103 protein-coding genes and 2 pseudogenes (1 of these 105 running past the window's edge) are annotated in these 115,343 nt (G+C 40.2%); 68 read left to right on the top strand and 37 right to left on the bottom strand.

Features of this window, described 5'->3' with window-relative positions; genetic code table 11:
* Together clpX and BBP83_RS00505 are read left to right on the top strand one after the other, a co-directional pair.
* On the top strand, positions 1–266 hold the 3' end of the coding sequence (gene clpX, locus BBP83_RS00510; RefSeq protein ID WP_068885474.1) for an ATP-dependent protease ATP-binding subunit ClpX. 1,048 nt of this gene lie to the left of the window's left edge; only the last 266 of its 1,314 coding nucleotides appear in the window; its start codon lies off the left edge, out of view; the stop codon is at positions 264–266.
* Positions 267–431: 165 nt separating this feature from the next.
* Complete coding sequence (locus BBP83_RS00505; RefSeq protein ID WP_068885473.1) at positions 432–1,148, top strand: DUF2846 domain-containing protein; 717 nt, start codon at positions 432–434, stop codon at positions 1,146–1,148.
* A gap of 306 nt (positions 1,149–1,454) precedes the next feature.
* Here BBP83_RS00505 and BBP83_RS00500 read toward each other — a convergent pair whose 3' ends face one another.
* Entirely contained in the window at positions 1,455–2,978 is a 1,524-nt protein-coding gene (locus BBP83_RS00500; RefSeq protein WP_068885472.1) for a fumarate hydratase, read from the bottom strand.
* A 591-nt stretch (positions 2,979–3,569) separates the two neighbouring features.
* Between BBP83_RS00500 and BBP83_RS00495 the strand changes: the two genes are divergently transcribed.
* Positions 3,570–4,181: a class I SAM-dependent methyltransferase gene (locus BBP83_RS00495; protein WP_068885940.1), complete on the top strand. Its 612-nt coding sequence runs from the start codon at positions 3,570–3,572 to the stop codon at positions 4,179–4,181.
* Between the two features lie 264 nt (positions 4,182–4,445).
* Here BBP83_RS00495 and BBP83_RS00490 read toward each other — a convergent pair whose 3' ends face one another.
* The 6 genes from BBP83_RS00490 to BBP83_RS00470 all read right to left on the bottom strand — a co-directional run bounded on the left by BBP83_RS00490 (position 4,446) and on the right by BBP83_RS00470 (position 11,476).
* Positions 4,446–5,126 (bottom strand): hypothetical protein, encoded by a 681-nt coding sequence (locus BBP83_RS00490; RefSeq protein WP_245669694.1) that lies wholly within the window; start codon positions 5,124–5,126, stop codon positions 4,446–4,448.
* A 20-nt stretch (positions 5,127–5,146) separates the two neighbouring features.
* Positions 5,147–5,458, bottom strand: coding sequence for a hypothetical protein (locus tag BBP83_RS15375; RefSeq protein WP_245669693.1), 312 nt, complete (start codon positions 5,456–5,458; stop codon positions 5,147–5,149).
* 467 nt (positions 5,459–5,925) lie between these two features.
* Complete coding sequence (gene pta, locus BBP83_RS00485; RefSeq protein WP_068885471.1) at positions 5,926–8,067, bottom strand: phosphate acetyltransferase; 2,142 nt, start codon at positions 8,065–8,067, stop codon at positions 5,926–5,928.
* 60 nt (positions 8,068–8,127) lie between these two features.
* Positions 8,128–9,348, bottom strand: coding sequence for an acetate/propionate family kinase (locus BBP83_RS00480; protein ID WP_068885939.1), 1,221 nt, complete (start codon positions 9,346–9,348; stop codon positions 8,128–8,130).
* 299 nt (positions 9,349–9,647) lie between these two features.
* Complete coding sequence (locus BBP83_RS00475; RefSeq protein WP_068885470.1) at positions 9,648–10,052, bottom strand: hypothetical protein; 405 nt, start codon at positions 10,050–10,052, stop codon at positions 9,648–9,650.
* Positions 10,053–10,210: 158 nt separating this feature from the next.
* Entirely contained in the window at positions 10,211–11,476 is a 1,266-nt protein-coding gene (locus BBP83_RS00470) for a glutamate-5-semialdehyde dehydrogenase (RefSeq protein WP_068885469.1), read from the bottom strand.
* A gap of 302 nt (positions 11,477–11,778) precedes the next feature.
* Here BBP83_RS00470 and BBP83_RS00465 point away from each other — a divergent pair, with 302 nt between their 5' ends.
* Positions 11,779–13,110, top strand: a complete 1,332-nt coding sequence (locus BBP83_RS00465) for an alpha/beta fold hydrolase (RefSeq protein ID WP_068885468.1) — start codon at positions 11,779–11,781, stop codon at positions 13,108–13,110.
* A gap of 32 nt (positions 13,111–13,142) precedes the next feature.
* On the opposite strand, the gene BBP83_RS00460 is transcribed toward BBP83_RS00465, so the two are convergent.
* Positions 13,143–14,012: a class I SAM-dependent methyltransferase gene (locus BBP83_RS00460; RefSeq protein ID WP_068885467.1), complete on the bottom strand. Its 870-nt coding sequence runs from the start codon at positions 14,010–14,012 to the stop codon at positions 13,143–13,145.
* A gap of 125 nt (positions 14,013–14,137) precedes the next feature.
* Positions 14,138–15,163, bottom strand: a complete 1,026-nt coding sequence (nagZ, locus tag BBP83_RS00455; protein WP_068885466.1) for a beta-N-acetylhexosaminidase — start codon at positions 15,161–15,163, stop codon at positions 14,138–14,140.
* 198 nt (positions 15,164–15,361) lie between these two features.
* Between nagZ and BBP83_RS00450 the strand changes: the two genes are divergently transcribed.
* From BBP83_RS00450 to BBP83_RS00425, 6 genes are all read left to right on the top strand, one after another.
* On the top strand, positions 15,362–17,560 hold the full coding sequence (locus tag BBP83_RS00450) for a carboxy terminal-processing peptidase (protein WP_068885465.1): 2,199 nt from the start codon (positions 15,362–15,364) through the stop codon (positions 17,558–17,560).
* A gap of 358 nt (positions 17,561–17,918) precedes the next feature.
* Positions 17,919–19,985 (top strand): bifunctional diguanylate cyclase/phosphodiesterase, encoded by a 2,067-nt coding sequence (locus tag BBP83_RS00445; protein WP_068885464.1) that lies wholly within the window; start codon positions 17,919–17,921, stop codon positions 19,983–19,985.
* Positions 19,986–20,629: 644 nt separating this feature from the next.
* Positions 20,630–21,214: a TetR family transcriptional regulator gene (locus tag BBP83_RS00440; RefSeq protein WP_068885463.1), complete on the top strand. Its 585-nt coding sequence runs from the start codon at positions 20,630–20,632 to the stop codon at positions 21,212–21,214.
* A gap of 129 nt (positions 21,215–21,343) precedes the next feature.
* Positions 21,344–21,724 (top strand): YcgJ family protein, encoded by a 381-nt coding sequence (locus BBP83_RS00435; protein ID WP_245669692.1) that lies wholly within the window; start codon positions 21,344–21,346, stop codon positions 21,722–21,724.
* A 59-nt stretch (positions 21,725–21,783) separates the two neighbouring features.
* A complete protein-coding gene (locus BBP83_RS00430; RefSeq protein ID WP_078055370.1) occupies positions 21,784–23,538 on the top strand; it encodes an amidohydrolase in 1,755 nt (584 codons plus the stop codon).
* 116 nt (positions 23,539–23,654) lie between these two features.
* The gene (locus BBP83_RS00425; protein ID WP_068885461.1) at positions 23,655–24,977 is read left to right on the top strand and encodes a flavin monoamine oxidase family protein; all 1,323 of its coding nucleotides are present in this window, start codon (positions 23,655–23,657) and stop codon (positions 24,975–24,977) included.
* Between the two features lie 74 nt (positions 24,978–25,051).
* On the opposite strand, the pseudogene BBP83_RS15370 reads toward BBP83_RS00425, so the two are convergent.
* Positions 25,052–25,206, bottom strand: a pseudogene (locus BBP83_RS15370) (tyrosine-type recombinase/integrase); the annotation flags it as partial.
* Positions 25,207–25,657: 451 nt separating this feature from the next.
* Here BBP83_RS15370 and BBP83_RS00420 point away from each other — a divergent pair.
* The 5 genes from BBP83_RS00420 (at position 25,658) to BBP83_RS00400 (ending at position 30,926) form a co-directional block, all read left to right on the top strand.
* Entirely contained in the window at positions 25,658–27,250 is a 1,593-nt protein-coding gene (locus tag BBP83_RS00420; protein WP_068885460.1) for a peptide chain release factor 3, read from the top strand.
* 94 nt (positions 27,251–27,344) lie between these two features.
* Positions 27,345–28,169 carry a hypothetical protein gene (locus tag BBP83_RS00415; protein ID WP_068885459.1) on the top strand — a complete coding sequence of 275 codons (825 nt, stop codon included), beginning with the start codon at positions 27,345–27,347 and terminating at the stop codon, positions 28,167–28,169.
* A 73-nt stretch (positions 28,170–28,242) separates the two neighbouring features.
* Positions 28,243–29,190 (top strand): RsiV family protein, encoded by a 948-nt coding sequence (locus BBP83_RS00410; protein WP_068885458.1) that lies wholly within the window; start codon positions 28,243–28,245, stop codon positions 29,188–29,190.
* A complete protein-coding gene (locus tag BBP83_RS00405) occupies positions 29,190–30,017 on the top strand; it encodes a TatD family hydrolase (RefSeq protein ID WP_068885457.1) in 828 nt (275 codons plus the stop codon). The genes BBP83_RS00410 and BBP83_RS00405 overlap by 1 nt, the downstream gene beginning before the upstream one ends.
* A gap of 102 nt (positions 30,018–30,119) precedes the next feature.
* Complete coding sequence (locus BBP83_RS00400) at positions 30,120–30,926, top strand: enoyl-ACP reductase FabI (protein ID WP_068885456.1); 807 nt, start codon at positions 30,120–30,122, stop codon at positions 30,924–30,926.
* Between the two features lie 205 nt (positions 30,927–31,131).
* Here BBP83_RS00400 and secB read toward each other — a convergent pair whose 3' ends face one another.
* The 4 genes from secB to rsgA form a co-directional block, all read right to left on the bottom strand.
* The gene (gene secB / locus BBP83_RS00395) at positions 31,132–31,590 is read right to left on the bottom strand and encodes a protein-export chaperone SecB (RefSeq protein ID WP_068885455.1); all 459 of its coding nucleotides are present in this window, start codon (positions 31,588–31,590) and stop codon (positions 31,132–31,134) included.
* Positions 31,591–31,633: 43 nt separating this feature from the next.
* Entirely contained in the window at positions 31,634–31,888 is a 255-nt protein-coding gene (grxC, locus tag BBP83_RS00390; RefSeq protein WP_068885454.1) for a glutaredoxin 3, read from the bottom strand.
* 20 nt (positions 31,889–31,908) lie between these two features.
* On the bottom strand, positions 31,909–32,316 hold the full coding sequence (locus BBP83_RS00385) for a rhodanese-like domain-containing protein (RefSeq protein WP_068885453.1): 408 nt from the start codon (positions 32,314–32,316) through the stop codon (positions 31,909–31,911).
* A 94-nt stretch (positions 32,317–32,410) separates the two neighbouring features.
* Positions 32,411–33,469, bottom strand: a complete 1,059-nt coding sequence (gene rsgA / locus BBP83_RS00380; RefSeq protein WP_068885452.1) for a ribosome small subunit-dependent GTPase A — start codon at positions 33,467–33,469, stop codon at positions 32,411–32,413.
* A 123-nt stretch (positions 33,470–33,592) separates the two neighbouring features.
* Between rsgA and orn the strand changes: the two genes are divergently transcribed.
* The 3 genes from orn (at position 33,593) to BBP83_RS00365 (ending at position 36,979) form a co-directional block, all read left to right on the top strand.
* Positions 33,593–34,150 (top strand): oligoribonuclease, encoded by a 558-nt coding sequence (gene orn, locus BBP83_RS00375; RefSeq protein WP_068885451.1) that lies wholly within the window; start codon positions 33,593–33,595, stop codon positions 34,148–34,150.
* A gap of 129 nt (positions 34,151–34,279) precedes the next feature.
* Positions 34,280–35,050: a tRNA threonylcarbamoyladenosine dehydratase gene (locus tag BBP83_RS00370; protein ID WP_068885450.1), complete on the top strand. Its 771-nt coding sequence runs from the start codon at positions 34,280–34,282 to the stop codon at positions 35,048–35,050.
* A gap of 114 nt (positions 35,051–35,164) precedes the next feature.
* Positions 35,165–36,979 carry a tetratricopeptide repeat protein gene (locus BBP83_RS00365; RefSeq protein WP_068885449.1) on the top strand — a complete coding sequence of 605 codons (1,815 nt, stop codon included), beginning with the start codon at positions 35,165–35,167 and terminating at the stop codon, positions 36,977–36,979.
* Between the two features lie 49 nt (positions 36,980–37,028).
* On the opposite strand, the gene BBP83_RS00360 is transcribed toward BBP83_RS00365, so the two are convergent.
* From BBP83_RS00360 to BBP83_RS00350, 3 genes are read right to left on the bottom strand one after another with little or no spacing between them, the layout of a single operon-like run.
* A complete protein-coding gene (locus BBP83_RS00360) occupies positions 37,029–38,432 on the bottom strand; it encodes an efflux transporter outer membrane subunit (RefSeq protein ID WP_068885448.1) in 1,404 nt (467 codons plus the stop codon).
* Positions 38,433–38,442: 10 nt separating this feature from the next.
* Entirely contained in the window at positions 38,443–40,422 is a 1,980-nt protein-coding gene (locus BBP83_RS00355) for a MacB family efflux pump subunit (RefSeq protein ID WP_068885447.1), read from the bottom strand.
* Between the two features lie 2 nt (positions 40,423–40,424).
* Complete coding sequence (locus BBP83_RS00350) at positions 40,425–41,759, bottom strand: efflux RND transporter periplasmic adaptor subunit (protein WP_462897980.1); 1,335 nt, start codon at positions 41,757–41,759, stop codon at positions 40,425–40,427.
* Between the two features lie 513 nt (positions 41,760–42,272).
* Between BBP83_RS00350 and BBP83_RS00345 the strand changes: the two genes are divergently transcribed.
* Positions 42,273–42,722 (top strand): bacteriohemerythrin, encoded by a 450-nt coding sequence (locus tag BBP83_RS00345; RefSeq protein WP_068885445.1) that lies wholly within the window; start codon positions 42,273–42,275, stop codon positions 42,720–42,722.
* Here the strand turns inward: BBP83_RS00345 and holA are convergent.
* From holA to BBP83_RS00325, 4 genes are all read right to left on the bottom strand, one after another.
* Entirely contained in the window at positions 42,719–43,717 is a 999-nt protein-coding gene (holA, locus tag BBP83_RS00340) for a DNA polymerase III subunit delta (RefSeq protein ID WP_068885444.1), read from the bottom strand. The two genes, BBP83_RS00345 and holA, sit on opposite strands and share 4 nt — an antisense overlap.
* Before the next feature lie 14 nt (positions 43,718–43,731).
* Positions 43,732–44,283, bottom strand: a complete 552-nt coding sequence (locus tag BBP83_RS00335; protein ID WP_068885443.1) for an LPS-assembly lipoprotein LptE — start codon at positions 44,281–44,283, stop codon at positions 43,732–43,734.
* Positions 44,284–44,504: 221 nt separating this feature from the next.
* Positions 44,505–47,126, bottom strand: a complete 2,622-nt coding sequence (leuS, locus tag BBP83_RS00330) for a leucine--tRNA ligase (RefSeq protein WP_068885937.1) — start codon at positions 47,124–47,126, stop codon at positions 44,505–44,507.
* 118 nt (positions 47,127–47,244) lie between these two features.
* Positions 47,245–47,610 carry a DUF4124 domain-containing protein gene (locus tag BBP83_RS00325; protein WP_415502393.1) on the bottom strand — a complete coding sequence of 122 codons (366 nt, stop codon included), beginning with the start codon at positions 47,608–47,610 and terminating at the stop codon, positions 47,245–47,247.
* Positions 47,611–48,306: 696 nt separating this feature from the next.
* Between BBP83_RS00325 and BBP83_RS00320 the strand changes: the two genes are divergently transcribed.
* From BBP83_RS00320 to der, 20 genes are all read left to right on the top strand, one after another.
* Complete coding sequence (locus BBP83_RS00320) at positions 48,307–50,034, top strand: acetolactate synthase 3 large subunit (protein WP_068885441.1); 1,728 nt, start codon at positions 48,307–48,309, stop codon at positions 50,032–50,034.
* Complete coding sequence (ilvN, locus tag BBP83_RS00315; protein WP_068885440.1) at positions 50,031–50,522, top strand: acetolactate synthase small subunit; 492 nt, start codon at positions 50,031–50,033, stop codon at positions 50,520–50,522. Before BBP83_RS00320 ends, ilvN begins: the two co-directional genes overlap by 4 nt.
* Before the next feature lie 109 nt (positions 50,523–50,631).
* Complete coding sequence (ilvC, locus tag BBP83_RS00310; RefSeq protein ID WP_068885439.1) at positions 50,632–51,648, top strand: ketol-acid reductoisomerase; 1,017 nt, start codon at positions 50,632–50,634, stop codon at positions 51,646–51,648.
* Between the two features lie 577 nt (positions 51,649–52,225).
* The gene (locus BBP83_RS00305; protein ID WP_068885438.1) at positions 52,226–53,044 is read left to right on the top strand and encodes an XAC2610-related protein; all 819 of its coding nucleotides are present in this window, start codon (positions 52,226–52,228) and stop codon (positions 53,042–53,044) included.
* A gap of 907 nt (positions 53,045–53,951) precedes the next feature.
* Positions 53,952–54,479: a hypothetical protein gene (locus tag BBP83_RS00300; protein ID WP_068885437.1), complete on the top strand. Its 528-nt coding sequence runs from the start codon at positions 53,952–53,954 to the stop codon at positions 54,477–54,479.
* Between the two features lie 113 nt (positions 54,480–54,592).
* Entirely contained in the window at positions 54,593–55,297 is a 705-nt protein-coding gene (locus BBP83_RS00295) for a fimbrial biogenesis chaperone (protein ID WP_068885436.1), read from the top strand.
* 16 nt (positions 55,298–55,313) lie between these two features.
* Complete coding sequence (locus BBP83_RS00290; protein WP_068885435.1) at positions 55,314–57,614, top strand: fimbria/pilus outer membrane usher protein; 2,301 nt, start codon at positions 55,314–55,316, stop codon at positions 57,612–57,614.
* Positions 57,615–57,624: 10 nt separating this feature from the next.
* Positions 57,625–58,035 (top strand): hypothetical protein, encoded by a 411-nt coding sequence (locus BBP83_RS00285; protein WP_068885434.1) that lies wholly within the window; start codon positions 57,625–57,627, stop codon positions 58,033–58,035.
* Positions 58,036–58,261: 226 nt separating this feature from the next.
* Positions 58,262–59,536, top strand: a complete 1,275-nt coding sequence (locus BBP83_RS00280; protein WP_068885433.1) for a glycosyltransferase family 4 protein — start codon at positions 58,262–58,264, stop codon at positions 59,534–59,536.
* Positions 59,537–59,574: 38 nt separating this feature from the next.
* Positions 59,575–60,126 (top strand): phosphatase PAP2 family protein, encoded by a 552-nt coding sequence (locus BBP83_RS00275; RefSeq protein WP_068885432.1) that lies wholly within the window; start codon positions 59,575–59,577, stop codon positions 60,124–60,126.
* A gap of 89 nt (positions 60,127–60,215) precedes the next feature.
* Positions 60,216–60,416 carry a Fe-S cluster assembly protein IscX gene (iscX, locus tag BBP83_RS00270; RefSeq protein ID WP_068885431.1) on the top strand — a complete coding sequence of 67 codons (201 nt, stop codon included), beginning with the start codon at positions 60,216–60,218 and terminating at the stop codon, positions 60,414–60,416.
* 110 nt (positions 60,417–60,526) lie between these two features.
* Complete coding sequence (ndk, locus tag BBP83_RS00265) at positions 60,527–60,958, top strand: nucleoside-diphosphate kinase (RefSeq protein WP_068885430.1); 432 nt, start codon at positions 60,527–60,529, stop codon at positions 60,956–60,958.
* Between the two features lie 123 nt (positions 60,959–61,081).
* Positions 61,082–62,317, top strand: coding sequence for a dual-specificity RNA methyltransferase RlmN (rlmN, locus tag BBP83_RS00260; protein ID WP_068885429.1), 1,236 nt, complete (start codon positions 61,082–61,084; stop codon positions 62,315–62,317).
* Between the two features lie 15 nt (positions 62,318–62,332).
* Positions 62,333–63,142 carry a type IV pilus biogenesis/stability protein PilW gene (gene pilW, locus BBP83_RS00255; RefSeq protein ID WP_141689936.1) on the top strand — a complete coding sequence of 270 codons (810 nt, stop codon included), beginning with the start codon at positions 62,333–62,335 and terminating at the stop codon, positions 63,140–63,142.
* Positions 63,133–63,924 (top strand): helix-turn-helix domain-containing protein, encoded by a 792-nt coding sequence (locus BBP83_RS00250; RefSeq protein WP_068885427.1) that lies wholly within the window; start codon positions 63,133–63,135, stop codon positions 63,922–63,924. The genes pilW and BBP83_RS00250 overlap by 10 nt, the downstream gene beginning before the upstream one ends.
* Positions 63,925–63,948: 24 nt before the next feature.
* Entirely contained in the window at positions 63,949–65,064 is a 1,116-nt protein-coding gene (gene ispG, locus BBP83_RS00245) for a flavodoxin-dependent (E)-4-hydroxy-3-methylbut-2-enyl-diphosphate synthase (protein ID WP_068885426.1), read from the top strand.
* Entirely contained in the window at positions 65,061–66,356 is a 1,296-nt protein-coding gene (hisS, locus tag BBP83_RS00240; protein ID WP_068885425.1) for a histidine--tRNA ligase, read from the top strand. The genes ispG and hisS overlap by 4 nt, the downstream gene beginning before the upstream one ends.
* 30 nt (positions 66,357–66,386) lie before the next feature.
* On the top strand, positions 66,387–67,085 hold the full coding sequence (locus tag BBP83_RS00235) for a YfgM family protein (protein WP_068885424.1): 699 nt from the start codon (positions 66,387–66,389) through the stop codon (positions 67,083–67,085).
* Positions 67,082–68,230 (top strand): outer membrane protein assembly factor BamB, encoded by a 1,149-nt coding sequence (gene bamB, locus BBP83_RS00230; RefSeq protein WP_068885423.1) that lies wholly within the window; start codon positions 67,082–67,084, stop codon positions 68,228–68,230. The genes BBP83_RS00235 and bamB overlap by 4 nt, the downstream gene beginning before the upstream one ends.
* Before the next feature lie 170 nt (positions 68,231–68,400).
* Positions 68,401–69,810 carry a ribosome biogenesis GTPase Der gene (der, locus tag BBP83_RS00225; protein WP_068885422.1) on the top strand — a complete coding sequence of 470 codons (1,410 nt, stop codon included), beginning with the start codon at positions 68,401–68,403 and terminating at the stop codon, positions 69,808–69,810.
* A gap of 81 nt (positions 69,811–69,891) precedes the next feature.
* On the opposite strand, the gene BBP83_RS00220 is transcribed toward der, so the two are convergent.
* Positions 69,892–70,662, bottom strand: coding sequence for an SDR family oxidoreductase (locus BBP83_RS00220; protein WP_068885421.1), 771 nt, complete (start codon positions 70,660–70,662; stop codon positions 69,892–69,894).
* Between the two features lie 113 nt (positions 70,663–70,775).
* Here BBP83_RS00220 and mazG point away from each other — a divergent pair, with 113 nt between their 5' ends.
* The 9 genes from mazG (at position 70,776) to yjgA (ending at position 77,439) form a co-directional block, all read left to right on the top strand.
* Positions 70,776–71,570 (top strand): nucleoside triphosphate pyrophosphohydrolase, encoded by a 795-nt coding sequence (mazG, locus tag BBP83_RS00215; RefSeq protein WP_068885420.1) that lies wholly within the window; start codon positions 70,776–70,778, stop codon positions 71,568–71,570.
* Positions 71,548–71,967, top strand: a complete 420-nt coding sequence (locus BBP83_RS00210) for a ComEA family DNA-binding protein (protein ID WP_068885419.1) — start codon at positions 71,548–71,550, stop codon at positions 71,965–71,967. Before mazG ends, BBP83_RS00210 begins: the two co-directional genes overlap by 23 nt.
* 133 nt (positions 71,968–72,100) lie before the next feature.
* Positions 72,101–73,570, top strand: a complete 1,470-nt coding sequence (pcnB, locus tag BBP83_RS00205; protein WP_068885418.1) for a polynucleotide adenylyltransferase PcnB — start codon at positions 72,101–72,103, stop codon at positions 73,568–73,570.
* Positions 73,567–74,055 carry a 2-amino-4-hydroxy-6-hydroxymethyldihydropteridine diphosphokinase gene (gene folK / locus BBP83_RS00200; protein WP_068885417.1) on the top strand — a complete coding sequence of 163 codons (489 nt, stop codon included), beginning with the start codon at positions 73,567–73,569 and terminating at the stop codon, positions 74,053–74,055. Before pcnB ends, folK begins: the two co-directional genes overlap by 4 nt.
* Before the next feature lie 42 nt (positions 74,056–74,097).
* Positions 74,098–74,907: a 3-methyl-2-oxobutanoate hydroxymethyltransferase gene (gene panB / locus BBP83_RS00195; RefSeq protein ID WP_068885416.1), complete on the top strand. Its 810-nt coding sequence runs from the start codon at positions 74,098–74,100 to the stop codon at positions 74,905–74,907.
* A gap of 2 nt (positions 74,908–74,909) precedes the next feature.
* On the top strand, positions 74,910–75,758 hold the full coding sequence (gene panC / locus BBP83_RS00190) for a pantoate--beta-alanine ligase (protein ID WP_068885415.1): 849 nt from the start codon (positions 74,910–74,912) through the stop codon (positions 75,756–75,758).
* A gap of 24 nt (positions 75,759–75,782) precedes the next feature.
* Entirely contained in the window at positions 75,783–76,634 is an 852-nt protein-coding gene (gene rapZ / locus BBP83_RS00185) for an RNase adapter RapZ (protein ID WP_068885414.1), read from the top strand.
* Positions 76,631–76,900 (top strand): HPr family phosphocarrier protein, encoded by a 270-nt coding sequence (locus tag BBP83_RS00180; RefSeq protein ID WP_068885413.1) that lies wholly within the window; start codon positions 76,631–76,633, stop codon positions 76,898–76,900. The genes rapZ and BBP83_RS00180 overlap by 4 nt, the downstream gene beginning before the upstream one ends.
* 2 nt (positions 76,901–76,902) lie before the next feature.
* A complete protein-coding gene (yjgA, locus tag BBP83_RS00175) occupies positions 76,903–77,439 on the top strand; it encodes a ribosome biogenesis factor YjgA (protein ID WP_068885412.1) in 537 nt (178 codons plus the stop codon).
* A gap of 91 nt (positions 77,440–77,530) precedes the next feature.
* On the opposite strand, the gene BBP83_RS00170 is transcribed toward yjgA, so the two are convergent.
* Positions 77,531–79,174, bottom strand: a complete 1,644-nt coding sequence (locus BBP83_RS00170) for an acyl-CoA synthetase (RefSeq protein WP_068885411.1) — start codon at positions 79,172–79,174, stop codon at positions 77,531–77,533.
* A gap of 562 nt (positions 79,175–79,736) precedes the next feature.
* Here BBP83_RS00170 and thrS point away from each other — a divergent pair.
* Positions 79,737–81,659 carry a threonine--tRNA ligase gene (gene thrS, locus BBP83_RS00165; RefSeq protein WP_068885409.1) on the top strand — a complete coding sequence of 641 codons (1,923 nt, stop codon included), beginning with the start codon at positions 79,737–79,739 and terminating at the stop codon, positions 81,657–81,659.
* Positions 81,660–81,664: 5 nt separating this feature from the next.
* Positions 81,665–82,213, top strand: a complete 549-nt coding sequence (infC, locus tag BBP83_RS00160; protein ID WP_078055369.1) for a translation initiation factor IF-3 — start codon at positions 81,665–81,667, stop codon at positions 82,211–82,213.
* 62 nt (positions 82,214–82,275) lie between these two features.
* Here infC and BBP83_RS00155 read toward each other — a convergent pair whose 3' ends face one another.
* Positions 82,276–82,728 carry an Hsp20 family protein gene (locus tag BBP83_RS00155; protein ID WP_068885407.1) on the bottom strand — a complete coding sequence of 151 codons (453 nt, stop codon included), beginning with the start codon at positions 82,726–82,728 and terminating at the stop codon, positions 82,276–82,278.
* Positions 82,729–83,051: 323 nt separating this feature from the next.
* On the opposite strand from BBP83_RS00155, the gene BBP83_RS00150 reads away from it, so the two are divergent.
* The 3 genes from BBP83_RS00150 (at position 83,052) to BBP83_RS00140 (ending at position 84,475) form a co-directional block, all read left to right on the top strand.
* On the top strand, positions 83,052–83,669 hold the full coding sequence (locus BBP83_RS00150) for a glutathione S-transferase N-terminal domain-containing protein (protein ID WP_068885405.1): 618 nt from the start codon (positions 83,052–83,054) through the stop codon (positions 83,667–83,669).
* Between the two features lie 88 nt (positions 83,670–83,757).
* Positions 83,758–84,042 carry a hypothetical protein gene (locus BBP83_RS00145; RefSeq protein WP_068885403.1) on the top strand — a complete coding sequence of 95 codons (285 nt, stop codon included), beginning with the start codon at positions 83,758–83,760 and terminating at the stop codon, positions 84,040–84,042.
* 10 nt (positions 84,043–84,052) lie between these two features.
* A complete protein-coding gene (locus tag BBP83_RS00140; RefSeq protein WP_068885402.1) occupies positions 84,053–84,475 on the top strand; it encodes a YqaA family protein in 423 nt (140 codons plus the stop codon).
* A gap of 84 nt (positions 84,476–84,559) precedes the next feature.
* Here the strand turns inward: BBP83_RS00140 and BBP83_RS00135 are convergent, their stop codons facing one another.
* A complete protein-coding gene (locus BBP83_RS00135) occupies positions 84,560–85,300 on the bottom strand; it encodes an energy transducer TonB (RefSeq protein WP_068885401.1) in 741 nt (246 codons plus the stop codon).
* A gap of 580 nt (positions 85,301–85,880) precedes the next feature.
* On the opposite strand from BBP83_RS00135, the gene rpmI reads away from it, so the two are divergent.
* The 5 genes and pseudogenes from rpmI (at position 85,881) to BBP83_RS00115 (ending at position 87,861) form a co-directional block, all read left to right on the top strand.
* Positions 85,881–86,075, top strand: a complete 195-nt coding sequence (rpmI, locus tag BBP83_RS00130) for a 50S ribosomal protein L35 (protein WP_004278281.1) — start codon at positions 85,881–85,883, stop codon at positions 86,073–86,075.
* A gap of 11 nt (positions 86,076–86,086) precedes the next feature.
* A complete protein-coding gene (gene rplT, locus BBP83_RS00125; RefSeq protein ID WP_068885399.1) occupies positions 86,087–86,446 on the top strand; it encodes a 50S ribosomal protein L20 in 360 nt (119 codons plus the stop codon).
* A 203-nt stretch (positions 86,447–86,649) separates the two neighbouring features.
* Positions 86,650–86,769: pseudogene (locus tag BBP83_RS15365) on the top strand (DUF1768 domain-containing protein); the annotation flags it as partial.
* A 210-nt stretch (positions 86,770–86,979) separates the two neighbouring features.
* Positions 86,980–87,531, top strand: a complete 552-nt coding sequence (locus tag BBP83_RS00120; protein WP_068885398.1) for a P-loop NTPase family protein — start codon at positions 86,980–86,982, stop codon at positions 87,529–87,531.
* Positions 87,532–87,648: 117 nt separating this feature from the next.
* A complete protein-coding gene (locus BBP83_RS00115) occupies positions 87,649–87,861 on the top strand; it encodes a hypothetical protein (protein WP_068885397.1) in 213 nt (70 codons plus the stop codon).
* Positions 87,862–87,924: 63 nt separating this feature from the next.
* On the opposite strand, the gene BBP83_RS00110 is transcribed toward BBP83_RS00115, so the two are convergent.
* On the bottom strand, positions 87,925–88,944 hold the full coding sequence (locus BBP83_RS00110) for a hypothetical protein (protein WP_068885396.1): 1,020 nt from the start codon (positions 88,942–88,944) through the stop codon (positions 87,925–87,927).
* A gap of 158 nt (positions 88,945–89,102) precedes the next feature.
* Here BBP83_RS00110 and pheS point away from each other — a divergent pair, with 158 nt between their 5' ends.
* The 3 genes from pheS to BBP83_RS00095 all read left to right on the top strand — a co-directional run bounded on the left by pheS (position 89,103) and on the right by BBP83_RS00095 (position 92,889).
* Positions 89,103–90,083, top strand: a complete 981-nt coding sequence (gene pheS, locus BBP83_RS00105; protein ID WP_068885395.1) for a phenylalanine--tRNA ligase subunit alpha — start codon at positions 89,103–89,105, stop codon at positions 90,081–90,083.
* A gap of 131 nt (positions 90,084–90,214) precedes the next feature.
* Positions 90,215–92,596 (top strand): phenylalanine--tRNA ligase subunit beta, encoded by a 2,382-nt coding sequence (gene pheT / locus BBP83_RS00100; RefSeq protein ID WP_068885394.1) that lies wholly within the window; start codon positions 90,215–90,217, stop codon positions 92,594–92,596.
* A complete protein-coding gene (locus BBP83_RS00095; RefSeq protein ID WP_005007563.1) occupies positions 92,593–92,889 on the top strand; it encodes an integration host factor subunit alpha in 297 nt (98 codons plus the stop codon). The genes pheT and BBP83_RS00095 overlap by 4 nt, the downstream gene beginning before the upstream one ends.
* A gap of 180 nt (positions 92,890–93,069) precedes the next feature.
* Here BBP83_RS00095 and BBP83_RS00090 read toward each other — a convergent pair whose 3' ends face one another.
* The 3 genes from BBP83_RS00090 to trxA all read right to left on the bottom strand — a co-directional run bounded on the left by BBP83_RS00090 (position 93,070) and on the right by trxA (position 95,664).
* Positions 93,070–93,321 carry a hypothetical protein gene (locus tag BBP83_RS00090; protein WP_068885393.1) on the bottom strand — a complete coding sequence of 84 codons (252 nt, stop codon included), beginning with the start codon at positions 93,319–93,321 and terminating at the stop codon, positions 93,070–93,072.
* A 411-nt stretch (positions 93,322–93,732) separates the two neighbouring features.
* On the bottom strand, positions 93,733–95,001 hold the full coding sequence (rho, locus tag BBP83_RS00085) for a transcription termination factor Rho (RefSeq protein WP_068885392.1): 1,269 nt from the start codon (positions 94,999–95,001) through the stop codon (positions 93,733–93,735).
* A gap of 336 nt (positions 95,002–95,337) precedes the next feature.
* Positions 95,338–95,664, bottom strand: a complete 327-nt coding sequence (gene trxA, locus BBP83_RS00080) for a thioredoxin (protein WP_068885391.1) — start codon at positions 95,662–95,664, stop codon at positions 95,338–95,340.
* A 263-nt stretch (positions 95,665–95,927) separates the two neighbouring features.
* On the opposite strand from trxA, the gene ppx reads away from it, so the two are divergent.
* The 5 genes from ppx to BBP83_RS00055 are packed head-to-tail and all read left to right on the top strand — an operon-like array spanning position 95,928 to position 101,042.
* Positions 95,928–97,460, top strand: a complete 1,533-nt coding sequence (ppx, locus tag BBP83_RS00075; RefSeq protein WP_068885390.1) for an exopolyphosphatase — start codon at positions 95,928–95,930, stop codon at positions 97,458–97,460.
* A 21-nt stretch (positions 97,461–97,481) separates the two neighbouring features.
* Positions 97,482–98,306, top strand: a complete 825-nt coding sequence (locus BBP83_RS00070) for an acetyl-CoA carboxylase carboxyltransferase subunit alpha (RefSeq protein WP_068885389.1) — start codon at positions 97,482–97,484, stop codon at positions 98,304–98,306.
* Positions 98,243–99,622 carry a tRNA lysidine(34) synthetase TilS gene (gene tilS / locus BBP83_RS00065; RefSeq protein ID WP_078055368.1) on the top strand — a complete coding sequence of 460 codons (1,380 nt, stop codon included), beginning with the start codon at positions 98,243–98,245 and terminating at the stop codon, positions 99,620–99,622. Before BBP83_RS00070 ends, tilS begins: the two co-directional genes overlap by 64 nt.
* Positions 99,619–100,449 carry a pyrroline-5-carboxylate reductase gene (gene proC, locus BBP83_RS00060; RefSeq protein WP_068885387.1) on the top strand — a complete coding sequence of 277 codons (831 nt, stop codon included), beginning with the start codon at positions 99,619–99,621 and terminating at the stop codon, positions 100,447–100,449. Before tilS ends, proC begins: the two co-directional genes overlap by 4 nt.
* Positions 100,450–100,472: 23 nt before the next feature.
* Positions 100,473–101,042 carry a YggT family protein gene (locus BBP83_RS00055; RefSeq protein ID WP_068885386.1) on the top strand — a complete coding sequence of 190 codons (570 nt, stop codon included), beginning with the start codon at positions 100,473–100,475 and terminating at the stop codon, positions 101,040–101,042.
* Between the two features lie 142 nt (positions 101,043–101,184).
* Here BBP83_RS00055 and polA read toward each other — a convergent pair whose 3' ends face one another.
* Entirely contained in the window at positions 101,185–103,947 is a 2,763-nt protein-coding gene (gene polA, locus BBP83_RS00050) for a DNA polymerase I (protein WP_068885385.1), read from the bottom strand.
* 162 nt (positions 103,948–104,109) lie between these two features.
* Here polA and BBP83_RS00045 point away from each other — a divergent pair, with 162 nt between their 5' ends.
* On the top strand, positions 104,110–106,848 hold the full coding sequence (locus BBP83_RS00045) for a DUF2339 domain-containing protein (RefSeq protein ID WP_068885384.1): 2,739 nt from the start codon (positions 104,110–104,112) through the stop codon (positions 106,846–106,848).
* 114 nt (positions 106,849–106,962) lie between these two features.
* Here the strand turns inward: BBP83_RS00045 and BBP83_RS00040 are convergent, their stop codons facing one another.
* Both BBP83_RS00040 and BBP83_RS00035 read right to left on the bottom strand, forming a co-directional pair.
* Positions 106,963–107,886 (bottom strand): mechanosensitive ion channel family protein, encoded by a 924-nt coding sequence (locus tag BBP83_RS00040; RefSeq protein ID WP_068885383.1) that lies wholly within the window; start codon positions 107,884–107,886, stop codon positions 106,963–106,965.
* Between the two features lie 9 nt (positions 107,887–107,895).
* Positions 107,896–108,723 (bottom strand): hypothetical protein, encoded by an 828-nt coding sequence (locus tag BBP83_RS00035; RefSeq protein ID WP_068885382.1) that lies wholly within the window; start codon positions 108,721–108,723, stop codon positions 107,896–107,898.
* Between the two features lie 93 nt (positions 108,724–108,816).
* On the opposite strand from BBP83_RS00035, the gene gspE reads away from it, so the two are divergent.
* The gene (gene gspE / locus BBP83_RS00030; RefSeq protein ID WP_068885381.1) at positions 108,817–110,304 is read left to right on the top strand and encodes a type II secretion system ATPase GspE; all 1,488 of its coding nucleotides are present in this window, start codon (positions 108,817–108,819) and stop codon (positions 110,302–110,304) included.
* Between the two features lie 344 nt (positions 110,305–110,648).
* Here the strand turns inward: gspE and BBP83_RS00025 are convergent, their stop codons facing one another.
* The 5 genes from BBP83_RS00025 to BBP83_RS00005 all read right to left on the bottom strand — a co-directional run bounded on the left by BBP83_RS00025 (position 110,649) and on the right by BBP83_RS00005 (position 114,876).
* Positions 110,649–111,074: an organic hydroperoxide resistance protein gene (locus tag BBP83_RS00025; protein WP_068885380.1), complete on the bottom strand. Its 426-nt coding sequence runs from the start codon at positions 111,072–111,074 to the stop codon at positions 110,649–110,651.
* A 331-nt stretch (positions 111,075–111,405) separates the two neighbouring features.
* Positions 111,406–112,230, bottom strand: a complete 825-nt coding sequence (locus BBP83_RS00020; RefSeq protein ID WP_068885379.1) for a carbon-nitrogen hydrolase family protein — start codon at positions 112,228–112,230, stop codon at positions 111,406–111,408.
* A 28-nt stretch (positions 112,231–112,258) separates the two neighbouring features.
* Positions 112,259–112,777, bottom strand: coding sequence for an anti-anti-sigma factor GigB (gene gigB / locus BBP83_RS00015; protein WP_068885378.1), 519 nt, complete (start codon positions 112,775–112,777; stop codon positions 112,259–112,261).
* Between the two features lie 112 nt (positions 112,778–112,889).
* On the bottom strand, positions 112,890–113,858 hold the full coding sequence (gene gigA / locus BBP83_RS00010) for an RsbU family protein phosphatase GigA (protein ID WP_068885377.1): 969 nt from the start codon (positions 113,856–113,858) through the stop codon (positions 112,890–112,892).
* Positions 113,859–113,958: 100 nt separating this feature from the next.
* The gene (locus tag BBP83_RS00005) at positions 113,959–114,876 is read right to left on the bottom strand and encodes an MlaA family lipoprotein (RefSeq protein ID WP_068885376.1); all 918 of its coding nucleotides are present in this window, start codon (positions 114,874–114,876) and stop codon (positions 113,959–113,961) included.
* Positions 114,877–115,343 lie beyond the last annotated feature (467 nt).

Raw genomic sequence — 115,343 nt, 5'->3', positions numbered from 1 at the left:
AACCGAGTGCATTACGTGCGGTAGCGAAAAAAGCGCTAGATCGGAATACTGGTGCACGTGGTTTACGTTCAATCTTAGAAAACTCTTTACTTGAAACTATGTACGATTTACCAAGCCGTACCGATGTTGGTACTGTGGTTGTTTCAGAAGCCGTGATTAATGGTGAAGCGAAACCTGAGTTTAAGCCAGAGCGCCAACTAAAAAACCCAAAAGATGATGTAGCGCCAAAGGCCGATTTGAAAGTAATTAATTCCAAGTCTGCATAAGTTTAGTGCTGTTCGTCAGAAACGTGTGTAAATCTTAAATTTGCACACGTTTTTTTATTTTAAAAAAGAAATCTGAATGTTAATCTCAGCAGGATGGCTGGGAATGGCCACAGCTAAAACTTAAAACAATCAATCAAAATAAAAAATACGCAGTGAGGGATAATCATGCGTGGTGTGTGTTTGGTAATACTCAGCAGTTTGGTACTTTTGGGCTGTCATGGAAAATCATCTCTTGAACAGCAACCACACTTAGTTTCTACCTTGAAAGAGGTGAATGTACAACATGAACCCAGCATCATGGAACAGTACCGTATTGGTGTGTTCACGATTGGTGGTTGGGTCAATCAGGCGCAGGGCAATCATTTTCAAACGATCAAACCTCAACACGATCAAGCTGCTGTGGTGTATTTATATCGGCCTGATAGTAAGTGGAATCGTCAAGAAATTGTTGCCAGTAGTTTGTTTTTAAATAGCGAACGCATTCCGAGTTTGTTAAACAATCATTATTATTGGGTAGAATTGCCTGCGGGAACGTATCGCCTTTCAAGCAGTCGCCCTTTGGGAATTAATCATTTTCAAAAACCAAAGTATTTAGATTTTACCGTGGAAGCAGGGCAATCTTATTTTGTGAAATACGATGAAGAAAATCTTGCAACCCGTCATGCCGTGTCGGGGCCATTGATACTGATGTCAGAGCGTATCGGGAAAAATGAAATTGCTTTTACCCAGCTGAAATCGACCAGCTTTAACTTTGTAGCAGAAGATCAGCAACATGGCAAAGTACGCAAAAATGCACAAAAAATTAAACGCAGTCAATATGATCCAGCAACAGATGTACAATTGGTTAAGCCTTTTAAATTGTGGGATCCTCGGACGTGGTAATTAGCTAAAAAATTCTTCTGAAGGGGACTTTTAATATATCCATCTAGGGACAAGTATTTTCACCCAAAAAAAGCTAAAACGACTCTACGCTAGCTCGATTTTGAAGATTTATAAAACGAATGAGATTGAGGCGTGGATTGTGTGCTTTTTTAGTCAGGGCAGTATTCAGACCAGATTAAAGTTGTATTGTTTTATGATTGAAATGATGAAAAGACTCGCTGAGCATAAGATTTTTACAGATTCATCGTAATTGCAGTAATAAAAAAGCACCCTAAATATAGAGTGCTTTTTTATTGCTTAGGTCAATTAACCCGCAGCGTCAATCACTGGAATTTTACCAATTTTGGCTTGCCAAATTTTTGGTGCAGTGGCGTGAATAGAGCTACCATTTACGTCAACCGCTACTGATACTGGCATATCTTCAACCACAAATTTGTAGATGGCTTCCATACCCAAGTCAGCAAAAGCCACGACTTCAGCTTGACGTACTGCTTTAGAAACTAAGTAAGCAGCACCGCCAACAGCCATTAAATAAGTGGCTTTGTTGTCTTTGATTGCTTCTATGGCTGTTGGACCACGGTCTGCTTTACCAATCATGCCGTACAAGCCAGTGGCTTCTAAAACTTGACGAGTAAATTTGTCCATACGGGTTGCCGTTGTTGGACCTGCAGGACCAACCACTTCATCACCAATTGGATCGACTGGACCCACGTAGTAAATGAATTTACCTTTAAGATCAACAGGAAGTTCTTCACCGTTATCTAACATTTCACACATACGTTTATGCGCCGCATCACGACCTGTGTAAATTGTGCCGTTAAGCAATAAGGTATCGCCTGGTTGCCAAGCGTTCATTTCTTCTTGAGTGATGTTGTCTAGGTCTACACGTTTAGAGCTTGAAGAATCCCAAGTCACAGCAGGGTAGTCAGACAATTTAGGCGCTTGAATATGTGCAATACCTGAGCCATCTAATGTGAAGTGTGCATGACGCGTTGCAGCACAGTTCGGAATCATACCGACTGGTTTTCCAGCAGCATGACATGGGTAATCTTTAATTTTAATGTCTAGAACCGTGGTAAGACCGCCAAGACCTTGCGCACCAATGCCCAAAGCATTTACTTTTTCGAAGATTTCCATACGGAGTTCTTCAATTTTATTTTCAGGTCCACGACGAAGTAATTCGTCCATGTTGATTTCTTCCATGAGTGCTTCTTTGGCAAGCATCATGGCTTTTTCAGCAGTACCACCAATACCAATACCCAACATACCCGGTGGACACCAACCTGCACCCATTGTCGGAACAGTTTTCAGTACCCAATCGACAATTGAGTCAGATGGATTGAGCATGGCCAGTTTAGATTTGTTTTCTGAACCACCACCTTTGGCTGCAACAGTAATATCAACTTTATTACCCGGTACGAGTTTGTAGTGAATCACTGCAGGCGTGTTGTCTTTGGTATTTTTACGACCAAAAGCAGGGTCGGCTAAAACAGAGGCACGAAGAATGTTTGAGTTTTCAAGGTAACCTTGACGAACACCTTCATTAATTGCATCGTCTAGGCTGAGGGTTAAATCAAATTTAACGTCTAAGCCCACTTCAAGAAAGACGTTCACAATTCCCGTATCTTGACAGATTGGGCGATGACCTTCTGCACACATACGTGAATTAATTAAGATTTGTGCGATGGCGTCTTTAGCAGCTTTGTTCTCTTCACGATCATATGCACGGCTCATCGCTTGGATGAAGTCTTGTGGATGATAGTAAGAAATAAACTGAAGCGCATCTTTTACCGATGTGATCAAGTCGTCTTGCTTGATAATAGTTGTCATACAAATATCTCTTGAGCGGGCTGATAGCTAGCGGGCTAAATTATAAGACAAAAAGATCGAGTTGTGGGCGTTTTGAAAAGGCTTTGGGCGAAAGTTTAATATCGGCATATAAGTAGGCTGTCAATGTTGTCGCAACAGGATCAAATATGACAAGAAAGTGTCATATTTGATAAGAAATAATATGATAATTTTGAAAGTTAAATATCTATATTTATATAAGTTATTGATATATATTATTAAAATAAATTTTAATAAAATTTATGGTTGTCATATAACTGTCATAAAACTTTCGCATAATTGTCACAAATTAACAGCGAGTCATAAAGATGACAGTAAGCAGTATTTTGATGGTTGTGGGTTTTGCAGTATATATCGCCGCAACGTGGATGTACGGACAGAAAGAAGAACAGGCATAAGCTTTTCTTCTTTTTTTGATACTCGGTTTTATAAAAATAATATGTTCATCAACTCATCAACTCATCAACTCATCAACTCATCAACTCATCAACTCATCAACTCATCAACTCATCAACTCATCAACTCATGATCTAAATTTGCGTATACTCGTTAAAAGATAAGAAATTTTAGATGATGGAAAATCAAGCTGCTCTGGCACAAAATATTATTGAAATCTATAAAAAACATGCGCGCGCATGGACTGAATTACGTGGCGATTTTTTGTATGAAAAGGCATGGTTAGACCTGTTTCTTAGTTTAATTCCTGTGCACTCGACTCTTTTAGATTTAGGTTGTGGCTCGGCAAAACCCATTGCAGATTATTTGATACAGCAAGGGCATACACTTATAGGTGTAGACAGTTCAGATGTGATGATTGCAATGGCGCAAAAAAACTTTCCCAAGCAGACTTGGGTTCAAGCAGATATGCGAACTGTTGAATTAGATCAAAAGTTTAATGCTATTTTGGCGTGGGATAGTTTTTTTCATTTAACCCCAGATGATCAGCGACAGATGTTTGCGCAATTTGCTCAATTTTCAGTAGCCAATACGGCTTTAATGTTCACGAGTGGGCCTACGGCTGGTGAAGTAATGGGAGATATGTTTGGTGATGCTTTATATCATGCCAGTTTGTCACAAGATGAATATCGGGTTTTATTAAAACAGTATGGTTTTAATGTGGTAAAAATGGTCGCTAACGATGTGGAGTGTACAGGACATACGGTGTGGTTGGCGCAAAAGCAGTAAGTTTCTGGTGTTGGCATAGTCCCTTTTTTGTCTGATATTGATGGTTGAAAATTTAACGATTCATATTTGTTAGTATGATCAGACGGTTATGACATTAAATAAAGTCCATTGGCATTTTCATGCTAAAAAAATTGAGACGGAAATGAAACTTTATCCAAGGTTATTTACGACTTGAACATGAAGCGAGGTCTGTACATCCAATGAATGTTGGAATTAACGGCACTTAATACGACTGATCCACTTTATAAAAGATCTATGAATTAATCATGACGCTGTATTGGCTTTAATCCGAAGCGCTTCCATCTCAATCTCCACCATTTTCTGAGAATTTTTCCATTTATTATTCAACTCAGCAAACTTTTGTCGATCTGGTGAAGCAGACAAGATAATGTTACTCATTTCAATTTGAAGATTATTTTCTTCTTTCAACCTTTCACGCGCTTCCGTGACTTCAGCGCTTTTGAGTGTTACAGCATTGTATTTTTGATTTAGGTCGTGAAGTCGCGTAGTGATTTGCTTAACAGCCGTCATAAGCGCATTCCTATTACCGCTGTCTAGCGCATGTTGCATGTCCATAAATGAATCTTGAGCATTGTGTTTGGCTGTTTGAGATACGGCGCTAAGAACGACGAGATCATGTTTGATGTCTGCTACATTATCTTGACTAAGATCTGAAGTTGCAATGACTGGAGTTTGATCCGTTACATTTATTTCTGTGTTTGGTTTTATCTGCGGTGACGTGTGGTCTGCTTCAGCAGGATTTGGTTGAGTATATGCGGTGTATTGCAATGACCTCATGTCGTTCAGAACACTTTGCTGTAATGCACCGATTTGTGTTTTTAAAGCATTAATACGCTCTGGCTGTGGTGGGTTTTTGCTATTTTCTTGAGCTATTTCAAGTCCCAATAGATGAACTTGCTTAAATTTTTCACTTAATGCATCCACTTCATGACTTTTGAAGTTTGTCACATCCAAAGCGGCGTTAAACTCGGTTGTACGTGTTTTGAGTTTTCCAATAGAGCCGAAAGAGTATTGAGCTCTTTATTTTGAAGGGCTGTATTTAGTGCATCTTGTGCATTCAACATCGCTTGAGAATGTTTATTTGCGACCAGATCCAAAGTTTTAAGATCGTCTTTAATATCAACCGAATTGGCAGTGGTCAAACTGGCAGAAGATGAATGGGTTTCTGCTTGAACTTGGAGTTGTTGATTCGGTTTATTACATGCGCTGAGTGAAAACGTTGTCACCATTAGTATTGGAAGCCATTTTTTATTCATTATTAGACCAATGATTTAAAGTGTAATTATATTGCTTGATTATATGGTTTAACTATTTGAAAAGTAAATTCTTATCATTTTTTATTTATTTTGGTATTGTACCGAAACATGAAGCAACTGCGCGCCAGATCGATCATTTAATGTGCTTGGAATGTAGCGAATGCCATGATAAATACGATGTCATGGCTTAAAGTACCACGAGATAGGTCATTACAGGTTTATTAAAACCTTGTAGCATTACTCTAAGATCTGAAGTAAATTTAACGAAGATCTTCATTCAAAAAAGAAAATTGATTCATTTATAAAAAATGTACGCTGTTTTTGGAAGAATTCATATATAAAAAAGTGCGATTGGGATGACATACAATTTTTTATCATCTGTTGTATTGAATATAAATGCTCTTATACACAATAAAAAAACCACCCAATCTTTCGATTGGATGGCGCTGAGTACCAACTGTTAAAAACTACTGAGTAGCTTGTTGTTCAGCTTGAATAGCAGTTAATGCAATAGTGAACACAATATCATCGACTAAAGCACCACGAGACAAGTCATTTACAGGTTTGTTCAAACCTTGCAACATTGGGCCAACGCTTACCACATTGGCAGAACGTTGTACTGCTTTATAAGTGGTGTTGCCTGTGTTTAAGTCAGGGAAAATAAACACGTTGGCACGGCCAGCAACTTTAGAATCTGGGGCTTTCGAGCGACCAACACTTTCGACTGAGGCAGCATCGTACTGAAGTGGGCCATCAATTAATAAATCAGGACGACGTTGTCTAGCAATTTCAGTGGCTTTCGCTACTTTTTCAACTTCTGCACCTGCACCTGATGTGCCTGTTGAATAAGAAATCATGGCAATACGCGGGTCAATCCCAAAGGCTTTTGCAGAGTCTGCGGACTGAATAGCAATTTCAGCCAATTGTTCTGCATCTGGATCTGGGTTAATTGCGCAGTCACCGTATACGTAAACTTCATCGGGTAACAGCATAAAGAATACTGAAGAAACTAAAGAGTATTCAGGTGCTGTTTTAATTAACTGAAAAGCAGGGCGGACAGTATTAGCTGTGGTATGTACGGCACCAGAAACTAAACCATCGACTTGATTTAAAGTCAGCATCATTGTGCCAAGAACAACGGTATCTTGTAGTTGTTCACGTGCTTGTAATTCATTGATTTTACCCTTACGTAGCTCAACCATTTTTTCAACATAGTTGTCACGAATTAGGTCAGGATCAATAATTTCCAAATCATAAGGCAATTCAATGCCACGTGCTTTAGCGACTTCAATGACCGCTTCAGGTTTTGCAAGCAATACACATTGTGCAATGCCACGCGCTTGGCAAATGGCAGCCGCTTGAACTGTACGCGGTTCATCACCTTCAGGAAGTACAATACGTTTTTTAGCCGCAATAGACTTTTGTACTAACTCGTGGCGGAAAGCTGAAGGAGATAAACGGGACTGATATGAACCATTAATCAGCTGTGTAATCCATTCAGGGTCAATATGGCTAGAGACAAAGCGTGTGACTTGGTCTGCACGTTCTATATCATCTATAGGAATTTCATTGCTTAAATTTGCCAGTTCTTGCGCTGCTTCAAACGTGCTCAGTGGTGTATGGGCAATCGGTAAACCTTGTTTAATTGCAGTTTGGCAAAAATCTAAAACTTGCTCATTAGGATGATGATGTTCTGTCAAAATGAGGCCCGCAAGCGGAATACCATTGCTGCTTGCTAAGCTACTGGCTAAAAGCACATCAATACGGTCTGAAGCGCTGACAATCAGTTCACCCGCCACAAATTTATGTAGCTCATGCTCAATATTAGATGCAATTAAACTGCTGTGTAAAACGCGACGTTGCTGAGCATCACCTTCGTTAATCCAATGTGCAGAAATGTGTGCAACCAAATCGGACATTCGTGGCACGCTTAGCGTATTACTGAAGGGCACTAGACCAATAATCGGAAAACTGGCTGAACCAATATGAGTATTTTGTTTTTGCAATTCAATAGAAAATGTATTGATATCACTGATTAAACGCAGGCTCGGATCAATGGTCACAGGCACCTGTGCAGAATCTGCGGGTAAGCCTTTGGTACGCATAAACAGCACGCCCGCTGTCCGCTCATTGTTGGTTCCGCCAAAATTTCGAATTTGTGCTTCAATTTTTTCTGCAGTCACTTTCGGGTTCTGAATATCAGCGGTACTGACAATAACTACTTTGGCATCTAGTGCTTTGGCCAAAGCTGCATTCAGTTCAGAGGCAAATGAATTATGGCTATTGGGAACCAAACCTTCCACAATAATTAAATCGTGTTTTTTTGCGATGTCACGATGCAGGCGCACAGCATCTTCTAACAGCTCATCATTTTCATCTCGGCTCAAGCGACGGGTTACCGTGGCATGGCTGATTGGTTCAACAGTTTCATTGTTGAATAAATGGCGATATAGCGCTGTGGTGCGGTCTGTTGTCGCATGAGGTTCTTGTGCAAAGGGCTTTAAAAAACCAGCCTTAATTCCTTGGCAATCAAGCGCATAAATTAAGCCCAAACATGCAGATGCTAAACCTACACTTTCCCCAGTTGGCACGAGTAAAATTGTTTTCATAAGGTGTCTAAATTAATAAAATAAAATATTGAACTCGATTGCGTGCTGGAAGCTGCTGTTTTAAGCAACAGCTTCTTCGACCACATCAGACTTTTTTACAGCAGCTGAAACCCCTTGTTCCACGACAGACTGTGTTTCTTTGGCAATACGGCCTTCTTCATCTGTTGGTACAACCCAAATTTGTGGGCCATTGCCAACATCGATACGACCTTCTGTGCCACGCTTTAAGCCATCATTTTTTTCTTTGCTTAAGTTGAAACCGAAGTGCGGTAAATATGAAACTGTTTTTTCGCGAATGAACGCAGAGTTTTCACCAATACCGCCAGTAAAGAATAATCCGTTAAGTTGTGGTAGGCCACAGCTTAAAGCCGCTAAAGATTTTGCTAAGCGGTAGCAGAATACTTCAATGGCAAGCGTTGCATCTTCATTGCCTTGTTCAGAGGCTTCAATCAAAGTACGCATGTCATTTGAAAGATCAGACAAGCCCAATAAGCCTGACTCGTTATTTAACATCTTATCAATTTTATAAATATCCCAGCCTAAATTAGAAGCAAGGAAACGGTGAATACTTGGGTCAACATCACCACTACGCGTACCCATGACCACACCTTCTAGTGGAGTCAAGCCCATAGAGGTATCAACACTTTGACCATTCCAAATGGCACATGTCGAGCTACCATTGCCCAAGTGCGCTGTTAACCAGCCACCTTGTTTAAAACTACCAGCTAATTCTGAACCGCGCTCAGATACATAAGCATGACTCGTACCATGGAAGCCGTAACGACGCACATTGTGCATGGTGTATAGGAATTTAGGTAGGGCATAGCGATATGCATGCGCAGGCATTGTTTGATGGAAAGCTGTATCAAAAACTGCAACTTGTGGTAATTCAGGGAAAAGACGCATGGTGGCGGTAATACCCACCAAATGTGCAGGATTGTGAAGTGGCGCAAGTGGCGTTGCTTCACGAATACGATCAATAATTTCAGGTGTTAATAATTCAGCTTTGGTCAATGTACCGCCGTGTACAACGCGGTGACCAATGGCTTGTGGGTTATGATGCGAGATGCGTTCAAGAATAATTTCTAATGCCTTTTCATGATCTGCATTGGGCATAGAAATCTCTAGCGCTTCACCACCTGTGGTAATGCCTTTAATACGCGCTTCAGGAGAGCCTAGGTTTTCTGCTAAGCCAAAAATACGATCTTCACGACGTTCAGAAACCAACGCATATTTAATTGAAGATGAACCACAGTTAATTACTAATACTGATGTATACACGTTTTTTTTCCCGAATTCTAATTTAAAGTACATATCCCTAATTTGATCTGAACACAGTGCTTTTTTTATGCACTTTAGATCAGTAATGATGTTTTAACACGTGTTGTTTTTCTGTCCAAGATAGACTTTAGCCGATTAGACTTAAGCACTATCGACCGCTTAGATGATAATAACTAAAATTTATCAGTTGATGGTTTCCATTTATTAATGAAATAGTCATCACCGATAAGTACATTTAGTCGCCAATGATTTTACAATAGCATGCTTTAATCTGTTTTAAATTTAAAACCATAAAATAATTAAGGTTTTTGATGTTTTATTTCAGCCCATCGTACAATGACGTAAGCCAGTAAGGCGACCATAAAAAACACCAGCATCATCCAAGCCAGCCCTTGTAAGGTTTCAATAATGGTTCTATAAATTTCCAGTACCCAGCGCTCTTGCGTCAGTTCAATCACAATTTTTTTGTTATTGTCTGTATAGGTCAGTGGGGTAATGTATTTTTCCATGTCATAAATGCGAATACCTGAAGACGTCCCGACTACCATACCTGCAAATTTGGTGTATTTGGCCCAAGCGTCATGAATGGGGTCTTGAATAATACGCGCTAAGATGTCTTGAATGGATTGAGAAAAAAGTCGCATGACCATAAACGATACGCCAAGCGCGAGAACAAAGGTGCTGATCATTAAGTAATAAAACATAGAGAATCCTGTATTTTTTCTTCTTACTTGAATTGAATCAGTTTTTGATGGAATTTTCTGCAGCAAAGATGTAGTTAGAGAACCTGACCGATTTGAGATAAAAAAACAGCCCCAAGTATGGGACTGTTTTTTTAGACAGTTAAGGTTTAAAGCATAATTTATTGGCGGATTTGACCATCGCCAAAGACCACCCATTTTTGTGAAGTTAAGCCTTCTAAGCCAACAGGGCCACGGGCATGAATTTTATCGGTTGAAATACCAATTTCAGCACCTAAACCATATTCAAAACCATCAGCAAAACGGGTCGATGCATTAATCATCACTGAACTAGAATCAACACAGGCCAAAAATTTACGCGCTAAGGTGTAGTTTTCAGTAATGATGGCATCGGTATGATGTGAACCATATTTATTAATATGCTCAATCGCTTCATCAATACCGCTTACCACTTTAATTGCCAAAATTGGGCCTAGGTATTCGGTGTACCAATCTTCTTCTGTGGCATCAATAACATTGCTACCAATAATACGTTGTGCTTCTGGACAACCACGTAGTTCGACCTGTTTTTCAACATACAGTTCGGCAATATTAGGCAAAAATTCTTCAGCGACTTTTTCATCGACCAAAAGTGTTTCCATGGCATTACATACGCCATAGCGGTGGGTTTTTGCATTTAGCGCAATGGGTAAGGCTTTTTGCAAATCGGCTTGTGCTTCGACATAGACATGGCAGTTACCGTCTAAATGTTTAATCACAGGAACACGGGCTTCTTTGCTAATCCGTTCAATCAGACTTTTGCCACCACGCGGAACAATCACGTCAACATATTCAGGCATGGTAATTAACTGACCCACTGCTGCGCGGTCAGTGGTGTTAATCACTTGTACTGAGTTTTCTGGTAAGCCCGAAGTTTTTAGTGCATGTTGAATCGCAGTTGCAATGGCTTGATTCGATTCAATGGCTTCAGAACCACCACGTAAAATAATTGCGTTACCCGATTTTAAAGCCAATGAGGCTGCTTCTAAGGTCACGTTTGGGCGAGACTCGTAAATCATGCCGACAACGCCTAAAGGCACGCGCATTTTACCCAGTTGAATCCCTGAGGGACGGAATGCCATATCGGTAATTTCACCAATAGGATCTATGAGGCCAATCACATCTTTTAAGCCTTGGAGCATTCCTTTAAAGCGTGCGGGAGTCAGTTCTAAGCGATCAAGCAGGGCACTGTCTAAATTATTGTTATGCGCTTTGGTCATATCAATTTGGTTTGCAACTAAAATAGCAGTCTCACTGTTTTGTAAAGCAGTATAGATTGCAGATAGTGCATTGTTTTTAATATGGGTAGAAGCACTGGCTAACACGCGAGATGCTTGGCGTGCCTGTTGTCCTACCGTTTGCATGTATTGTTCAATAGACTGTTGCATAGCGGTTTGATCACTTAGAAATTTCAATCTGATAGTAACAGTCTATAACGCGACAATGAAGCATGCGAGCTAATTTTTAGCCAGATTTAGATGTTCTTATTCATAATTTGAAATCCTTTTTATCTTAAAAGCAGATGAGTGGCGCGAATAGCAGTTGCGTGTAAAAACATCTCCTGTATAGAATGAAAGCATAGTGACATTGAAGTCATACAAATAACGACGAAAGAGCAGGATGCTTGCTACAAGCAGCTCTAATTATTTTCTTGCACAATAAAAATAAGGCAAGGATGGAGGAAAGGGATATGAATTCCATGATCCAAATGGACTCGGAAATGCATGATGCGAACCTAAAAGACAGCTTTTTTGATGTGTACGATAGAAGTAGCTTTAAACAACCTGCGCGAACAACGTGGATGAATGGTTGGAAAATAGAATATATGGCCATCGCACGGCCAGATACCTTACATATGACCCCCATGGTAATTATTGGCGGGGCATTCCAAAATTTTAATTCTTATAAATATTGTGTAGAGCAACTTTTTGCTTCAGGCCCCATTATTTTAATTGATTTACCTTCCATGGGGGCTAATCAGCAAATTAGTAATGTCGATACTGGTGAATCTGCGGGTATTTTAGAACTAGAAGACTTGGCCCATATGTTGGGCATGTGGTTAGACATTGTTGGTATGCAAAAAGTGGCTGTACTGGGTATGTCCTTGGGATCAGTGGTTGCGTCTTGTTTAGCCCACCAGCGCCCAGAAGTTGTTGAGCGTATGATTTTAATGGGGGTGATGCAAAAAACCCGTAAAAGTTGGCGCATGCTGTTAGATGAATCTTTGCATTTAATGAAAGAACAACGCATGGATGAATTTGGCCAAGCGGTGATTTTGTATTTGGTGAATCATGCCAAAATGGATGTGACCCGTATGTCGCCTACGGCAAAACGACTTTTTTTCCGTCAGATGGCAGAGTTTACAGAGACAGAACAGGAGCGTTATGACATTAACTGCAACCGTTTATTGCGTTTAAACAATGTGCCGATTCCTGAATGTGATGTGTTGGTGGCATGTGGCCAATATGACAGTTTTACTTTACCGCATGAAAATGCCAATTTTGCTTTGCAATGTCCAAATATGCAGTTTGCCATGATTGCTAATGCAGACCATGTACCCCAATTACAGCGCCGTAAAGAAACCATGAATTTATTTGCCACCTATTTACGTGGTGAGTCGATACAGCCCTTGGATGGAATTCTTCCAATGAATCGTGAGCAAATGGCGCAGATTGAACGTCGCGGTGAAGAGCGTATTGGTGTATTGCAGCCTTTGAGTTATTTAAGCCATCGTCATTCAGATTTAACAATTCAGGTCGAAATTGAAGACTTAAACTATTTTGGTGTGTTATTGAATATACAAAAAGAAGGACAGGTTGAACAGGCGACCCAGTTCCCACGTGATTTAGCCCTCCATTTAGAAGATGAAGAGGGTGAATTTAAAATCGAATGTCTGATTTTTGACAACACAGCACATCAGCTACGCGCCTTGTTTAAGCACGGCAGTTTTGAACTTGCGGAAAGATTACTACGCTTTGTACAACGACAAAAAGAGCAAACGCATTTACTTGAAGCCGTTTGATTTTTTCACTTAAGGCATAAAAAAACAGCGTATTAGCGCTGTTTTTTTATGCGGGCATGAATCACCCAGACCAAATCACCACCATGTTCTTCGGGGTTTTGAAAGTGAATGACGTTGCTGGTATCTTCCTTGTGAGAAAAGCTGAGTGGTTGAATGACATCAACAGTATTGAAACCTGCATGACTAAAAAAGCTTTGAACTTGTTGTGGATTGATAAAATGGAAGGTAAATGAACTGCGTGACATGACTTTCAACAATTTGCTACTGCTCCAAATGAAATTTGCCAGCTTATTTTTTACCGGTTCAGGGTAAATGTCGGTCAGATAATGCAGTTCTGTGAAGTCTTGACCATATTCGGTCATCCCTTGAAGTAACTTATTCAGCAAGGTCTTATCAAAGTAATTAATCAACCCCTCGCTAATGATCACCAAAGGGCGTTTTGAATCAAAAGTATGAAAAATTTTTTCGAAATCGTGTGTGAAAATATCAGCAGTGAGGACTTCTGGCGCTTCGGAATCTAGTTTTTGTAAAGCTTGCGTTTTAATTTTTGCCATGTCTGGCAAGTCGAGTTCACGGTAAGTAATTTGTGGAAATTTTTGTCTGAAGTTCCAGCTGCGTGGCGAAAGACCACAGGCAATTTCTAAAATTTGTAAATCAGGGTGCTGTTGGATCAGCTGTGTCAGTTGATCATCAATAATGCTGTGGCGTTGTTTTAGTGTTGTGCGCATGCTACCACCGACATGTTTTTCGGCCCAGCTTTCTAGTGGATGCAAGACTTTGGCTAAAAACTTCCCTTTACTGGTGGCAAAAACAGGATGAGAAATGCCCATGCTATACCAAATATAGCCCGTATAATGTGCAGTAAATGAAATATGACGATGTTGCGATAAATCTTGAGTCATGACAGCTAAGCCTTAGATATTCTTTTAGTTTTAGTATTTGTGCAGTTAAACTGCTGTTTCAGTCATCATAATAAAAAAGGAACACCTTGTCGTGTTCCTTTTAGTCAATTTTCGTGTTTATTTACTTAGGCACTTAATTGTTGTTTAAATTCTAAAATACGGTCACGAGTCTGTGCCCAGTTTTGCCCTAAGTCTAAGCTTTGTGCAACCTGAATATTCGGAATATGACCGCGCATACGTTCAAGGCGTTGCTGGTTTGGCATTGCTAAATGAGCAATGCCTTCCAATGCGATACAGGCCGATTCACGGTCGTTACAGACCAAGCCCATATCACATCCTGCATTGAGCGCAGCTTGAATACGTGCATCGGCGCCACCAGCGACACAGGCCGCTTGCATGCTTAAATCATCAGAGAATAAAACCCCATCAAATTTGAGTTCTTGACGTAAGATTTTTTGAATCCAAAAAGGTGAAAAACCCGCAGGGTTTGGGTCAACTTGATCATAAATCACGTGTGCAGGCATCAATGCATCCAACTGTGGTTGAAGCTGAATAAAGCTTTGCATGTCATGATTGTAAATTTCATCATAGCGCCGCGAGTCAATTGCTGCCGCAACATGTGAATCGGCTTTAACTGAACCATGCCCTGGGAAGTGCTTGCCTGTAGAGGCCATGCCTGCACGCTTCATCCCTTTTAAAAAGGCACTGGCTAAAGGCATAATATCTTGCATGTTTTTCGAAAAACTACGGTCGCCAATCACATCGCTGACATCGTTTAAATCCAGTACAGGTGCAAAGCTGAAATCAATACCAACAGCTAAAACTTCTGCTGCCATGAGCCAGCCACATTGTTCGGTCAGTTCCAGTGCTTTTTCAGGTTCGCTTAAGTAAAGTTCGCCAAACTTGCCCATAGCAGGGAGCAAGGTAAAGCCATTTTTTAGACGTTGTACACGTCCGCCTTCTTGATCGACTGCAATTAAGATGTCTGGACGGACTTGGCGCATATGATTGGTTAAAGCACGAACTTGTTCTGGAGATTCGATATTTCGACCAAATAAAATCATGCCACCGACTTGCGGTGCTTGTAATAGTTCAATATCTTCTTGAGTGAGTTCTGTGCCAGCAATGTCAAGCATTAATGCGCCAATCATAGTCGAAATCCGTATTAGAATTTTTAAGGAAAAACAATACCTGAATTTTGCAATGTTTTGCTACACTTTGTCAGCACAGATTATGATAAAACTACACGACATAAACAGATTAAGTCATTTAAAATTTTGAAAATATTCACATCAAATTGAAAAGTGATAAGGTTATTTGGTTCAATGCCAAGGAAGCACAACTTATTTATGAAACTTCAAACGATAGCTTGCGCCGTTGCTTTGGCAACAGGCGGTTTATTTTTTACTCATGTTGTAAATGAAGCCATTGCTGCTGAAAATACAGTCGCTGTTTCAAATACAATTCAGCCAACTCAAGAGCAAGCTTTGGTTTCTCGCCAGTTGGCAACCTTGGTCGATCGTCAACATTATTTAAATCAGCGTTTAGATGCCAATACATCGAACCGAATTTTAGATTTCTATTTAGATAGTCTCGATCCTGAACACACGTTATTTTTAGCTTCTGAAGTTGAGGATTATAAAAAGCGTTTTGGTTCGAACTTTGGCGTAAACTTAAAGGCAGGCAATTTGTCTGGCCCGTATGAAATTCATGCGCAATATCGTGATCGCTTAAAACAATTCTATACTTATATGCTTGCGGAGCTGAAAAAACCGCAAAATCTGCATCAGCCCAATACTTATATTGAAACAGATCGCGAAAAAGCGCCATTCTTTAAGTCTGAAGCAGAACAGCGCGCGCATTGGAATAAAATGTTGGTGTCACAGCTGATTAATCTGACCATTAGCAAAGAAGAAGATTTAGCCAAACAAAAGGCATTGAAAGATAATCCAGAATTGGCCAATGGACAGGATTTAACAGGCCCTGAAGATTTAACGCCTGCACAGACTTTAACTAAGCGTTTTACACGTCAGTTAGAACGCATTAGCCGTCTGAAAAGCGATGATGTTCTAGATAAAACCCTCAATGCAATGATGCTGACTTACGATCCGCATAGCAATTATTTCCCACCTGTAGATGCGATGGAGTTGAACCGCCAAACCACACTACAATTGGAAGGGGTTGGAGTCTCAATTCGACCTGAACGTGGCAATGAAGATTACACCAAAATTGAAACTATTGTAGAAGGTGGCCCAGCCAGCAAATCTGGTCAAATTAAATCGGGGGATCGCATTATTGGTGTGGCCCAAGATGGCGAAAAAATGGTGGATGTCATTGGTTGGTCAAGCAGTGAAATTGTCGGTTTAATTCGTGGTAAGCGTGGCACAAAAGTGACCTTGCGTTTATTGGGTGCTGGAGCTTCTATGAGTCAGGCACGTAACGTGACCATTGTTCGTGATGTGATTCAGGAAGAAGATGCGGGTGTACGCTCACGCATTATTGAAATTGAACGCGATGGAAAAAAGCATAAATTTGGTGTCATAGAAATTCCATCTTTCTATTTGAACTACCGTGCGCGCCGTGCAGGGACAGAGTACCGTTCAGTTTCTGAAGATACCAATAAAGCACTGAAATCATTAGATGCACAAAATGTTGAAGGCATTTTAATAGATTTACGCAATAACCCAGGTGGGTCGTTGGAAGAAGTCGCTCGTATGCTGGGTCAAGTGATTAAGTCTGGCCCTGTGGTGCAAATTCGTGACGGCAACGGCAATGTTAGTGTCTTTGAAGATGATGACGGTGGTGCTCAAACTTATGCAGGCCCAATGGCTGTGCTGATTAATTTGGCATCTGCTTCGGCCAGTGAAATTTACTCTGCAGCCATTCAAGATTATGAGCGCGGTATTGTGATTGGTAGTACCACGACAGGAAAGGGAACGGCGCAAGTACAGTTAGACTCTTTGGCTTATGGTCAGGCCACATTGACACAACGTAAATTTTACCGTGTCACTGGTGGCAGTACGCAAAACAAAGGTGTAGTACCAGATATTAAACTGGTTGATATCTACAACGAAGAATTTGGTGAGCGTAAGTCGAAAAATGCGTTGAAGTGGGACACTATTCCAACTGCACCGTTTAAACGTGAAGGCTCAATTCAAAATTATGTCCCAGATTTGGTGAAATCATCTCAGCAACGTGTCAGCCTTGATCCTCAGTTTAAATACTTAGAGCAACGCACAGCTTTAGCGAAAAAAGCCATTGAGCAAAAACAAGTGGTGCTAGATTTACAAAAGCGTAAAGCTGAACTATTAGATATGGAGCAAAAAACCTTAGATTCCGAAAATGCACGTCGTAAATCGATGGGCTTAAAACCTTATACCAACTGGGAAAGCTACCAAGCCTCTTTAGATGCTCTGGTTGAAACGCGTGCCAAAATGAAAGCCAATCAACGTCCTGCATTGCCAGAAGATGAAGCTTTTGTCAGTGAGGCTGCCAGTGTTTTACTGGATTATGCGAAACTGCAAGGTAAAGCGAAAACTGCACCTTAAAAGTGCAAAATTAAATCATCTAAAAACCAGTAAGCTACGGCTGACTGGTTTTTTTATATGTGGCATAAAGAGGACTTATTGTTCTGAAAATTTTGCTTGTTGTGGGACAATAATCCACGGAACAAATCGCTATTTTTTATTAATTCAGTGATTGATCTGTATGTTTTTTTATACAAATGATTGGTCATAGTAAATCCCCTGAAGAAATGCTTGACCAAAGCAGAAGAGTGTTAGATTCTAAGTTAATTATTTATCTGTCCAAGATTATATTGTCTCCATTTTTAGACAATACACTTAAAAACACTGGCCATTTTGATGTGAATAAAATAACAGCAAAAAATTGTGCGGAATCTATTTTATGACGCATATACACTATGATTACAGTCTTGTATTTGGCTCAGTGATTGTTGCACTGTTGGCATGTTATTTTTCTATTTCTTTGGAGCAGGTTTTATTTCGGGATTCACGCCCAAAATATGAAAAACTAATCTTAATTTCGAGTGGCGCGCTCTTGGGTATAGCCATTTGGGGTATGCATTTTGTTGGTATGTTGGCGAGCGAAATGCCAAGTGATTATTCTTTTGATTATAGTTTAACGCTGGTTTCTTATTTAATTGCTTTTTTAGCATCTACATTTGCATTGTGGTTGACTTCACGTTTTACCATGCCTTTGATGCGCTTGGTACTGGGCGCAGTGCTGATGGGGTTAGGAATTTCAGGCATGCATTATGTTGGTATGATTGGTATGAAGGTGCCAGGTTATACCATCGTGTATCACCCTTTAATTTTGATATGCTCGGTGTTGATTGCCATTGGTGGTTCGGGACTAACATTCTTATTGGCTTTTCGAAATAAGCATATCCGTAAGCATAGAGCGGTAATTAGGTTTTTGATTGCGTTGACGCTGACATTGACCATTGTGGTTATGCACTATACAGGTATGGCTGCTATTTACTTTTTACCTGAAAGTGTGAAACCCCTGTTGCCTGAAGTCGGCTTTAATCATCCTCTGAAATTGTTCACTATATTTTTTATTACCTGTTTAGTGCTTACTGTTGCATTGTGTGTGGCCTTGCTCGAGCGACGTTTAGAAGAACGTAATCGTCAGTTAAAAAAAGTCAGTCGAGAGTTAGCCAATTTATCTGTTCAAGATAATTTGACCAAATTGCCTAATCGATTGTTTTTAGCTGAATATGCACATTTTTTGTTTACCGATCATCGTTACCATCAAGATCAGATTGCATTTTTGTACATAGATCTAGATCGCTTTAAAGCGGTGAATGATGTTTTCGGACATCACGTGGGAGATCAACTTCTTATTCAGTTGGCAAATCGTCTGCATCGTTTATTAGACGAGCAATCTAAACTTTTGCGTATTGGTGGCGATGAGTTTTTAATGGTGTTGGAACGTGCAACACCTGAACAGGTAGCTCAAGTAGCCAATCAAATTTTAGAGTTGATTCAAGATAGTTTTTTGATTGCGGGCAAAGAAATTAATGTGTCGGCAAGTATTGGAATTGCGATGTATCCAGAACATGGCAATAATTTACAAGACTTATTGATTAATGCTGATGCAGCCATGTTGACGTCTAAATATCAGGGGCGAAATACTTACTCTGTGTTTTATTATAGTGCCGATCAAAGTGAAGCCAAAAGTCAGACCAAACTGATTAATGACTTATATAAAGCGGTCGAAGATCAGCAATTTGTATTGTTTTATCAGCCTAAATTTAAAGCCATGGATCATTCTGTTTTAGGGGTGGAAGCTTTAATTCGCTGGATACATCCAACACTTGGTTTGTTGACCCCAAATATGTTTATTCGAGGCGCGGAAAAGACTGGATTAATTATTCGTATGGGGTATTGGGCGCTTGAAGAAGCGTGTAAACAAATTAAACTTTGGGAAAAAACGCACCCACATTTTTTGCCTATTTCAGTGAATTTATCGGCAATTCAATTTGAACATAAACATTTATTTTCAACTTTAGACGACTTATTGAAGAAGTACCATGTTGATCCGAATGACTTGATGATTGAGATCACTGAGTCGACAGCTATGCATCATATTGATAATAGTATTAGCACATTGGAACTGCTACGCCAGATGGGGATTAAATTGGCGATTGATGACTTTGGAACTGGGCATTCGAGTTTTTTATATTTAAAAAATTTACCTGTCGATGAATTAAAAATTGATAAAGAATTTATTCATGATTTAGCACCTGAATCCAAAGAAGAAATGATCTTAGAAAGTATTATTCAATTGGCAACAAAACTGGGTTTAACCGTGACAGCAGAAGGGATTGAGACCCCATTACAGGCTGAAATTTTAACTCGTTTGGGCTGTCAGCAATTACAAGGTTATTTATTGGGATTGCCCGTCAATGTGACTCGTTTAGAAGCTGCTGAATACTCTGTTGGATGAGATTTTCATGTTCCATACTACATAATAAAATGTTAGAGAGATGGGATGGCCACGAAAAATCAGACACTTCAATAGATAGATTATTTGTATTTTGCTCAAATTGATAAGGTGATAAATAATTTAAAGTGGAATGTAAGCTTACTTGATTATAAAACACCGTGATGTAGAGGCTACATCCTTGATTGCTTCTTGATGATGGGCGTAATATTGTCGCCAAAGCTGTTCCATTTTTAAATTTAGAAAGAAACGCTCCATTACGACATGGTCATATGAAGAGCACGGCTCCGTAAAATCCCTTACCGCTCATCTGCATTGGATTTGATACTGCAACAGCAAATCTTGATACTGGTATGAACAAGATTGGTTGCTTGAAAAGTATTACTTCGCAAGAGTATACATAAGCAGTCCAGCAGGAAGTCATCGTGTATGAATCGCAATCTGTAATGCCATATATACCAAGTCAGCAGACATTCGATTGGACATTGAATAACCCACAATTTTACGTGAATATAAACCCATCATAGCCATTCAATATAGCCATTCAATATAGCCATTCAATATAGCCAGTCTACCCGTGCGAATATAAGTTAAATCGGCTATAGATTCAACGCAGTTAAAGTAAGTGTTATAAAAGGTATCTTAAGATGGCATATTTAAGTAAAAGTGAAAGAAAACAACAAATTATTGATTCTGCCAAGAAAGTAGTATTAGCTGAAGGATTAAATACATTAACGGTAAGAAAACTAGCACAAAGTTCAGACCTTTCAGTTGGGCAAGTACATCATCATTTTAATTCTGTACATGATTTGAAGGCAGAAGTTTTTCTTGAACTGGTACATGAAAATTTGAATTTAAGCCATTTTTCTGAAAGTTCAAATGGTTTAGAAAAATTGATTTACCTGCTTGGCTCTGAAGCGAATACATCTGAAACACCCTATATTCGCGTATGGAATGATGCTGAAAGTAATATACAAAGCAGCCTAATTTTCAAACAAGCTTATGCACGGGCCATTAAAATTTGGCAAAACTCGATCATTGCTGTCCTTAAAGAAGGCTTGGCAGAAAAAATATTTATCTTTGATTTAGATAAAATACAAGATATTTCATGGCGATTCATTTCTTTATCGATTGGTCTAGAATGTGTTTCAAATCTACAACTTGAAGGGGTGAATTCGGATTTCTTCCATAAGCAAATTTTATTTATGATTCGACAAGAATTACAGATGTAATTTTTTTCTTAATAATTTGAACATATGTTCAAGTTTGGCTATCATAGATAAAAGTGACATAACTTTGTTACCTTAAAACGATAGTTTTTTATTCAATAAACAAGCATCTTCTAAATTGGAGGAAATGAATTGAAAAATTTAATGTATTTCTCGTTGGTACCAATTTTTTTGTTTGGGTGTCAATCATCCCAACTCAGTTCAGAGCATAAAGCACAAGGACTCAGTTTAAAAAATCCTGAAAAAAGGGTGTTGTGTGATCAATACGTTTGTGCAAATGCTGAGGGAATTTCTCATGCGTTAACTGTTAAATACTTAGGTCAGCAGCAAGCAAATAAAGTTTTCTCACAAGGTGATTTTGATAAAACCCAGTTCACATTTGAAAATGGAATTTTCTGTGACACCAAGACTCAGACATGCCATGTAGATCGTTATTTCAATAGTGATGGTCAACGTAGTGATGTTGCAGAAAACTATACCCAAGCATTATTTGACCAGTCTAAAAAACAGTAAATGAGTACATTATTTGTTCGCTAATTTATTGTGATATTGAATGAGTAAAGGATATTTAAATGATGTTTAATTTAAAAAATACGCTTTTAGTTGCGAGCTTGTGTCCCTTTTTAATTAGTAGCTCTTGGGCAAAAAATGGTGTTGAGAGTATTTATCTCAATGGGAAAATTTATACGGCTAAAGATCATACGCCTTTGCAACAAGCAATTGCAGTTTCGGATGAAGGTACGATCCTAAAAGTAGGAAATAATGCCGATATTAGAAAGCTCGCTGATGCAGATACAAAAATAGTCGATCTACAACAAAAAGTGCTCATGCCGGGCTTAATTGATACTCATATTCATGCCTTGATTTCAGGTGTTGAATCCGTCATGGCAACGATGGAAGAGGGTGAGATCAGTGTCCCTGCTGTAGTCGAAAAATTAAAAACCACACAAAAAGATGGCACTGCCGTATATGGTGATGTATTGGTTTTAAATGGTTTATCTTCTGAATACTGGGAACTCGAAGATCAATTATCAGCAGTTTTTAATCATAAGGAATGGAAAAATCAGCCAATTGCTTTAGTCGGCAGTGATCACCATACCGCATGGGCAAATCAAGCCATGTTGAAAAAGGCGGGAGTAGACAAAAAATTTGTTCGCCAATTAGTAGCAGAAGATCAACAAAATATTCGACATAATCAAAAATTTGAACCAACTGGATTCTTAGTCGATTCAGGTTGGGATGTGGTGAGTGGAAAAATACCTTCAGTACCACATGATCTAATGTACAAAGGATCTAAAAAAGCAGTACAGGAATTGAATCAGCTTGGTATCACCGCTTGGTTAGACATCGCTTCTAATGCAAGTCCTTTACAGGGTATTTTCAATATTAAAAATACTGAAAATACGATTGGTGTCATTCCAATGTATAAAGAACTTTCTGAAAAAGGCGAGTTGACGGCACGTGTTTCTGGCTTACATATCATTAATTCTAAAAGTACAGCGCAGGTATTAGACACCCTAGAAGTGATTAATAACCAATACAAAAATATTGAAAATTTTAATCTGATTGGAATGAAAGTTTTTGCCGATGGTATTTTAGAATATCCTGCGCAATCGGCTGCTTTGATCGGGCAATATTCCAATAGTAAAAAAAATGGGCAATTATTATTCGATCCTGCTGTGTTTAAAACATTAGTTGACGAAGCCGATAAACGAAATATGCTTGTTCATATTCATGCCATTGGTGATAGAGCAGTGCATGAGTCATTGAATGCGATTGAATATACACGCGCTAAACGCCAGAGCCATGTTGCCCATACGATCACTCATCTTCAACTGGTCGATCCAAAAGACTATGATCGCTTTAAACAAAATGATGTGATTGCTTCTATGCAATTGGCGTGGGCGTATGAAGATGGATTTAATAAAACCTTAGTTAAACCATATATTAGTCAAGCCTCTTATCAGGGAATGTACCCAGCAGGTTCATTGGTCAAGCATGGAGCCACACTGGCGGGCGCGAGTGATGCACCTGTATCCACACCGAATCCTTTTATTGCAATGTCTATTGGCATGACACGTATCGCAGAAGATGGCGATTATTTAAATAAAAAAGAAGCGATTGATCGGGAAACTGCTTTTAAAGCCTATACGGTGAATGCAGCTCAAGCTTTAGGGCGAGAAAAAGAGATTGGTACATTAGAAGTGGGTAAAAAAGCCGATATGATCGTACTTGATCGAGATATTTTTACTGTGTCACCTGAGCAATTGGCTGAAACCAAAGTGGTGTGGACGATATTTAATGGTAAAAAAGTCTATCAACAATAGACATGTAGATTGCAAGTGCTAAAACATGCGCGGATTATTTGAATGCTTCGCGCATGGATTCTGAAAAAGTGCTTCTTTCATATTTCATATGTTTAATTTCAAAAAAGTGACCGTCCATGATAAAAAATAAACAAGCACCCATTATTGTTATTGGCGCAGGTATAGCGGGCTTAACGGCTGCCAGTGAACTGCAAAAGCAAGGTAAAAGTGTAGTTGTTTTGGAAGCGCGAGATAGATTAGGCGGTCGGATTTTTAGTCAAAAAATTGGACATGAGGTCTATGATTTAGGCGCTTCATGGATTCATGGGATTGAAGCTAATCCAATCTGGTCAATTGTGCAGCAGAATCAGATTCAAACTACGGTGTTTAATTATAATGAGTCTATCTATTACCAATCGAATGGACAATTGTTAGACTCAACAGGAAAATTAATTTTTGAACAAAGTTTGGATGATTTACTACATCAATTTAAAGAAATAGATCAGCCTGAGCGTTATCGCCATGCCTTGCATGCATTAGAAACATGGTTAAATGGGCAGGAATTTCTAGATCACATAAACAATCAATTTCACTTAGATAAAAATGCAGTGATAAAACTGCAAAAAATGCTCTTGGATTTTTTTAATCTCTTAGCGGAAGATCCTTGTGCCAGTGATTTAGCACACTTGTCTGCTGAATTTTGGAAGAACGAAGGCTTTTACCCAGGCGATGAAGTTATTTTTCCTCAAGGCTATGTGCAGGTTATTGACTCATTATCAAAAAATATTACAGTGTTGACCAATAAAGTTGTTGAATGCATCGATTATTCTCAAGATATCATTCAAGTTCTGACTGTAGATGGTGAAAAATTTTCTGCGAGTCAGGTGGTCATCACAGTGCCATTGGGCGTGCTCAAAAAATACCATATCCAATTTTTACCAGATTTATCTCAGCAGAAAAAACAAGCGATTCAAAGTTTAGGATTTGGTACCTTTAACAAATTATTTGTTCGCTTTAATGAGTGTTTTTGGAAGTCGGCTGAGTATGAGCAGATCAATAATGTGTATATTCATAATCAACATCGTTGGCTCAATTTTTTAGATATGAGTGAAATTTATCATCAACCAACGTTATTGTTCTTATTCGGTGGCGCATCGGCGACTTGGCTAGAAAATGTAAGTTGTGATGTCGTTTGGCAAGAGATTAAACAGTCTCTAGAACTTATTTTTGATGAAATCCCTCAGCCAATCCAACTTTTTAAAACGGAATGGGGCAATGATCCATTCTCTGAAGGCTCTTTTAGTTATCAAGCGGTTGGACATACTTCTGATCAAGTTGGAATTTTAAAGCAACCTATTCAGGGGAAACTATTTTTTGCGGGGGAGCATTTAGCTTCATTTGGAGCAGGGACTGTACATGGTGCTTATGAGTCAGGTTTAGACGTAGTCAAATCTATGTGACTACTTAAAATGTAATTGGGTGTGAGCGCTAACGTATTAAATTTTATTTTAAAGTTTGATAGTGAAAATTAAGTCTAGTGACAACAAAAACTAGCCCAATCAGCCATTAATTCTTTACATTTTTCAAGATAAGCACCACGTAAGTTACTTTAATCCTATCTGGTCGTTTGTGGGCAAGCACATGCTCACAGACTGCACTTGGATAATCCGTTTTATCAGCAGATACATCAAAGTGTAGAGTCAAAGCTAGAATTGAAAAAATGAATTCAATAAAAGGGCAGTGTATAGTTATTTGAAAGAACGACTTAGAAACATCAGAAAGTATCAAGCAGTAAAAAATTAAATTTCAAGTAATTTATAATTATTTATTAGTGACTTATATGTTTAATGTGACTTTAATCGCTTCCGTAAAATATATAAAAAGGACTCTTTTTATAAAAATGCTTACTTTTACTTATTATTTTAAAATTCTGCTAATTCAAGATGTAACATGAATATAAATTTTAGCTCATTCAGTAAAAACGATTTAGCACAGTCATTTACACATAGGCATCAACTGGCTGATGAGCTAAGTCTTTTGATATTGGTGAATGCTTTTAGAAATCTGCTACAATTGCGCCAATTTTTAAATTGATCAGATCTGATCTTTTGCGCTGCGCGTCTGCAGCAGGTACCTTTTCATGAGTTTCAAACAAGAATTGGCGGCGCAGGTCGCTCAGCGACGTACATTCGCTATTATTTCCCACCCCGATGCTGGTAAAACCACCATGACAGAGAAATTACTGTTATGGGGGAAAGCTATTCAAGTTGCAGGTATGGTGAAAAGCCGTAAGTCAGACCGTGCAGCCACATCAGACTGGATGGAAATGGAAAAAGAACGGGGTATTTCGATTACCACGTCGGTTATGCAATTTCCATTTAAAGACAAAATGATTAACCTGCTTGACACCCCAGGGCATGAAGATTTCTCTGAAGATACTTATCGAACCTTGACGGCAGTAGACTCTGCTTTGATGGTAATTGATGGTGCAAAAGGGGTCGAAGCGCGTACTGTGAAATTGATGGAAGTGTGTCGTATGCGCGATACGCCAATCATTTCATTTGTAAACAAAATGGATCGCGAAATTCGTGAACCTTTAGAACTTTTAGATGAAATTGAAAATGTTCTGAAAATTAAGTGTGTACCCTTAACATGGCCTTTAGGTACAGGTCGTGATTTTGCAGGGGTATTTAACCTAATTGAAGGCAAATTTTACGTCTATAAAGCTGGTTTTGGTTCAACCATTACTGAAATGGAAGTACGTGATGGCTATGACTATCCTGACTTACGTGAAAAAGTGGGCGAGTTGGCTTGGGCAGCATTTGAAGAATCATTAGAATTGGTACAAATGGCAAATGAGCCATTAGACCAAGAAGAATTTTTGTCAGGTCGTCAAACGCCTGTACTCTTTGGTACAGCTTTAGGTAACTTTGGTGTTGACCATGTATTAGATACTTTTAGTCAATATGCACCTGCGCCAAAAGCACATCCGACAGCAGTGCGTACTGTTGAAGCCACAGAAGAAGGCTTTACGGGCTTTGTGTTTAAAATTCAAGCGAATATGGATCCAAAGCATCGTGACCGTATCGCATTCATGCGAATTTGTTCAGGCAAATATGAACGAGGCCTGAAAATGAAGCATGTACGTCTTGAAAAAGATGTGCGTATTAGTGATGCCTTAACCTTCTTGGCGGGTGACCGTCAGCATTTAGAAGAAGCATGGCCGGGCGATATTATTGGTTTACATAACCATGGCACCATTCAAATTGGCGATACTTTCACTTCAGGTGAAATGTTGCAATTTACGGGTATTCCACATTTTGCACCAGAAATGTTCCGCCGTGTTCGCTTGAAAGATCCTTTAAAGTCGAAACAACTGCAAAAAGGCTTAAAAGAACTTTCAGAAGAAGGTGCAACACAGGTCTTTATGCCACAGCATAACAATGACTTAATTGTTGGTGCAGTGGGTGTGCTTCAATTTGAAGTGGTGGCATACCGCTTGAAAGAAGAATACAAAGTTGATTGTGTTTACGAGCCTGTAAATATTAATACTGTGCGTTGGGTTTCTTGCAATGATGAAAAGAAATTTAATGAATTTAAGAAAAAAGCCCACGACCAATTGTCTGTCGATGGTGGTGGTCATTTAACGTATTTGGCGCCAAGTCGTGTGAACTTACAATTGATGCAGGAACGTTATCCAGACATTCAATTCCACAATACACGCGAACACTAAGTCCTAGATAGATAGAAAAATAAAACAGCTTCAGATGAAGCTGTTTTATTTTGTGTTAAATTTATCGCCATTTCAATTTTTAGCTTAAAATACTATGAAACCCATTCAGCATATCGCAGGAATTTCACTGGTCAGCATGGCTTTGCTACTGAGCGCTTGTGATGATGCTCAAAAACAACCACAACCGAAAAATGAAAAAAAAACTTCTATTTTTGAAGCGGAAAAAATTGATGTATTGCCCTATCTAAATATTCAGGAACAGCCTGCAAAAATGGCAGTTCCATTTTGTGAAAATAAAAACTGTATCGATTTAGAAATTCAAACCATTCAGACCGCAGATGTGTGGCTCAATACTTGGATTGAACGTAATCAAGCACAGGTCATTCAAGATCAAATTGAGCAAAAACAAAACTTAAATTTACAACAGGCCATCAATGCTTACGTTAAACAATCAGATGCATGGCAGGCGGAATTTAAAACCAATCAACCCTATTCTTTAGCGATGTATACTCGCATTCCTTATCAGCGCAATCAATATGTACTGTTGCAAGTCGGGGTAGATACCGCCCAAGAAAATATTAAAGTGAAAGATCGGCATTATTTTTTTGTCGCAGACCGTCGTACACAGAAAAGCTTAACGCCACTGGATATTATTGATGCCAAGCAACAAATAAAAATGAATACACTGGTACAAGAAGCCTATGCCAAATGGTTGAAAGAGCAAGAGGTTACAGTCCGTGCAGCTGCGCCGAAAAAATTGTATTGGGGGCAGGCAGACTGGTTTTTCGATCAGGAAGGGATTGGTTTACATTACAGAACACATGAAATTGTGAAAGATGGTAAACAATTGGATATTTATTTAAGCAAACAGCAAACACAGCAGGTCTTGAAAGCTGAGATATATCAGCATATGTTTTAGGTCTATTGAATATCAACGCTGATCGCTTATTCGCAATGCAATAAGCGTAATCTAAAAGAAGATAGGTAAATGCATGTTAAAGCAAAAAAATATTTGGATCATGACGCTATTGGCATCAGCCGTTTTACTCAGTGCCTGTCAACCACAAAAAGCTGAACCACAGCCTGAAACTGAAAAGCCTAAAACGACTGTACCAGATCAGCAGATGAAACTAATTGGTGATACTGAAACGCTGACATTGAATTTACCTGAATGTGACGGTAAGAGTTGTCCTGAAATTAAAATAGAGCGTTTAAATACCAATCAAAGCTTTATTGATGCTTATATTGATCAGGAAATTTTAAAACTACTGAGCCAAATTTTATCGATAGAACCTGCCAAAGATCAGACAAAATTGGCCAGTCGTGAAGCTACAGCTAGCTCAGAAGCGACAACTCCATTGGCTCAAGTGGCAACGCCTAAATTAATTTTAGAACAGCAAACTGAACCCTTCATGCAAGCCTTTTTAAAGTTAGATAAAGAACTAAAAGCCCTCAGTTCTGCACAGCAAATTAGCTTGATGATTAAACCTAAAATTTTAAATGCAGAAAAGCCTTTGGCTACAGTGGTTTTGAACAGTAGTAGCTATTTAGGCGGTGCGCATGGCGCATCGAGCCAGCAATATTATAATTTTGATTTACAAAGTAAAAAACGCATTCAGCTAGACGATATTTTGTTACCACAACAAAAAATGGCACTTCAAAGTAAAGCCTATGAGGCCTTTAAAGTTTGGGTGATGGATGCCAAGTTAGCCAATAGTATTGAAGAATATGAGCAGATTTGGAAATTTAAGTTATCGGATAATTATTATTTAGCAAAAAATGGTCTGGTGTTGCAATATGCAGAATATGAGATTGGGCCTTATGTTGTGGGTTTACCACGTTTAACCATTCCTTATGATCAGCTGAAAGGTATTTTGAAGACGCAGTATTTTCCAGTCAGTGATCCAGTACCTGCTTCAGAAGCCAAAGTTAAATCTTAATGTCCATTCAGCCGTTTTTGTTTGATACCCATACCCATTTTGACGTTCCCGATTTTGATCAAGATCGGGATGTATTGGCTTATACTGCAAAGCGGGCAGGGGTAGAGCGGCTGATTTTAATTGGATTTGTGCAAGAGCGATTTACCGATTTAGTCCAAACACAACATTATTTAAATAGCTTACAACATGCGCCAAAAAGCTATTTAGCACCCGGCTTGCATCCGTTTTATATCGAACAGCATCACACTGGTCATTTATACGATTTAGAACATATTTTGAAAACTGAACAGTGCGTTGCGATTGGTGAAATTGGTTTAGACACTTTTTTGCCGCAACATAAACAGGCTGATGCTTTTCATAAGCAAAAACAGTTTTTTGTGGCGCAGTTAGCTTTGGCAACGCAGTATCAAAAACCAGTGTTATTGCATATTCGTAAGTCTCATGCAGAGGTGCTAAGAATATTGAAAGCACAGCACTTTCAATGGGGGGGCATTGCCCACGCTTTTAGTGGCGGGGTAGAAGAAGCCAAAGCATTGATCAAACTTGGGTTTAAAATTGGGGTCACAGGGCAAATTACCAATCCCAATGCAAAAAAACTACATGCGGTTGTGCAAGCTGTAGGTGCGTCACATTTGGTTTTAGAAACTGACTGTCCAGATATGACGCCGTTGTGCTGTCAACACGATACCGCGCACCGTACACGTAACACACCAGCCAATTTGCCTTATGTACTACAAGGTTTGGCACAAAGCTTACAAATGGATCAAACTTTGTTGGCTGAACAGCTGTGGAAAAACTCATTAGAGGCCTTAGGTTTAGCCCAGTAATTAACAGCATTTTCGATTTGCTGAAAAAAAGGTGCATTATGCAATTTCTAAAATGCTCTAGACTTGGCATTATGCAATTAAATTTGATCGAGTGAAATTCACATGGCACAAGGACTATTGGCAGGCAAACGCTTTTTAATTGCAGGCGTTGCGAGTAAATTATCGATTGCTTTCGGTATTGCCCAAGCATTGCATCGCGAAGGTGCAGAGTTAGCGTTTACATATCCAAATGATAAATTAAAAAAACGTGTCGATGATTTTGCTGCACAATTCGGTTCTACGCTAGTTTTTCCATGTGATGTTGCCGTCGATGCTGAAATTGAGACAGCATTTACAGAGCTTGCAAAGCACTGGGATGGTTTAGATGGCGTAGTCCACTCTATTGGGTTTGCCCCAGCGCATACTTTAGATGGCGATTTCACTGAAATTACAGACCGTGATGGCTTTAAAGTCGCACATGACATCAGTGCTTATAGCTTTATTGCAATGGCACGTGCGGCCAAGCCACTTTTGGCTGTACGCAAAGGTTGTTTATTGACCCTAACGTATCAAGGATCTGAGCGTGTAATGCCAAACTACAACGTGATGGGGATGGCAAAAGCATCGTTAGAAGCGGGTGTGCGTTACTTAGCGTCTAGTTTGGGTGCTGAAGGTATTCGCGTGAATGCCATTTCTGCGGGCCCAATTCGTACATTGGCTGCATCAGGCATTAAATCTTTCCGTAAAATGTTAGATTTAAATGAAAAAGTTGCGCCACTTAAACGTAATGTCACAATTGAAGATGTGGGTAATGCTGCATTGTTCCTTTGCTCACCTTGGGCAAATGGCATTACAGGTGAAATTATGTATGTCGATGCAGGTTTCAATACGGTGGGTATGAGCGCTGAATTGATGATGGATGCTGAATAATGAACTCCTCCCTTTTTTAAAGGGAGGATGGGGAGATTCAATGAAATATCAGAATTATTTTGATAATGAATCCTCCTCTTATCCCTCTTTATTAAAGGGAGAGTGATTTTTTCACTCTCATCCCGACCTTCTCCCAAAGAGAGAAAAGTAAAAGCAATAAAAAAGACCGCAAAAGCGGTCTTTTTTATTGCTTAAAGTAAAGCGATTAAGCTTGACCTTCAGCGGCTGCAACTTGCGCGCGATCTAAGTTCGCTTCAAATTCAGCATCAAAGTTAATTGGTGTTAAAAGCAATTGTGGGAAGCTACCTTTAGTTACCATATCATTCACAGATTCACGTAAAAACGGGAACAGAATGTTTGGGCAATAAGCACCCAAAATGTACGGAAGACGCTCTTCTTCAACGCTGTCAATCAAGAAAATACCAGATTGAGTCACATCAACAATAAATGCAGTCTCGCCCGCATTATTTGCTTGAACCACAACTTTTAAAGACACTTCAAAGTGAGTTGGGTCAATTTTTTCAGCAGATGAAGACAAGTTAATGTTCAGTTCAGGCTGCCATTCTTTGGTAAATACTTGCGCCCCAGGCACTTCAAAAGAAATATCTTTGGTGTAAATACGCTCTAAAGCAAGTTGCGGTTGAGCTTGTTGTTCTTCACTCATTCTTTAATCCTTAATATTATGAAGATGTGATGTTATCTGACCATTAAGCCAGTAATTCGTCGAGCTTGCCTTCGCGTTCTAATGCATACAGCTGGTCAAAACCGCCAATAAACTGCTCACCAATAAAAATTTGAGGAACAGTGCGGTGATTGGTGCGTTGCATTAACTCCATACGGACTTCAGCTGCTTCCGTAGATAAATTAATTTCTTTATAAGCCACGCCTTTACGCTCTAAAAGCTGTTTTGCTCGAACGCAATAAGGACACACGGAGGTTGAATAAATTGTTACTTCAGCCATTTTCTTTCTCCTTTTGCGTATTATTTGCTTTTGATTAAAGGTAAGCCTTGGGCTTTCCAGTTGCTAATACCGCCATCTAAACGGTAAGCATCAGCATGACCCACTTGTTGTAATGCTGAACCGGCCACTTGGCCTAAGTTACACACAAATACCAACGGGCGGTCAGAAGTTTTTAACTCTTCTAGATGCTGTGTAAGTTGGCTATACGGAATATTACGGCTACCACTGATATGGCCTTCACGGAAATCTTTCGCATCACGTAAATCGATCAGCATGGCATTTTTAGCTTTGACTAAAATTCCCAAAGACTGTGGTGAAATTTTGCGGCCATTACGCTGACCTTCTAAAACAAAGAACAGCACCACTAATATAGCGAGTGTGCCAAATAAGAAGGGGTGATTCCCCATAAATCCGAACCAACGTTCCACAAGTCACCTAATCACAATTTAAAAACTGCCAAGAGTATAGCTGATAAATATGGTGATCAAAATCACCGCTTCAAGGGTTAGAGCTGAATAAAAACTAATTTTTTTGCTGTGCTTCCGCAATTTCATCAATTAAACGCAAATAGCTTTCTAAACGTCTAGGTAAAATTTCACCTGCAGAGGCTGCTTGGCGTAAAGCACATTGTTTTTCATGTTTATGGGTACAGTTCCTGAATTGGCAATAACCCAATAAATTGAAAATTTCAGGGAAACCATTTTGTACATTTTCAATGTTTAAATGCCACAAGCCAAATTCACGAATACCGGGTGAGTCAATCAGGGCTGCATTTTCACCAAAGGCAATTAAACGGGTCGAGGTCGTGGTGTGTTGACCTAGTGCCGAATTTTCTGAAATCACATTGGTTTTTTGAGCGGCATCAGGAATGATGGTATTAATCAGTGAGCTTTTACCTACACCAGACTGTCCGACAAAGGCGACCGTTTCACCAGCTAGACGCTGTGCCAACTCAGTCAGATCACCATCAGATTGGGTCAATAAAATTTCATAGCCTAAATTTTTATATTCTTCAACCAATGTTAAAATAGGATCGTTTTCTTTCACTAAATCCATTTTATTTAGCACCAGTAGGGCTGGAATATCTGCACTGGCACAGGCCACTAAATAGCGGTCAATTAAGCCGGGTGCAACTTCTGGGAAAGAGGCAAATACAATCACAATTAAACTGACATTGGCTGCCACAGGTTTAACTTTATGGTAGCGGTCGGGGCGGGTCAGTAAAGACTGGCGTGGATGAATGGCGGTAATGATTCCCAACCCTGTGTTGGGGTCAGCTTGCCATTTCACGCGGTCACCTGTGACCAAGGCTTCTAAATTGGTACGTGTATGACAGCGCCAAACACTGCCCAATTCAATGGGCTTCCAAGACGGTTCTGGCTCGCCTGCTAAGACTACAGGCTTTTCAGGATGTATCTCTGGCGTGGATAAGGCTTGAACCTCTAACTGACGACCATAATGCTGAACCACAAGCCCTTCAAGATCACTGGATGTATCAAGGTCTTCCTGACGGGATTTCTGTTGTTGCTGAATGCGGCGTTGTTGCTGTTCAGTCAAACGGCGCTTACGAATTAAAGCCATTCATATCCTAAAAAACCATAAAAACGAGAAGGCAAAAATAGCATGAAGCGGGGTCTATTTACAGCGCGAGACTGATAAATTTGCTACTATAGTGGTTTTTCAGCCCAATAAGATTGCACATTTATGAGCAGCACACCGGATACCCGTCTCATTTGGATTGACCTTGAAATGACAGGTCTAGATACAGATAACGATCGAATTATTGAAATTGCGACCATTGTAACCGATGACAAGCTCAATATTTTGGCGGAAGGCCCTGTGCTGGCGATCCATCAGTCTCCTTTGATACTCAATGCGATGGATGAGTGGAATACCCGTCAACATGGTCAGTCTGGCCTAATTGAACGTGTGCGCCGGAGTAAACTGACCGCACAAGATGCAGAACAGCAGACCATCGAATTCTTAAAAAAATGGATTAATCCAAAAGTATCGCCAATGTGCGGTAACTCTATTTGCCAAGACCGTCGTTTTATGCACCGTTTGATGCCTGAATTGGAACAATTTTTCCATTATCGTAATTTAGACGTCTCTTCAGTTAAAGAATTGGCAAAACGCTGGCGCCCTGAAATTATGGATGGCTTAAAGAAAAATGCTTCACATTTGGCCATGGACGACATTCGTGACTCCATTGCAGAATTAAAATATTACCGTCAGTATTTTTTCATTATGAATAACGACTGATGCTGTGAAGGTGAAAAGGGGCGAATAGCCTCTTTTTTTATGGGTGGGATTAAAGTGGGTATAACGTTTATTTTGGTGTCGAATTTGCTAAAATAGCGCGCTATTGTGACTGAAGATTAAGCTGAAAGAATGACTGAATTGTTCCAAGATGATGAATATGATCGCCGATTTGCAGGTGTTGCAAAAATTTATAGCGAAGATACATTCAGTCATTATGAAAAAAGCCATGTCATGGTTATTGGTATTGGTGGCGTCGGTTCTTGGGCGGTGGAAGCCTTAGCGCGAACAGGTGTAGGTGAACTTACCCTGATCGATATGGATGTGGTGGCAGCCTCAAATATTAACCGTCAATTGCCTGCCATGAGTTCAACACTGGGTATGGACAAAATTGAAGTGATGGCAGAGCGCTGTCGATCAATTAACCCACGAATTAAAATTAATTTAATTGATGACTATTTAACACCTGAAAATGTTAAAGAACTATTGGCCGAAGCACCTGATTTAATTTTAGATTGTATTGATGATGTCAAAGCCAAATTAGCACTGATGCTACATTGCCGATTTAATAAAATTCCATTAATTGTCTCGGGTGGCGCAGGCGGCAAGCTCGATCCTTTAAAAATTCGTGTGGCCGATTTATCTAAAACCGAACAAGATCCGATGTTAGCTAAATTGCGGACGCAGTTGCGTAGTAAGGGGATTTGTAAAAAGCCAAAAGAAAAATTTGGTATTACCTGTGTGTATTCCATTGATAATCCATTTTCGAGTGCAGAAGTATGTGCAAGTGCAGGCTTGCGCTGTGGAGGATATGGTTCCGCAGTGGTTGTGACATCAAGTTTTGCCATGATTGCGGTGGCTGAGGGATTGAAAAAGTTAGATGCAAAACGTCTGAAACTTTGAATTAGCACGCACTTTTTAAAAAACAAAAGCGCCAGTTACGGTGCTTTTTTTTGTTTCAGGACTTAGAATAAAACACAATATTTTAAATAATAAATTTGACCGTATGGAGTTGCTATGTGGTTCATGCTGATCTTAATTTTGGGGATTTTAGGGCTGGGGTTTTGGATGTGGAAACGTCCAGATCCTGTTGAACGTGATCAAGCAAAAGCAGTACAACATGATTTATGGCTCGATCAAATTGACGCACAATTGAAACATGCTGAGCATTTAAGTTGTGATCAGGGACAGCCAAATTATGCACGAGCCTATGACATTTATAGTCAATTGGCCAAACAACACGAATTGCCGCAGGCGTATACCCAAATGGGGTTAATGCATTTATATGGTTTGGGGCGAGAGAAAAATCCACCGCATGGCATTGGCCTGCTTGAAAAAGCTTATCGCTTAGGTGGGGATGAAGCGGCTTATCAGTTGGGCATCTGGCATGAAACGCAACTGCAAGACTTAGAAAAAGCACTTTATTGGTATCGTCATGCAGTTGCATTGGGACATCTAGATGCTCAATATCGTATTAATGGATTATCTAATCCTAACGATCAGGTCTCTGAACAACACTTGAGTCTATTGAAGCGCAATGCTGAAAATGGTCATGCCAGTTCACAATATCAGCTCGCGCAATATTATTTAACGCAAATAAAAACACCGAATATCAGTGAAGGCTTGCATGCCTTATTTCAAGCTGCAGAGCAGGGACATTTAGTCGCCAATCAGCAACTTTATGAATATTACCAGTTTGGTCAGTTTTTGCCTGCCAATGAGCAATGCGCTCTACACTATTTGAAAGTTTGTATTGCCTTGGGTGATCAAGCGTTATTACCTATTTATCAGCAAGCAGTGTTGATGGGGAAATATGATATTGATCAGCGTCAGCGAGTATGGTCTGATTTATTAACACAGGCCAAAGAACATCAAAATTTAAAAGCCAAAGCATTATTGGGGCGTGCTTATTTTCATGGCTGGTTTGTCGATAAAAATGAAACCATGGCGTTTCGCTACTGGTCTGAGGCTGCACAGGAAAAAAATGCAGAAGCCTTATGCGCAATTGCTGCTTTGTATTACGAAGAGCATTTGGTGGCAAAAATACCCGAAAAGACCTTTGAGCTGTATCAGTATGCACATGAAATTGAACCCAATTACATGAGTTTGATGGGGTTGGGATTATGCCATTTGCATGGTGTTGGAACCGTTCAAGATATAGCCAAGGCAGAAGCATATCTTCAACAAGCAGCCGAGCAAGGTTGGCGGTATAAAATTAAAAATAGCGTAGATCAAAACTATGTTATTGGCTTGTTTTATTGCATGGCCTCTTATCCATTACCTGATAGAAATAAAGCCTTGGCATATTTAGTTCAAGCTTCCGAGCAAGGTTGTACAGATGCCCTGTGGACGTTTTATCAACTTTATGCGGGGCAACTTATTTCCACTGTAAATGATTTTGAACAAGCACGGATTTATTTACAACAAGCAGCCGACGCAGGTCATGTTTTAGCGCAAGTTACGTTAGGTTTAGGGCTTTCTCAAGATGATCATTCACAGCAAAACTTGCTCTTGGCACAGCAGTATTTAAAACAAGCCGCAATACAGGGCAATGGCGTCGCATTGAACCGTTTAGGTGAAATTTATGCGCAAGGATTAGGGCAAGAAGCTGACCTTAATGTGGCCTTAGAATATTACCAACAGGCCGCACAACATGCCAATCCAGATGCTTATGGTCATTTGGGGCAAATGTATTTGTATGGGCAGGGCGTTGAACGGAATTTGCATACAGCACAGTGTTGGCTTGAAAAAGGGCGCGCTATGAGGCACCCACGGTCTATTGAACTGTTAAAAAATATTGAAGCCTATTTGAATCAAGAATCAAAATTTTAATAAAAAAACCGAAGTAAGGCTTCGGTTTTTTTATATCTTAATTGGTCTTTTAGGCTGTGGGTGCAACAGGACTACCACCCAAGGCTTGCATAAGAGTGACATAAGCATTGTATTGGCTCTGTTTGGCTTGAACCAAAGCCAAACGCGCATTTCGCGTGGTTTCCTGTGCATCAAGCAGGTTCTTAAGTGCAATGGCGCCGTTACGATAACGCACTTCAGTAAGACGTTCAGTTTTTTCTGCCAATTGCACATTACGTTCTTGCAAGGCGACTTGCTTGTTTAATTCGGTACGGTTGGATAAGGCATTTTCAACATCGGCAAAGGCTTGATACAGCGTTTGACGATATTGCACAATGGTTTTTTCATAGTCTAAATCGCTAATCGCTAAATCTTTTTTCATATCATTATATTGCAAAAAAGGTAGGCTTAAGCTTGCGCCTAAAGTCAGGGCTGGATTTTGCAATAAATTACTTAATGAGGTGCTAGAAGAACCTAAATTACCGGTCAAACTAATAGAAGGGTAATAGCTGGCTTTGGTTGCATCTTTCGTGGCTAAGCTTTTGCGTAGACGTAATTCGCTGGCCTGTAAATCTGGACGACGCGAAAGAAGCTCTGCAGGTAGGCCAGAGGCAATATTGGGCAAAGCGATACGGGGTAAACGTTGTGGTTCTGCAATATTCAGTTGTTGTACAGGCTGATTGAATAGCACAGCAAGTGCTGTACGGGTTTCAACTTTCAGCTGTGCAATTTGGCTCAAAGTCGCTTTTTGGCTTTGTACAGATTGTTCGGCTTGGGTCAAATCTAGCCCCGAAACTGCCCCTGCGCGGTATTGCACACGTACCAATTCATAGGTTTTTTGTGTGGTCGCAAGGTTTTGTTTCGCAATGCTATCGCGTTCATTTAAATAACCCAGTTGCCAATATAAATTGGCCACAGTACCCACTAAACTTTGCGCAGTGGCTTGTAAGTCTTGTTCTGTGGCTGAAGCTTCCCATTTACTGGCTTCAGTTTGACGCGCCAATTTGCCAAATAAGTCGAGTTCATAACTGACACCCGCACTGAGCGATACGCCACGTGAGTGATCATCACCTGAATGTAGGTCGATATTATGTCCAGCAGAAGCGCTAGAACTGACACGCGGACCTTGTTGGTTTTGAGCCAAACCTGCTTTTAAACGAGCTTGTTGTAGATTAATGCCTGCCACAGCCAAATCTGAATTGGCCTGAAAAGCCTGTTGAATCAGCTGATTCAGTTGTGCATCACCAAACAGCGTCCACCATTGGTCAGCATAGGCATTGGCCTGGACTTGTTTACTCAATACTGTACTGTTTTGAAAGCTGGCTGGAATCGTCACAGCAGGGGCTTCATAAGGCGATTTGACCATGGCAGCACAGCCCACCAATGTGCTACTTAGAATGAAGGCACTTGCAAGTTTGGTTAAATTCATTTGCATCATAAGTTTCTTATTCTCTAGAGAGTGCATCGACAGGGTTTAAACGCGCGGCATTACGTGCTGGAATAAAGCCAAACACAATACCAATCATACTCGAGCAGACAAAAGCAGCCACAATCGAGGTGGTTGAATAGGCCATTTGGAAGGTGTCGCCTGCAAAATGACTGATAATTTGTCCAATGCCTAAGGAAAGCAGAACACCTAAAATACCACCCAAAATACACACCAATACCGCTTCAATCAGGAACTGTTGCAAAATGTCACTTTGACGTGCGCCAACCGCCATACGCACCCCGATTTCTTGAGTCCGTTCGGTCACTGAAACCAACATAATATTCATGACACCAATCCCCCCGACCACCAATGAAATAACGGCAATGGCTGAAACCAGTAAAGTCATGGTTTGGGTGGTTTGCTGAATAGTTTCACGAATACTATCGGAGTTTTGGGTAAAGACATCTTGTGCGCCGTGGCGTTGTACCAATAAATTCAGAATGGCATTTTCAGCGACAGCACTAGGGTACTCATCTTTAATCCGCACAATAATGCTACGAACATTGGACTGCCCCAGCATACGACTCATGACGGTTGAATAGGGTAAATACACATTTAAGCTGTCCGAATTCCCCATCATACTTTTTTGTGCATCGACCACACCAATAATACGGCTAGGCACGCTACCCAGTAAAATGACTTGTCCAACAGGGTTTGTGCCATCACTAAAGAAGGTGTTTTTAGTGTTGGCATCAATGACCACGTCTTGGGCTTGTTCGGTCACGCTTTCTTTATCAAAAGCTTGGCCAGAAGCAAAGGTCATACCTTTGACATAGAAATAATCGGCGCTGACTCCGTTGACTGTGGCAGATGCTTCGGTGTCTTTAAAACGTGCGGTGACATTGCTGGAAACGGTTGGACTGACCCCATCCACATAGGGCTGTTCAGCCAAGGCTATACCGTCAGCGGGAACAAGGGTTTTGACTTGGGCGGATCTTGAATTATCACCAAAGCCACGACCTTGGTACACCGTAATGGTATTGGTGCCTAAGCTACTGATATTTTCTAAAATCTGTTTTTGCGAACCGTTGCCCAGTGCGACGACTGAAACCACCGAGGCAATACCAATAATAATACCCAACATGGTCAAAAAAGTACGCATGCGGTGTGCATTCATGGCCAATAGCGCCATACGGAATGCTTCGCTTAGGCGGTCAACTGCCGAATGCCACGGAGAGGTTCTTTTTTTAATCGTGGGTTGAAGTTCTTGCTTTTCTAAAGGTTCATCATCATTTTCTGGAATATTGGCTTCATCAGAAATAATGTTACCGTCACTAATTTCAATAATACGTGAGGCATTTTTAGCGACGTTATGGTCGTGCGTAACCAAAATGATGGTATGACCTTTGGCATTCAGTTCACGCAAAATACGCATGACTTCAATACCACTGTTTTTGTCCAATGCACCTGTGGGTTCATCGGCCAAAATCACATCGCCACCATTCATTAAGGCGCGGGCAATGGAAACCCGTTGTTGTTGCCCGCCTGAAAGTTGGCTGGGGCGGTTTTGGACTTTTTCTGCCAGACCCAAATTACTGAGTAATTGTTTGGCGCGTTCTTGGCGTTCAGAGGATTCTACCCCTGCATAAATGGCAGGGACTTCAACATTGCCTGCAGCGTTTAAATCACCTAGCAAATGATAGCGCTGGAAAATAAAGCCAAAATACTCACGGCGTAATTGTGCCAACTCATCTGCTTCAAGCTGACGTGTTTCACGACCTTTTACTTTATAACTACCATGCGTGGGCTGATCGAGACAGCCCAAAATATTCATCAGGGTCGATTTCCCCGAACCTGACTGACCGACAATCGCCACCAGTTCGCCTGGGTAAATCTCTAAATTGATACCTTTAAGAATCTGAACTGTAGTTTCGCCTGCGGGAAATTCACGAGTCAGATCCTTCACCTCAAGCAGAGGTTTTCGCTGTTGACTCATGATTATATTCTCATTGGCGCGCCACCGGCACGGTTGCTACGTTTTGCAGAGTCATTCGACGTATCTGAACCATCGGCAATCACCACTTGATCGCCTTGTTTTAAACCACGAATGACTTGTGCAGTTACACGGTTATTTAATCCAATTAATACGGGTTGTGGTTTTGCTGTGCCATCTGCTTGAACCACACGAATCATGGCAACAGATGCTTTACCTTGTTCAACCAAGGCTTTTTCTGCAGCTGTTAATTCTAAGCGTTTAGGGCGGTTGGCTTGCGTCTCATCTTTATTGGCCCGTGGTTGTTGTTGGTTGGCAGAAGCACGGTCAGCATTATTATTTGATTGACCGCGTGAACGGTTTGAGGTTTGAATGGCTGCTGCAGGAATGGTTAACACATTGCGAGCTTCATCTAAAATAATGTACACCTGAGCGGTCATATCAATACGCAATTTACCGTCTTCATTGGGTACATCAAATAAGGCATTGTAATAAATGGCCGTACTTGAAGATGAAGTCGAGCTATTGCTGTTTTCATTGTTAATAGAAGAGGGTGCAGGTTCAACTTGGCGTAGCGTTGCATAGTGTTTGGTTTCGCTGTCACCCAAGGTGGTGAAGTACACACGCTGACCTTTTTCAACTTTCATGACATCCGCTTCAGAAATTTCAGCTTTGATGGTCATATCATTTAATTTTGCTAATTTAACAATGGTCGGTGCACTTTGGTTGGCGTTTACGGTTTGACCTTCTTCAGTCACAATCGCGACAATAGTGCCATCCATTGGCGCCACAATACGGGTATAGCCTAAATCCTCTTTCGCTGTGGCTAAGGTTAAGCGCGATTGTTCAATTTGTGCATTAATTGCTGTAATGTCAGCCTGCGCTATTTTGTAGTTTGCCAATGCCGACTCTAATTCAGAACGTGAGGTTGCATCTTGTGCATACATGGCTTTTTGACGGTTATATTCTGCTTCGACTTTGGCTAAATTGGCATCTTTGACTGCCAGTTGTGCTTGTTGATTTTTAATACTGGCTTCAGCGGTTTTTTGATCATTTTCCTGACGTACTGAATCAATTTGTGCAATCAGCTGACCTTGTTTGACTTGGTCGCCCAATTGAACATACATTTTTTTAACCTGACCTGAAACCTGCGCACCGACGCTGACCATTTTGGTGGCTTCAAGCACCCCGGTTGCTAGTACAGAATTTTCTAAATCCCCTTTAGTGACTTCAGCAGTAATGTATTGAGGAAGCTCTTGTTTCGGCTTGAAAAAGTACCAAGCTGTGAGTGCAACAGCAAGGATACAGACCACGGCAATTAGAAGCTTTGTCGGTTTTATTTTTGGCATAGTCATTGGTGTAGATAAATTGAGAATGTCCCGATTATAAGATTTAAATGAGGATAAATCGTGAATATTTTATGCTAAATAGAAATGATTATTATTTTAAGTTGCTGATTGAGCGGGTAAAGATTTTAATACACTAGGTTTTCTCTTATTTCTTGCATCAGTGTTGGTTAGACAATAAAAATGGCAATAAAAATATGTTTTAGAAAGATGATTTACATTTTTAATATTAGATTTTTTAGGACAGAAAATTTGAACTGATTGAATGATGTGTACTTGAACTATTTTAATCCTAAGTTGTTTATATCTTAAAATTATGCTGAAAATACAAGTACTAATCGAGTTTAACTAATTTGAAAATTATATCTTTTGTCTATAGATTTAAGTTTAAAAAACTTGTAGTATTTAATCCCATAAAGAAATTATGGGATTCATAATAACAGAAATTTGTACAATGATTGTGCAAAAAATATTTCTTTAAAAATAGAAATTTATAAGGGGCGAATGATGGAATGGAATGAAGATTATAATATTGGTATTGATGTGATTGATAATCAGCATCGCCAAATTTTAGATTATATTAATGCTTTGGAGAGTATTCGGGGGAGCGGTGAGCGCGACAAGATTAGAGAGGTCTTAAATGATCTAATCGATTACACGCAATCTCATTTTAGCTTTGAAGAAAACTTATTGGAGCAAGTGCATTATCAGTATTTGCCTTCTCACAAGGGGATTCACCAATTATTCGTTAAGCGCCTGAATGATTACCGTCAAAAATTCGAGCTTGGCGAATCGGTTGAGAATGATCTGCATCGCTTATTGTCAAAGTGGCTGATTAACCATATTCAGCATGATGATCAAGACTATGTGGATAGTGTGAGAGACAATATGTTGCATTATTTGCGTGTGCAGGAACAGAAAAAAGGGAAAAGTTGGTTTTCGCGGTTTTTCAGCTAGCTGGTTGGTGCCATAAATAATGGTTTACCACATAGCCCCGCAATCGCTTGAAACACCAAATGTTCAGCATTTTCATTCCCAAGACCTTTAATAGAGGCATCTATACGCAGTAAGAGCGACGGCCAAGCCAGAAAGCTGTTGGGGTCGAGTCTGCGAAGGGCTTGTTGATATTGACTGACTTTATTTTTCCAAATGCCCAGCTGTAATGCATTTTGTGGTTGTTCAAACAGTTGCATTAGCAAACGAATTTCTTTGCTAATGCTCCATAAAATCAGTGACATTGCTTCGCCAGAGGCAATGAGATATTGGAAAATTTTGACCGATTGCCCAAAGTCACCTTGCAATAAAGCATCGCTTAAATCAAAGGTGGTATATCGAGATTGATCTTGCAGACAGGAATGTAGGTGATCAATTTGAATGACAGCAACGTCGGTAAAGGTGTCACTGACCCGCATTAAACTATTTTTGGCAGCCAGTAAATTGTGCTCATGATGTTGCTCAAGCCATTGCCATGCATCGTTGGCCAGTTGAATTCCAAGTTTTTGAGCTTCTACCGCCAAAATTTGCTGACGGTCTTTGGGGTAATTGGCCACTAGATTAACATTGACACCATTGGCATCAATGGTTTGAAAAAAAGCGGTTTTTAGACTACTGCTGTCTTGTTTCGGCATCACTACCAGCAGTAAATTTTGCTCATTGTGTTGCAAATATTTTTTTAATTCTTTGAGTCCATTGGCATCGGGTTTGATATTGCCATGCACTTCAATCGCCAATTGACTCGAAAATAGCGATAAGCTGTTTAGGGCGTTAAAAACGGTTTTCCAGTCACTGACACTGGTGATGTCATAACGTTGCCGCTCGATGTCTTGCTTTAGCCAACTTGCACGGAACGTATCCACCAAGTTCTGTTCTAAAAGCGGTTCTTGGCCATGAAGTACCCAAGCACCTCGCGCTTCATCAACACGTTTTAAGGCTTGCAAGTAATCGAGCTTCATTGATTATGTTCTGTTTATTTAGAGATGGGAGCAGACGTTACTGCGGGTTGTGCAGTCCGTTGAGTCGCTAAAGGTAAGCGATTCGATGAAATTTGACGAGCAATTTGCTGGGCAACGTCATCAATAATTACTTGATTCAGGAATTTTTGTTCCTGATCATCGGTATTGACCGTTGCGACATCATATTGATATGAACGGGTTGCCATCACGGTACGTGGTTCAGTCACAGGCTTGCCTTGTGCATCTTCAATACGGAAAGTTACGTTTAAGCGGAGTAAAGTTTCGACTAATTTACCATTTAGCTCTAAACGACGTGGAGAGTAGTCAAGTACATGCAGGGTGTAAGACTGAGGGGCGTTGTTTAACTTAATACCAGCAGCGCCTAAATAGATATTGAGTTTTTCTTCAAGTTCTTCAGTATCTTTGGGTAAAACCAATTTCATATTGGCATATGTTACGGGTGCAACATTCGGATTGGTGCCTTTTAAATGGAAGCCACAGCCTGTTAAGCCTGCACCTAGACCCAAGGTTAGTACAATTGCAGCAACACGTTGAACCAAATGCATGTGGTGTCCTCTATTTATTTGTCCCAGTGTGGGAAATCAGGCAAATTTTGTTTTACTCAATGAGTCGAATTGTAAAGTCAAAGCCCGTTGAATGACAACGGGCTTTGTTTAGGAATTGTTTATCGCCTTTAGTTCCCCCTCTTTTTTAAAGAGGGGTTAGGGGAGATTTTTTATATAAATCCCTCCAAGCCTCCCTTTATAAAGGGAGGCTTAAAAGCTTATCAAACCACCAAATTCACTAATTTATTTGGTACCACAATTTCTTTCTTGGTCGGGCCAGTTAAGAATTGTTGTACTTCTGGTAAAGCTTTGGCTTGTGCCAAAATATCTTCTTTAGAGGCATCGATAGAGACTTCTAATTTGCCACGAAGTTTACCATTGACTTGCACCACAATCGTTTGGGTATTGCGTGTTAACGCAGACTCATCCACTTGTGGGAATAGCGTCGTGGTTAATTCAATCCCAAATTCAGCCAATAAGGTTTGGCTTAAATGCGGTGCAAATGGCGCAAGTAAAGTAAGAAGTGCAGTGATCGATTCACGTATTACAGCAATGTCGTTATCATCTTGCGCTTCAAATTTATTGTTCGCATTTAGCAATTCCATTAAAGCGGCAATTGCAGTATTGAACGCATGACGACGTTCAATATCATCACCGACTTTTTGGATGGTTTCATGTGTCTTACGACGTAGGTCTTGTGCGGCCACTGACAAATTTGCCACATCAATTGCAGTTGCATGATTGCCTTTTTCAAGGAAACTTGAAGCCAAACGCCAAACACGTTTCAAGAAACGATTTGAACCTTCAACACCTGCATCGGACCATTCAAGTGATTGATCGGGTGGGGCTGCAAACATCATAAAGACACGGGCAGTATCTGCACCGTATTGCTCAATAATCGATTGCGGGTCGATACCGTTATTTTTCGATTTCGACATTTTTTCTTGACCGCCAACCACGACGTCTTGACCATCTTCTTTATATTTGGCAGAAAGTACGCGACCTTTTTCGTCTTTTTCAAGTTCGATATCGGCTGGATTGAACCACGTTTTCTTACCTGAATCTGCTTCACGGTAGAAGGTATCGGCAAGTACCATGCCTTGTGTTAACAAGTTGGTGAATGGTTCGTTACCTTCAACTACACCTTCATCACGCATCAATTTGTGGAAGAAGCGAGCATATAATAAATGTAGAATTGCGTGCTCAACACCACCAATATATTGGTTGACTGGAAGCCAAGTTTTCGCTGCTTCTGGTTTCACCAGACCACCAGTAAAATCTGGTGATGCATAGCGTGCATAATACCAAGATGACTCTACGAAAGTATCCAATGTATCTGTTTCACGACGTGCATCGCTACCACAGCATGGACATTTAGTTTCATAAAATTCAGGCATTTTATTCAATGGATTGCCTGAACCATCTGGCACAACGTCCGTTGGTAAAATGACAGGAAGCTGTTCTTCAGGTACAGGAACTTGACCACAGGTGTTGCAGTTGATCATTGGAATTGGGCAACCCCAATAACGCTGACGAGAAACACCCCAGTCGCGTAGGCGGAACTGAACTTTTGTACTCGCAAGTGTTGTAGGCTCTAATTTAGCAAGGAATGCATCATATGCACCTTGTAAACCTAAACCGTCAAATTCTGCTGAGTTGACCAGTTTGCCTTCTTTAGAACCGTACCATTCCTGCCAAGTTGTTGCATCAAAGTCGGCATCATCTGCACCTTTGGCATCAATGACTTGTTTGATGTTTAAACCAAATTTATTGGCAAATTCAAAGTCACGTTCATCATGTGCAGGTACCGCCATCACTGCGCCAGAACCGTAAGACATCAACACATAGTTAGCGATCCAAACAGGAACTTCTTCACCCGTTACAGGATGCTTCACAAACAAACCTGTGGCCATGCCTTTTTTCTCAGCCACAGCAAGATCCGCTTCTGCCACTGAACCCATACGGCATTCTTCAATAAATGCTTTTAATTCAGGGTTTGTTTCAGCTGCTTTTAGCGCCATAGGGTGTTCTGCTGCAACAGCAACATAGGTCACACCCATTAAGGTATCGGCACGTGTGGTAAATACAGTTAAAGCATCTGCATAAACGTCAGTATTGGCTGAAGGGAAGCTAATGTCCATCCCTTGAGAACGACCAATCCAGTTGCGTTGCATGGTCAAAACTTGCTGTGGCCAGCCATCTTTTAAAGTATCTAAATCGTCTAATAATTCTTGTGCATAGTCTGTAATGCGGAAGTAATACATTGGAATATCACGTTTTTCAACCAATGCACCTGAACGCCAGCCACGACCATTTTCAACTTGTTCATTGGCTAGGACAGTTTGATCGACAGGATCCCAGTTCACTGTAGAAAGCTTACGGTAAATCAGTCCTTTCTTGTACAGCTGAACAAATAACCATTGTTCCCAGTGATAGTATTCGGGTGTACAGGTTGCAAATTCACGATCCCAATCGACAGAAAGACCTAATTTTTTAAGTTGGTCACGCATATACGCGATATTTTCAAAGGTCCATTTTGCCGGTGCAACTTGATGCGCAATCGCCGCATTTTCAGCAGGCAGACCGAAGGCATCCCAACCCATAGGTTGAAGCACGGTTTCGCCTTTGAGACGGTGAAAACGGCTGATCACGTCGCCAATGGTGTAGTTACGCACGTGACCCATGTGCAGTTTGCCACTTGGGTAGGGGAACATCGAGAGGATATATCGACGTGGACCTTCTGCAGTGTCGGCAACTTTAAAGGCTTTGCGAGTTTCCCAGTCCTGTTGGACAGTAGGTTCAATCGCACTGGCTTGATATTCAGGGTCAATGTGAGTAGTCATAAACGTAATATAAGAACAATGGTTAAAAAGTTTGTTACACAGCATAGCGCAAAATGCACCTAAAAGTGAATTTTGCGCGCGCTATTCTGAGGGAAAATCGTGTAGATAAACTGAATTGTTATTTTTGTTCAGCAGAAACCGCTTGGCCTTGGCGTAAAGCTTCTTGTGCTTGTTGATGGACTTGCTCTTTTTCTGCGGTGCTTGATTGTGATGTAGAAGCAGCGTTTTTAGTGTCTACATGTGCAGGAGACGCATTTTGAGTCTCTGACTGCGTCTGATTGTTGGATGTAGTTGGTGATGAATTCTTCCATCCATGGGTATCTACTTTGCCTTTTTTTTGTGCAGATTTAGGTGGCGGTGTAGAGGTGTAATGAGTTGACCCCTTAGCATCAACCCACTTATAAAAATTTTGCGCAAAACTACTTTGTGCCATAAATATGAGTACGAAAGTAGAGGCTACGCTCCCCAATTTAAGAAAAGACATTTTCATAATAAATTCAGTTCCTTGATCCTGTTGGAAATACAATTTTTATTGCATTCGAAAACAAAATTTTGCGCTATTTTGAGCAGGGATGCCATCCCTTTTTAAGCCTGATTCGATAAAAGGTTAGGTGGGTGAAAAAAGTACAAATCTTGTTTTAATTTTACTCGTTATTTTTGAGCACTAATTCAAACTTTTATAATTATTTGATGAGGATGTCTTGAGTTGAAATAATATTGATTAAATATATTTATTCGATATATAAGGAAAAATTATGCATTACGCATAAAGCGACATAAAACAAAAGTTTTGATTATTGTTCAAAATATGGAATTGCGCCTAAAAAATAAACGGTCTGTAAATAAACAGAAAAAAGCTAATTTTTAAACTTGACTTTAATAGTTGAAACAACAAAAATGCTGTTTTAGTTTTATATGCCTTAGTCGATCACCCTTCGAATAAGTGTCATGTCATGCAATGGACAACTTCTCTAGCCGAGAAGCTGAACAAAGCGAATAAAATGTGCTTATCCCAGTATGTTTTAGATCTCATATTGCTCAAACAGCAGTCAGATCATAATTTTTTCCTATTGCTATGAAAACTATGAAATATGTGTGCTATAACAATGCACACAGTCAATGAATGAAGTGTCGCAAGTGCCTCCCATTATGCGACTAAAAAAGATTAGGGTGAATCACGTTGGAACTTTTATCTGGTGGTGAAATGCTAGTTCGCGCTTTAGCGGACGAAGGCGTTGAACATGTTTTTGGATACCCAGGCGGCGCCGTATTACATATTTACGATGCGCTTTTTCAACAAGACAGAGTTAACCATTACTTAGTGCGCCACGAGCAAGCTGCAGGTCATATGGCCGATGCTTATTCGCGTGTAACGGGTAAAACTGGCGTTGTACTTGTCACTTCAGGTCCGGGCGCGACCAATACTGTTACTCCAATTGCAACTGCATATATGGACTCAATCCCAATGGTGATTTTGTCTGGTCAGGTTGCTTCGCATTTGATTGGTGAAGATGCGTTTCAGGAAACAGATATGGTGGGGATTTCCCGTCCAATCGTGAAGCATAGCTTTCAAGTACGCCATGCAAGCGAAATTCCTGCAATTATTAAAAAAGCATTCTATATTGCGGCATCTGGCCGTCCAGGCCCAGTGGTTGTCGATATTCCAAAAGATGTGACCAATCCTGTAGAAAAATTCGCTTACGAATATCCTGAAAAAGTCAAAATGCGCTCTTACCAGCCACCACATCGTGGTCACTCTGGTCAGATTCGTAAAGCCATTGATGAGCTTTTGCATGCAAAACGTCCCGTTATTTACTCTGGCGGTGGTGTGGTGCAAGGCAATGCGTCTGCATTATTGACAGAACTTGCGCATACCTTAAATTTCCCAGTAACCAATACCTTGATGGGCTTGGGCGCTTTCCCTGGTGATGATGAACAGTTCATCGGGATGTTGGGAATGCACGGTACTTATGAAGCCAATATGACCATGCATAATGCAGATGTGATCTTGGCGATTGGTGCACGTTTTGATGACCGTGTAACCAATAATCCAGCAAAATTCTGTACCAATGCGAAAGTGATTCATATTGATATTGATCCTGCAGCTATTTCAAAAACCATCATGGCGCATATTCCAATTGTGGGCGCAGTAGAGCCTGTGCTTCAGGAAATGCTGACACAGTTGAAGCAATTAAATGTGTCTAAGCCAAATCCAGAAGATATGGCTACTTGGTGGTCTCAGATTAATGAATGGCGCAAAGTCCATGGTATGAGATATGAAAAGTCCACTGACGGGATGATGAAACCGCAACAAGTGGTTGAAGCTTTAGATAAAGTGACCAACAGCGAAGCGATCATTACCTCAGACGTGGGTCAGCACCAAATGTTTGGTGCTAATTACTATACATATAAGCGTCCGCGTCAATGGATCAACTCAGGTGGTTTGGGGACGATGGGAGTAGGCCTGCCATATGCAATGGCAGCCAAGCTTGCATTCCCAGATCAGCAAGTGGTATGTATTACCGGTGAAGCGTCTATTCAGATGTGTATCCAAGAATTATCGACCTGTAAGCAATATGACTTAAATGTGAAAATTCTTTGCTTAAATAACCAAGCTTTAGGCATGGTGAAACAATGGCAGGATATGAACTACGAAGGCCGTCATTCAAGTTCGTATGTCGACTCTTTACCTGACTTTGCTAAATTGATGGAAGCGTATGGTCACGTGGGCATTCAAATTGACCATGAAGATGAGCTTGAATCTAAACTGGCTGAAGCAATGGCTATTAATGATAAATGCGTATTCATTAATGTCATGGTAAATCGTTCAGAGCACGTATATCCAATGCTGATTGCGGGTCAATCGATGCAAGATATGTGGTTAAGCAAAGGGGAGCGTACAAAATGAGACACATTATTTCTGTACTCGTTGAAAACGAAGCAGGCGCGCTTTCTCGTTTAGTAGGTTTGTTTTCTCAGCGTGGCTATAACATTGAAACTTTAAATGTAGCGCCAACTGAAGATCCAACCCTTTCACGCTTAACGTTAACCACTTATGGCGATGATCATAAAATTGAGCAAATTACCAAGCAACTGAATAAATTGGTTGAAGTGGTGAAAGTCGTTGATTTGTCTGAAGGTGCGCACATTGAGCGCGAGTTGATGCTGATTAAAGTGAAAGCTTTAGGCTCAGCACGTGCTGAAATTAAACGCACAGCGGATATTTTCCGTGCGCAAGTGGTAGATGTAACACCAACCACCTATACCATTCAGATTGCGGGTACGACTGAAAAAATTGATGGTTTTATTGATGCCTTAGCAGAAAATACCATTCTTGAAGTTGTTCGTTCAGGTGTGTCAGGTATTGCACGTGGCGAAAAAGTTTTAACAATCTAATTTTTTTAATAAATACACCCTTTCTTATTTTAAAGAAAGGAACTTAATTGAGTGAAAATAAGAACTCACTTATTAAGTAGGGAAACAAAGCATTTAAGCGGAGACAGCAATGCAAATTTTTTATGATAAAGACACAGACTTATCGATCATCCAAGGTAAAAAAGTAGCGATTATTGGTTACGGTTCTCAAGGTCACGCACATGCGCTTAACCTTAAAGATTCGGGCGTAGACGTAACTGTTGGTTTACGTGCTAACTCTACTTCTTGGAAAAAAGCTGAAAATTCAGGTCTTAAAGTTGCTGAAGTTCCTGCTGCTGTAGCGCAAGCTGATGTGGTTATGATTTTGACGCCAGATGAGTTTCAATCTCAGCTTTACCGCGACGTTATTGAGCCAAACATCAAGCAAGGTGCGACTTTAGCATTTGCTCACGGTTTCTCTATTCTTTATAACCAAGTTGTACCACGTGCTGACTTAGACGTAATCATGGTGGCACCAAAAGCACCAGGTCACACAGTACGTTCTGAATACCAACGTGGTTCAGGTGTACCTGACTTAATCGCGATTCATCAAGATGCATCTGGTAATGCACGTAACGTTGCGCTTTCTTATGCTTCAGGCGTAGGTGGCGGTCGTACCGGTATTATTGAAACTTCATTCCGTGAAGAAACTGAAACTGACCTTTTTGGTGAGCAAGCAGTTCTTTGTGGTGGTGCGGTTGAATTGGTTAAAATGGGTTATGAAACGCTCGTTGAAGCGGGCTATGCACCAGAAATGGCGTATTTCGAATGTCTACACGAGCTTAAATTGATCGTTGACTTGATGTTTGAAGGCGGTATTGCGGACATGAACTATTCAGTATCAAACAATGCTGAATATGGTGAATATGTAACGGGTACTGAAGTAATTAACGAACAGTCTCGTGAAGCAATGCGTAATGCACTTAAACGTATTCAATCTGGTGAATACGCAAAAATGTTCATTAACGAAGGTGCATTGAATTACCCATCTATGACTGCACGTCGTCGTCAAAACGCTGAGCATGGTATTGAAGTAACGGGTAATAAACTTCGTGCAATGATGCCTTGGATTCAAGCAAATAAAATCGTAGATAAAGAAAAGAACTAATTTTCTTATCTAGCTGATTTTATGCTATAAAACCCTGCGTAAGCGGGGTTTTTTTATGGGTGGGAATTATAACATCATCTCAGTAGGTCAGCTGTAAGGTGGGTTTAAGAATATAAAAAATACCTAGCCTGAGTTTTTCTTGTTTAGAAGGTTTCAATAATCCATTTGAATATATAGGTTTGGGATTATTTGATTTAGATGTTTCATGAGGAATGGTTATTAATGTTTGAGCAATAGATTTTCTCAAAAAGTAGATAGTTTTACGTTGAGCAAGAACTCTTCTTCATTCTTGAATTAGGCTCATGAGGCTGATATGTAGAGTTTCAGAGAAAACAGGTTATTGAGAAGTTGAAATATAATTCAGAAACCATAACTTGATTTCAGTAACTTAAAAAATAACGGATTCATTGGATATCTAGACATATCATCTTGAAAGAAATTTTAAAAATTGGCATCTTGAAAAAGATGGATTGAATAGGCTGTTGGTTTCAAAACTCCTAAATAGATGTTGGCTATGTTGTAAAAGTGTTGTGATACAGTACTTATAAAACATCTTCTTCTGCATGTGAGTTCAACAATGAAAACTAAAAGTTTCCTGTGCCTTATTGCATTATCACTTTCAAGTTTCAGCTTTGCTGAAAGCACCGCCACAATTAGCGAACAGCTCAAACCTTTTAATAATGTTCGTGTTTCTATGCAACGTATGTTGCGCTCTGCCGATAATCGATATTTTCTAGACTTATATGCCGGTATTTGGAACCCGCATGGGACTTTAAAAGACCTAACAGAAAATAAAAGTATTACCTTTAAAGGAGTGCAGAGGGGCAATTCACTGAATTTAAAATCGGTCAGTGTTGATAGTTCTGATGAAGCCGTAACTCAATATACTTTAGATGGAAACTTAAATGCCAATACAGGAGAGTTGTCGGCGGTACTGAGTACGATTGATGGAAGTCTAAAAAATAAAATTGATTTTGAACCTGCATTCAAGGTTGTAGATAAACCTATTATTGTCTTTAAATTTTATGGCAATGAAGATACGCAACAGGCATCAGGAAAAGTTTTAAAGCGTGTTGATATTATCAACAAAACTGACAATACCATTTTGCAAAGCCTTACGGGATTTAATGCTTTCTCAAATAGTATTGGCTTTTTAGATATTAATTTTGACGGCTATTATGATGTCGTGCTTTCAGATTTGTCAGAAGGCAAGAAAGTTGAAGATAAACACTTTATCTACTGGATGTATAATCCTAAAACGAAGCAGTTTCAACGTTCGCCACAATTAGAGAAAATTACGGGTTTTCCGACCTTACATGGGGAAAATCAACAGATAGATTTTGGTGACGGTCAGCTCTACCAAGTAGAAAAGGGCTTACTTAATCGCATTCAATAGCACGCCTTTGGTATAGGTTTATTCTTTAAAACAAGCACCAGCCAAATCTGGTGCTTGTTTTATGCTGTTTATCAAAATTTCAAAAGAGTCGTTAGTTAAAAACCATCTTTTAATTGGCCAAGCCATGTCGGATATTTTTTACTGCAATTTTATGCTAAAGCGGGATATCGACCATTAAGGCATAAGTACAATCAATAATTTAAAAATTAGAATAACGTGGATAAAGATGAATTTTTATTATGATTAATTGGGCATTAAAAGAGTAAAAATCATTTAAAAATTAAATTCTAAAAATTGAATACATTGTGTGTTTTATATAATTTTTTTGATACCGTATTAAAAATTTAAGTAAATTTGTGACATTTTATGTAATTAAATGCGACTTGCATCACAATATATTCGTGGTTTCAATCCCTATTTTTTGGTATTGGTATTTTATAATTTGATTAAACTTGAATATTCAATTGAATTTATAAAAAAAAATACGTGAAAAGTAAATAAAATTATAAGGAAAATAAAAAAGAATAAGTCAAAAATCTAGTTAAATGTAATTTAATGTAATTTTTAATAAAAGCTAGGTGTATGAAAACACATTAAATTTAGCTTAGAAAGCAATTCATATTGTCAGGAAGATAAATGCTTTTTTAATTTTATTTTAATCATTAGCTTTAAAGTGGTCTTTAAAAACCGATCATAAACAACAATTTCTATTCATTTCCTTATGTAAAAGTGTGACCTAATTCACTGTTTGTGTGAAAAATGCACTATATATTATTTTTTGTGAGATTTGTTGAACAATGGCTGTGCCCTTAGGAGAAATGAAGATTGTTAGATTATTTCTGAATATGGTTAAACAATCGGATTCGAGGAAGTGGTGGCTAGATAATAATTTAATGGAGAATCCATCATGAATAAAATGACTCAAGCTGCTTTAGCAGCATTAGTACTAGGTGCATGTTCAGCAAGCGTTTTTGCAGATGATGCAGATAAAGGCGGTGGTAGTAATGATAATGATCGCTGGAAAGGCTGTACAGAGCTTGGTTGTAGCCGAGATATTCCAATTAAATTAACCGTACCTAAAAAATGTACTATTTCTGATCCAAAAGATTTGGTGTTAAAAACAGATGCAAGCAATGTGACTTCAAGCTATAGCGTAACCACAAATACGCATTATATTTTGAATTTAACTACAGCAAATGCCAATACCAGTAATAATACGTTTGTGAAAAATGGCAGTGACACAATTGACACAGTTATTACGACTGCGAAAACTTCAGGTAGTGCCGGCCCTGCTGCCCCAACTTGGGGTAACAATAACTATGCAGGTTTATCAGTTGATAATTTCACTGTGACAGCACGTACCAAATTTGCCGTTCCTGCAACAACAGCAGCTGGTGACTATACTGATACATACAAAATCCGTGTATATTACTAAAAGTGACTATTTACTGAACATAGTAAGTTTTAGTACAGTATAAATAAGAAAGCAGAATCTGACTTGTTGCTAGCAGTGAGTCAGATTACTTACAATTAAAAAAGAGCGAAATAATGAAAAAAAATTTATTGGTTTTTATGACATCGCTACTGTGTACCATCAAAGCTTTTGCTGGGGTTTCAGTCTCTCCTGTACAGATGTTTATAGACAACCCGAATAAGCAAAGGTCGACTACACTTACTTTAGAATCTGTTGATGAAACAGAGAAGCGAGTTTTTGAAGTCAAGGTATTTAAGTGGACGCAAAACGAACAGGGTGAAAATGTTTTGGAACCTGATAATAATATTATTATCAATCCTAAAAATTTTATTTTACAGCCGAATAAGCATCAAGCGATACGCGTAGGTTTTACACCTGCAGTTGCATCGAGTATAAATCCAGCGAGTGAACAAGCGTGGCGGATGATCATTGATGAAATTACCCCAGTGGGCAATGAAACGATGGTGAAATTTTTAGTAAACTTTAATTTACCCTTGTTTGTTGGTAAGCAAGATGAGCTTAAAGTTAATTTTAATGTACAAAATGATAAGCTGATTTTAAACAATCTTGCGAATTCCCATGTACAAGTGACGAACTTAAAAATATTGGATGAGCAAAAAAAAATTATTTTTAGCAATGATACAATGGCTTATGTGTTAGCTAAGAATAAAATCTTTTATGATTTAAAAAATATTAATTTAGCAAATGCAAAAAAATATAGCGTAGTACTAGAAACAAATAATTCGAAAAAACCAGTTGAAATGAAATTATTTAACTAATATTGGGAGAATAAATATGGCTATAAATAAAAGAATAATAGTCATGATAAATTTTTTTTTGGTAATAAGTGCACATGCCAATGAGTTACCATCGGAAAAATTTATTGCCAATTTATGGATAAATAATCTTAATCAGAATGTAGATGCAACTTTAATCAAGCGTGATACAAATTATTATATCGAATGTGCTTTGTTAACAGAACGCAATGTTGATGCTAAGGTTTTAATCCAGCTAAACGGTGCGAATGACTTTTGTTTGGTTTCAAATGATCAAATGAAGGCCGATTTTGATGAAGAAAACCAGTCAATTAAGCTCAGTATTCCAAGCCAGTATTTTTTGACTGGGCGTTACGGGCTTTATGAATTTGACCGACCAGAAAAAGCCAATCTGGGAGGATTTATTAATTATGAAGTGCAATATAACAAATCTGAAATTTTGACTGGATACAATGGATTGATCGATTTGGGTATTTTTAAGGACTATTGGTTTTTTAAAAATTCAATGTTGTACAACAGTGAGGCGGAAGATGAAAAAACCGTACGTATTGGCACGAGCCTCGATATTGATTTTCCAGATAAATTAACCAAATTAACTTTGGGTGATACAACAACAATTTCTAATCCATTTTTTAATTCAGTGCGGTTGGCAGGGGTTAGCTGGGGGACAAATTATTTAGAACGCCCAGGTTTTGTTTACTGGAACACCCCACAACTGCAAGGTACGGCGAGGTTGCCGTCAACTGTAGAGCTGTATATGAACGGCGTGAAAATATATAATCAAAAGGTCAGTCCTGGTGATTATGTCTTGCAGACTGGTTCACAGGTTAACTATACAGGGAATGCGCAAATTGTTGTTGAAGATGTACTGGGCAACCGAAGCGTTAAAACATTGCCTATCTTAATTAATAATAAATTGTTGCGTAAAGGGTTGAGTGAATACAATATTTCCTTGGGGAAACTTCGCTATAACTATTACACCGACAGCAGTGATTATCGGGATTTTTTCACCAATCTTTATTACCGGCGAGGGCTTAGGGAAACCACCTCATTGGGCGCGAATATTTCATATACTCGAGATTTACAAAATACGGGAATTACTTGGACACAAGGATTGCCGTATTTTGTGGTTTTAGATGCCCTTGTTTTAAATTCTAACTCGAATGACGGCTCAAAATTTTTATATGGCTTAGCTTTAAGTAAAGAATTCAGCCAGATATCCTTAGGTATTAGCTCTAAATATGCAGAAGATAATTTTAGATATGTCGGGGATGATCCGCTACAGGATAATGCAGTGCCTAAATTTGAGAATTTTGCATATATTACCTTCAGTCAAGTGCCTTTTTTTCAAAATATAAACATGAGTTATGCAGAACAAACATATTATAAGAATAGTGCCAGCTTCTTTAATGATGAAAAAATCTTCAATATTGGTTTTAATAGACTGATTGGGAATAATCTTTCTTTGGGATTAGGTTATTTTCAACGCTTTGGCGAGGTTAAGGATAACGGCGGGATTTTAAGCATAAGCTATAATTTTGATATCCGAAATAAAGTGTATTTAAATTATGCAACGGATAATAACAATGCCAGTGTTCAATATGTACATGACAGTGGCAGTCAAGTTGGATTGGATTATGCCCTTGGTGCCAACCGCCGTCAGGATGAAAACATTGCCAGTGTCAATGTGGTTGCAAAAACCCGCGCTGGTGACCTGAGTCTGCAACATTATCAGTATGAGCATGAAAGCGATTCAACTATAGGATATAGCGGTGCAATCGCATTTTTGGATGGGCAGGTTAATTTTACGAAATCTATTAATAATGCATTTGCACTGGTTAAGGTGGGTAATTACTCAGATATCGACGTATTAAGTGCATTAAACCGCGCAGAGAAAACCAATAAAAAAGGCTATGCCTTTGTACATGATATTGTTCCTTATGTTAAATATGATATTGGTTTTGATGAAAATCAGCTACCAATCGAAGAAAAATATGATGCTTCATCTAAACCATTAACAACACTCAACCAACGTGGCTATGTGGTGGACTTTCCAATTCAGCATACTTTTATGCTGACACTGCAACCACAAGATATGAATGGCGCAAACTTTAAGCCGGGTTCTGAACTTCATCTAGCGAATGGAGATGTCTATCCAATTACGACGGATGGATCGGTTACTTTATATGGCATCACCGCTGGAACCCATAAAATGTCAGTTTTATATGGCGATAACGCAACTTGTTCATTTGATTTGAATATTACTGAGAAGGAAGCAAAAGAGTCTAGTTCTCAGCCAATGCGTATTGTCTGTAAGTAAGGAGTACGTGATGAAAATGAAATATTACTTAGGTTTGGCTGTGGTTGTAATGGCCACGAGCGGTCATGCACAGCAATGCCAAATTGATCGAGTGACTTCAAGTCAGCTTCAGCTCAATTCGACTTCACAAACGCGTTCAGCATTATCCTTTAATGTGAATTGTGATTCGAAATATGCGATCCAGTTTAGAACGCGTAATGCTGAAGGTTCATCTGGTAGAAGTTATTTAACCAATGGTCGTTTAGGTCGTTTACAAACACAAATGAATATTTCAGGAGGTTCTGGTTCTCGCTGGGGCGCACCTATGAGTCAATCCGGTTCTGATCAATATGTTGTGACTGTGCAATTGGTTGAACGCCCGAATGCTATGACGCCAGCGGGTGATTATACGGATGATTTATATATTAGCCTGGTTTTTTAAGTGCTTGTTTATATTTATTTAATATTCAGTAAAGTTCCTCTTTTGATCTATATTCTATGATCAGCAGTCATCTTTTATAAGAAAGATGGCTGTTTTTTAATAATGTTTAATAACAATAACGCGATGTGGTTGAAGGGAGTGTAATATTTGTACTGTCATTGAAGCATCATCAAGCTGTAAGAAACAGCTCCTATACTTTTGTTAAAATACAAATGATGGGTAGACTATGGCTCAGGTATCTGCGTTCAACCATTTAAAACAACAAGATTTTCCAGGAAATTTTAGATTTTATTTTAAAAATAAAAGTCGTCAGACTGAACAATACGATTTGCAGGCTTTGCATGATTTGGTTCGTCCAAAGCTCAAAATTGTAATCGTGACTGAAACTTGGCCACCCGAAATTAACGGCGTGGCATTGTCGCTTTTGCAACTATGTAAAGGCCTACAAAAACAAGGCCATAAAATTCTATTAATTCGCCCACAGCAAAAACATAGTTGTACTCAATTTGTGCCAAATAAAGAATGTTTGGTCTTAGCACAGTCGATTCCGCGCTATCCAACCCTTAAATTTGGTTGGCCTCAGTTTTTGAAAGTTTCTCATGCTATAGAAGACTTTGAACCTGATGTGGTGCATATTGTGACAGAAGGCCCATTGGGTATAGCTGCCTTACAAGTGGCTAAAAATAAAAAAATACCGATATCTAGTGGCTTTCATTCAGCCTTTCAAGATTTTAGTCGCTTCTTTGATTTGGCTTTTTTGGTCAAACCCATACAGCGTTATCTATGTTGGTTTCATAACAATACCCAGCTCACCTGTGTTCCAAGTCAAGACACGGCACATTCTTTACAGGCCTTAGGGGTGAATTGCCCCATAGCAGTCGTTGGTCGTGGGGTAGATGTTGAGTGTTTTCATCCCCAATATGCATCTGCACAATTAAGACGGCGTTGGGGTGCAGATGATCAGACTACGGTGTTGCTTTACGTGGGAAGGTTATCTCCTGAAAAAGAAGTCGATGTCATTATTCAGGCATATATTGCTTTACAAAAAAGCAATCAGCAGAAAACTCTTTTGGTCATTGTTGGTGATGGCCCAGAGGCCACAAAATTAAAACACTTAAGTGCCCAAAATAAAGTGATTTTTACAGGAAGTTTGAGTGGTACTCGATTGTCAGAAGCGTATGCTAGTGCAGATATTTTTGTGTTTGCCAGTCAAGTCGAAACCTTTGGTAATGTGGTGTTAGAGGCCATGGCCAGTGGTTTAGCTGTTGTTGCATATGACCGTGCTTGTGCGCATCAATATGTGAAACATCAGCAGTCGGGCTGGTTATGTGCTGTGGGTGATACAACCAGTTTTGTGCGTCAGATTCAGCAGTTGCCTCAGCGTGAGGTGCTCAAGCACATGGGTAAAAATGCGCAACAAGATATTCAGGATGTTGGTTGGCAACGTCCAGTTCAACAATTCGAACAGGCGCTATATTCGGCCACAAGAGTTATTTTGTGATGACTGAAAGTGTGGTTTAAGCGCTCGAGGAGGGAACAGTGAAATTTAAAAATGCAAAAATAAGAATGCTCGATCTCGATTTAAAAGGCTGTATTTATCTGAATACTTTTTCCCACTCAGAGCGAGTGGCCTCTTTTTTTAAGCTGATTAGCCGTCTGGGGGATGGCATGTTTTGGTATGTCATGTTGGCAGTCGTTTGGATTTTGCAAGGTTTGATGTACGGACTACAAATATTGTACGTGATCATGAGTAGTTTGATTGGTACGGGTATTTATAAAGTACTTAAACATAAAACAGTTCGACCTCGACCCTATCAAGTGCATCAAGTAATTCGTTTGGGTGAACGTCCCTTAGATCATTTTAGTTTCCCATCTGGACATACTTTACATGCGGTCATGGCAACAACGGTTTTGGGTTATGTCCAACCCATTTTACTTATCTTAATGTTGCCTTTTACGGTGTTGGTTGCAGTGTCTCGTATGGTACTTGGTCTGCATTACCCCAGTGATGTGGCCGTAGGCGCCATGATTGGTGGGGCAGTGGCAAGTATCATTGTACTCAGTGCGCCTGTACTTAATATTGTGTTATAAAAAATCAGTTTTTTTAGTTGTTGAAACGCGCGCAATTTTTAGGAAATTTGTTAAAGTAGAGCATTATTAAAACGATGTTAGGAAGACCCATGGGTTTACGCTGGACAGATACCATTGATATTGCAATTGAGCTTTATGAAGCCCATCCAGATGTCGATCCGCAATGGATTCGCTTTACCGATTTGCACACATGGGTTTGTGCTTTACCTGAGTTTTCAGATGACCCAACAAAATCGACAGAAGGCTTACTCGAAGCTATTCAAATGGCATGGATTGATGAAGCAAGTTAACCCTGTATCGAAAAAAGCAACTTTTTTACATCTCAAAAGCAGAAAATAGCGGATTATTCGGTATAATGCGCCAAATTTTCCTATCAACATTGTGACTTAAGGAGCCTATCATGGCTATCGAACGTGCTTTATCTATCGTAAAACCAGACGCAGTTGCTAAAAACCACATCGGCGACATCTTTGCTCGTTTTGAAAAAGCGGGTCTTCAAATTGTTGCAACTAAAATGAAACACTTGACTCAAGCTGAAGCTGAAGGCTTCTATGCTGAGCACAAAGAACGTGGTTTCTTTGCTGACCTAGTTGCATTCATGACTTCTGGTCCTGTTGTTGTTTCAGTTCTTGAAGGCGAAAATGCAGTTCTTGCTCACCGCGAAATCCTTGGTGCGACGAATCCTAAAGAAGCAGCGCCAGGCACAATCCGCGCTGACTTTGCTGTAAGCATCGACGAAAATGCTGCTCACGGTTCTGACTCTGTAGCATCAGCTGATCGTGAAGTTAACTACTTCTTCGCTCAAACTGAGATTGCACCGCGTACTCGTTAATTCGAAGTATTCAAACCAGATAAGTGTTATTATACTTGTCTGGTTTTTTTATTCCTTGAATAAAAACTTTGCTCGTTTATTGAGCTTCTCCTTTCATTTATAGACATGGTTTAGGTAATACACATGAGTACTGAAGTGGTCGCTGTATCTGCAATTTCGGCTGAACAGCAACAATCTCCATCCGCTCCTGCACAGCAAAATGCTGTTGCGAAAGTGAACTTACTTGGCTTGTCTCGTCCGCAAATGGAAAAATTCTTTGAAGAGATGGGGGAGAAGAAGTTCCGTGCTGGGCAAGTGATGAAGTGGATTCACCAATTTTTTGTTACAGATTTTGCTGAAATGACCAATATTTCAGGCAAGTTGCGTGACAAACTTGAATTGCTTTGCGAAATTAAAGCGCCAGAAGTCGTGCATAAAAACTATTCTAAAGATGGCACACGTAAATGGGTTTTTCGTGTCGGTGATGGTGACGGCTCACTGGTTGAAACCGTTCTTATTCCTGCTGAACATCGTAGTGGATTGCGCCGTACGTTGTGTATTTCTTCGCAAGTGGGTTGTGCGTTGGATTGCTCATTTTGTTCTACAGGTAAACAAGGCTTTCAGCGTGATTTAACTCCAGACGAAATTATCGGCCAGTTATGGGTTGCGAACTACTCATATATGGAAGACGTTCCTGTTGCTGATCGTGAACGTTCTGTGACCAATGTGGTGATGATGGGCATGGGCGAGCCTTTACTCAATTATGACGCTGTTTTAAGCTCTATGCGTATTATGTTAGATGACTTTGCATACGGCATGTCAAAACGTCGCGTAACCCTGTCAACTTCGGGTGTGGTGCCTAAAATTGATCAATTGGTGAAAGACATTGATGTGGCTTTGGCTATTTCATTGCATGCACCGAATGACGAACTGCGTAATGAATTGGTTCCGATTAATAAGAAATATCCACTTGAGCAATTGATTGCGGCTTGTCAGCGTTATATTACCAAAGATGGTAATGAAAGTTCACGTAAGCATGTCACCATTGAATATGTGATGTTGGATGGTGTGAATGATCACCCTGAACATGCGCAACAAATGATTAAGCTACTCAAAAATTTACCAAGTAAAATTAATTTAATTCCATTTAATCCGTTTCCGCATGCGCCATATGGTCGCTCTAGCCGTAACCGAATTATTTCTTTCCAAAAAACTTTGTCTGATGCAGGATTTGTGTGTACGATTCGTCAAACACGTGGCGATGATATCGATGCCGCATGTGGTCAGCTTGTTGGGCAAGTGGCTGACCGTACTCGTCGTGCAGAGCAGTGGAAAAAGAAAGTCGCGCAGCAAAATGAGATTCTGCGCTCACAAGGATAATAACGAGGCAGTCAATTGAGAACTTTACCGTATAAATTTGCTTTTATTTCAGCGTTATGTACATCGGCTTTCATGCTGACTGCGTGTCAGACCACAAGTAATGACGTGATGAAGAAAGACCCAGAAAAAGCAGCCAAAGTACGGGCTCAAATGGCGATCGAGTTCTTTAAAGCTGGAGATCTAGACGCAACAAAACGCGCTTTAGATCAGGCTTTGGAGGCGAATCCGCGAGATTCGCAGGCCAATATGATGATGGGTGTACTGTTACAACAAGAAGGCAGTAAGTTAAATGTAGAAAAGGCTGATGGCTATTTTAAGCGTGCGATTTCTACTGACCCCAAAAATGCACAGGCGCGTAACAACTATGGTACGTATTTATATCAAGTAGGGCGTTATAATGACGCGCTCGAACAGCTCAATATTGCGGGTTCGACATTAGGCTATGACCAACGTTCTAAAGCGTTGGAAAATGCAGGTCTAATTTACGTGAAATTAGGCGATGTTGCGAATGCTGAAAAAACATTCCAACAAGCCTTGAAAGCCAATCGTGATTCTTTCATTTCAATGTTAGAGTTATCGGAAATTTTTTATTTGAACCAGCAAACGGCTGCCGCAACACAAATGTATGAACAATTTGTGCGTGCAGTTGGACAAAAAAACCAGAGTGCTCGTGCACTTTGGATTGGTATTCGCACTGCGCGTGCAAATGGAGACAAACAGGAAATGCAGGTATTGGTCAATCAATTGCGTGCGTTATACCCTGAAAGCCCTGAATATCAACGTTATTTGCAATTACAGTACAGTACTGAGGCCGTATGGAAGTAAATCCTAATTCACCGCAATCGAATAGTTCGAGCGCTGCTCCAAATGCGTTAGGAAATGTACAGCGCCCGGGCGAGTACTTGCGTCAAATTCGGACAAATCAAAAACTCGAACTTGATAGTGTCGCCAAAGAGTTGAATATTCCTGTAAAAACGCTCACTGCGTTAGAGCAAGATGACTATAAAGTTTTGCCAGAAGCGACGTTTATTAAAGGCTATTATCGTATTTATGCCAAATTTTTAAAAGTTGATGCGACCAGTATTATTCAGCGTTTTGATGATATCTATGCCAATGATACAGGCATGTTACCCAATCATGCATTGAACAACTCGCCGATTAAAATCATGGGTAAGTTACCTGGCTCTAACCGTGATCGTAACCGTAAATGGTTAAAACGTGCTTTGATTACGGCTTTGGTATTGTTGGTTTTAGGTATTTTGGTTGCTGTTATTCAAAATATGTCGGGTAGTTCAAGTGGTACGGAACAAACATCTGCTTCAGATGCCTCTGATGTACAAGTTTTAAGTTTAGATGGTGGTCTAGCAACATCTGGGGATCAATTAGGTTTGCAGTTTAGCCATCCGACTTCTGTGCATATTGTCGATTCAACCGGTAAAGTTTTAGCGACAGGTCGCCAAGCATCGACTCTAAACCTATCAGGTGAGCCACCATTCCAAATTCGTTTAGACGATGCGACAGCTGTGTCATTAAGTTTAAATAATGAAGCGATTTCATTGTCACCATATACCGTAAATGGCAAAGCAGACTTCCGTTTATCACGTTAATATGGCTGAGGGTAGAGTGAAACAATGATTGTAAATCCAATAAAACGCCGTCCAACCCGTAAAATTCGTGTCGGTTCAGTCTATGTCGGTGGCGATGCGCCAATTAGCATTCAAAGCATGACCAATACAGAAACCTGTGATGTCGATGCAACTGTTGCCCAAATTCAGCGTTGTGCCGATATTGGTGCAGATATCATGCGTGTTTCTGTACCGAGTATGGAAGCCGCAGAAGCTTTTGGTGAAATTCGTAAGCGTGTCACAGTCCCGTTGGTTGCAGACATTCACTTCGACTATAAAATTGCACTGCGTGTTGCAGATTTGGGTGCAGATTGTTTGCGAATTAACCCCGGTAATATTGGTTCAGAAGCGAAAATTCGTGAAGTTGTGGCAGCCGCAAGACACAATGATATTTCAATGCGCATTGGTGTCAATGCAGGTTCGTTAGAAAAAGATATTCAAAAAAAATATGGCGAGCCAACAGGTCAAGCTCTGCTAGAATCTGCGTTACGTCATATTGATATTTTAGACCGCTTAAATTTCCAAGAGTTTAAAATTTCAGTCAAAGCATCAAATGTGTTTTTAACCATGGATGCTTACCGTTTATTGTCCGCACAAATTGATAATCCCTTGCATTTAGGGGTGACGGAAGCGGGTATTTATCGTACAGGTTCAGTCAAGTCTGCAATTGCTTTGGGTGGTTTGTTAATGGAAGGCATTGGCGATACCATGCGTATTTCATTGGCGGCAGAGCCCGAAGAAGAAGTGAAAATTGGTTTTGATATTTTAAAATCATTGAGCCTTCGTTCAAATGGTATTAATTTTATTGCCTGCCCAAGCTGTTCACGCCAAGAATTTAACGTCATTAAAGTGATGCAATCATTGGAAGAGCGTTTGGAAGATATTCGCACGCCAATGGATGTTTCGGTCATTGGCTGTAAAGTGAATGGGCCGGGTGAGGCTAAAGAAGCCGATATTGGTGTGGTCGGTGCAAGTCCGCGTTCACTGGTGTATCGTAATGGTGAAAAAAGTCATTTAGTTGACACAAATCAGTTGGTTGATGAAATCGAAACAATGGTTCGTCAACGAGTTAAAGCGCTTGAAGAAGCTAAATCTAAAGAAATTATACGCAGTAAATCATGAGTTCAATTGTCGCAATTAAAGGTTTTAATGACACTCTACCAACGCAAACAGCTGCGTGGAGACGTCTTGAGCAACATTTAGCATCGTTGATGGATGCATATGGTTATCAACAGATTCGCTTACCGATCGTTGAACAAACGAATCTGTTTAAGCGCTCAATTGGTGATGCAACGGATATTGTCGAAAAAGAAATGTACACTTTCTTAGACAAAGGTAATCCGCCGGAGTCTTTGACTTTACGTCCTGAAGGAACGGCAGGGTGCGTTCGCGCCATGCTTGAACATAACCTACTGCGTGGTGCTGCACCGCGCGTTTGGTATGTCGGTCCAATGTTCCGTTATGAAAAACCGCAAAAAGGTCGTTACCGTCAGTTTCACCAATTTGGTGTGGAAACGTTTGGTGTCTCTACCCCTGACCAAGATGCTGAACTGATTTTAATGACAGCGCGTCTTTGGAAGCGTATGGGCGTTGCCAATAAAGTACAACTTGAGTTGAATACTTTGGGTGAGTCCGATGAGCGTGCGAATTATCGTGCTGCTTTGGTTGATTTTTTAGAATCGCATAAAGCAGATTTAGATGAAGATTCACAGCGCCGTTTAGGTACAAATCCGTTACGTATTTTAGATTCTAAAGAAGCACGTACACAGCAAATTTTGGAAAATGCGCCGAAACTTCACGACTTTATGGGTGAAGAAACCATGGCGCATTTTGCACAATTGCAACAGTATTTGACTGATGCTGGTGTGACATTTGTGATTAATCAGAAATTGGTTCGTGGTCTTGATTACTACAACAAAACTGTATTTGAATGGACAACCACTTTGTTGGGTTCACAAGGTACTGTTTGTGCAGGTGGTCGTTATGATGGTTTGGTTGGTCAGCTGAAAGGTAAGCCAGAGCAAACTGTTCCCGCTGTTGGCTTTGCCATGGGCATGGAACGCCTATTGTTGCTTCTTGAGCAAGTAGAAGACCTTACCCCTGTACGTGATTGCGAAATTTTCTTGGTTTCTGATCCTGCAACTCAAGGTAAGGCCTTGGTTTTGGCTGAACAAATCCGTGATCAGTTTGAATTGGCAAACAGTCACATCCGCTTAAAAGTCGGTTCACAAGGTTCAATGAAGAGCCAAATGAAAAAAGCTGATCAAGCCGGCGCATTGTTTGCCATAATTTTTGGTGAACGTGAGCAATCAGCACAGCAAGTTTTGGTAAAAGAGTTAGCGACAGCAGAACAGACTGAAGTGGCGTTAGCAGACTTTGTACCATTTATTATTGAAAAATTTTCTTCAAAATAAGCCATAAAACATAAGGAAAAGGGTCGTCCAATGAGCGCATTAAGTGATGATGAACAATTTGACAGTTTAAAATCTTTCACTAAAAAGTATGGTTCTGCCATGATTAGTGGGATTTTAATTGCGTTGATTGCCTTTTTCGGATGGGAATATTGGCAAAAGAAAAATTTAGCAGTTTCACAAACAGAAACCGCTAAAGTGCAGCAATTAATGGATAGTGCACGTACAGTGCAGGGTGATGCCTTTTCGCAATTGTCGACCGCTGCTGATAGTATTATGAAAGAATCACCAGATTCAGTTCAAGCTATTCAGGCACAATTGGTGATGGCCAAATTGGCGTATGATAAAGCCGATTATGCCAATGCTGAAAAGGCCTTGAAGAAAGTTGAAAATGCCAAAGATGGTGATGCTGGTTTGCTTCAGGTGGTCAAATTGCGTTTAGCTTATGCACAGCTGGCGCAAAAGAAATATGATGAAGCACTGAAAACACTGACTGCGGTGAATGATCCTGCATTTAAAGCCACGGCAGAAGAAGCACGTGGTGATATCTATGTGGCTAAAAATGATATTGAAAATGCGAAAAAAGCCTATCAAAATGCATGGAATACGTTGGTTGAACGTAAAGAAGAACGTCAAATTTTACAAATTAAACTCGAAAGTGTAGGCGTTTTAGTTGATGATCCTGAAATCGAACGCCCGATTTTAGATACACAAGTGGAAGTAACTGAATGAATAGAAAATACAAGATTACGTGCGCACTGACAGTTTTAACCCTTGCTCTTGCGGGCTGTGCCAATAAAGGCGTTAAAGTAGAGGATGTTAAACCGAATCCTTTGCCTAAACTGGTACAGGCAAAAACACTGGTTCCTGTATTTTCTACAACAGTTGCATCGACCAGTGAGGCAGATCCGCTTCGCTTGCGTTTAGATGTAGACAATGGCGTGATTTTTGCCATTAATCCAAAAGGTGAAGTTGAGGCTTATCAAGGTAAGCAGCGCCTTTGGCAAAAGAAAATTTCAAAATTGGGCTTAAGCTCTGGTGTTGAAGCAAAAGACGGTTTAGTGGTTGTTGGTAACAGCAAAGGTCAGCTATTCGCTTTAGATCAAACCACGGGTGATGAAAAATGGACAGCACAATTGTCTGGTGCCATTCTTGCACCTTCTTTGATTCATGCAGGTCGTGTAATTACTGTGGCAAATGACGGCACAGTTTATGCGCACGAAGTTGAAACAGGCAAACAAGCTTGGACTTATAGTTTGCCAAATGTACAATTTAGTCTACGCGGGCAAGCGGCACCTGTGGCGCTAGATGCGCGTAATGTATTGATTGCATCGGCAAATGCTTATATTTATGCCATTGATGCGATTAGTGGTGCGCCAAAATTACAGCGCCGTGTTGCGGTGTCTGAAGGTCGTTCAGATATTCAACGCTTAATTGATATTGATGGTGAACCGACGGTGATGGGGCAATTCGTTGTCACCACTAGTTATCAAGGTCAAGTCACTGTACTGGATTTAAACTCTCAACAAGTGGTTTGGAGTGAAGATGCCAGCAGTAATCAACGCCCAGAAGTGAAGGGTAATGGTGTATTTGTTGCACAAACTGATGGTAAAATTACCGCGTATGAAATTACCACAGGAAATAAACTGTGGGAAAATGACCAGTTATTAAACCGTAAACTCAGTAACCCAGTCATGTTGGATAATGACTTGGTTGTGGGTGATTTAGACGGCGTATTACATCTAATTGACCCAGCCACTGGTGAGATTGTTGGTCGCTCTAAAACTTCTGGCGAAGTGCGTACATTGCGTGTGATTGATAACCAACTTTATGTGGCAACACGTAAAGGCGCAATGAGTGTTTGGCAGAATCGTTAATTTTTGCAGCTTATGTTAAAATAGGCAAACCGTATTTTTGAACGCGGGGGATTGAATCATATCAATACCCCGTGTTTTTATTTTTAGGCTTTTGTCCTAATCCTTATTCTTCCAATACTTTCTGATGTTCAGGCCACTTAAACTGGCTGATATAGAATATAGGTTAATCTATGAAACCCGTAATTGCGCTCATTGGTCGTCCGAACGTCGGAAAATCAACGTTGTTTAACCAGATTACCAAGAGCCGGGATGCACTTGTTGCTGACTTTGCAGGTCTTACACGTGACCGTAAATATGGCGATGCAGTATTCCAAAATAAATCTTTCATTGTGGTTGATACCGGTGGTATTGGCGAAAATGAAGGTGGTATTGACTCATATATGGCAGAGCAATCAAAAACTGCCATCAATGAAGCCGATATTATTGTTTTTGTTGTTGATGCGCGTGCCGGCTTATTGGCATCTGATGAACAAATTGCCCGTGAACTACGGACATTAGGTAAAAAAGTTTACCTTGTGGCCAATAAAGTCGATGGTGTACATGCCGAAGCTGCACTTGTAGAGTTTTACAAGCTGGGCATGGGTGAACCGATGCAAGTGGCAGCCAGCCATGGTCGCGGTGTACAGCAAATGCTTGAGGATGTACTTGCAGAAGTTCCTGAAGATGAAGATGCTGCTGCGCATGACAAAGCAACAGGCTTACGTTTAGCGATTATTGGTCGTCCAAACGTGGGTAAATCGACGCTAGTGAACCGTTTGTTGGGTGAAGAGCGTGTGGTTGCATTTGATGAACCAGGTACGACACGTGACTCAATTTATATTCCATTTGAACGTGATGGTCGTCAGTACACTTTAATTGATACAGCTGGTGTGCGTCGTAAAGGTAAAGTTGATGAAATGATTGAGAAATTCTCAATTGTTAAAACCTTACAAGCGATTAAGGATGCACACGTCATTGTGGTTGTTTTAGATGCGCGTGAAGGCGTGGTCGAGCAAGATTTACATTTGATTGGTTACGCGCTTGAAGCGGGTCGTGCCATGGTTGTTGCCATTAATAAATGGGACAACATGACAGAGTATGACCGCAAGCAATGTAAGCTCGATATCGATCGTCGTTTTGACTTTATCCCTTGGGCAAAAGTACATTTGATTTCTGCCTTGCATGGTACAGGTGTGGGTGAATTGTATCCATCGATCCACCGCGCTTACGATTCTTCGCATTTGAAAGTTTCACCTGCAAAAATCACTCAAATTTTAAGTGATGCAACAGAAGCGCATCAACCGCCAATGGTGGGTGGTCGTCGTATTAAAATGCGTTATGCACATATCGGCGGACAAAATCCACCGACAATTGTGGTGCATGGTAACAAGGTTGATAAAACCCCTGCGGATTATCGTCGTTATTTAGAAAACGTATTCCGTAAAGTGTACAAGCTTGAAGGTACGCCAGTACGTATTGAGTTTAAGACCTCAGAAAATCCATTTGAAGGTCGTAAATCTGAAGTTAATGAACGTGTATTGGCGCGTAAACGTCGTTATGTTCAGAAATTTAAGAAAGCAGAAAAGAAATTTAAACGTTAATTTTTGCTTGTCTTGTTAAAAAACCCCGCTCAATAGCGGGGTTTTTTTATGGATGAATTGATATTTATGGGGGTTTAAAAACTATTTTTTAGCAATCCATAAATTACTCAGACGATTTACAAATTGTGGGCTAAGGCTGGATAAGCCAAATAAAATTTTGGTTTTTATGCCAATGGGCCTATGTGTTGGTGTAAATAAATTGACTGGGGTTGTTGCCAAATTAAAAATTTGTTGTGCAACATGCTCTGGAGTTAAATTCACCCCAAGCTTATGAATACTTTCAGCATCCATATCTTTGACCATGGCGGTTTGTACAAATAACGGCATGACATCTAGCACTCGTATCCCGTATTTTTGCCATTCAATATCCAAGCTTTCAGTGAGACCACGGACGGCAAATTTACTCGCGGAATAGGAAGCCAAATCGGCTTGACCATAAATGGCTGAAGCGGATGATAGATTAATGACACGTGCGGACTGCGCTTTTTGTAAATAAGGCAAAGACGCATAACAACCATTAATTACTCCTTTGACATTAATATCAATGGTTCGATGATGTGAGGCAATATCCGTTTTTTCAAAAGGCCCTGAATAGAGAATACCGGCATTATTGACTAAAATATTCAGCTCACCAGCCCATTGTGTAAATTCTGCCAGTGCATTTTGCCAATGCTCAATATTTGCAACATCCAGTAATCCCGTTTTTGCATTGGGGCCTAATTGCTGCGCCAACTGCTGTGCTTGTACGGTATTAATATCATAAATACCCACTTTGAAACCCTGTTGGTAGAATAATTTTGCTATTGCTGCTCCAATGCCTTGTGCCGCCCCGCTAATCAAGATACTTGGCATGTTATTCTTCTCCCTGTCTTTTTCTTCCCTGTTTGGGCTATGAGCATACCAAATTATTGTGGTGAAAAAAGATACAATTGAGCAATCAACCAAATTAAATTTTGAGGTAAATCATGGAACAACTGTTGAATATCATGCGTGAATTACGTGAGAAATGCCCGTGGGATCAACAGCAGACTCCTGAATCCTTAACAGGTTATGCAATTGAAGAAGCCTATGAAGTTGAAGCTGCTGTGCGTAGTGGTAACGTAGCTGATGTACGCGATGAATTGGGCGATCTGCTGTTACAAGTGGTGTTTCAGTCGCAGATGTATAGCGAGCAAGGCGCATTTGATTTTCAAGATGTGGTTCAGGCTATTTGCGACAAATTGATTCGTCGGCATCCTCATGTGTTTCAAGCCGATCAGTTTTCGCAACTGGATGCAGATGACGTTGCGGTGCTTTGGCAAAAAATTAAGCAGAAAGAAAAACAAGGCAAAGTTGTTTCGCGTTTAGACCAAGTTAAACATGGGCCAGCCTTGCAACAATCGGAAAATATTCAAAAAAATGTAGCGAAAGTGGGCTTTGATTTTTCGAATATGGACGATGCCTATGCAAAACTTGAAGAAGAATTAGCTGAATTTAGACAAGCGTTGGCGAATAATAATTCCGACGAAATTACCGATGAGTTTGGTGACTGCCTATTTTCTCTGGTGAATATTGGTCGTAAACTCGGTGTTTCAAGTGAAATGGCCTTATTGGGTACCGTGCATAAATTTCGCACACGTTTTGCGTATATTGAAACGCAGGCAACATTGCACAATAAAAAAATAGAAGATCTGTCATTGGCTGAAATGGATCAGCTCTGGGAACAGGCAAAACAATTTTTAAAACATCAGGATTTAGATGAAAAACAACAATTTAAATAAGCTTCAGCTTTTAATTTGGCTGATACTTCTTGTGAGTATGCGAATTTCTTACGTAAATGCAGAACAACCGTCAAAGGTGTCCTATCAGCAGTGGAAATCTGAACAGCAGTCACAGGATCGTCAGCTAAAGAAGGCACCGACCACAAATACGACCTCATCTTCGCATTATTTATCTAAACCAGCCTTATCTTCTGCATCGAATAGTCAGAAAATTAAGCTAAACAGTGCAAGTGCAGAATTATTTCAGCAATTAAGTGGGATTGGGCAAAAGAAAGCGGAAGCGATTGTGGCGTACCGAAGTAAAAATGGAAAATTTAAAAGCATTGATGAAATTCAAGACGTTAAAGGTATAGGTCCTGCTATTTTTGCAAAAAATAAAGACCGTCTTGCCTTATAAGCCTTTAATATTTTAAACAATATCACTTCAGTTGCCGATTTGATGAGGAGAATCAAATTGCCCTTTGATGGTGATAGATATATGATTAGCGTCATCTTAAGATTTTACGTTCAGACGTAGGGGACAGCGTCTTTTGCAAACTTTGCGCGCGTCAAAATATGGTTTATCAACCACACAATTACCTTCTGCCATTTTAGATGTGATTGATGCCTTAACCAAGGCAGGCTATGAAGCCTATATCGTTGGTGGTGGTGTTCGTGACCTCATGTTAGGTCTAAATCCGAAGGATTATGATGCCGTCACCAATGCAACGCCATCTCAAGTAAAAGAAGTTTTCGGACGACGTTGCCGTATTATCGGTCGCCGTTTCGAGCTTGCTCATGTCTATTCTGGCCGTGAACTGATTGAAGTGGCTACCTTTCGTGCACCTCCTAAAAAAGAGGTGACTTCTGCTTCGGGCATGATTCTTCGTGATAATAATTGGGGAACGATCGAGCAAGACTTTGTTCGCCGTGACTTTTCTATTAATGCCTTGTATTACCAGCCACGTAAAAATGAAGTACTCGATTTTTGCAATGCTGTCGATGATATCAAACATAAAACATTACGCTTGCTTGGCGACCCGATGCAACGCTTTGAAGAAGATCCTGTACGCATGTTGCGTACATTGCGCTTTGCGGCCAAATTAAATTTCAGTATTGATGAAAAAATATTGAAAATTTTTACTCCGGAAGCAACGCAATTGCTCCGTGATGTTTCACCGCACCGTTTATATGATGAGTCGCAAAAATTATTCACCATGGGGCATTTGAATCGTGTGATGCCAATGTTGATTGATTTTGGGATTTGGCATCAGTTATTTGCTGAGATCACACCTGAAATTACCCCTTTCATTGAGCGTGCAGCTAAAAATACCGATCAACGTATTTCGGTTGGTAAAACCATCAACCCTGCATTTTTCTATGCAGTGTTGTTGTGGAAACCTTTCTTAGAACGTTGTCATTTCTATTTGAGTAACGGTACGGTAGCCACCGAAGCACGTGCACAAGCAGGCTTAGATGTCTTAAAACGTCAGGGTACACGAACCATCATTCCGCGCTTTGCAGAAACCTTTATTCGTGAAGTTTGGGAAATGCAGACGCGTTTGCTCAATCCAAAACCACAGCAAATTGAAGCGTTGTCTAGCCATGCGCGTTTCCGTGCTGGATTTGACTTCTTGCTATTGCGTGAAAAGTCTGGCGATAAAGATACGCAAGGCATGGGAGTTTGGTGGGATGTCTATCAAACGCTTTCGGCAGATGAAAAAGAACGAGCGATTGCGGACTATAATCGTCAGCGTGCGAAGAGTCGTCGTAAAGCTTCACATGCATTGGCGGAAGAGGCAAAATCGAACGGTGCTATTCAGCAAGCTGCAATTGAACCTTTAGTGAATGAGCCAGAACCACGTAGTCGACGTTCTCGTAAGCCTAAAAATGCCACTGAGTTTAAGCGTCAATCGACAATGACCGACTCAGCTGGTGGTATTGGCGCAGATCATCCAATCTTAAAACGAAAACGTGTTAAACGTGATTTGAGTCAAGTGATTTTTGGGCCAACGCAATGAGTGTTATCACCTATATTGGCTTGGGAAGCAACTTAGGTGATTCGCGTCAAATTTTGACCGAAGCCGTACAGAAACTAGCATCTTTGGGGCAAGTTAAAGTATCTAAACTTTATCAAAGCCCTCCGATGGGGCCACAAGATCAACCTCATTATTTAAATGCTGTGGTGCAACTGGAGACAGATTTGGCGCCATTGACATTATTAGATAAATTGCAATGTTTTGAGCAAGAATCTGGCCGTGTGCGCTTACGCCATTGGGGTGAACGTACTTTGGATTTAGACCTATTGTTATATGGTCAGGATAAAATTCAAAATGAGCGTTTGACTGTGCCTCATGTCGGGGTCATGCAACGTGATTTTGTCCTTATCCCTTTGCTGGATTTAGATCCACTGCTACAACTGAATGGACAGTTATTAAAAGATTTACCTATTTTACAGCTACCTACACTTGATGTGCTAGATGCAGGAAATTGGGCAGATATTTGATTTTTTAATGGCGCAGATGGGGCGCCAGAAGAGGAATAGCAAGTGATTAGTTTAAGTGACTTAAGAAAATTTAAAGCAGAAGGTCGCAAATTCTCTTGTCTGACTTGTTACGATGCAAGTATGGCAAAAGCAATGGAAATTGCCGAAATTGATACTATTTTGATTGGTGATTCTTTAGGAATGTGCATTCAAGGTCGTGATTCAACATTGCCTGTTACTGTAGAAGACATGATTTATCACACTGCTGCAGTACGCCGTGGCAATAATCATGCGTTTATTTTTACTGATTTGCCTTTTATGAGCTATGCCACTTTAAATGATGCATTGGCCAGTGCGAAAAGTGTGATGCAGGCTGGTGCGCATATGGTGAAGCTTGAGGGCGGGGCTTGGTTAAGTGAAACAGTAAGCACCTTAACGCGCAATGGGATTCCTGTTTGTGTCCATTTGGGTTTAACACCACAGTCCGTACACGTGTTTGGTGGCTATAAAGTACAAGCGCGCACCCGTGAAACCGCAGATCAGCTTATTGCTGACTGTAAAGCTGTGGTTGACGCTGGAGCCGCTGTATTATTGTTAGAATGTGTTCCTGCCCAAGTGGGTAAGGAAATTAGTGAATTGTTCCCGAATACACCTGTCATTGGTATTGGGGCAGGCGTAGATACAGATGGACAAGTATTAGTGGTACAAGACATGCTTGGTCTGACCTTCGGTCGTGTGGCTAAGTTTGTGCGTAATTTTATGAAAGAGCAGTCAGGTGAAACAGCTATTTTGGATGCCTTCAAAGCGTATCATGTAGCGGTCATGGAGCAATCTTTCCCTGCCAAAGAACATACTTTCCAAATTGAGTTGTAAACATGAAAACTGAAACAACCATTCAAGGTTTAAGTGCTTCACTAAGCCCAGCACGTACAGCACGTAAAATGATTGGTTTTGTGCCAACCATGGGTAATTTACACGAAGGTCATTTGAACTTGGTTCGCGAAGCACGAAAACTGTGCGATACCGTCGTGGTCAGTATTTTTGTTAATCCTATTCAATTTGGCCCAAATGAAGATTTTGACAGTTATCCGCGGACATTAGAACAAGACCAACGCTTATTGGCTGAAGCAGGTTGTGATATTGTTTTTGCACCAACAGTCGAGCAAATGTATGGTAATAAGCCACGTTTGACCAATATTTCTGTGGGTGGCATTACCAATGATTTGTGCGGTTTACAGCGTCCAGGGCATTTTGATGGTGTAGCAGTTGTCGTCACTAAACTATTTAATATTGTACAACCTAATTTTGCCTTCTTTGGCCAAAAAGATTATCAGCAACTGGCGGTGATTCGCCAATTTGTCCGTGATCTGAATATTCCTTTAGAGGTTATTGGTGTGCCGATTGCTCGTGCGACAGATGGTTTAGCACTCAGTTCACGTAATGGTTATTTAAGTGCTGAAAACCGTGCCATTGCACCCGCTATTTATCAAAGTTTAAAAGTAGCCGAACAGCAACTTTTGGCAGGAACGGTATTGTCAGAGGTATTACAGAACATTAAATCGGCATTGACAGATGCTGGTTTTGTTGTGGATTATGTAGAGGCACGGACCACTGAACTGCAAAACATTGAACAGTTTGATGCAGATATGGTCCTGTTCATTGCAGCCAAATTGGGTGCAACGCGCCTTATTGATAATTTGCAGGTTAAATATCCTGCTTCGTAGTGCAATAAAGAGGGCAGTCATGCAATGAAACGCATTTTAATTGTTACAGGTCAGTCTGGTTCAGGAAAAAGTTCTGCATTGCAGGTACTTGAAGATTTAGGTTACTACTGTATTGATAATTTGCCTTTGGCATTGCTCCCTGAAATTGTCGAAAAACTAGATCGTGAAAATAATCTAGAACAGTTGGCATTGGGTGTGGACGTTCGTAGTACGCGGGCAGATCTTCAAGAATTTGATCAGGTCTTTCAGCAACTACAGCGTCACGGTACGGTTGATATTATTTATTTGACCACTCGAGATCCGGAGCTCATTTCGCGCTTTAGTGCCTCACGCCGACCGCATCCACTGTCTAACCGCTTTCAAAGTCTGAATGAATGCATTCAGGAAGAAAAATCGTTACTGTTGCCCATTCAAATGCGCTCGACCGTGCATATTGATACCACGGACAAAAGCGTGCATGATTTAAAGCATGTTTTACTGTCAAAACTCGGGCAGGCTGATAATCTTATTTTAATATTGCAGTCTTTTGGTTTTAAACATGGCATTCCACTCGATGCGGATTATGTCTTCGATGTTCGACACTTGCCGAATCCGCATTGGGATTTAGAGTTAAGAAAATATTCGGGCTTAGATGAGCCTGTGCAAAAGTTTTTAGAACAAAGTTCACAAACTGAAGAGATGTTTCAGGACATTTATCAGTTTTTAGACAAATGGTTACCGGCCTTTGCAGAAGGGCATCGTCACTATATGACGGTGTCAATTGGCTGTACAGGTGGACAGCATCGTTCTGTTTATATTGTGGATAGACTTAAAAAAGCCCTAGAGGAAAAATGGTCTATTCAGGTCTTACATAGAGAAATGAAGCACTGGTCATGATCGACACAACTGTTGACGTAATTAACAAACTAGGTTTACATGCGCGTGCGTCTGGAAAACTGATTGAAGTCACCACTAAATTCAATTCATCGATTCAAATCGGTAAAGGTGATAAATTAGTGGATGCAAAAAATATTATGTCTTTACTCATGCTTGGCGCGGGTAAGGGCACAACTTTACGAATAGTGATTGATGGTGCAGATGAAGAAAAAGCTTTATCTGAAATTCAAGCATTGTTCGCAGCAAAATTTTACGAGGCAGATTAATCGTGGCACGTCGACCGCAACAGCGCTTTACTGAAGATGACTTTGAAACTTTAGAAGGGCGTGCAAGCAAAACCGAGCAAAAAAAAGCAGTGCAACGTATGGCTGCTTTAGGTGAGCAACTAGCTGAATTGAACCCAAAGCAAATTCAGAAACTTCCTGTGGAAGAACGTTTGATTGATGCTTTGCTCGATGTGCGTAGTATTACGTCACACGAAGCACGTCGTCGCCAATTTTTACGTATTGGTAAGTTATTACGTAATGAAGATGAAAGCGTGATTTTATCTTATTTGACACCGCAACAAGGTGCAAAGAAAACTGCACAATTACAGCGCTGGGTAGAGCGTATGATTATTCAAGGCGACCCAGTGATTAAAGAGTTTATGAAAGCGCATAATGCGGCGGAACATCATCCAATTCGTCAGCATATTTTGCGTATTCAGCGTGATATTACAAAACAGGTTCCTGCTGAAGAGTTAGCTGAATCGAAGCTCAAACTGTTTAATTACATTCAGCAAGTGGCTTTAATTTCAGATAATTGATTTCATTGCGTGTATAAAAAAACGGCTCATTTAGAGCCGTTTTTTATTTCCTCATATCCCTTTATCCTAGGGGGAATTAGGCGAAGATATTTTAACTCGCTTCACTGTTTGCGCGCTCTTTGGCCCAGTCGCGTAAAATAAATTTTTGCAATTTTCCTGTCGATGTTTTTGGGATTTCAATAATCACCACATCTTTCGGTACTTTAAAACGAGCTAAATGCTGTTTACAGAATTCGATCAATTCCTCTGGCGTTGCCTCTTTTCCTGTTTTTAATTCAATAAAGGCACAAGGCACTTCCTGCCAACGAGCATCTGGTTTGGCAACGACCGCGGCTGTGAGTACGGCAGGATGTTGATACAGCACTTCTTCAACTTCTAATGATGAAATATTTTCACCACCTGAAATAATCACATCTTTAGAGCGGTCGGTAATTTTGGCATAACCATCGGGCTGGCAAACCGCTAAATCACCAGTATGGAACCAACCACCCGCAAAAGCTTCGGCGGTGGCTTTAGGGTTCTTTAAGTAGCCTTTCATGACAATATTGCCACGGAACATAATTTCGCCCATGGTCTGTCCATCATGCGGAACAGGTTGCATGGTTTCGGGGTCAATCACTTTCATGCCATCTTGTAGTGGATACGGTACACCTTGACGTGAATGCAGTTGCGCTTGTTCTTGAATAGAAAGCTCTGACCAGCCTGCTTGTGAGGCACAAAGTGCAGAAGGGCCATAGGTTTCAGTTAAACCATAGACATGGGTAACATTAATGCCAATATTACGCATGCCCTCAATAATAGCTGCAGGAGGTGCCGCACCAGCCACCATGACTTCTACGCGATGATCAAAAGCTGTTTTTTTATTTTCAGGGGTGTTAATTAGCATTGAAAGTACAATTGGCGCACCACAGAAATAACTGACTTTATGTTCTGCAATGAGTTTAAAAATTAATTCAGCATCGACTTTACGCAAGCAAATATTGGTGCCACCGTTGGCGGCTATCGTCCATGCAAAGCACCAGCCGTTGCAATGGAATAATGGCAAAGTCCACAGGTAGGTTGCACGAGGTGTCATACCGCAAGCAATAATATTACTGGCTGCATTAATGTAAGCGCCACGATGATGATAGACCACACCCTTTGGATTGCCTGTTGTACCCGAGGTATAACTGAGGCTAATCGCATCCCATTCATCTTGTGGTAAGTGCCATTCAAAATGAGGATTACCTTCTGCAATCCAGTCTTCATATTCAATTTGGCCAATCGGGCCTGAAGAACCTTCTTGATATTCTGCATCATCAACATCAATAACAAAGATGTCTTGTTTGACCAGAGCCAGTGCTTCTTTTGCGACAGCAGCAAATTCAGGGTCAACCAGTAAAACTTTGGTTTCTGCATGTTCGAGCATGAAAGCAATGGTTTTGGCATCTAAACGCGTATTTAAAGTATTGAGTACCGCACCAGCCATAGGCACTGCAAAATGTGCTTCAATCATTGCAGGAATATTGGGCAATAAGGCTGAAACAGTGTCATTTTTACCAATACCAAGTTGTTGCAACTGATGTGCGAATTGACAGCAACGTTGGTAGGTCTCGCGCCAGCTAATATGACGAGAACCGTGGATGATGGCATCTTGATGCGGATAAATATGAGCCGCGCGTTCTAAATAACGCAGTGGCGATAAGGCAACAAAATTCGCCGGTGTCCGTGGCAATTCATCATATGCACTCACCATGTCAGAAACTCCATATCTGTATTCATTTTTGTCATTGGCTTAACAATATTCAGTCTAAAGCTATTTTGCATTAATGCTTTAGTCGAGCATTTATACTAATTTTTTTAATTTATTGATATAAAACAAATTTTAAAATCATAATTTGCCAATATTGAACGCCTTGGTTCTATTGTTTGATTTTTGATGATAAACAATTTAGTGCAAAAAATGTTCTTTTTTAAAATAAAAGCAATCTCTTTCATGTTGTTTGATGAATTGTAAATTGATTGAAAAATAATCATTAAAAAATGCGGTTAGGACGCAAGCGTGAATCAGGATGATTGAAAATGAAGAGCCATTTGAGTATTTCAAATTTTTTTGCTGTTTAAATGTACTAAAAAAGCTGAAAAATGCATAAAAAAGTTTTTTTAGGCCGAAAAGGTTTAATCATTCGGCTAAGGCGTGTAAAATTTGAGTCGATTTTTATTTATCCACCGTTTTTATCTTTTGAGGCTTTAGCCTCGATCATAATCTCGCGGTGACATGCTCCATTGTACGGGGCATCACTCCTTAAGGATTTTTTATGCCAATTATCACTTTGCCAAATGGCGATCAAAAAGAATTTGATCACGCCGTATCTGTGATGGAAGTTGCTCAAAGCATCGGCCCTGGTCTTGCAAAAAATACAGTTGCAGGGAAAGTTGATGGACGTTTAGTTGACGCATCTGACTTAATTACCGCGGATGCAACTTTGCAAATTATTACTCCAAAAGATGACGAAGGTGTCGAAATTATTCGCCATTCTTGCGCGCATTTGGTGGGTCATGCGGTTAAGCAATTGTTCCCAGAAGCGAAAATGGTAATTGGCCCTGTCATTGAAGATGGCTTCTATTACGATATTTTTAGTGTAAAACCATTTACGCCAGAAGATATGGCCGCCATCGAAGCGCGCATGAAAAAGCTCATCGATCAAGATTATGATGTCATTAAAAAAATGACACCGCGTGATGAGGTGATTGCAGAATTTACAGCACGTGGCGAAGATTATAAGTTACGTTTGATTGCGGACATGCCTGAAGAAACACAAATGGGCTTGTACTATCATCAAGATTATTTGGATATGTGTCGCGGCCCACACGTCCCAAATACTAAATTTTTAAAAGCATTCAAATTGACTAAAATGTCAGGCGCTTACTGGCGTGGTGATGCGAAGAATGAACAGCTACAACGTATTTACGGTACAGCGTGGGCAGACAAAAAACAGTTGGCTGCTTATGTTAAACGTATTGAAGAAGCAGAAAAACGCGATCACCGTAAAATTGGTAAAGCTCTAGACTTGTTCCATATGCAAGAAGAAGCACCGGGTATGGTGTTCTGGCATCCGAATGGTTGGACCATTTACCAAGTGCTTGAACAGTACATGCGTAAAGTGCAACAAGATAATGGTTACCTTGAAATTCGTACACCGCAAGTGGTGGATTTCACGCTTTGGGAAAAATCTGGACATGCTGCAAACTATGCAGACAACATGTTTACGACCCATTCGGAAAACCGTAATTATGCGGTAAAACCAATGAACTGCCCATGTCACGTGCAAGTCTTTAACCAAGGCTTAAAATCTTACCGTGATTTGCCAATTCGTTTGGCAGAATTTGGTTCATGTCACCGTAACGAACCATCAGGTTCATTGCATGGCATTATGCGTGTTCGCGGTTTTACTCAAGATGATGCACATATTTTCTGTACCACTGAACAAATTGGTAAAGAAGTTGCCGATTTCATTAAACTCACTTTAGATGTGTATAAAGATTTTGGCTTTGAAGAAGTGCAAATGAAATTATCAACCCGTCCAGAAAAACGTGTGGGTGATGATAAACTTTGGGACGTGGCTGAAAAATCTTTGGCAGATGCTTTAGATGCGGCAGGCCTTGAATGGGATCTTCAACCAGGTGAAGGCGCATTCTATGGTCCAAAAATTGAATTCTCTTTGAAAGACTGCTTAGGCCGTGTATGGCAATGTGGTACAATCCAATGTGACTTCAATTTGCCAGAACGCTTAGATGCATCGTATGTTACTGAAGATAACGATCGTGATCAGCCAGTGATGCTTCATCGTGCAATACTTGGCAGCTTCGAGCGTTTTATTGGTATACTTATTGAACACTATGCGGGCTTTATGCCACCATGGTTGTCACCAGTGCAAGTATGTGTCATGAATATTACCGATTCTCAAGCGGAAGCATGTGAGTCAGTGGTCGCAAAACTTAAAGAAAATGGTATTCGAGCTATTTCTGACTTGAGAAATGAGAAAATCGGCTTTAAGATTCGTGAACGCACCTTAGAGCGTATTCCTTACTTATTGGTTCTTGGGGATCGAGAAGTAGAGGAAGGTACTGTCAACGTACGTACCCGCTCAGGAACAAATTTAGGTACTATGTCAATCGATGCTTTCGTTGACTTAGTGAAAGTAGCCGTTGCCGAACGCGGCCGGTACATTGTGGAGTAACAGCGATTAAACAGCCTGACCGTAATCAACAGGGCGGAAAATCAAACCGTCCTGCCTTGAATGATGAAATTCGTGCGAAAGAAGTTCGTCTTGTAGACGAAAATGGTGAACAAAAAGGTATTGTCAGCCTTGCAGACGCAGTGCGTGCTGCTGAAAGCGTCGATCTTGACTTAGTCGAGATCGTTGCAAATGCTGAGCCACCTGTATGTAAAATCATGGATTTTAACAAGCATTTGTTTGATCTAAAGCAAAAGCAGAAAGAAGCGAAGAAAAAACAGCATCAAGTCCAGGTGAAAGAAATCAAATTGCGCCCAGGTACTGATGTCGGTGATTACAACGTTAAATTACGTGCCATCGTCAAGTTCCTTGAAGAAGGCAACAAGGTAAAAATTACCTTACGTTTCCGTGGTCGTGAGATGGCGCATCAACAGCTTGGTCTTGCTCAATTGCAAAAAATTGAAGCTGACGTGGTTGAATACGGCATTGTTGAACAAGCACCGAAAATGGAAGGTCGTCAAATGGGTATGCTTTTGGGTCCTAAAAAACGCAAATAAGCATTCTGTATTGACAATAAAAAAGCACTGCATTCGCAGTGCTTTTTTATTTGGTAGTTCAATTATTCCGAAGTGTTTTTGTTTGCCAATACCTTTTGTTGAATTGGAATTTGGCGTGGTGCTTTTTCTTCTGGAATAATCCGCTGTAATTGAATAGTGAGTAAACCATTTTCGTAATGGGCATCTTGTACTTCAATGTGTTCATCTAAACGTAAAGATAATTGAAATGAACGACGTGTAATGCCTTGATGTAGGAATTCCGCATACTTGTCTTCACCTTGATCTGCGTGTTTACCAGAAATACGGAGCACCTGATTTTCTAAATCGATGCTAAGTTCGTCATGGTTGAAACCAGTGGCTGCCACGACAATTCGGTAATGGTCTTCCCCGATTTTTTCAATATTGTACGCTGGGTAATGCGGTGTTTCACTGAGCATGGCGTGATCAAATAAATCGTTTAAACGGTCAAAACCAATACTGCGACGGAATAATGGCATTAAGCTTAAATTACTCATTGATAAAACCTCCGATATTTTGGAAAAGTGATATAAATAAGCAGCCTATGCGACTTAATTAGCATGGTTGTCACAGCAATAACTTGTGTCGATCATTGCTGTACTTTTAATATTTGGATGCACAATAAAATTTCAAGACTAAAAATAAAGATTTTTTTAAATTTTATGGTATTGATGATGGCGTGGTTTATATCAGGTCGACTCTGCCAATTTTAAGATTCCAATTTCAGTTTAACTTAATGTTTCTCGACTAGAATCGTGCTATAAGCAGTATGAAACCTCGAAAATATGAACGAAAACGAGAAGAGGAATAGGATTGCCACATGATAGATTTGTACTATTGGGGAACACCCAACGGACATAAAATTACCATTGCCCTAGAAGAAATGGCCTTGGATTATCAGATTTTTCCCATTAATATTTTAGAAAATGATCAATTTCAACCTGATTTTCTAAAGATATCACCGAATAATAAAATCCCTGCAATTGTGGATCAGCATGGTCCACGTGGTGAGCCTATTTCAGTTTTTGAGTCGGGTGCGATTTTGCAGTATTTAGGTCGCAAAACCGGCTTATTCTATCCTGAAGATGAGTTTGAGCGTGTTGAGGTTGAACAATGGTTAATGTGGCAAATGGGTGGTTTGGGGCCGATGTTAGGACAAAATCATCATTTTAGTCGGTTTGCACCAGAGCGTATTCCTTATGCAACCGAGCGCTATATTAATGAAAGCAAACGTTTATATAAAGTATTGAATAATCAGTTGATTGGTCAAAAATATGTGGCGGGTGAATATTCTATTGCAGATATGGCCATTTTGCCGTGGCTTTTACGTCATGAATGGCAACAAATTCAGCTCGACGATTATCCTTATGTAAAAGAGTATATAGAGCGCTTAACCTCCCGCCCAGCGGTGCAGAAAGCCTTGGCGATACAAGTTTGATTACATGCTTCACTATGTAGTTGTGCTAAGATGCGCAAAAGAACGAAAACCACCCCATACTGCGGTGGTTTTTTTATTGGATGGTTTTATGACAATATTTTTTCTAAATTTAACTAAAATTGTTGAACGTAATCCGCGGGTTTATTTTGCGATTATTGCAGGTATTGCTTTGTGTTTAATGCTGTTTATTGCAGAGGCTGTGCATATTCAACAATTGGCAGAAGCTGCGAACAGTAAAGACCAAGTGGTATTGCATGAGATACTGCAACCTATTGCGTCGCGGTATACATGGTCACGGATTTTAGTCATTGTGGTGATGATATTTTGGTCGACTGCAGAATACCGTAAAACCAAAAAACAGTTGGGCCTTTAAGCTTTAATTTATGAGCCTATTTTTATTGTTTTTGTCTGCTTTTGGTGCCGCGACTTTATTGCCTTTACAGTCTGAAGCAGTATTACTTGGCCTACTGATCAATAGTCATTTTTCAGTGGTCATGTTAATTGCTGTGGCCAGTGTAGGGAATATTTTAGGGTCTTGTGTTAACTGGTGGCTAGGACAAAGAATAGAACAATATAAAAATAAAAAGTGGTTTCCTGTTTCTGAAGATAAAATTCGGCGGGCTCAAAATATGTACCAAAAATATGGATTTTGGTCATTATTGCTGAGTTGGGTACCAGTTATTGGCGATCCTATTACTTTAATTTCAGGGCTACTGAAAGAGAATTTTCTGCGTTTTTTATTGATGGTGAGCATTGCTAAAATTGGTCGTTATCTATTTATTTATGGTGCTTATAGATTATTTTAAAGTGTTTCGAAATTTAATATTTAAGATGATTTGAAATAAAAAACCGAAGATAAATACTTCGGTTTTTTATTCTTAGTTTTAAGATTATTGGCAAGCATCCAATTTAAATTGAATCTCATCTTTGAAATGAGCTTTCTTATATAACCATAAAGTGCGGGCAGTACGTTTCACTGCAATTTGGCTACCAGAAACAGCTTGTGCAACATTTTGGTCTAAAGCATAAAGACCCGAACCTTGCTTAATTTTCACTTTTTTCACCTGACCATGTTTATCGGTTTTAAAGCTAAATTTCACTTTACGGTCGTGACCATTTAATTGGGCCGAATTGAGCTCCAGTTGAGGCTGCTGTACATATTGGAACGGGGTCTTTTTATCGTTTTGTTGTGCAATCCAGTTTTTAGAATCAAATTGATAGTCACAGTTGTTCTGATTTTTTGCGGTCAATTTTAAATTAAAAGCTTGGTAGCCAATCAGTGGAGCAGGTTGACCATCTTCAATGTGCGGTTTCACTTCGGCTTTTTCGACAGCACGAATTAAAATCTGATCTAAACTTTTAATTCCTGTGCTTTCCTGAATGGTTGCTTCTTGTACATTGCCATCTTGATCGGCAAACACTCGAATAATGGCGGCACGATTTTTTTGGTTTAAATCTTCATTACTGTATTTGGGTTGAGGAAATTTGGCCCATTGAATACGAGTGGTTAAGTGGGTGGGTGAAACTTCAACAATTTGTGTGGGTAGTTGATGCATTTTTTTAGGTGAAGCACTGTAGGCTGCGCTCAGCGGGAGGCTAACTAGGACAGATAAGCACAGAATTTTTTTCATAGAATAGGTCTTCAATCACTCGAAGAGGAGCATTGGTCAATATTGAAGCGCAGTATTTCCTGAAATGAAAATACTGGCAAGTGTAAATTTTAAATAATGCTTATTTTTCTGTGCTTGCGATGCTGTAGATAGCAAAATTGAAGCGATTGGCAAAATACTCACCTCATAATGACCAAGCAATAAAGGAAGTGATTTTGGCCAAACCCATTAAACTTAAGATCAGCAAGTTTTGGGTGGTTTGATACAGTAAATAGACCACAATCATTTTTTATAGTAAGAGGGCTGAGTTTAAGCAAAATTGATTCTACCTAATCCTTGAACAGTCACAAGAGTGTAAGGCTTTGTCTCATAGAGAGATTTTATTTTTAGGGATATAAAGTAAAAAGCAAAGGTCTAAAGGCTTATAAATTAGTCACGCTATATTTATAAAAAAAGAACACTAAGCTTGCGTCATTCAGATTTTAATTTTCGATGATGCTTTTGTTTTAACCAGAGATGCATTAGAATACTGGCTCCCTTACCTGCAGGTCGTTTTTGCAATGGTGCAGACGTTCCGAACAGGTGTTCAAAAGAGGTTGTTATGCCTAAGATGAAAACTCGCCGTGGTGCAGCTAAACGCTTTAAAGCGACTGCTAACGGTTTTAAGCGTAAACAAGCGTTCAAACGCCACATTTTGACCAAAAAATCTGCTAAGCGTATTCGTCAATTACGCGGCTGTGTGATGGTTCACGTAAGTGACGTTGCTTCAGTTCGCCGTATGTGCCCATACATCTAAGGAGATTATAAATGGCTCGTGTAAAACGTGGTGTACAGGCGCATCGTCGTCATAAAAAAATTCTTGCTCGTGCTAAAGGTTACTACGGCGCTCGCTCACGTGTTTATCGCGTAGCGTTCCAAGCAGTAATTAAAGCAGGTCAATATGCTTACCGTGACCGTCGTCAAAAGAAACGTCAATTCCGTGCTTTATGGATTGCGCGTATCAATGCTGGTGCTCGTCTAAATGGTTTGTCGTACAGCCGTATGATCAATGGCTTGAAAAAAGCTCAAGTGATCATCGACCGTCGCGTACTTGCAGACATCGCTATGCATGACGCAGTTGCATTTGCTGCTTTAGCTTCTAAAGCTAAAGATGCATTAGCTGCATAAGTCTTTAAGACTTAAAAAAAAGACCGCTTTTAGCGGTCTTTTTTTTAGATGATTTTTAATCACAAATCACAAATCACAAATCACAAATCACAAATCACAAATCACAAATCACAAATCACAAATCACAAATCACAAATCACAAATCACAAATCACAAATCAGTGATGAATAATGATTTTTTTAAATCATTGAATTCAATAAACCCAGCAAGGTTGTCAGTGCAAATATTTATATTTCTGAGTTCATACTCCAGAGCAAGCCAATCTTATTGATAAAAGTTATTTTAGTCAGTGGTTCTCTATGCCATTTACAGTGGGTGGAATTTACACTCATGTAAGTTCATGTTCAGCTTTTGACTCAGTCTTGCTAATATTTTTTAGGCTGAGATGTGACCGAGTTTAAATGGATAGAATAGTTTTCGATAACAAAGCCACTTTTGATTTGAATCAAATTTTTGCTAGGTCGTCAGTCAGACCATAATACAACCATAATTAGGTATGATAAGACAGACCGTATGGAAGTCAGGCAAGTACAATGAAAAAAATTAATGTCGTAGGAACCTCTGCAACGGGTAAATCTACATTTTCTAGAGCTTTGGCTGAAAAGTTAGATTTACATTATATTGAACTGGATAACTTATTTTGGTTGGACGATTGGCAGGAATGTCCCGATGAGGTGTTCTTTGCTAAGATTGAATCAGAAGTACAAAAGGCAATACAAGGCTATGTAATTGATGGTAACTATACCCGAACGATTCCCGTGAAATGGGTAGAAATTGATACCGTGATTTGGCTAGATTTACCTTTTCCAGTCAATCTTTATCGTTCTGTAAAACGAGCTTTTCAGCGTACATGGTCACAGCGCGACTTATGGGAAAACTCTAATAATCGGGAAAGTTTTTTTCGCATGTTTGGGCGAGATTCAATGATTTGGTGGATGATCAAAACGCATGCTGAAAATAGGAAAAAATACTTAGAAATGATGCGAATGCCTGAATATCAACATATACAGTGGATTCATTTAAAAACACCCAAACAAGTGCGCCACTTTTTAGCTCAATTGGCTGTCGAGAAATCATGTGTGTAAATCTGAAAAAAAGGCGTGGGTAGTAAGCGATTAAAATGCAGTTACATAAATCAGCTTTAATCTCAAAAGTGATCGATGCCTAATCAATGAAAAGATCAAAAAGAATAGGAGCAGGATATGCTAGCAGAGATTACCGGTATGGGGCAGGGAAGTATTACGGTGGAATTGCAAATGATTCCAAGAAAAGGTGAGGCGGTTAAAATTATGTATGGGCCAGATGCACAGCTAGAAGGTGAAGTCATTTCGGTCAGTCATTATATTAATCAGCATGCCAATGAGCATAAAGTACGTATTGAAATTCGACCTTTTAACTATTTAATAATCGCTTAAAAGTATAAAAAGCACCTGCGAAAGGTGCTTTCATTACGCATATTGAACATTTTAAACAGATGCTTAAAGGCCAAAGTAGTAAGCAAATACACAAATCAGAACAGTGATAAAAATTAAAGCAAAAACACCACTTTTACCAGATTTGTGCTCTGTGGGAATAAATTGCGAGGGGGTTTCTTTTACCGTATTCATTGGGTTGTTTTCCAAAGGAGATATCACTTCTTTGGGCTTCGGTTGTGCAGTCTTATAATGATTTGCGACTTTTACGATAAATTTTGCGCTTAAGTCATCTATTTTTTGTGAAAAATGACGAATATTGAGTTGTTCTTCTGGGCTAAGTATGTCGTTATTTACATCATAAGGGTGCTGAATTTTGTCTTGGATATAATCCGATAATGCATCTAAACGATGTAATGTACGATGCGCATAATCTGCTTGGCTATCTGTCGGAAGTAATGCTAAGAGCTGAATAGTGTCCGACTCAATCTGTTGCACCGGCTTTCCGTAATAGGGTAAATCAACGAGCGTCGGTTCAGTAAAGCCATTGGCAAATTTACTGTGAAACAATTCATTGTCGGTATAGGTTTGAATATCTTCCCAATTGGGTGGTTGTAAATCGGCATCCACCCGTTTGCATAATTTTGAATTGAGCTCAAAGCGCCAAAAAATTTCTTGTCTTAAATTTAATTGTTGTGATGGGGGGGCTTCATAATCATTGTCCGCGTTATACCATTCTGCCAGCTCTTTACCAAAAATCCATGCCTGTTTTTTATGTGCATCATGGCTGACAATAAAATGCGCCATGGGTAATAGTTCCACATTGCTATTGGGATTTTTTTCGTCATTTAAAAGACTGGAATTATGTAGGCTAATGCGTTGAACCCCCTGTTTCTTTAAGCCTTCTAGCCAAATTTGAAAATGTTGCGCAAGTAAATGTTGGGAATTGAGGTCACGAAATAAAAAGCTGTGTTGATCAAAAATACGATGTTGAACCCAGCGCTGAAAACTTAGATTTTGCGCAAGGTATTCATTGCCATAGGTGACTAATGTGAGTTGTTGTTTCCAAATTTGATCGAGCGCCATAATGATTGATCTCATTGATATTGCACTTATCTTATCCTTTTTTTAATTCTAGATGCTATTCGAATTTTTACTTGAGAATGCACTTCATCATGGTGGCTAAAAACTGTTAGAATACAGGGTTTTTATATATTTTCTAAATTGTTGCTTTGAGAGTTACTATGTCACTGGAAGCCCTGACCACTGAAGCGCTCGCTGCGATTGCAGCAGCTCAAGACCTTGCTGCACTTGATCAAGTTCGAGTGCAATTTACGGGTAAAAAAAGCCAGCTCGCGGAACAATCTAAGGCGCTGGGTAAAATGGACCCCGAAGAGCGGAAGGTTCAAGGTGCAGCTATTCACGCGGTGCGCGAAGCGATAAACACAGCGTTAACAGAGCGCCAAACTCAATTACAAAAAGTGGCTTTAGCACAAAAATTAGCCAGTGAAACGATTGATATTAGTTTGCCCGGACGTGGTCAAACCATTGGTAGTATTCACCCTGTGACTCAGGTTCAAGAACGAATTTGTCAGTTCTTTACCAAAGCTGGTTTTAGCATTGCAACTGGCCCAGAAGTTGAAGATGATTATCACAACTTTGAAGCACTGAATATTCCAGGTCATCACCCTGCGCGTGCAATGCACGATACATTCTATTTTGATGTCAATCATTTACTGCGTACGCATACTTCAGGTGTGCAAATTCGTACGATGGAAACCAGCCAGCCACCGATTCGTATTGTGTGCCCAGGCCGTGTTTACCGCTGTGACTCTGACCAAACACATTCACCAATGTTCCATCAAATTGAAGGTTTATATGTGGCTGAAAATACCAGCTTCGCTGAACTGAAAGGTTTGTTGATCAACTTGCTGAATGAATTTTTTGAAAAAGATTTGAAAGTCCGTTTCCGTCCCTCTTATTTCCCATTCACAGAGCCAAGTGCTGAAGTGGATATTATGGATGAACGTGGTAAATGGTTAGAAGTTTTGGGTTGCGGTATGGTACATCCAAATGTATTGCGCTCTGCGGGCATCGATCCAGATAAATACAAAGGTTTTGCATTTGGTTTAGGTGTGGAACGCTTTGCAATGCTTCGTTATGGCATTAATGACCTACGTATGTTCTATCAAAATGATGTACGTTTCTTACGCCAATTTGCTTAAACAAATTTATACCTCTCCCTGACCTTTTCCTTGACGAAGAGGGATGTCTAAGTTGGACTCAGGGTTCTCTTCTTTTGTAAAAGAGCGAGTTAGAGGGGGTTCAAAAAATTGATTTATAGGTTTTTAACGAAATGAAAATTAGCGAAAATTGGCTACGTACATGGGTAAATCCAGCCATTGATAGTGACACACTTTCAAACCAATTGACGATGTTGGGTCTAGAAGTTGATGAGTTATCACCAGCTGCAAAACCATTTACAGGTGTGGTGGTTGGTGAAGTTCTGACTGTGGTACAGCACCCAGATGCAGACCGTTTACGTGTAACCACGGTGAACATTGGCACAGGTGAGCCTTTACAGATTGTATGTGGTGCGCCAAACGTACGTGAAGGAATGAAAGCACCAGTTGCGACCATTGGTGCGGTGTTACCGGGTGATTTTAAAATTAAAAAAGGCAAACTACGTGGCATAGAGTCACAAGGAATGCTGTGTGGTGCTTCTGAAATTGACCTTGAAGATAAAATTGATGGTCTGTTAGAGCTACCGATTGATGCACCAGTGGGTATGGATATTCGTGAATATTTAGACCTCGATGATCACGTGATTGATATCAGTATTACCCCAAACCGTGGTGACTGTTTCAGTATTCGTGGTGTGGCACGTGAAATTGGTGTGATCAATCAGTTGTCTGTAACTGCACCTGAAATTAAAGCCGTTGCTTCAACCATTACCGATCAAAAAAACATTGTTGTAGAGACTGATGGTTGCCCACGCTACTTAGGTCGTGTGATTAAAAATGTAAACACCAAAGCCCCTACACCAGTATGGATGGAGCGCGCTTTAGCACGTTCAGGTATTCGTCAGCACAGTATTTTGGTGGATATTACCAACTACGTCTTGATGGAACTGGGTCAGCCTTTACATGCTTTTGATGGTGGTAAAGTCGAAGGTTCTGTACATGTGCGCCAAGCAACAGCCGCTGAAAAATTAACCCTGCTAAATGAACAAGAAATTGAACTAGCTGAAAATGTAATGGTCATTGCAGATGATCATAAAGCCTTGGCGATTGCTGGGATTATGGGTGGTTTATCTTCTGCTGTGTCAGATGAAACCACAGAAATTTTCTTAGAATCTGCATTCTTTGACCAATTGTCTATTGCAGGTCGTGCACGTCGCTTTGGTCTGCATACTGATGCATCACAACGTTATGAACGTGGTGTAGATTTTGAATTACCAATGGTTGCAATGAATCGTGCCTCGCAGTTAATTGCTGAATTGGCGGGCGGTGAGTTCGGTCCGATTACGGTTGCTGAAAAAACTACATTACTACCTAAGCGTGAAGCCATTGAATTGACTCAAGCACAGGTCGATCAGCTTCTTGGTTATCAGGTTGGAAGTGCATTCATTACCGATGCTCTACAGCGCTTAGGGTGTATCGTAACGCTCAAAGCCGAGGGTGAGTGGACGGTTGTGCCACCATCGCATCGTTATGATATGACAATTTACCAAGACCTGATTGAAGAAGTAGCTCGTATTCACGGCTATGATAATATTCAAATTAGTCTGCCAGTTATTGATGTGAAATTGGCAAAGTATCAAGATCAGTTTGAACTTGCACAATTACGTCAAACTGTGGTGGCTTTGGGGTACCAAGAAGCCATCAGCTTTAGCTTTGCAGATGCAAAACTTGAGAAACAACTGAATCCGCACGTACAATCTTTGGCATTGGCAAACCCAATTTCAAGCGATTTAGCGGTGATGCGCTCAACCTTATTGTCTAGCCTGATTCCATGTGTTCAATATAATGTGAACCGCCAGCAAAGCCGTGTGCGTTTCTTTGAGCTAGGTTTGCGTTTTGACTATCAAGGCGCGACGAGTATTCACGATTTAAAACAAATTCCAACTTTTGCTCTCATTGCGACAGGTTCACGTTTTACAGAATCTTGGCATGGTAAAGCAACACCAATGGATTTCTTTGATTTTAAAGGTGATGTTGAAGAGATTTTAGCTGCGGGTCGTTTATCGGTTGAGTTTGTTCGTTCTGAGCGTGCTTGGCTTCATCCAGGACAATCTGCTGAAATTTTAGTCGATGGTGAATCCATCGGTTATCTGGGTCGTTTACATCCATCATTAGAAGATGAATTGGATTTAAGCACAACTTGGGTAGCTGAACTTGATCAACAGGCTGTTTTGCAAACTTATGTATCTAATTTTACAGAATTATCACGTTTTCCGTCGGTAAGACGTGATATTGCGCTTTTAATTAGTGATAAGATTAATGTTAGCGAAATTCAGCAACTTATCGCAAAAACAGGCGGAGAGCTTTTAGACTCTGTTTGGTTATTCGATGTATACACTGGGCAAGGTGTAGAAGAGGGTAAACGCTCATTGGCATTTGCGCTTCTTTGGCAACATTCAACGCGTACACTTGAAGATGCTGAAATTAAATCAGGTATGGATAACATACTGCAAGTATTAGCAAATACTTACCAAGCGACATTGAGGGCTTCATGACCGCATTAACTAAAGCAGAAATGGCTGATCATTTAAGTGAGCTCACGAGTTTAAACCGTCGTGAAGCAAAACAAATGGTCGAGTTGTTCTTCGAAGAGATTAGCCAAGCGCTCATCTCTGGAGAACAAGTTAAACTCTCTGGTTTCGGTAACTTTGAGCTACGCGATAAGCGTCAGCGCCCAGGCCGAAATCCAAAAACGGGTGAAGAAATTCCGATTTCTGCACGCCGTGTAGTCACATTCCGCGCTGGTCAGAAATTTAGACAGCGTGTGGGAAATGAGCAGATCGATTGATCTGCTTTTTTTATTCAAATTTTATAAAGGGGCGCAATAGAGCGATGGTGTGCTCGGAATATAAAATTTGTTCTAATTGATATTTTATAATAGTGAACGAAGTAGCTTTTTATTTACTTTGTTTTAGGTAATAAAAAAGAGAGCCATAGGCTCTCTTTTTTTAACTTAATAATCGTAAGATTATTTAGCTTTAACTTCAGAAGCAGCAGCAACAGCTTCAGAAGCAGCAGCAGTAGCTTCAGAAGCAGCAACAGTAGCTTCAGAAGCAGCAACTTCTACAGCAGCAGCAGATGCAGCAACTTCAGCTTCAGAAGCAGCAACAGTAGCTTCAGACGCAGCAGCAGCAGGAGCTTCTTCAGTTTTTTTAGCACAGCCAACGAAAGCTAAAGTAGTAGCAACTGCAGCAGCAATAGCGATTTTTTTGAATAACATGGCATCACTCTCTAAATATGAGATTATAAAAAACCTTAGTTAGCACTGTTATTGCTTTTATCATGCCTAATTTTTTGCTTAGGTCCTAACAATGCAACGCAGTCTAACTGGGATGCGAATATGCTATCACTGTGCATTTTGAATTACTACTGCCATATGCTCGAAAATAGCAAAAAATTGGTTAAAAATTGAGTTTTTTTAACAGAAAATAACAATCAATAAAAAGAAATATATTGGATAAATGCTAAATAAGCACCTAAAAACAATAGGGTTTTTAGCTAAAATATTTTTATAATCATTTACTTGAAAATAAGTTTACACAAAATACTGCTAATTGTTTGGTTGTGTAAGTTATGTCAACCAAAAAAAAGGGCTAACGTTAAAGAAAGCCCTTTTTATATTTTGCTGAAATTAGTTAGATGCTTTACGCTTCATTTGATCAAAAAAATCATCATTGGTTTTGGTTTCTTTCATACGGTCAAGTAAGAATTCCATTGCAGCCAATTCGTCTTGAGTATGAAGAAGCTTACGTAGAATCCAGACTTTACGCAAATTGTCTTCTGACATTAAGCGTTCCTCACGACGAGTACCCGATTTTTTGATGTTCATTGCAGGGAATACACGTTTTTCTGCAATGCGACGATCAAGAGTAATCTCTTGGTTACCCGTACCTTTGAATTCTTCGTAAATCACTTCATCCATTTTACTGCCTGTTTCAATCAACGCAGTAGAAATAATAGTGAGTGACCCACCTTCTTCAATATTACGAGCAGCACCAAAGAAGCGTTTTGGACGTTCAAGCGCATGTGCATCTAGACCACCGGTCAAGACTTTACCTGAACTTGGAATCACTGTGTTGTAAGCACGAGCTAAACGCGTGATTGAGTCAAGAAGAATGACGACATCTTTCTTATGTTCAACTAAGCGTTTGGCTTTTTCAATAACCATTTCAGCTACTTGTACGTGACGCGCAGGTGCTTCATCAAATGTTGATGCAATGACTTCACCACGAACAGTACGTTCCATTTCGGTTACTTCTTCAGGACGTTCATCAATCAGAAGAACAATCAAGAAACATTCTGGATTGTTACGTACAATAGATTGCGCAATGTTCTGTAAAAGCATGGTTTTACCAGCTTTTGGTGGCGCAACAATAATTGAACGTTGACCTTTACCAATAGGTGCAACTAAGTCAACGACACGTGACGTTAAATCTTCAGTTGTACCGTTACCCAATTCCATAACCAATTGCTCAGTTGGGAAAAGCGGGGTGAGGTTTTCAAATAAAATTTTATTACGTGAGTTTTCAGGTGTGTCGTAGTTAATTTGATTAACTTTTAATAATGCAAAATAACGTTCACCTTCTTTAGGTGGACGAATTGTTCCTGTAATGGTGTCGCCAGTGCGCAGATTAAAACGACGAATTTGTGAAGGGCTAATATAAATGTCGTCTGGGCCTGCAAGATAAGAACCTGCAGCTGAGCGTAAGAAGCCAAAGCCATCCGACAGAATTTCGAGAACGCCATCACCAAAAATCTCTTCACCATTCATTGCATGACGCTTTAATATGGCAAAAATAATGTCTTGCTTACGGTTACGTGCCATTCCTTCTAGGCCCATAAACTCCGCAATTTTGATGAGTTCGCCAATCGGTTTTTTCTTGAGTTCAGTTAAATTCATAGGAGGTCAGATAAGAATCAAAAATTCTAGGGTACAGGATGAAAAGGAAGCAACATTTAGTCGCACATGTATGCAATTAGATTACGCAATTGTATTTGCACAATAATAAAATCAGAGTACTGATTTATTGTTTAGAGAAAGATGTGTAAAAACAATTTCTATTGCCGAACGGCGATATTATGTGTTGTGTCTTGTTAAGAAAATGGCAGGATTTAAGATCCTTTGTTTCTTGATTTAGCAATATAAGAGAGAAACCAAACTTTGTCAATTTATAGACAAAAAAAATACGCACTTTAAAAGGGCGTATTTTTTATTTTTTAAATAGACATCAAAAAATTAGATGTTTTCTTCAATGAAAGCCGTTAATTTTGATTTTGGTGCTGCGCCAACTTGTTGTGCAACCACTTCACCATTCTTAAACATTAATAATGCAGGAATGTTACGAATATTGTAGTTTACAGCAGTCGCTTCGCATGCAGTTACATCAACTTTTACGATTTTAACTTTGCCTTCAAATTCTGTAGATAAAACTTCTAAAACAGGGGCAATAGCCTTACAAGGTGCACACCAGCCTGCCCAGAAATCGACAAGTACTGGTACGTCAGATTTAAGAACGTCTGCATCAAAGTTTTCATCAGTTGTGTTTACAATATTGCCTGACATGGATGTTGCTCCAAAATAATTTTAAGATAGCTCTAATAAGATAATTATTACATAGCCATCTATAACAATGTAGGGGGTTGTGTAAATTTTCAAACTTTATAAGGAGTTTGTCTAATTGATGCTCACGATAGTGCTAATCGTGTAACACAATTGTCATATCTGATAAAAAATACGGCGTTCGTTATATGGGCGCATAAATGGCTTTTAAATTGCTAGCTTGTGAATTACTCTAAGCACAATTCTGTATAGGTTTGTTTTGAATCATGTCTGATTTTTTGATTGATGAAGAATTACTTGCTGCCATTGATATGGGGTCAAACAGCTTTCACCTAGCCATTGCGCGCGTCGATCATGGTGAAGTGAAAAAAGTTGCTTCAATGTCAGAAAAAGTTCAGTTGGCAGCTGGATTAGATGAAAATAAAAATTTAACTGAAGCAGCCCAACAACGTGGCTTGGCTTGTCTGTCACGCTTTGTCGGCCGTTTAGGCTCAGTACAGCCGAATCGTTTGCGTATTGTGGCGACCAATGCCTTGCGTCAGGCAAAAAATGGTCACGAATTTATTCAAAAAGCAGCTGAAATTTTACCGAAACCGATTGAAATTATTGCAGGACGTGAAGAAGCACGTCTCATTTATTTGGGTGTGTCTCATACCATGGCCAATAGTGGTCGCCGTTTAGTGATTGATATTGGTGGTGGCTCGACTGAATTGATCATTGGTGAAGAATTTGAGCCTATCCATACTGAATCTGTGCAAATGGGCTGCGTAGCATTTAGCAAAGCCTATTTTACCGATGGTGAAATTAATCAAAAAAGTTTTGATAAAGCCGTTAATGCTGCTCGTAAAGAATTATCGGGTATTGCCAATACATATAAAGCTGCGGGCTGGGATACAGTGGTGGGTTCGAGTGGCACAATTAAAGCCTGTCGCCAAATTACCGTAAATATGGGCTGGAGCAATGAACGGGAAGAATTAACCCGTGATGGCTTAGAAAAATTAAAAGAAAAATTACTGAAGTATAAGCATGTCTCCGAAATGGAATTTGATGGTTTAAAAGAAGACCGCCGAGCAGTTTTGCCAGCAGGGATTGCCATTTTATCTACTGTATTTGATGTGTTGGGTGTCGACAAGTTGGTGTATTCCGATGGCGCGTTGCGTGAAGGCGTGATGTATGACTTACTTGGGCGTTTTCAGCATGAAGATGTGCGTGACCGTTCTGTACATGCCTTAATGGGTCGTTACAATGCTGATTCAAAACAAGCCGAACGCGTGGTCACAACAGCGCAACATCTGTTTGATAATGTCGCGCAAAAGTTAGAATTAAGCAGTGATGACAGTGATTTATTACGTCGTGCGGCTTATTTGCATGAAATTGGTTTAGCCATTAGTCACAGTGGTTATCACCGTCATGGTGCGTATTTATTGCAACATTCCGATATTCCCGGTTTTTCACAAATTGATCAAAATCACCTTTCTCACTTGATGGCACATCATCGTCGTAAGCTACGTGGCGACGCTCGTGTGGATGTGATGAAAGTTGGCGGTAGCAAACTTATTTACTTATGTCTATTGCTTCGTTTAGCAGTTTTACTGAATCATAGTCGTAGTGATGAGATGCTTCCTGCCATTGAATTAAGTGTCGACAATGCGCAACAATGGCAACTGAGTGTTTCTGGCGATGCCAAACAATGGCCTTTGCTTGTTGCGGACTTGCATGATGAACAAGTGCAGTTCAAGCATTGGGATATTGATTTGCATATCTTGTCAGAACGGTTTATCGATGAACAGATTGGTTAATTCAGGGATAATAGTCGACCTATGAAAAATAAAGCAGCGCAATCTAAAGCATGGGCTACAGTTCAAATTGCACGTCATCCAGATCGTCCGCAATATTTGGATTATGTAGGTGAAATTTTCACTGAGTTTGATGCGTTGCATGGTGACCGCTTGTTCGGTGACGATGGTGCAATGATTGGTGGTCTTGCACGTTTTGATGGTCAGCCTGTAATGGTTGTTGGTCAGCACCGTGGTCGTAGCACACGTGAAAAATTACAACATAATTTTGGTATGAGTAACCCAGAAGGTTACCGCAAAGCACAGCGTTTAATGGCGATGGCTGAGCGTTTTAATCTACCTGTATTTACCTTTATTGATACGATGGGCGCGTATCCAGGTGTGGGTGCAGAAGAACGTGGTCAAGCAGAAGCAATTGCGACCAGCCTTGCACAAATGTCGAGCTTAAAAGTGCCAATCATTGCAACAGTTTTGGGTGAAGGCGGTTCTGGTGGTGCATTGGGTATTGGTGTTGCAGACCGCGTTGTGATGCTTTCACACAGTATTTATTCCGTGATTTCACCTGAAGGCTGTGCCTCTATTTTGTGGAAAACCGCAGAAAAAGCGGAACAGGCGAGTGAGGCGCTATCATTAACTGCAGACAAACTACAAAAAATTGGTATTGTTGAATATGTGGTAGATGAAGGTGAAGGCGCACATTTGCACCCTGAAGAAGTGATGCAAAACCTAAAATCTGTGCTAAAACAGGCTTTAGCAGAATTAACGCCGTTGGATGCAAAAGAACGATGCGAAGCACGCTATCAGCGTTTAATGAAATTTGGCAGCGACAATTTAGGTCTGACTGCTTAAGCCAAATAAGCACTTTTCCTGAACAGACTTCTTTTTTAATTGGATGTAGTGGTGGCATGGATTCCATGTTGCTCCTGCATCTAATGTCTTTATTGTGCCCGCAAAATATTCGTGCCATTTACATCGATCACCAATTGCAAAAAAACAGTGCCGATTGGGGGCATTTTGTGGCATCTGTTTGTCAGAAACTGAATGTGCCTTGTATTGTGCAAGCAGTTCAAGTCCATAACGGTAACCTTGAAAATCAAGCACGCACCGCACGCTATCAAGCCTACCAAATGCATTTGAAAGCAAATGAAGTGCTGGTTTTGGCTCATCATCAGCAAGATCAGGCAGAAACATTGATGCTTCGACTTTTATCGGGGGCGGGTATTCATGGTTTGGCGGCCATGCAACAACTCGATCAGCGTGATCAATTGACCATTTGGCGACCATTGTTGAATGTGTCCCGTGAGCAGATTTGCCAATGGGCGACAGCATTGAATGTGCAAAATATTCAAGACCTCAGTAATTTTGATACCCATTATGACCGTGCATGGTGCCGTGAAGAATTGTGGCCAATATTGCAATCACGGTTTCCTCAAATGCAAACTGCAATCAGTCGCACCAGTTGTTTAATGCAAGATGCAAGCGATATTTTGGCCGATGTCTTGGCACAGGATTTAGCTTCTTGTGCTACATCTGAGGTGTTGCAACTTGAACAGTTTCAGGTCTTGTCTAGACCTCGACAGCGTCAGTTGTTGTCAGCTTGGATGAAAGGACTGGATCAATATCGACCTTCTTTTGAAATGGTGCAACGCTTACAACAGGAAGTAATTGATTCAAAAGTGGATGCACAGGCAGCATTACATTGGAATGGCTTTTACTATGTACGTTTTGCTTGCAAACTTTATCGTTTATCTAAGGCAGTCTATCAAGCGTCTGAAGTACCACAACCTGAAACTCTATCGATAAATTTAGCATTAAATAAAAATATTCAGTTACCTGCAGGACATTTTGTTATGCAGCGTACACCACAATTTGGCTTATCTTTTGCTTTATTAGAACAGCGTTTAACCTTGACGCAGCGTCAAGGTGGAGAAAAAATTCACTTACAGGGACGTGTGGGAACATGGCCTTTAAAGAAAGCAATTCAGCAAGCGCAAATTTTTCCTTGGCTCCGTCATACAATTCAAATATTAAGCATGGATAATGTTATGCTAGGTGTCTTTACGCCGAATGGCTTTTGGCTGGCTCATTCTCCTTATTGCGTCAAGGCGGGATGGCTACCCACATTAATTTCTTCAGATAACAGCAAGATCGGATCTTCATCATGAGCGCAGTTCTAAATTGTAATATTACTTTTATTGGCGGTGGCAATATGGCACAGGCCTTAATTGGTGGCCTTCTTGCCCGTGGTTTACCCGCAACGCGTATTACAGTTTCAGACCCTGTCGAAAAAATTCGGTTATTGTTGGCTGAAAAAGATGTTCACACAACAGATGATAATTTGGTGGCTATTCGTGATGCAGACATTGTACTGTTGGCGGTAAAGCCTCAATATTTGGCTAATATTTTAAAAGCTTTAAAAGGTCAATTAGAAGGCAAATTGGTTATTTCAATTGTCGCTGGCGCAGAAATTTCGACCATTGCGCATGTTTTAGAAACAGAGCGTGTGGTACGTGTTATGCCAAATACACCTGCTTTAGTGCAAACGGGCGCGCATGGTTTATTTGCAAAAGAAGCCGTGACGCTTCAAGACCGTGAGCTTGCAAGTCAGGTGATGGCTTCTACTGGCCTCACAATTTGGGTAAACTCTGAAGCGCAAATTGATGCCGTGACCGCAGTTTCTGGTTCTGGCCCTGCATATTTCTTCTATATGATGGAAAGTATGATTCGTGCGGGTAAAAACTTAGGATTAGATGAAAAAGTGGCGACTGCATTAACATTGCAAACGGCTTTAGGTGCTGCACAAATGGCGATTACCAGTTCAAATACGCCAGCCGAATTGCGCAAAAATGTCACTTCGCCCAATGGCACGACACAAGCTGCCATTGAAGTGTTTGATCATGCGCATATTTCGCAAAATATTCAGGCAGCTTTAGCAGCCGCGCAAAAACGCAGTCAAGAGCTTGCTCAAGAATTAAGTGACAGCATTAAGTAATTTTATTTTAGGAATGTTTTGGTATGGGTGCAAATTCTGCGCTAATTTTTGGCATTATCATCAACGTTGCAATTTTGCTCGTTTTTTTCCGTTTTTTAATGCAATTGGCTGCAGTAAGTCCGTATAACCCTGTGGTACTTTCTACGGCTAAGGCAACTAAAATTGTAGATATTTTTAGTCGAATTTTTCCGACCACTGGAAAAGGGCGAGTGAATACGGCTGCCCTAATTTTATTGGTGGTACTGTATATTTTAAAAATGTACGGTGTTATGCATTTATCGGGTGCTTCAGTGAATAGCCCAGTGCATTTATTGATTATGACTTTTGTGACCATGATTCAGGATTTAATCCGTTTCTGTCGTTATTTGATTTTTGCTTCGATTATTTTGAGCTGGGTGGTGATGTTCACACAGTCTCGTTCGCCGTATATTGAGGTGATACAAGAATTGGCAGAGCCATTGCTTGCACCATTTCGTCGTATTTTACCGAATATGGGCATGATTGATTTATCTCCGATTGTGGCAATTTTTACGCTACTGTTGATAGAGACGATTATGAAAGAAGTGGCAATTGTACTGTTAACTGGTTTATAAGTTTAAGTGCAATAAAAAAGGACTCGGGTGAGTCCTTTTTTATTGCTTCAATTTCCTATACCTTTGCAAAAGGGAAGTAGGAGAGGTTTATTTGACCTCTCCTTAATCCTCTCCTAAGAAGGAGAGGGAGCTGATGAGATAATTAGTGTGCTTCATCCCAGTTGTTGCCTTTTCCGACTTCAACCACCAATGGCACAGATATTTTCAGTACAGACTGCATCACTTCGGCGAGTTTCACTGCCAGATCATCCGCAATGGCTTCATCGACTTCAAAAACCAATTCATCGTGCACTTGTAACAGCATTTTGGCTTGATTTTTTGGCAGGATTTTTTCAACTGCAATCATCGCCATTTTAATGATATCGGCCGCTGAGCCTTGCAGTGGCGCATTAATGGCAGCACGTTCAGCCCCTTGTTTGACCATTTTATTGCTGGCCATAATATCGGGTGTATATAAACGGCGACCTAAAATGGTTTCGACAAAGCCTTGCTCACGTGCGACTTGGCGCGTTCTTTCCATGTAGTCTAAGACACCCGGATAGCGCTGAAAGTATTTACCAATATAACTACGTGATTCTTCACGGCTGAAACCCAGTTGACGCGTCAGACCAAATTCAGACATACCATAGAGTAGGCCGAAGTTTACCGCTTTGGCTTGGCGACGCTGATTGCTGGTCACGTCATCTAGTGCAATCCCCAAGACTTCTGCCGCTGTACGACGGTGTACATCTTGACCATGATTAAAGGCATCGACTAAGGCATCATCTTGAGAAAAATGTGCCATTAAACGCAATTCAATTTGTGAATAATCGGCTGCCAGTAAGACACGGCCTTTCGGTGCAATAAATGCTTTACGAATTTGACGACCAATATCTTCGCGTACAGGAATGTTTTGTAGATTAGGATCAGTTGAAGATAAACGGCCAGTAGCCGTTAAAGCCTGATGATAACTGGTGTGAACACGGTGTGTCTCATTGTTGGCTTGTTTCAGTAAGCCATCGGTGTAGGTGCTTTTTAGTTTAGAAAGACCACGATATTCCAAAATAAGATTGGTGATCGGATGTTCAATTTTTTCTAAAACACTTTCACTGGTACTGTACTGACCCGTCGAAGTCTTTTTACCACCTTTTAAGCCCAATTTATCAAATAGGATTTCACCCACTTGTTTCGGTGAGCTGACATTGAAGGGTTGGCCTGCCAGTTCTGTAATTTGGTTTTCTAAATCTTGTATGGTGTTGGAAAATTCAACACTAAGCTGATCTAAAAAGTCTAAATTCAGTTCAATGCCGTTTTCTTCCATCATGGTCAGTACACGGGCAACGGGCATTTCAATATTATGTAAAATATTGATCAGTTCTGGGTGCTTTTGCAGTTTGGTATTTAAAACTTCATACAGGCGATACGTAACATGCGCATCTTCGGCTGCATAATGGGCGGCGGTCTCTAATTCAATTTGATTAAAGGTTTTTTGTTTCACCCCTTTGCCTGCCACCTGTTCAAAGGTAGTGGTCAAATGACTTAAATACAAACGTGCAACATCATCCATACCATGACGAGTGGCAACAGAATTCAGCACATACGACGCTAACATGGTGTCAAAATACCAACCTTGCAGTTGAATGCCGTGGTTTTCTAAAACGTGTGCATCGTATTTTAAATGATGACCAATTTTTTGAACTGATGCATCTTCAATAATCGGTTTGATTTGACCCAAAATGAGCTCGCGATTAAGTTGCTCAGGTGCGCCTTCATAATCATGTGCTAAAGGCACGTAGTAAGCATCATTGGCATCGAAAGCCACAGAAAAACCGACAATTTGAGCAATACGGTAGTCGAGACTGGTGGTTTCAGTATCAAAAGCAAAACGCTTTTCAGTGCTTAAACGTTGGAACAAGACATCCCAATCGTGTTGGCTTAAAACCGTGTGATACGTGGCTTGGCCCAATTGATCATCTACACTGGTTTTTGACGCTTGATCTTCAACGGGTGTCGCTTCAGCTGCGGTTTTTGAACTGATGGATTTTGAGACTTGTTTGTAATTTGAGTTGTTTGGATTATTGGGATGATCGAGTGATTGCAACTGATTACGGAACTCAAGCTCCGTATATAAAGTACGTAAGGCGTCTACATTTGGCTCTTGAAGTTTCAGATCGTCATAATCAAAGCTTAAATCGAGATCGATGACAATACTGGCCAATTGATGATCGAGGGTAATGCCTTCAACACTGTCTTTAATGTTTTGACCAACTTTACCTTTAATTTTGTCAACATTTTCTAAAATACCGCCAATCGAGCCGTATTCAGTCAAGAGTTTAGCCGCGGTTTTTGCACCGACCCCCGGCACACCCATAATGCCATCAGAGGCATCACCCATTAGGGTTAAATAATCAATAATTTGATTGGGCCAAACGCCAAATTTTTCAAATACACCATCGACATCTAAAGGACGTTCTTTAAAGCTGTCTTCTAAAGTCACTTTGTCTGTGACCAACTGTGCCATGTCTTTGTCGCCAGTGGAGATGAGCACTTGATGTCCTAGGGCTTCGGCACGTTTGGCCAAAGTGCCAATAACATCGTCGGCTTCTGCGCCTGGAAGGGTATGTAGAGGAATACCTAAAGCACGAATTAACGCATGTAAATACGGAATTTGTTCTGCCAACTCTTCAGGCATGCTTGGACGGTCACCTTTGTAAATAGGTGAAAGGACATGGCGGAAAGTCGGTTCAGGCGTATCAAAAATAACGGCCATATGCGTAGGTTGAATACGTCGCATCAATTTTTGAATAGCGGAAATCGCACCGCGGATGGCATTGGTGTGCAATCCTGTTGACGTGGTTAAAGGGGGTAACGCGTGAAACGCACGAAATAAAAAATATGACCCATCGACCAAGACAAATGGCGGCATTGAAGACTTCCTAATTCAAAAAACGCTTTCATTGTACGTGATTTTTGGCCCTTGCGCTGAAGCTTGATGGTATCAGGGGTTTACCGAATATCAGATAAAGACGAATAATTTAAACCTATAGCTAAGGTATGATCAAAGTTCAAGGAATAGGGCGAAGAAAGTATGCTGAAAGGGCAGTACGAAATTAGAATGATCTGGCTAATGGTGCTGATTATTGCAGGCGTTGGCATGTGGTATGCAGACTTTCAGCAGTTTAGCTATTTATGTGGCTTAGCTTTTGTCATAAGTGTCATGCACTATGTCGATGACTTACAAAAACCAGCCGATCAGATGGCGATAGAACAAGGAATCTCTGCGCAACTGACTTCTAAAGTACCTTTATACATTTCTTCAATTATTGCTTTGGTGGGGGGAGTGGGCCAAATGCATTGGCTGACGGCTTTGGGGCTGAGTGCTTGGATTTTCTTTTTCCTGCGCTGGTTGAAACGCTTAGAACGCCATTTACTTGCCATTCAACGTCAAATGCAACAGCATCCAATTGCTGCCGTAGATACAGAAAAAAAGCATTCTTTCGTCCAAGAACCTAATGTTATGTTGACGACATCGGATGTTACACCGACAACCACTGCATCTGAAATAAGTCTGAATGAACAGCTCAAATTGTGGCTATTTCAGGGCAATCCTGTATTGAAAGTGGCGATTGCTGTATTGGTTGTTGGGGTGGTTTTACTGTTACGCTTTGCGACAGAACATTGGCAACTCAGCCTTGCATTTAAATTGATTGTGGTTGCAGTCATTAGTCTAGCAATCGTCATTTTTGGCTATGTGATGCAACATAAAAACCGTGGTTTTGCTTTAGCTTTGGAAGGTTTGGGCTTGGCGACCTTGTTTCTGACCTTATTTTTTGCCTATTACAATCAGGTGATTCCAAATTTATTCATCGCCAGTGGTTGTTTCATTGCAATTTTAGTCCCCACCATTTGGCTGAGTTTAAAACAGCAGAGTATTGAATTGGCATTGATGGCGATGCTGATTGCTTATGTTGCACCATTTACTTTGCCAGTACGCAATGCCACCGCCACAGAATTTATTGCATATTATTTGCTGATTAATTTGGCTGTTGTTGTGTTAAGTACCTTAAGACCTTGGAAAGCGCTGAATCAAATTGCCTTTTTAACGACTGTATTTGTCGGCGGGAGCTATGCTTTTTATTATGGTGATGAACTGGAAAAATTCGTCCTTTCAGGATTAGTCTTTGCGCATACGGCGGTCTTTATTTGGCTGAGTTTTCGCTTTAGTCAGTTATTGGCCAAAAGTGATTTAACCCGTTTTCAGCTTAAACCGATTATGGATATTGCACTGATTTTTGGTGCGCCGATTGCAGGCTATATTTTCCTCTATTTAATGTATTTTGATCAAAATATTTATCAGGCCAGTTTTAGTTGTGCTTTTGCAATGGTGTATTTGGGTCTGTATCAATTATCAAAACGCAATCAAGCAGTAGCGATGATTTCGCAAAGCTATTTTAGTTTAATGCTAATTTTTATGGCACTCATTCCGCCAATATTATTAGCTGAACAGTGGAGCGTTGCAGGTTGGGCTATCGAAGGCGCATTCATTTTTATTTACGCTCTGTACCGTCAATCGACCATTAGCCGTTATGTAGGAATGGGGTTGCTACTTATGGCGGGTCTTTCGGGAGGATATTATTTTACAGTGTTGAATGTCTTTCCAAGCAATGTCTACTGGGTGCTGTGTATTAGTTATTTTGCAATGGTCATCATTTCCAATAGCATTCCTCAATTTCAACAACAATTAACCAATTCCACGATTGCCTTTCAATGTATGCAAATGCTCTCTGCAACAGTCATGTTGTTTATTTTATTGCTTGAGCAAATGGGTGGCCAAAGTCAGGTGATGATGTGTCTGCTAGTGGTGACGGTGTTTTATAACCTGAGCAATGAATGGTTATTGCGTTGCAATGCGACATGGTCGTGGTTGCTGCCGAAGTGGATCGGTCTTATTCCTGTATATTGCCTAGCGCTGTATATGGTCATAGATTTAAGCCATAACGGCATGATGGTTTGGCATCATTTGTCAGACCGTATTTTATTTGCATTGAGTGGCGTGCTACTTACCCTATTATGGCTACGCCCTTTATTGGGTGTAAAAGCTGAAAGAGAGTGGGTGAGTTTAGGAGTATTTGTCAGTTTAGCGCTCACCAGTCTGACACTTGTGCCAAGTATGCCTTATTTAAGTGCTGTCATTCTTCCTTTGTTGTTTGGGGCGTGGTGCTATAAGCAGGCGGAACACTCTGACTGGCCAATTTTTTGGCAAACACGTAATACTTTAGCGCTCATGCTGATGTGGATTATTTCATCACAAATTTTGAGTTCACATGCTTTTGAGATGTATTTTTTACCCATCGTGAATCCTTTTGATATGGTCAGTCTGGCGATGCTAATGAGTTTTATCTGGATGCTGAATTTACAGATGAAAGCAGGGTTGGATAAAAGCATGGGTGCGATTCTGATGGTGTTGGGACTTTTGTGGTTGAGCAGTTATGTGGTGCTTCGTGCACTGCATGTCTATTTCGCAACCCCTTATAATGAATGGCAGATGTGGGGGAATGCCACCATCCAATTGAGTTTTACCTTGCTTTGGGTAAGTTTGGCTTTTATCACGATGAGTGTGGCAACCAAGCGAAAATTACGTGCATTATGGGTTTTGGGGGCCAGTATTTTGGTTTTAGTGACCTTGAAATTGGTGTTGTTTGACTTATCCCAGATTGGCACTTTAACCCGCGTTATTTCATTTTTTGGTGCTGGTTTTATCATGCTGATGATTGCATACATTGCCCCTATGCCAGAAACTCAAAGTAACAGCATTGATCAAAATTAATAAACATTGATTGATGGCTCAGAATATTTTTTAGTTCAGCTTTGTTTATCTTCTAAATAAAAAAGCCTTCTTCATATTGATGAAAAAGGCTTTTTAGCAAACTGATATATAGATTTATTTTAAATCAGGTTCACGCTTAATTTCTTGTGCATTGCTATATGGGTCAATCTCTTCATTGTACAAAGGCCCTGCTTGGGGTCTATCGACAAAGCCCATTTTGGGGACGGGGATTTCAATTTGATTATCCAAAAAGCCATTACGAATACGCTCCTGCATTTCATCACGTACTCTTAAAAAGTTCTCTTGCTGACACCAAACGGCAAACAGTAGCTCAATTGAAGATTCACGAAATGCCGTCACAGTGACCGCAGGTTTGGGGTCGGCCAAAACCAATGGATATTTATTGGCAACATCTAAAAGCACTTCGCGGACTTTAATAATGTCTTCATGAAAGTTAATCGCTAAGGTAATTGGAATGCGCCGTATAGGAAACTTAGACAGATTATGCACAGGTGCCCGAATCAATTGTTCATTGGGCAGGCGCACATAAACATTGTCTTGCGTTAATAGCTTGACTGACAGTAAGTCAATTGAAATGACTTCACCTTCAATGGTATGACCACGAATCAGCGTAATTTGAATGGTATCGCCAATTTCAAATGAACCTTCACCAATTAAAAAGATCCCGCTAATTAAGTTGGACGCAGAGGTTTGTGATGCAAAACCTAAAGCCACGGTTAAAATACCGGCAGCGCCAAGGAATACACTCAGTTTAAAGCCAGCTTCTTTTAAACTGGCCATGGCAAAAATCATGAAAATAAAATAGAAAATACCGCGTCGCCACACCAAGCGTTGATGGGCATTAAAGCGTGTGCCAATGGTTCGAATAAAAGCATTAGACACAAAGCGCGCAATTAAAAAACCAATAAAGGCCAAAATAAGTGCGACGATAATTTCAGTCAGACGCTCGGTATTAATATTTTTAACAATGCCCGTCAGACTGTTGGTAATTTCTGTAGGAATACTGATATTGGCCATCATCGCCCCTTAGAAAAATGAATCAAACATATTAAATAATGCACCTGCGGGCTCGCGTGGTGGATGTACATACATCACTTCACCTGCATGTGGTGGTGTTCGGTTTTCAATACGAATTCGTGGTGGCTTATCTGAACCTTCATGTAAGACCTTAATTTGTGATGTCCATAATCGACCTGTACTTTCACTATAAAATAAAGGCAGGGCAGGAATGGGCACATTCATGCGGTCAAAACGCAACTGATGATGGCTGGTGTTATGAAACTCAATAGGGGTAATGGCACGAAAGGCACGAACTTTGAGTTGATGTAATTCAGTTCGACCATCGACCGCTGTAGCGTAACAAATTTCACCCATGCGTTTATTGGGGCCAAACCACGTGTCTTTGGGTAAAATAGCAGGAATATCAAATAAGGGGTCTTTTTGACCTTCGACAAAACCCGCAATCCATAGCGGGGTACTAATATACAGCGTACCGCGTTGTCCTGCGGGAATGTAAATAGGGTCTACAGGTTTAATCACCACAGAACGATCTGCCAGTCTGGGCATAATTTGAATCGTTTCCTGCGTATTTTTAAACATGTAGCGTTCAATTTTTATTGGCTGCGGAAAGCCAAACTCAGGATCATTAATCTGGTGCCATTGCTGTTCATAGTCATACTGCACAGTTGGACGATGATATTCCAAGCGCCATTCCTGTAAACCACGAGTCAGTCGGAACAACAATGAACCAAATTGCCAAGATTTTGGTCGATTCAATTCAAAATGATGTTCACCCCACCATTTTAGTTTTGATCCTTCCGGATTCAGTAGGTCATTCTGCAAAGACAATGGCATTTCCCTATATTAGTAAAAGCTGAAAAAACAGACTTCACGCTGTCATTTGCTTAGAGTACACTCAAATCACTTTTCTCATCATTATAAACTTTGATGCAAGTACTTAAACAATTACAAATACCTTATAGTTTTGCCAAGCGCCATGGCGTTTTACTCCGATACGAAGGCGATCAAGCTTTTATTGTGCGTAAAGAAAGTACGCCATTACTTGCGTTGCAAGAAGCTCGTCGGTTTTTAGGGCATTCTGCACAATATCAATTATGCAGCGATCAGGATTTTCATCAACTTTTAAGTTCTAGCTTTGCGGGTGACACAGGTGAATCGCAGCAAGTGGCTGCAGGGCTAGAAGATCATCCAGATTTACTGAGTCTGGCCGATTCTGTTCCAGAAGCAGAAGATTTAATGGATCAGGAAGATGATGCACCGATTGTGCGTTTAATTAATGCTTTGTTGTCAGAAGCTATTCGTGTCGGCGCATCGGATATTCACATTGAATCCTTTGAAAAGAAGCTGTCTGTACGCTTAAGGGTCGATGGTCAACTGCGTGAAATTGTCCAACCACGCCGTGAATTGGCACCACTTTTGGTATCGCGTATTAAAGTTATGGCCAAATTAGACATTGCTGAAAAGCGTGTGCCACAAGATGGTCGTATTTCCTTACGTTTGGCGGGTCGTGAAGTCGATGTCCGTGTATCGACCTTGCCCTCATCTTATGGTGAGCGTGTGGTAATGCGTTTGTTGGATAAGCAAGCAGGGCGTTTAAACATGACACATCTGGGGCTGATGTCTCAGGATTATGAACGACTGACTCAGTTGATCCACCGCCCACATGGCATTATTTTGGTGACAGGGCCAACGGGTTCAGGGAAAACCACCACGCTTTATGCCGCTTTGTCAGACTTAAATGATGGTTCAAAAAATATTTTAACAGCAGAAGATCCTATTGAGTATCAACTAGAAGGAATTGGTCAAACGCAGGTCAATACCAAAGTGGATATGACCTTCGCCCGAGCGTTAAAAGCCATGTTGCGTCAAGACCCTGATGTGGTCATGGTCGGTGAAATTCGAGATTTAGAGACAGCGGAAATTGCGGTACAGGCATCGCTTACAGGACATTTGGTGTTATCGACACTACATACCAATACTGCGGTGGGTGCGGTGACTCGTTTAAAAGATATGGGCATTGAACCATTTTTATTGTCTAGTTCGCTGATTGGTGTGATTGCTCAGCGCTTGGTACGGACGTTATGCAAACATTGTGCAACATGGCATGAAGCAGATGATTTTGAAAAACAATTGTTTCAGTCGGTTGATGCATCGGCATCATTAAAACTACCGAAGCCCGAAGGTTGTGAACAGTGTTCGCATACAGGTTTTATGGGGCGTACCGCGATTTATGAAGTTGTGCCTTTCGATGAACCTATGCGCCGTTTGATTCATGGTCATGCTGCTGAATTTGAAGTCGAAGCTTATGCACGTAAACAAGCGGGTTCTATTCGCGATGATGGTTTGCGCAAGGTGTTACAGGGTAAAACCACTTTAGAAGAAGTGCTTCGTGTAACGAATGAATCTGCTGAATAGCAGATTTATTTTTATGCAGATTAAGGTTGATGATGCAAAAAATAATTGTTGAATCGTAACCGATACAGAAAAGAATAAGATTACAACGGGTCAATTAAATAGCAGTAAGACATATATGTTGATCAGTACTAAAAATCAGATTTTTAACAAGTACCCATTTTAGACATAGCCCAATACACTGTTTTTCAAATACTATTTTATTCCGATCAAAAATAAAATTGGGTATTATTTGCTGATTATGAAAGGAATAGTGGTGGAAAATTCAGTTTTAAAAAGTGTTTTAAACTCTTGTCAGTTATAAAATCTCTATCCCAAAGCGATGACTTTGAGATAGAAGGTATGATTTAAACAATCACATTTAACGTCACATCAATATTGCCACGGGTTGCATTGGAATATGGGCAAACGATATGTGCAGCATCCACCAATTTTTGCGCTTCAGCTTGATTCATTCCTTCCAAGTGAATATTTAATTTCACTTCAATACCAAAACCTGTCGGAATTGGGCCAATACCGACTTCGCCTTCAATAAAGGCATCTTTGGACATGTTGAGCTGGTCTCTGCCTGCAACAAATTTCATTGCACCTAGAAAACAAGCTGAGTAGCCGGCAGCAAAAAGCTGTTCAGGATTTGTTCCACCACCCGCACCGCCCATTTCTTTCGGAACCGCAAGCTGTACATCCAAAATACTATCTGAAGAGGTTGCTCGGCCATCACGACCACCCGTTGCTTTCGCTTTTGCTGTATAGACTGTTTTTTCTAAAGCCATGATTATTCCCTGCATATTTTATTTAAACCACTATCCTGTATGAAAATACACAAAGAATAAGCAGTGATTTTGTAAAGAGTAATCATTGGTATACATAATGAGTTTGAATGAATCTTTAATATGATAAGTATGTTCGCTATCGACACTTCTATTTGTGGTTTTTTATGTATCAGGGTCATTAACTACTGGTTCGATGCGGTAACTGGAATGCAAGCTAAAAAATCTAAGATGAATATTCTTATTATTTGCCTATATTTAGGTCTAGTTTTCTTCGAAATATGAACAATAAATTAAGGTTCAAAGATTAGCGATGATGATGTGCGCTAACGGCTTAAAATTGCAATAATTTACGATGTTGCATTAACGGCATAGATGCACGAACAGTATTTTGCTCATTCAAATCAAACGGTACAGTCAGTAGTTGTGCACCTTCAGCATCGGTAATTGCTAAAACCTGTCCACGGCTATTGGTTGCGCCTGCGTGTCCCCAAGTTTGACGTTTTTCACCATGCCAACCTTGTTGTGCTGCACCTAAAACCTGACATTGACTATCCATTGCACGAGCCTGAAGTAATAATTGCCAGTGCATTTCACCCGTGGTGTAGGTGAAAGCTGCAGGTGCAGTCAAAATATTTGCACCTTGAGCCCGCAAATGAAGCGCCAATTCAGGAAAACGTAAGTCATAGCAGACCATTAAGCCAATATGACCAAAAGGGGTTTTGGCCATAACAACATCTGTACCCGGTTCAAAAAACTTTGATTCTTGATAACCGCCAACTGCATCGCCGACTTGTACATCAAATAAATGAATTTTGTCATAGCGCGCTTCAGTTTTTTCAGGACTGATGCATAGGCTGACTGTGCGAACACGACCATCTGAAATAATCGAACCATCTGGACGAAACGGGCATGGGAGTGTGCCTGCAATAATCCAAAGCTCATATTGATGTGCCAATTGCTCAAGACGTTGCTGAATGGCTTCAAATTGTGTCGCAGTTTCACGCTGTTTGCCTGCTGCAAAGCAAACAAAATTTTCAGGGAATACGATCAGGCTCGCTCCTTGTGCTTTACTTTGCTGCATCAACGACTCAATAACAGAGAAGTTGGCTTCTATATCATTTTGAGAGTTCATTTGTGCAACAGAAAGAAAAGTCATTGGAGGTTCTCTGAGATCACTGAAAATACTAAGCGTTTTGTTGTGTGGTTTTATCTAGGCTGTCTTGCTCTTTTTGCAACTGTTTCACCAAAGGTTCAAACATATTTTGGTTACTTTCATTGAGTTTCATCAAGGTCTTATGTGCATCTAAAACAGTATTTAGCATATTACTATGCGTAATGTTATCTTCGATTAGTGCACGTGTGCAGACTTCTGAGTTTGCGCAATAATTAAGAATAACAAACACTTGACCTAAGCCCATGCTGTTGGCCAATGTGGTGATATCTGAATTTGTAGATAGCATAACGGCTTGAATATGATGGATTTGTTTAAGTTTTAAGCCCAGTTTGGCCAAAATTCCTAAAACGGTACTATCAATGAATGTCGTTTGGGTTAAATCTACGATTGCACCGATAACATTTTTTTGCTGTTCAATCTTATTGAGTAGTTTGTCTAAGCTAATACAAGATTGGGCACGTACTTCGCCAATAAGCTTAAAAATATGCGTTCCATTTAGGCTCGCATATTCAACATGACCTGTTGACATATAAATGCCATTTTCAGAGGAGGATAGTAAATTATCCCATAGGGCCACTACTTACTCAAGTGGTCTACAGTCGTATAAGTAGTTTAAAGCCAGTAAGTTTTTGATTAATAAATTAATTCATTCGGTGTAAACTTAATATGGCAATATCATCTGCGACATGTTCAGGCGCTTGAAATGACTGATTTTGCAAATGATGTACCAATTGTCCCATTTGTTCACTTAAGCCACCATCAAAGGGTTCGAGTGCGCCATCAGAACAAATAATAAACCGCGCATGTCGATTTAAAACACATTCAAACTCTTCAACTTCTAAGTCTTCCGTTAAACCTAAGGGGAAACTACTGGTGGTTAAAATTTTGGGTTCTTGATTCGGCTCAATTAAAATCGCAGGTGGATAATGTCCTGCACTTGACCAACGTAATTGATGTGTTTCTAAATTTAAAATACCCGCCAACATGGTAATGTGCTTTTCAATATTTTCTTGCATCAACATACCATTGAGTTTTTTAATTAACTCACGTGGGGTTTTTGAGCGACCATGAAAAGCTGCCATCCATGAGGTTAATAGGCTACTGGTGACGCCGTGGCCCGAAACATCGGCCAGATAAAACATAATTTCTTTATCGCTGATTTTCCAATAATCATACCAATCGCCAGACAGATAAGCAGAAGGTTGGAATAAAGTTTCAACTTTATAATTGAGCAACTCTATTGGATTCGGAAGTAAGCGTTTTTGTAGTTCAGCCGCTGATGGTAAATCACGACTATCTTGATTGCGTTTATATTGAGCATCAATTTTAATTAATGACGTATGTAGAGATGTCGGTAATTTATTCCAGATCCAACCTGCCAAGGCACCTTGTTCCCAAGCTTGAGATAGCGAGGCCCCTTCATTTTCAAAAGCTAAGACCACTGTGGGTAAAGTCCACTGACATTCTAAATAATCAGCAACATCTGCTATAGCAATAATAGTGGGATCATATAAGTCTAGATCTTCAAGATGAATGATCTGAACCGTGGGTAGCGCGGCCAGTAATTGATCTAAATAAGGAATATCACGCGTCGGCTGAATGAAATACATAAAGAAATAAGAAAACCCTTGGGGCGGTGTTGTTTGACTACTATATCAAGCAAATCCTTGCTAGAGGAAAAAATCGCCTCTAGCAAACGTGGAAAAATGCCTATTTTGTGATGCTGTTATCAGTATTTGGTATGTCATGGTCACGGGATGAATCTTTTTGATTCTCTGTTGATGGATCCTCATCAAAGTCATCATCACTAATAAATAAGTTTTCTTCAGTAATTCCTTTTTTCTCAGTTACCGCAAAGTTAATACGCTGTAAATAGAAATCGCGTATTTGTGCGTATTTATCGCCTTGCAAGGTACTTTCCAATTCTAAGAATTGAGATCGTGCATCCACGCCACGAAGCAGTTGCTCTGACCAATATGCACCATCATGGTCTTCTAATAAGTACTTTTGTGGGCGTGCTTGACTATCTACAGCAAAACCAACACCTTCGCGCACTGTACTTGGGCCAAAGATTGGTAGAACTAAATAGGCACCAGAAGGAATGCCGTAATATCCCATAGTAATACCGAAGCCTTCAGACTCAGAGCTTAAATTTAAACGACGAGCAGGGTCTGCAAACCCTAAAGTAGTCAGCGTATTAACGGTAAAACGTCCAACGGTTGTTGCTGCACGAGCCGGTCTGCCTTGTACCAATTGATTAATAGCATTCCATGGTTCACTCAGGTTTTTACGGAATTGACGATAAGAACCGCGAACCTCACTTGGAACTTTTTCTACATACTGTATCGCCAATGGGCGCGCAACATGATTATCTAAGACTTCATTAAATGCGAAAATTTTACGGTTAAATGATTCAAATGGATCTTTTTGCGCATCATCTTGAGCAGCATTGGCATTCACAGCCAATTTTTTAGCAACCTCAGATGATTTTGCCAGAGCAACATGAGCAAGCTGTTTTGTTTTAGATGTATTAGTTATTTCTGCGGTATCAGTCGTGATTTCTTCTGCAAAGACAGATGAACCCGCTACACAAGATAGCAACCCTACACATAAATAAGAATGACGCATATATAGTCCTGACGCTTTTTATTCAGCAAAAGTATTTGCGTGATAATAAATAAAAACGTTCAAATAGTCCTGAATTATTACTATTAAAGCATTATTGATCAAATAATGAATAAAAAAATGCAAAATGAGTAAAAAATACACATACAAACAAATAAATTAAAAAAGGGGGTTGTGTTGGATTGGGAATACTGTAGAATGCACATCCATCGGCGGTGATGTTGATTAAAACTTGTTGAGAAACAAGGGGTTGGCTTAAGGGTTAATTCTAAGGATCTTGAAGGAGTTTGAAAATAATCAATAAAACCTGTTGACTATTCTCTGAAAGAGAGTAGTATAGCCGACCTAGCTTGCTGGTGACGAACCAGTGAGAAGATCATTAAGAGCTTATGAAGAACAACTTGTGTGGATTTTTACTGATTGATTGATCGAAATTATTTTCATTGATTGATGGTAGAAATTACTCGAAG

The organism is Acinetobacter celticus (genome assembly GCF_001707755.1).
Lineage (GTDB): Bacteria > Pseudomonadota > Gammaproteobacteria > Pseudomonadales > Moraxellaceae > Acinetobacter > Acinetobacter celticus.
The sequence above is the reverse complement of the archived record's forward strand: the minus strand, read 5'-3'. Positions and strand labels throughout refer to the sequence as shown.

What these genes read in the sequence shown, in the direction of transcription:
- BBP83_RS00425 (WP_068885461.1), top strand. Translation starts at nt 23,655, where the DNA reads ATGATAAAAAATAAACAAGCACCCATTATTGTTATTGGCGCAGGTATA.
- pheS (WP_068885395.1), top strand. Translation starts at nt 89,103, where the DNA reads ATGTCACTGGAAGCCCTGACCACTGAAGCGCTCGCTGCGATTGCAGCA.
- BBP83_RS00295 (WP_068885436.1), top strand. Translation starts at nt 54,593, where the DNA reads ATGAAAAAAAATTTATTGGTTTTTATGACATCGCTACTGTGTACCATC.
- panC (WP_068885415.1), top strand. Translation starts at nt 74,910, where the DNA reads ATGAAAACTGAAACAACCATTCAAGGTTTAAGTGCTTCACTAAGCCCA.
- BBP83_RS00285 (WP_068885434.1), top strand. Translation starts at nt 57,625, where the DNA reads ATGAAAATGAAATATTACTTAGGTTTGGCTGTGGTTGTAATGGCCACG.
- der (WP_068885422.1), top strand. Translation starts at nt 68,401, where the DNA reads ATGAAACCCGTAATTGCGCTCATTGGTCGTCCGAACGTCGGAAAATCA.
- BBP83_RS00355 (WP_068885447.1), bottom strand. Translation starts at nt 40,422, where the DNA reads ATGAGTCAACAGCGAAAACCTCTGCTTGAGGTGAAGGATCTGACTCGT.
- BBP83_RS00145 (WP_068885403.1), top strand. Translation starts at nt 83,758, where the DNA reads ATGACAATATTTTTTCTAAATTTAACTAAAATTGTTGAACGTAATCCG.
- BBP83_RS00345 (WP_068885445.1), top strand. Translation starts at nt 42,273, where the DNA reads ATGGAATGGAATGAAGATTATAATATTGGTATTGATGTGATTGATAAT.
- BBP83_RS00020 (WP_068885379.1), bottom strand. Translation starts at nt 112,230, where the DNA reads ATGACTTTTCTTTCTGTTGCACAAATGAACTCTCAAAATGATATAGAA.
- rplT (WP_068885399.1), top strand. Translation starts at nt 86,087, where the DNA reads ATGGCTCGTGTAAAACGTGGTGTACAGGCGCATCGTCGTCATAAAAAA.
- BBP83_RS00250 (WP_068885427.1), top strand. Translation starts at nt 63,133, where the DNA reads ATGGAAGTAAATCCTAATTCACCGCAATCGAATAGTTCGAGCGCTGCT.
- BBP83_RS00420 (WP_068885460.1), top strand. Translation starts at nt 25,658, where the DNA reads ATGAGTTTCAAACAAGAATTGGCGGCGCAGGTCGCTCAGCGACGTACA.
- ppx (WP_068885390.1), top strand. Translation starts at nt 95,928, where the DNA reads ATGTCTGATTTTTTGATTGATGAAGAATTACTTGCTGCCATTGATATG.
- BBP83_RS00115 (WP_068885397.1), top strand. Translation starts at nt 87,649, where the DNA reads ATGCTAGCAGAGATTACCGGTATGGGGCAGGGAAGTATTACGGTGGAA.
- rpmI (WP_004278281.1), top strand. Translation starts at nt 85,881, where the DNA reads ATGCCTAAGATGAAAACTCGCCGTGGTGCAGCTAAACGCTTTAAAGCG.
- BBP83_RS00495 (WP_068885940.1), top strand. Translation starts at nt 3,570, where the DNA reads ATGGAAAATCAAGCTGCTCTGGCACAAAATATTATTGAAATCTATAAA.
- rsgA (WP_068885452.1), bottom strand. Translation starts at nt 33,469, where the DNA reads ATGGCTTTAATTCGTAAGCGCCGTTTGACTGAACAGCAACAACGCCGC.
- BBP83_RS00035 (WP_068885382.1), bottom strand. Translation starts at nt 108,723, where the DNA reads ATGCCATTGTCTTTGCAGAATGACCTACTGAATCCGGAAGGATCAAAA.
- hisS (WP_068885425.1), top strand. Translation starts at nt 65,061, where the DNA reads ATGAGTTCAATTGTCGCAATTAAAGGTTTTAATGACACTCTACCAACG.
- ilvC (WP_068885439.1), top strand. Translation starts at nt 50,632, where the DNA reads ATGCAAATTTTTTATGATAAAGACACAGACTTATCGATCATCCAAGGT.
- BBP83_RS00415 (WP_068885459.1), top strand. Translation starts at nt 27,345, where the DNA reads ATGAAACCCATTCAGCATATCGCAGGAATTTCACTGGTCAGCATGGCT.
- BBP83_RS00325 (WP_415502393.1), bottom strand. Translation starts at nt 47,610, where the DNA reads ATGTCTTTTCTTAAATTGGGGAGCGTAGCCTCTACTTTCGTACTCATA.
- rho (WP_068885392.1), bottom strand. Translation starts at nt 95,001, where the DNA reads ATGAATTTAACTGAACTCAAGAAAAAACCGATTGGCGAACTCATCAAA.
- BBP83_RS00210 (WP_068885419.1), top strand. Translation starts at nt 71,548, where the DNA reads ATGAAAAACAACAATTTAAATAAGCTTCAGCTTTTAATTTGGCTGATA.
- rapZ (WP_068885414.1), top strand. Translation starts at nt 75,783, where the DNA reads ATGAAACGCATTTTAATTGTTACAGGTCAGTCTGGTTCAGGAAAAAGT.
- BBP83_RS00220 (WP_068885421.1), bottom strand. Translation starts at nt 70,662, where the DNA reads ATGCCAAGTATCTTGATTAGCGGGGCGGCACAAGGCATTGGAGCAGCA.
- BBP83_RS00290 (WP_068885435.1), top strand. Translation starts at nt 55,314, where the DNA reads ATGGCTATAAATAAAAGAATAATAGTCATGATAAATTTTTTTTTGGTA.
- BBP83_RS00445 (WP_068885464.1), top strand. Translation starts at nt 17,919, where the DNA reads ATGACGCATATACACTATGATTACAGTCTTGTATTTGGCTCAGTGATT.
- BBP83_RS00280 (WP_068885433.1), top strand. Translation starts at nt 58,262, where the DNA reads ATGGCTCAGGTATCTGCGTTCAACCATTTAAAACAACAAGATTTTCCA.
- BBP83_RS00095 (WP_005007563.1), top strand. Translation starts at nt 92,593, where the DNA reads ATGACCGCATTAACTAAAGCAGAAATGGCTGATCATTTAAGTGAGCTC.
- BBP83_RS00150 (WP_068885405.1), top strand. Translation starts at nt 83,052, where the DNA reads ATGATAGATTTGTACTATTGGGGAACACCCAACGGACATAAAATTACC.
- BBP83_RS00110 (WP_068885396.1), bottom strand. Translation starts at nt 88,944, where the DNA reads ATGGCGCTCGATCAAATTTGGAAACAACAACTCACATTAGTCACCTAT.
- BBP83_RS00465 (WP_068885468.1), top strand. Translation starts at nt 11,779, where the DNA reads ATGAATTCCATGATCCAAATGGACTCGGAAATGCATGATGCGAACCTA.
- ndk (WP_068885430.1), top strand. Translation starts at nt 60,527, where the DNA reads ATGGCTATCGAACGTGCTTTATCTATCGTAAAACCAGACGCAGTTGCT.
- BBP83_RS00155 (WP_068885407.1), bottom strand. Translation starts at nt 82,728, where the DNA reads ATGAGTAATTTAAGCTTAATGCCATTATTCCGTCGCAGTATTGGTTTT.
- BBP83_RS00120 (WP_068885398.1), top strand. Translation starts at nt 86,980, where the DNA reads ATGAAAAAAATTAATGTCGTAGGAACCTCTGCAACGGGTAAATCTACA.
- BBP83_RS00475 (WP_068885470.1), bottom strand. Translation starts at nt 10,052, where the DNA reads ATGTTTTATTACTTAATGATCAGCACCTTTGTTCTCGCGCTTGGCGTA.
- proC (WP_068885387.1), top strand. Translation starts at nt 99,619, where the DNA reads ATGAGCGCAGTTCTAAATTGTAATATTACTTTTATTGGCGGTGGCAAT.
- BBP83_RS00450 (WP_068885465.1), top strand. Translation starts at nt 15,362, where the DNA reads ATGAAACTTCAAACGATAGCTTGCGCCGTTGCTTTGGCAACAGGCGGT.
- nagZ (WP_068885466.1), bottom strand. Translation starts at nt 15,163, where the DNA reads ATGATTGGCGCATTAATGCTTGACATTGCTGGCACAGAACTCACTCAA.
- BBP83_RS00300 (WP_068885437.1), top strand. Translation starts at nt 53,952, where the DNA reads ATGAATAAAATGACTCAAGCTGCTTTAGCAGCATTAGTACTAGGTGCA.
- BBP83_RS00405 (WP_068885457.1), top strand. Translation starts at nt 29,190, where the DNA reads ATGTCCATTCAGCCGTTTTTGTTTGATACCCATACCCATTTTGACGTT.
- BBP83_RS00040 (WP_068885383.1), bottom strand. Translation starts at nt 107,886, where the DNA reads ATGGCCAATATCAGTATTCCTACAGAAATTACCAACAGTCTGACGGGC.
- orn (WP_068885451.1), top strand. Translation starts at nt 33,593, where the DNA reads ATGAGCAGCACACCGGATACCCGTCTCATTTGGATTGACCTTGAAATG.
- holA (WP_068885444.1), bottom strand. Translation starts at nt 43,717, where the DNA reads ATGAAGCTCGATTACTTGCAAGCCTTAAAACGTGTTGATGAAGCGCGA.
- BBP83_RS00410 (WP_068885458.1), top strand. Translation starts at nt 28,243, where the DNA reads ATGTTAAAGCAAAAAAATATTTGGATCATGACGCTATTGGCATCAGCC.
- mazG (WP_068885420.1), top strand. Translation starts at nt 70,776, where the DNA reads ATGGAACAACTGTTGAATATCATGCGTGAATTACGTGAGAAATGCCCG.
- trxA (WP_068885391.1), bottom strand. Translation starts at nt 95,664, where the DNA reads ATGTCAGGCAATATTGTAAACACAACTGATGAAAACTTTGATGCAGAC.
- grxC (WP_068885454.1), bottom strand. Translation starts at nt 31,888, where the DNA reads ATGGCTGAAGTAACAATTTATTCAACCTCCGTGTGTCCTTATTGCGTT.
- BBP83_RS00440 (WP_068885463.1), top strand. Translation starts at nt 20,630, where the DNA reads ATGGCATATTTAAGTAAAAGTGAAAGAAAACAACAAATTATTGATTCT.
- secB (WP_068885455.1), bottom strand. Translation starts at nt 31,590, where the DNA reads ATGAGTGAAGAACAACAAGCTCAACCGCAACTTGCTTTAGAGCGTATT.
- leuS (WP_068885937.1), bottom strand. Translation starts at nt 47,126, where the DNA reads ATGACTACTCACATTGACCCTGAATATCAAGCCAGTGCGATTGAACCT.
- iscX (WP_068885431.1), top strand. Translation starts at nt 60,216, where the DNA reads ATGGGTTTACGCTGGACAGATACCATTGATATTGCAATTGAGCTTTAT.
- gigB (WP_068885378.1), bottom strand. Translation starts at nt 112,777, where the DNA reads ATGTCAACAGGTCATGTTGAATATGCGAGCCTAAATGGAACGCATATT.
- pta (WP_068885471.1), bottom strand. Translation starts at nt 8,067, where the DNA reads ATGAAAACAATTTTACTCGTGCCAACTGGGGAAAGTGTAGGTTTAGCA.
- BBP83_RS15375 (WP_245669693.1), bottom strand. Translation starts at nt 5,458, where the DNA reads ATGAATAAAAAATGGCTTCCAATACTAATGGTGACAACGTTTTCACTC.
- BBP83_RS00090 (WP_068885393.1), bottom strand. Translation starts at nt 93,321, where the DNA reads ATGTTATTCAAAAAAATCGCTATTGCTGCTGCAGTTGCTACTACTTTA.
- gspE (WP_068885381.1), top strand. Translation starts at nt 108,817, where the DNA reads ATGCAAGTACTTAAACAATTACAAATACCTTATAGTTTTGCCAAGCGC.
- BBP83_RS00140 (WP_068885402.1), top strand. Translation starts at nt 84,053, where the DNA reads ATGAGCCTATTTTTATTGTTTTTGTCTGCTTTTGGTGCCGCGACTTTA.
- gigA (WP_068885377.1), bottom strand. Translation starts at nt 113,858, where the DNA reads ATGTATTTCATTCAGCCGACGCGTGATATTCCTTATTTAGATCAATTA.
- pheT (WP_068885394.1), top strand. Translation starts at nt 90,215, where the DNA reads ATGAAAATTAGCGAAAATTGGCTACGTACATGGGTAAATCCAGCCATT.
- BBP83_RS00235 (WP_068885424.1), top strand. Translation starts at nt 66,387, where the DNA reads ATGAGCGCATTAAGTGATGATGAACAATTTGACAGTTTAAAATCTTTC.
- BBP83_RS00055 (WP_068885386.1), top strand. Translation starts at nt 100,473, where the DNA reads ATGGGTGCAAATTCTGCGCTAATTTTTGGCATTATCATCAACGTTGCA.
- BBP83_RS00505 (WP_068885473.1), top strand. Translation starts at nt 432, where the DNA reads ATGCGTGGTGTGTGTTTGGTAATACTCAGCAGTTTGGTACTTTTGGGC.
- BBP83_RS00180 (WP_068885413.1), top strand. Translation starts at nt 76,631, where the DNA reads ATGATCGACACAACTGTTGACGTAATTAACAAACTAGGTTTACATGCG.
- BBP83_RS00025 (WP_068885380.1), bottom strand. Translation starts at nt 111,074, where the DNA reads ATGGCTTTAGAAAAAACAGTCTATACAGCAAAAGCGAAAGCAACGGGT.
- BBP83_RS00070 (WP_068885389.1), top strand. Translation starts at nt 97,482, where the DNA reads ATGAAAAATAAAGCAGCGCAATCTAAAGCATGGGCTACAGTTCAAATT.
- BBP83_RS00400 (WP_068885456.1), top strand. Translation starts at nt 30,120, where the DNA reads ATGGCACAAGGACTATTGGCAGGCAAACGCTTTTTAATTGCAGGCGTT.
- tilS (WP_078055368.1), top strand. Translation starts at nt 98,243, where the DNA reads ATGCGAAGCACGCTATCAGCGTTTAATGAAATTTGGCAGCGACAATTT.
- BBP83_RS00170 (WP_068885411.1), bottom strand. Translation starts at nt 79,174, where the DNA reads ATGGTGAGTGCATATGATGAATTGCCACGGACACCGGCGAATTTTGTT.
- BBP83_RS00005 (WP_068885376.1), bottom strand. Translation starts at nt 114,876, where the DNA reads ATGCGTCATTCTTATTTATGTGTAGGGTTGCTATCTTGTGTAGCGGGT.
- polA (WP_068885385.1), bottom strand. Translation starts at nt 103,947, where the DNA reads ATGCCGCCATTTGTCTTGGTCGATGGGTCATATTTTTTATTTCGTGCG.
- BBP83_RS00305 (WP_068885438.1), top strand. Translation starts at nt 52,226, where the DNA reads ATGAAAACTAAAAGTTTCCTGTGCCTTATTGCATTATCACTTTCAAGT.
- BBP83_RS00365 (WP_068885449.1), top strand. Translation starts at nt 35,165, where the DNA reads ATGTGGTTCATGCTGATCTTAATTTTGGGGATTTTAGGGCTGGGGTTT.
- folK (WP_068885417.1), top strand. Translation starts at nt 73,567, where the DNA reads ATGAGTGTTATCACCTATATTGGCTTGGGAAGCAACTTAGGTGATTCG.
- BBP83_RS00370 (WP_068885450.1), top strand. Translation starts at nt 34,280, where the DNA reads ATGACTGAATTGTTCCAAGATGATGAATATGATCGCCGATTTGCAGGT.
- BBP83_RS00500 (WP_068885472.1), bottom strand. Translation starts at nt 2,978, where the DNA reads ATGACAACTATTATCAAGCAAGACGACTTGATCACATCGGTAAAAGAT.
- BBP83_RS00045 (WP_068885384.1), top strand. Translation starts at nt 104,110, where the DNA reads ATGCTGAAAGGGCAGTACGAAATTAGAATGATCTGGCTAATGGTGCTG.
- BBP83_RS00470 (WP_068885469.1), bottom strand. Translation starts at nt 11,476, where the DNA reads ATGCAACAGTCTATTGAACAATACATGCAAACGGTAGGACAACAGGCA.
- bamB (WP_068885423.1), top strand. Translation starts at nt 67,082, where the DNA reads ATGAATAGAAAATACAAGATTACGTGCGCACTGACAGTTTTAACCCTT.
- ispG (WP_068885426.1), top strand. Translation starts at nt 63,949, where the DNA reads ATGATTGTAAATCCAATAAAACGCCGTCCAACCCGTAAAATTCGTGTC.
- thrS (WP_068885409.1), top strand. Translation starts at nt 79,737, where the DNA reads ATGCCAATTATCACTTTGCCAAATGGCGATCAAAAAGAATTTGATCAC.
- BBP83_RS00135 (WP_068885401.1), bottom strand. Translation starts at nt 85,300, where the DNA reads ATGAAAAAAATTCTGTGCTTATCTGTCCTAGTTAGCCTCCCGCTGAGC.
- BBP83_RS00360 (WP_068885448.1), bottom strand. Translation starts at nt 38,432, where the DNA reads ATGCAAATGAATTTAACCAAACTTGCAAGTGCCTTCATTCTAAGTAGC.
- BBP83_RS00460 (WP_068885467.1), bottom strand. Translation starts at nt 14,012, where the DNA reads ATGACTCAAGATTTATCGCAACATCGTCATATTTCATTTACTGCACAT.
- BBP83_RS00430 (WP_078055370.1), top strand. Translation starts at nt 21,784, where the DNA reads ATGATGTTTAATTTAAAAAATACGCTTTTAGTTGCGAGCTTGTGTCCC.
- rlmN (WP_068885429.1), top strand. Translation starts at nt 61,082, where the DNA reads ATGAGTACTGAAGTGGTCGCTGTATCTGCAATTTCGGCTGAACAGCAA.
- BBP83_RS00335 (WP_068885443.1), bottom strand. Translation starts at nt 44,283, where the DNA reads ATGCATTTGGTTCAACGTGTTGCTGCAATTGTACTAACCTTGGGTCTA.
- ilvN (WP_068885440.1), top strand. Translation starts at nt 50,031, where the DNA reads ATGAGACACATTATTTCTGTACTCGTTGAAAACGAAGCAGGCGCGCTT.